At 63.9% G+C, this 115,343-nt stretch carries 99 protein-coding genes and 1 CRISPR repeat array (2 of these 100 cut by a window edge); of the genes, 47 read left to right on the top strand and 52 right to left on the bottom strand.

The genetic code is table 11. From position 1 onward, the window contains the following. From NCT05_RS04050 to NCT05_RS04040, 3 genes are all read right to left on the bottom strand, one after another. Positions 1 to 710, bottom strand: the 5' portion of a protein-coding gene (locus NCT05_RS04050) for a branched-chain amino acid ABC transporter substrate-binding protein (RefSeq protein ID WP_008351162.1). Its footprint begins 517 nt before the window's first position; 710 of the gene's 1,227 nt are visible here — the first part of the coding sequence; it begins with the start codon at positions 708 to 710; its stop codon lies beyond the left edge, outside the window. A 429-nt stretch (positions 711 to 1,139) separates the two neighbouring features. After that, positions 1,140 to 2,102, bottom strand: a complete 963-nt coding sequence (gene ispH / locus NCT05_RS04045; protein ID WP_008351164.1) for a 4-hydroxy-3-methylbut-2-enyl diphosphate reductase — start codon at positions 2,100 to 2,102, stop codon at positions 1,140 to 1,142. A gap of 2 nt (positions 2,103 to 2,104) precedes the next feature. After that, positions 2,105 to 2,560 (bottom strand): FKBP-type peptidyl-prolyl cis-trans isomerase, encoded by a 456-nt coding sequence (locus NCT05_RS04040; protein WP_008351167.1) that lies wholly within the window; start codon positions 2,558 to 2,560, stop codon positions 2,105 to 2,107. A gap of 204 nt (positions 2,561 to 2,764) precedes the next feature. Here NCT05_RS04040 and radC point away from each other — a divergent pair, with 204 nt between their 5' ends. From radC to nadB, 4 genes are all read left to right on the top strand, one after another. Further along, the gene (radC, locus tag NCT05_RS04035; RefSeq protein WP_008351169.1) at positions 2,765 to 3,514 is read left to right on the top strand and encodes a RadC family protein; all 750 of its coding nucleotides are present in this window, start codon (positions 2,765 to 2,767) and stop codon (positions 3,512 to 3,514) included. A gap of 216 nt (positions 3,515 to 3,730) precedes the next feature. Next, positions 3,731 to 3,964, top strand: a complete 234-nt coding sequence (gene rpmB / locus NCT05_RS04030) for a 50S ribosomal protein L28 (protein WP_008351171.1) — start codon at positions 3,731 to 3,733, stop codon at positions 3,962 to 3,964. Positions 3,965 to 3,975: 11 nt separating this feature from the next. Further along, positions 3,976 to 4,143 carry a 50S ribosomal protein L33 gene (gene rpmG, locus NCT05_RS04025; protein ID WP_007180630.1) on the top strand — a complete coding sequence of 56 codons (168 nt, stop codon included), beginning with the start codon at positions 3,976 to 3,978 and terminating at the stop codon, positions 4,141 to 4,143. 191 nt (positions 4,144 to 4,334) lie between these two features. Next, on the top strand, positions 4,335 to 5,933 hold the full coding sequence (gene nadB / locus NCT05_RS04020) for an L-aspartate oxidase (protein WP_250501783.1): 1,599 nt from the start codon (positions 4,335 to 4,337) through the stop codon (positions 5,931 to 5,933). Here nadB and nadC read toward each other — a convergent pair. The 6 genes from nadC to purN form a co-directional block, all read right to left on the bottom strand. After that, positions 5,930 to 6,802 carry a carboxylating nicotinate-nucleotide diphosphorylase gene (gene nadC, locus NCT05_RS04015; protein WP_250501782.1) on the bottom strand — a complete coding sequence of 291 codons (873 nt, stop codon included), beginning with the start codon at positions 6,800 to 6,802 and terminating at the stop codon, positions 5,930 to 5,932. The two genes, nadB and nadC, sit on opposite strands and share 4 nt — an antisense overlap. Continuing rightward, positions 6,802 to 7,929: a quinolinate synthase NadA gene (nadA, locus tag NCT05_RS04010; protein WP_250501781.1), complete on the bottom strand. Its 1,128-nt coding sequence runs from the start codon at positions 7,927 to 7,929 to the stop codon at positions 6,802 to 6,804. The genes nadC and nadA overlap by 1 nt, the downstream gene beginning before the upstream one ends. A 115-nt stretch (positions 7,930 to 8,044) precedes the next feature. Continuing rightward, positions 8,045 to 9,241, bottom strand: coding sequence for a DesA family fatty acid desaturase (locus NCT05_RS04005; protein WP_008351187.1), 1,197 nt, complete (start codon positions 9,239 to 9,241; stop codon positions 8,045 to 8,047). A gap of 239 nt (positions 9,242 to 9,480) precedes the next feature. After that, positions 9,481 to 10,845, bottom strand: coding sequence for a mechanosensitive ion channel family protein (locus NCT05_RS04000; RefSeq protein WP_175982812.1), 1,365 nt, complete (start codon positions 10,843 to 10,845; stop codon positions 9,481 to 9,483). Between the two features lie 3 nt (positions 10,846 to 10,848). Next, positions 10,849 to 12,147 (bottom strand): RsmB/NOP family class I SAM-dependent RNA methyltransferase, encoded by a 1,299-nt coding sequence (locus tag NCT05_RS03995; RefSeq protein WP_008351189.1) that lies wholly within the window; start codon positions 12,145 to 12,147, stop codon positions 10,849 to 10,851. After that, on the bottom strand, positions 12,144 to 12,794 hold the full coding sequence (gene purN, locus NCT05_RS03990) for a phosphoribosylglycinamide formyltransferase (protein WP_250501780.1): 651 nt from the start codon (positions 12,792 to 12,794) through the stop codon (positions 12,144 to 12,146). The genes NCT05_RS03995 and purN overlap by 4 nt, the downstream gene beginning before the upstream one ends. Positions 12,795 to 12,943: 149 nt before the next feature. On the opposite strand from purN, the gene NCT05_RS03985 reads away from it, so the two are divergent. From NCT05_RS03985 to NCT05_RS03960, 6 genes are all read left to right on the top strand, one after another. After that, positions 12,944 to 13,939 carry a bifunctional riboflavin kinase/FAD synthetase gene (locus tag NCT05_RS03985; protein WP_008351191.1) on the top strand — a complete coding sequence of 332 codons (996 nt, stop codon included), beginning with the start codon at positions 12,944 to 12,946 and terminating at the stop codon, positions 13,937 to 13,939. A gap of 95 nt (positions 13,940 to 14,034) precedes the next feature. Next, positions 14,035 to 16,866, top strand: a complete 2,832-nt coding sequence (gene ileS / locus NCT05_RS03980; RefSeq protein WP_250501779.1) for an isoleucine--tRNA ligase — start codon at positions 14,035 to 14,037, stop codon at positions 16,864 to 16,866. Continuing rightward, entirely contained in the window at positions 16,867 to 17,385 is a 519-nt protein-coding gene (gene lspA / locus NCT05_RS03975) for a signal peptidase II (RefSeq protein ID WP_033537118.1), read from the top strand. Between the two features lie 54 nt (positions 17,386 to 17,439). Continuing rightward, on the top strand, positions 17,440 to 18,648 hold the full coding sequence (coaBC, locus tag NCT05_RS03970; RefSeq protein WP_034472998.1) for a bifunctional phosphopantothenoylcysteine decarboxylase/phosphopantothenate--cysteine ligase CoaBC: 1,209 nt from the start codon (positions 17,440 to 17,442) through the stop codon (positions 18,646 to 18,648). 88 nt (positions 18,649 to 18,736) lie between these two features. Then, positions 18,737 to 19,183, top strand: a complete 447-nt coding sequence (gene dut / locus NCT05_RS03965) for a dUTP diphosphatase (RefSeq protein ID WP_008351195.1) — start codon at positions 18,737 to 18,739, stop codon at positions 19,181 to 19,183. Positions 19,184 to 19,664: 481 nt separating this feature from the next. Continuing rightward, on the top strand, positions 19,665 to 20,282 hold the full coding sequence (locus tag NCT05_RS03960) for a hypothetical protein (protein WP_175982816.1): 618 nt from the start codon (positions 19,665 to 19,667) through the stop codon (positions 20,280 to 20,282). 174 nt (positions 20,283 to 20,456) lie between these two features. On the opposite strand, the gene clpA is transcribed toward NCT05_RS03960, so the two are convergent. Both clpA and clpS read right to left on the bottom strand, forming a co-directional pair. Further along, positions 20,457 to 22,760, bottom strand: coding sequence for an ATP-dependent Clp protease ATP-binding subunit ClpA (clpA, locus tag NCT05_RS03955; RefSeq protein WP_008351197.1), 2,304 nt, complete (start codon positions 22,758 to 22,760; stop codon positions 20,457 to 20,459). After that, positions 22,757 to 23,071, bottom strand: a complete 315-nt coding sequence (gene clpS, locus NCT05_RS03950; RefSeq protein ID WP_008351199.1) for an ATP-dependent Clp protease adapter ClpS — start codon at positions 23,069 to 23,071, stop codon at positions 22,757 to 22,759. The genes clpA and clpS overlap by 4 nt, the downstream gene beginning before the upstream one ends. Before the next feature lie 525 nt (positions 23,072 to 23,596). Here clpS and cspD point away from each other — a divergent pair. Next, positions 23,597 to 23,803 carry a cold shock domain-containing protein CspD gene (cspD, locus tag NCT05_RS03945; RefSeq protein ID WP_008351201.1) on the top strand — a complete coding sequence of 69 codons (207 nt, stop codon included), beginning with the start codon at positions 23,597 to 23,599 and terminating at the stop codon, positions 23,801 to 23,803. Positions 23,804 to 23,961: 158 nt separating this feature from the next. Here the strand turns inward: cspD and icd are convergent, their stop codons facing one another. Then, entirely contained in the window at positions 23,962 to 25,218 is a 1,257-nt protein-coding gene (icd, locus tag NCT05_RS03940) for an NADP-dependent isocitrate dehydrogenase (RefSeq protein ID WP_008351202.1), read from the bottom strand. A 200-nt stretch (positions 25,219 to 25,418) separates the two neighbouring features. Here icd and NCT05_RS03935 point away from each other — a divergent pair, with 200 nt between their 5' ends. From NCT05_RS03935 to NCT05_RS03890, 10 genes are all read left to right on the top strand, one after another. Continuing rightward, on the top strand, positions 25,419 to 25,994 hold the full coding sequence (locus NCT05_RS03935; RefSeq protein WP_250501778.1) for a pseudouridine synthase: 576 nt from the start codon (positions 25,419 to 25,421) through the stop codon (positions 25,992 to 25,994). Between the two features lie 396 nt (positions 25,995 to 26,390). Beyond that, positions 26,391 to 26,597, top strand: a complete 207-nt coding sequence (locus NCT05_RS03930) for a hypothetical protein (protein WP_075583544.1) — start codon at positions 26,391 to 26,393, stop codon at positions 26,595 to 26,597. A gap of 123 nt (positions 26,598 to 26,720) precedes the next feature. Further along, positions 26,721 to 27,290, top strand: a complete 570-nt coding sequence (locus NCT05_RS03925) for a DUF192 domain-containing protein (protein WP_008351215.1) — start codon at positions 26,721 to 26,723, stop codon at positions 27,288 to 27,290. A 193-nt stretch (positions 27,291 to 27,483) separates the two neighbouring features. Then, positions 27,484 to 29,589, top strand: a complete 2,106-nt coding sequence (fusA, locus tag NCT05_RS03920) for an elongation factor G (RefSeq protein ID WP_008351216.1) — start codon at positions 27,484 to 27,486, stop codon at positions 29,587 to 29,589. A 100-nt stretch (positions 29,590 to 29,689) separates the two neighbouring features. Beyond that, entirely contained in the window at positions 29,690 to 30,172 is a 483-nt protein-coding gene (locus NCT05_RS03915; protein WP_250501777.1) for a cupin domain-containing protein, read from the top strand. A 128-nt stretch (positions 30,173 to 30,300) separates the two neighbouring features. Next, positions 30,301 to 31,962: an ABC transporter substrate-binding protein gene (locus NCT05_RS03910; protein WP_244807741.1), complete on the top strand. Its 1,662-nt coding sequence runs from the start codon at positions 30,301 to 30,303 to the stop codon at positions 31,960 to 31,962. A 4-nt stretch (positions 31,963 to 31,966) separates the two neighbouring features. Then, on the top strand, positions 31,967 to 32,974 hold the full coding sequence (locus tag NCT05_RS03905; RefSeq protein ID WP_250501776.1) for an ABC transporter permease: 1,008 nt from the start codon (positions 31,967 to 31,969) through the stop codon (positions 32,972 to 32,974). Continuing rightward, the gene (locus NCT05_RS03900; protein ID WP_008351220.1) at positions 32,971 to 33,828 is read left to right on the top strand and encodes an ABC transporter permease; all 858 of its coding nucleotides are present in this window, start codon (positions 32,971 to 32,973) and stop codon (positions 33,826 to 33,828) included. The genes NCT05_RS03905 and NCT05_RS03900 overlap by 4 nt, the downstream gene beginning before the upstream one ends. Further along, positions 33,825 to 35,900, top strand: coding sequence for an ABC transporter ATP-binding protein (locus tag NCT05_RS03895; protein WP_008351221.1), 2,076 nt, complete (start codon positions 33,825 to 33,827; stop codon positions 35,898 to 35,900). Before NCT05_RS03900 ends, NCT05_RS03895 begins: the two co-directional genes overlap by 4 nt. Before the next feature lie 74 nt (positions 35,901 to 35,974). Further along, positions 35,975 to 36,394 carry a Rap1a/Tai family immunity protein gene (locus tag NCT05_RS03890; RefSeq protein ID WP_008351222.1) on the top strand — a complete coding sequence of 140 codons (420 nt, stop codon included), beginning with the start codon at positions 35,975 to 35,977 and terminating at the stop codon, positions 36,392 to 36,394. Between the two features lie 12 nt (positions 36,395 to 36,406). Here the strand turns inward: NCT05_RS03890 and NCT05_RS03885 are convergent, their stop codons facing one another. Genes NCT05_RS03885 through aspT (NCT05_RS03875) form a run of 3 tightly spaced genes read right to left on the bottom strand, consistent with a single transcriptional unit; the run spans position 36,407 to position 40,689 of the window. After that, positions 36,407 to 37,255: an aldo/keto reductase gene (locus NCT05_RS03885; RefSeq protein ID WP_250501775.1), complete on the bottom strand. Its 849-nt coding sequence runs from the start codon at positions 37,253 to 37,255 to the stop codon at positions 36,407 to 36,409. Between the two features lie 55 nt (positions 37,256 to 37,310). Beyond that, positions 37,311 to 39,002: an aspartate-alanine antiporter gene (aspT, locus tag NCT05_RS03880; RefSeq protein ID WP_250501774.1), complete on the bottom strand. Its 1,692-nt coding sequence runs from the start codon at positions 39,000 to 39,002 to the stop codon at positions 37,311 to 37,313. A 4-nt stretch (positions 39,003 to 39,006) separates the two neighbouring features. After that, positions 39,007 to 40,689, bottom strand: coding sequence for an aspartate-alanine antiporter (aspT, locus tag NCT05_RS03875; RefSeq protein ID WP_250501773.1), 1,683 nt, complete (start codon positions 40,687 to 40,689; stop codon positions 39,007 to 39,009). A 475-nt stretch (positions 40,690 to 41,164) separates the two neighbouring features. Here aspT (NCT05_RS03875) and NCT05_RS03870 point away from each other — a divergent pair, with 475 nt between their 5' ends. Beyond that, complete coding sequence (locus tag NCT05_RS03870) at positions 41,165 to 42,169, top strand: LysR family transcriptional regulator (protein ID WP_239295376.1); 1,005 nt, start codon at positions 41,165 to 41,167, stop codon at positions 42,167 to 42,169. Positions 42,170 to 42,275: 106 nt separating this feature from the next. Here NCT05_RS03870 and NCT05_RS03865 read toward each other — a convergent pair whose 3' ends face one another. Then, entirely contained in the window at positions 42,276 to 42,782 is a 507-nt protein-coding gene (locus tag NCT05_RS03865; RefSeq protein ID WP_008351228.1) for a plasmid fertility inhibition factor family protein, read from the bottom strand. 235 nt (positions 42,783 to 43,017) lie between these two features. Here NCT05_RS03865 and NCT05_RS03860 point away from each other — a divergent pair, with 235 nt between their 5' ends. From NCT05_RS03860 to pdeM, 4 genes are read left to right on the top strand one after another with little or no spacing between them, the layout of a single operon-like run. Further along, positions 43,018 to 44,046 carry a ligase-associated DNA damage response exonuclease gene (locus NCT05_RS03860; protein ID WP_250501772.1) on the top strand — a complete coding sequence of 343 codons (1,029 nt, stop codon included), beginning with the start codon at positions 43,018 to 43,020 and terminating at the stop codon, positions 44,044 to 44,046. Then, positions 44,043 to 45,698 (top strand): ATP-dependent DNA ligase, encoded by a 1,656-nt coding sequence (locus NCT05_RS03855; protein ID WP_034472974.1) that lies wholly within the window; start codon positions 44,043 to 44,045, stop codon positions 45,696 to 45,698. Before NCT05_RS03860 ends, NCT05_RS03855 begins: the two co-directional genes overlap by 4 nt. Further along, positions 45,695 to 48,292, top strand: a complete 2,598-nt coding sequence (locus NCT05_RS03850) for a ligase-associated DNA damage response DEXH box helicase (RefSeq protein WP_250501771.1) — start codon at positions 45,695 to 45,697, stop codon at positions 48,290 to 48,292. The genes NCT05_RS03855 and NCT05_RS03850 overlap by 4 nt, the downstream gene beginning before the upstream one ends. Further along, positions 48,293 to 48,976, top strand: a complete 684-nt coding sequence (gene pdeM / locus NCT05_RS03845) for a ligase-associated DNA damage response endonuclease PdeM (RefSeq protein WP_008351232.1) — start codon at positions 48,293 to 48,295, stop codon at positions 48,974 to 48,976. On the opposite strand, the gene NCT05_RS37170 is transcribed toward pdeM, so the two are convergent. Next, complete coding sequence (locus tag NCT05_RS37170) at positions 48,939 to 49,382, bottom strand: hypothetical protein (RefSeq protein ID WP_008351236.1); 444 nt, start codon at positions 49,380 to 49,382, stop codon at positions 48,939 to 48,941. The two genes, pdeM and NCT05_RS37170, sit on opposite strands and share 38 nt — an antisense overlap. Positions 49,383 to 49,707: 325 nt before the next feature. Between NCT05_RS37170 and NCT05_RS03835 the strand changes: the two genes are divergently transcribed. From NCT05_RS03835 to NCT05_RS03825, 3 genes are all read left to right on the top strand, one after another. Further along, a complete protein-coding gene (locus NCT05_RS03835) occupies positions 49,708 to 50,880 on the top strand; it encodes an MFS transporter (RefSeq protein ID WP_250439069.1) in 1,173 nt (390 codons plus the stop codon). Between the two features lie 22 nt (positions 50,881 to 50,902). Next, positions 50,903 to 52,042, top strand: coding sequence for an MFS transporter (locus NCT05_RS03830; RefSeq protein WP_175982825.1), 1,140 nt, complete (start codon positions 50,903 to 50,905; stop codon positions 52,040 to 52,042). 82 nt (positions 52,043 to 52,124) lie between these two features. After that, positions 52,125 to 52,466: a zinc ribbon domain-containing protein YjdM gene (locus NCT05_RS03825; protein ID WP_008351239.1), complete on the top strand. Its 342-nt coding sequence runs from the start codon at positions 52,125 to 52,127 to the stop codon at positions 52,464 to 52,466. Between the two features lie 24 nt (positions 52,467 to 52,490). Here the strand turns inward: NCT05_RS03825 and fahA are convergent, their stop codons facing one another. Both fahA and hmgA read right to left on the bottom strand, forming a co-directional pair. Continuing rightward, positions 52,491 to 53,777 (bottom strand): fumarylacetoacetase, encoded by a 1,287-nt coding sequence (fahA, locus tag NCT05_RS03820; protein WP_250501770.1) that lies wholly within the window; start codon positions 53,775 to 53,777, stop codon positions 52,491 to 52,493. Then, a complete protein-coding gene (hmgA, locus tag NCT05_RS03815; RefSeq protein ID WP_250501769.1) occupies positions 53,774 to 55,111 on the bottom strand; it encodes a homogentisate 1,2-dioxygenase in 1,338 nt (445 codons plus the stop codon). The genes fahA and hmgA overlap by 4 nt, the downstream gene beginning before the upstream one ends. Before the next feature lie 252 nt (positions 55,112 to 55,363). Here hmgA and NCT05_RS03810 point away from each other — a divergent pair, with 252 nt between their 5' ends. The 4 genes from NCT05_RS03810 to NCT05_RS03795 all read left to right on the top strand — a co-directional run bounded on the left by NCT05_RS03810 (position 55,364) and on the right by NCT05_RS03795 (position 61,995). After that, positions 55,364 to 56,188 carry an EAL domain-containing protein gene (locus tag NCT05_RS03810; RefSeq protein WP_250496739.1) on the top strand — a complete coding sequence of 275 codons (825 nt, stop codon included), beginning with the start codon at positions 55,364 to 55,366 and terminating at the stop codon, positions 56,186 to 56,188. 1,038 nt (positions 56,189 to 57,226) lie between these two features. Beyond that, a complete protein-coding gene (gene dalD, locus NCT05_RS03805; RefSeq protein ID WP_244807727.1) occupies positions 57,227 to 58,606 on the top strand; it encodes a D-arabinitol 4-dehydrogenase in 1,380 nt (459 codons plus the stop codon). Between the two features lie 199 nt (positions 58,607 to 58,805). Further along, positions 58,806 to 60,287, top strand: a complete 1,482-nt coding sequence (gene xylB / locus NCT05_RS03800; protein ID WP_008351244.1) for a xylulokinase — start codon at positions 58,806 to 58,808, stop codon at positions 60,285 to 60,287. Positions 60,288 to 61,047: 760 nt separating this feature from the next. Beyond that, complete coding sequence (locus NCT05_RS03795) at positions 61,048 to 61,995, top strand: sugar-binding transcriptional regulator (RefSeq protein WP_008351245.1); 948 nt, start codon at positions 61,048 to 61,050, stop codon at positions 61,993 to 61,995. Between the two features lie 4 nt (positions 61,996 to 61,999). Here the strand turns inward: NCT05_RS03795 and NCT05_RS03790 are convergent, their stop codons facing one another. Both NCT05_RS03790 and NCT05_RS03785 read right to left on the bottom strand, forming a co-directional pair. Then, positions 62,000 to 62,851, bottom strand: a complete 852-nt coding sequence (locus tag NCT05_RS03790) for an MOSC domain-containing protein (protein WP_034474390.1) — start codon at positions 62,849 to 62,851, stop codon at positions 62,000 to 62,002. A gap of 85 nt (positions 62,852 to 62,936) precedes the next feature. Continuing rightward, complete coding sequence (locus tag NCT05_RS03785; protein WP_250501768.1) at positions 62,937 to 63,803, bottom strand: glycosyltransferase family protein; 867 nt, start codon at positions 63,801 to 63,803, stop codon at positions 62,937 to 62,939. A 270-nt stretch (positions 63,804 to 64,073) separates the two neighbouring features. Between NCT05_RS03785 and NCT05_RS03780 the strand changes: the two genes are divergently transcribed. Both NCT05_RS03780 and NCT05_RS03775 read left to right on the top strand, forming a co-directional pair. After that, on the top strand, positions 64,074 to 64,343 hold the full coding sequence (locus NCT05_RS03780; protein WP_284507461.1) for a glycosyltransferase: 270 nt from the start codon (positions 64,074 to 64,076) through the stop codon (positions 64,341 to 64,343). Next, the gene (locus tag NCT05_RS03775; protein ID WP_250501871.1) at positions 64,241 to 64,495 is read left to right on the top strand and encodes a glycosyltransferase; all 255 of its coding nucleotides are present in this window, start codon (positions 64,241 to 64,243) and stop codon (positions 64,493 to 64,495) included. The genes NCT05_RS03780 and NCT05_RS03775 overlap by 103 nt, the downstream gene beginning before the upstream one ends. 303 nt (positions 64,496 to 64,798) lie before the next feature. Here the strand turns inward: NCT05_RS03775 and NCT05_RS03770 are convergent, their stop codons facing one another. The 6 genes from NCT05_RS03770 to NCT05_RS03745 form a co-directional block, all read right to left on the bottom strand. Next, positions 64,799 to 65,935 carry an ABC transporter ATP-binding protein gene (locus tag NCT05_RS03770; RefSeq protein WP_250501766.1) on the bottom strand — a complete coding sequence of 379 codons (1,137 nt, stop codon included), beginning with the start codon at positions 65,933 to 65,935 and terminating at the stop codon, positions 64,799 to 64,801. A 46-nt stretch (positions 65,936 to 65,981) separates the two neighbouring features. Next, complete coding sequence (locus NCT05_RS03765) at positions 65,982 to 66,695, bottom strand: HAD family hydrolase (RefSeq protein ID WP_008351254.1); 714 nt, start codon at positions 66,693 to 66,695, stop codon at positions 65,982 to 65,984. 10 nt (positions 66,696 to 66,705) lie between these two features. Next, positions 66,706 to 67,557 carry a carbohydrate ABC transporter permease gene (locus NCT05_RS03760; RefSeq protein WP_008351255.1) on the bottom strand — a complete coding sequence of 284 codons (852 nt, stop codon included), beginning with the start codon at positions 67,555 to 67,557 and terminating at the stop codon, positions 66,706 to 66,708. After that, on the bottom strand, positions 67,554 to 68,492 hold the full coding sequence (locus tag NCT05_RS03755; RefSeq protein ID WP_008351256.1) for a carbohydrate ABC transporter permease: 939 nt from the start codon (positions 68,490 to 68,492) through the stop codon (positions 67,554 to 67,556). The genes NCT05_RS03760 and NCT05_RS03755 overlap by 4 nt, the downstream gene beginning before the upstream one ends. 63 nt (positions 68,493 to 68,555) lie before the next feature. Next, on the bottom strand, positions 68,556 to 69,923 hold the full coding sequence (locus tag NCT05_RS03750) for an ABC transporter substrate-binding protein (protein ID WP_008351257.1): 1,368 nt from the start codon (positions 69,921 to 69,923) through the stop codon (positions 68,556 to 68,558). A gap of 233 nt (positions 69,924 to 70,156) precedes the next feature. After that, a complete protein-coding gene (locus tag NCT05_RS03745; protein WP_250456557.1) occupies positions 70,157 to 70,930 on the bottom strand; it encodes an L-iditol 2-dehydrogenase in 774 nt (257 codons plus the stop codon). Positions 70,931 to 71,263: 333 nt separating this feature from the next. On the opposite strand from NCT05_RS03745, the gene NCT05_RS03740 reads away from it, so the two are divergent. The 4 genes from NCT05_RS03740 to NCT05_RS03725 are packed head-to-tail and all read left to right on the top strand — an operon-like array spanning position 71,264 to position 74,319. After that, positions 71,264 to 71,722 carry a Fur family transcriptional regulator gene (locus NCT05_RS03740; protein WP_008351259.1) on the top strand — a complete coding sequence of 153 codons (459 nt, stop codon included), beginning with the start codon at positions 71,264 to 71,266 and terminating at the stop codon, positions 71,720 to 71,722. A 40-nt stretch (positions 71,723 to 71,762) separates the two neighbouring features. Further along, positions 71,763 to 72,644 carry a metal ABC transporter solute-binding protein gene (locus NCT05_RS03735; RefSeq protein ID WP_250501765.1) on the top strand — a complete coding sequence of 294 codons (882 nt, stop codon included), beginning with the start codon at positions 71,763 to 71,765 and terminating at the stop codon, positions 72,642 to 72,644. Continuing rightward, a complete protein-coding gene (locus NCT05_RS03730; RefSeq protein WP_008351261.1) occupies positions 72,641 to 73,522 on the top strand; it encodes a metal ABC transporter ATP-binding protein in 882 nt (293 codons plus the stop codon). The genes NCT05_RS03735 and NCT05_RS03730 overlap by 4 nt, the downstream gene beginning before the upstream one ends. Positions 73,523 to 73,530: 8 nt before the next feature. Then, positions 73,531 to 74,319, top strand: a complete 789-nt coding sequence (locus tag NCT05_RS03725; protein ID WP_034474383.1) for a metal ABC transporter permease — start codon at positions 73,531 to 73,533, stop codon at positions 74,317 to 74,319. Positions 74,320 to 74,434: 115 nt separating this feature from the next. Here NCT05_RS03725 and fghA read toward each other — a convergent pair whose 3' ends face one another. The 4 genes from fghA to NCT05_RS03705 form a co-directional block, all read right to left on the bottom strand. Beyond that, positions 74,435 to 75,283 carry an S-formylglutathione hydrolase gene (fghA, locus tag NCT05_RS03720; protein ID WP_250501764.1) on the bottom strand — a complete coding sequence of 283 codons (849 nt, stop codon included), beginning with the start codon at positions 75,281 to 75,283 and terminating at the stop codon, positions 74,435 to 74,437. Between the two features lie 22 nt (positions 75,284 to 75,305). Next, a complete protein-coding gene (locus tag NCT05_RS03715) occupies positions 75,306 to 76,412 on the bottom strand; it encodes an S-(hydroxymethyl)glutathione dehydrogenase/class III alcohol dehydrogenase (protein WP_008351283.1) in 1,107 nt (368 codons plus the stop codon). Between the two features lie 27 nt (positions 76,413 to 76,439). Continuing rightward, positions 76,440 to 77,654: an AGE family epimerase/isomerase gene (locus NCT05_RS03710; protein ID WP_250501763.1), complete on the bottom strand. Its 1,215-nt coding sequence runs from the start codon at positions 77,652 to 77,654 to the stop codon at positions 76,440 to 76,442. Between the two features lie 108 nt (positions 77,655 to 77,762). Then, complete coding sequence (locus NCT05_RS03705) at positions 77,763 to 79,196, bottom strand: xylulokinase (RefSeq protein ID WP_250501762.1); 1,434 nt, start codon at positions 79,194 to 79,196, stop codon at positions 77,763 to 77,765. 334 nt (positions 79,197 to 79,530) lie between these two features. Here NCT05_RS03705 and NCT05_RS03700 point away from each other — a divergent pair, with 334 nt between their 5' ends. Then, on the top strand, positions 79,531 to 80,922 hold the full coding sequence (locus NCT05_RS03700; protein WP_008351297.1) for a nucleobase:cation symporter-2 family protein: 1,392 nt from the start codon (positions 79,531 to 79,533) through the stop codon (positions 80,920 to 80,922). A 79-nt stretch (positions 80,923 to 81,001) separates the two neighbouring features. Here NCT05_RS03700 and NCT05_RS03695 read toward each other — a convergent pair whose 3' ends face one another. The 6 genes from NCT05_RS03695 to NCT05_RS03670 all read right to left on the bottom strand — a co-directional run bounded on the left by NCT05_RS03695 (position 81,002) and on the right by NCT05_RS03670 (position 93,305). Then, positions 81,002 to 82,462 (bottom strand): efflux transporter outer membrane subunit, encoded by a 1,461-nt coding sequence (locus NCT05_RS03695; protein ID WP_175979857.1) that lies wholly within the window; start codon positions 82,460 to 82,462, stop codon positions 81,002 to 81,004. A gap of 1 nt (position 82,463) precedes the next feature. Then, positions 82,464 to 85,643, bottom strand: coding sequence for an efflux RND transporter permease subunit (locus NCT05_RS03690; protein ID WP_250501761.1), 3,180 nt, complete (start codon positions 85,641 to 85,643; stop codon positions 82,464 to 82,466). A 17-nt stretch (positions 85,644 to 85,660) separates the two neighbouring features. Further along, the gene (locus tag NCT05_RS03685) at positions 85,661 to 86,860 is read right to left on the bottom strand and encodes an efflux RND transporter periplasmic adaptor subunit (RefSeq protein WP_250481490.1); all 1,200 of its coding nucleotides are present in this window, start codon (positions 86,858 to 86,860) and stop codon (positions 85,661 to 85,663) included. A gap of 477 nt (positions 86,861 to 87,337) precedes the next feature. After that, positions 87,338 to 88,864: an efflux transporter outer membrane subunit gene (locus NCT05_RS03680; protein WP_008351304.1), complete on the bottom strand. Its 1,527-nt coding sequence runs from the start codon at positions 88,862 to 88,864 to the stop codon at positions 87,338 to 87,340. A 1-nt stretch (position 88,865) separates the two neighbouring features. Next, positions 88,866 to 92,030: an efflux RND transporter permease subunit gene (locus NCT05_RS03675; protein ID WP_250433812.1), complete on the bottom strand. Its 3,165-nt coding sequence runs from the start codon at positions 92,028 to 92,030 to the stop codon at positions 88,866 to 88,868. A 15-nt stretch (positions 92,031 to 92,045) separates the two neighbouring features. After that, on the bottom strand, positions 92,046 to 93,305 hold the full coding sequence (locus NCT05_RS03670) for an efflux RND transporter periplasmic adaptor subunit (RefSeq protein WP_244807714.1): 1,260 nt from the start codon (positions 93,303 to 93,305) through the stop codon (positions 92,046 to 92,048). Between the two features lie 449 nt (positions 93,306 to 93,754). Between NCT05_RS03670 and NCT05_RS03665 the strand changes: the two genes are divergently transcribed. Next, positions 93,755 to 94,399, top strand: a complete 645-nt coding sequence (locus NCT05_RS03665; RefSeq protein ID WP_033536527.1) for a TetR family transcriptional regulator — start codon at positions 93,755 to 93,757, stop codon at positions 94,397 to 94,399. 10 nt (positions 94,400 to 94,409) lie between these two features. On the opposite strand, the gene NCT05_RS03660 is transcribed toward NCT05_RS03665, so the two are convergent. From NCT05_RS03660 to NCT05_RS03635, 6 genes are all read right to left on the bottom strand, one after another. After that, positions 94,410 to 95,201 (bottom strand): SRPBCC family protein, encoded by a 792-nt coding sequence (locus tag NCT05_RS03660; protein WP_250433807.1) that lies wholly within the window; start codon positions 95,199 to 95,201, stop codon positions 94,410 to 94,412. Between the two features lie 74 nt (positions 95,202 to 95,275). Then, positions 95,276 to 95,653, bottom strand: a complete 378-nt coding sequence (locus NCT05_RS03655) for a DUF427 domain-containing protein (protein WP_008351311.1) — start codon at positions 95,651 to 95,653, stop codon at positions 95,276 to 95,278. Between the two features lie 143 nt (positions 95,654 to 95,796). Further along, positions 95,797 to 96,291 carry a hypothetical protein gene (locus tag NCT05_RS03650; protein ID WP_008351312.1) on the bottom strand — a complete coding sequence of 165 codons (495 nt, stop codon included), beginning with the start codon at positions 96,289 to 96,291 and terminating at the stop codon, positions 95,797 to 95,799. A gap of 138 nt (positions 96,292 to 96,429) precedes the next feature. Next, positions 96,430 to 97,935, bottom strand: coding sequence for a DegQ family serine endoprotease (locus tag NCT05_RS03645; RefSeq protein WP_008351314.1), 1,506 nt, complete (start codon positions 97,933 to 97,935; stop codon positions 96,430 to 96,432). Between the two features lie 133 nt (positions 97,936 to 98,068). After that, on the bottom strand, positions 98,069 to 99,370 hold the full coding sequence (locus NCT05_RS03640; protein WP_250501760.1) for an ATP-binding protein: 1,302 nt from the start codon (positions 99,368 to 99,370) through the stop codon (positions 98,069 to 98,071). Beyond that, positions 99,370 to 100,032, bottom strand: a complete 663-nt coding sequence (locus NCT05_RS03635) for a response regulator (protein WP_008351316.1) — start codon at positions 100,030 to 100,032, stop codon at positions 99,370 to 99,372. Before NCT05_RS03635 ends, NCT05_RS03640 begins: the two co-directional genes overlap by 1 nt. Before the next feature lie 262 nt (positions 100,033 to 100,294). On the opposite strand from NCT05_RS03635, the gene dacB reads away from it, so the two are divergent. After that, a complete protein-coding gene (dacB, locus tag NCT05_RS03630) occupies positions 100,295 to 101,893 on the top strand; it encodes a D-alanyl-D-alanine carboxypeptidase/D-alanyl-D-alanine endopeptidase (RefSeq protein ID WP_033536528.1) in 1,599 nt (532 codons plus the stop codon). Between the two features lie 223 nt (positions 101,894 to 102,116). Beyond that, positions 102,117 to 103,220 carry an SGNH/GDSL hydrolase family protein gene (locus tag NCT05_RS03625; RefSeq protein ID WP_250501759.1) on the top strand — a complete coding sequence of 368 codons (1,104 nt, stop codon included), beginning with the start codon at positions 102,117 to 102,119 and terminating at the stop codon, positions 103,218 to 103,220. Between the two features lie 128 nt (positions 103,221 to 103,348). Continuing rightward, positions 103,349 to 103,680: a CRISPR direct-repeat array (repeat unit 27 nt; unit sequence GGGTCTATCTCCGCGCACGCGGAGGAA). A 78-nt stretch (positions 103,681 to 103,758) separates the two neighbouring features. Here NCT05_RS03625 and NCT05_RS03620 read toward each other — a convergent pair. Genes NCT05_RS03620 through NCT05_RS03605 form a run of 4 tightly spaced genes read right to left on the bottom strand, consistent with a single transcriptional unit; the run spans position 103,759 to position 107,424 of the window. Further along, positions 103,759 to 104,778 (bottom strand): L-threonylcarbamoyladenylate synthase, encoded by a 1,020-nt coding sequence (locus NCT05_RS03620; protein ID WP_034470722.1) that lies wholly within the window; start codon positions 104,776 to 104,778, stop codon positions 103,759 to 103,761. A gap of 20 nt (positions 104,779 to 104,798) precedes the next feature. Next, positions 104,799 to 105,986 carry a 5-(carboxyamino)imidazole ribonucleotide synthase gene (locus NCT05_RS03615; RefSeq protein ID WP_008351320.1) on the bottom strand — a complete coding sequence of 396 codons (1,188 nt, stop codon included), beginning with the start codon at positions 105,984 to 105,986 and terminating at the stop codon, positions 104,799 to 104,801. 25 nt (positions 105,987 to 106,011) lie between these two features. Further along, on the bottom strand, positions 106,012 to 106,524 hold the full coding sequence (gene purE, locus NCT05_RS03610) for a 5-(carboxyamino)imidazole ribonucleotide mutase (protein ID WP_008351321.1): 513 nt from the start codon (positions 106,522 to 106,524) through the stop codon (positions 106,012 to 106,014). Between the two features lie 9 nt (positions 106,525 to 106,533). Further along, the gene (locus NCT05_RS03605; RefSeq protein ID WP_034470824.1) at positions 106,534 to 107,424 is read right to left on the bottom strand and encodes a phosphoribosylaminoimidazolesuccinocarboxamide synthase; all 891 of its coding nucleotides are present in this window, start codon (positions 107,422 to 107,424) and stop codon (positions 106,534 to 106,536) included. Here NCT05_RS03605 and NCT05_RS03600 point away from each other — a divergent pair. After that, complete coding sequence (locus NCT05_RS03600; protein WP_160172878.1) at positions 107,417 to 107,566, top strand: hypothetical protein; 150 nt, start codon at positions 107,417 to 107,419, stop codon at positions 107,564 to 107,566. The two genes, NCT05_RS03605 and NCT05_RS03600, sit on opposite strands and share 8 nt — an antisense overlap. Here NCT05_RS03600 and fba read toward each other — a convergent pair. The 5 genes from fba to NCT05_RS03575 form a co-directional block, all read right to left on the bottom strand. Beyond that, positions 107,551 to 108,615, bottom strand: a complete 1,065-nt coding sequence (gene fba / locus NCT05_RS03595) for a class II fructose-bisphosphate aldolase (RefSeq protein ID WP_008351323.1) — start codon at positions 108,613 to 108,615, stop codon at positions 107,551 to 107,553. The two genes, NCT05_RS03600 and fba, sit on opposite strands and share 16 nt — an antisense overlap. A 176-nt stretch (positions 108,616 to 108,791) precedes the next feature. Then, entirely contained in the window at positions 108,792 to 110,228 is a 1,437-nt protein-coding gene (gene pyk, locus NCT05_RS03590) for a pyruvate kinase (protein WP_250501870.1), read from the bottom strand. Between the two features lie 352 nt (positions 110,229 to 110,580). Further along, positions 110,581 to 111,777, bottom strand: coding sequence for a phosphoglycerate kinase (locus tag NCT05_RS03585; protein ID WP_008351325.1), 1,197 nt, complete (start codon positions 111,775 to 111,777; stop codon positions 110,581 to 110,583). 407 nt (positions 111,778 to 112,184) lie between these two features. Further along, a complete protein-coding gene (locus NCT05_RS03580) occupies positions 112,185 to 112,508 on the bottom strand; it encodes an AzlD domain-containing protein (protein ID WP_008351327.1) in 324 nt (107 codons plus the stop codon). Further along, positions 112,505 to 113,251 (bottom strand): AzlC family ABC transporter permease, encoded by a 747-nt coding sequence (locus NCT05_RS03575; RefSeq protein WP_034470821.1) that lies wholly within the window; start codon positions 113,249 to 113,251, stop codon positions 112,505 to 112,507. Before NCT05_RS03575 ends, NCT05_RS03580 begins: the two co-directional genes overlap by 4 nt. 355 nt (positions 113,252 to 113,606) lie before the next feature. Between NCT05_RS03575 and NCT05_RS03570 the strand changes: the two genes are divergently transcribed. The 3 genes from NCT05_RS03570 to waaF form a co-directional block, all read left to right on the top strand. Next, on the top strand, positions 113,607 to 114,527 hold the full coding sequence (locus tag NCT05_RS03570) for a branched-chain amino acid transaminase (protein ID WP_008351330.1): 921 nt from the start codon (positions 113,607 to 113,609) through the stop codon (positions 114,525 to 114,527). A 66-nt stretch (positions 114,528 to 114,593) separates the two neighbouring features. After that, complete coding sequence (locus NCT05_RS03565; protein WP_008351333.1) at positions 114,594 to 114,791, top strand: zinc-finger domain-containing protein; 198 nt, start codon at positions 114,594 to 114,596, stop codon at positions 114,789 to 114,791. Positions 114,792 to 114,917: 126 nt separating this feature from the next. Then, on the top strand, positions 114,918 to 115,343 hold the start of the coding sequence (gene waaF / locus NCT05_RS03560) for a lipopolysaccharide heptosyltransferase II (RefSeq protein ID WP_008351335.1). The gene runs 648 nt beyond the window's last position; 426 of the gene's 1,074 nt are visible here — the first part of the coding sequence; it begins with the start codon at positions 114,918 to 114,920; its stop codon lies beyond the right edge, outside the window.

Here is a 115,343-nt window from a genome sequence, read left to right as displayed (position 1 = left end):
GCCTTCTCGGTCGTTGCTTCGCGCGCGGCGATCTTCACGCCGCCGGCCTGCGCGCTCTTCGTGAATTCGTCGGCGAGGCCGCGGCCGTAGGCACTCGCGTCGTCGACCACGACGATCTTCTTCGCGTGCAGCGTCTTCATCGCGTAGCCGGCGAGGACCGGGCCCTGCAACGCATCGGTCGCGACGACGCGAAACGTCGTCTTGTAGCCCTGCTTCGTGTACTCGGGATTCGTCGTCGACGGCGAAATCTGCGCGATGCCCGCATCGCTGTAGATCTTCGACGCCGGAATCGACACGCCCGAATTCATGTGGCCGATCACCGCAACCACGTGGTCATCGACGAGCTTCTGCGCGGCTTCGGTGCCGACGCGCGGATCGGCTGCATCGTCCTGGGCGTCGAGCTCGAGGCGGATGGAACGCCCGTCGATGGTCAAGCCTTGCGCGCTGATCTCCTCCAGTGCGAGACGCGCGCCGTTTTCGTTGTCCTTGCCGAGGTGAGCCTGCAGGCCCGTGAGGGGCGCCACATGACCGATCTTCACGACAGTTGCTTCGCTCGCGGGCGCTGGCGCCGGCGCGGACGCAACGGGCACGGCGGCGGAACTCGCTGCCGATGCCGCTGTGCTCGCCCCGCCTTCATCCTTCTTGCCGCATGCGGTTGCCATTGCAACCGCAGCCGCGATGGACACGGCGTGAGCAAACTTGAATCGCATCAAATAGGTCTCCTGCGCCTCTAAAAACTGTCGTCGTGAACCCTTCTGGCCTCAAGACGCGCGCATTGTAACGCTAAATATGAGACGAGCAATATTCTTGCGTGGCGGGGTTTTCCAGCATTGCAACCAGCATTTTCGAGCGATTTTCCGGCTAGAGCGCAACCGGGTTGCGATCCGCATTTGTGCAGCAGTTGCACCACAACGGGAACAGGTTTAATCGATCGGTTCCGACGGTTACGTTTGCTTATCGGATTTACGGGGAAACCCTGAAGGCTTTCGGCGAAATTGCTCGTCGCGGCGCGCGCCCCATATCGGTGCTTACGCTTGGTGTCATCTCTCGCGTGAGGGTTCCGTTTCGATGGCGCCCGATGGGTTTCAAGCGCGAAAAAAAAAGCGCCCGCAGGCGCTTTTTTAGAGGAAGGCCGCTAGTTACTGCGGCAGCGACAGTCCGCGCGGCAGCGGAAACGAGATCGTCTCTTCGATGCCTTCGAGCGAGCGCACGTTGCGCACGCCGAGTTCACGCAGACGCGCGATCACGGCCTGAGCCAGCACTTCCGGCGCCGATGCGCCCGCCGTCACGCCGATGCGCTTCTTGCCTTCGACCCACCGCGGATCGATCTGCGTCGGCGAATCGACCATATAAGAAGGGATGCCGCGCTTCTCAGCGACTTCACGCAGACGGCTCGAATTCGAGCTGTTCGGGCTGCCGACGACGATCACGACGTCGCACTGCGGCGCGAGAAATTTCACCGCGTCCTGGCGATTTTGCGTCGCGTAGCAGATGTCCTGCTTCTTCGGCTCCTTGATCTCGGGATACTTGCTCTTGAGCGCGTCGATGATCGCGGAGGCATCGTCGACCGAAAGCGTCGTCTGCGTCACGTACGCGATGCGCTGCGGATCGGGCAGATCGAGCTTCAGCACGTCGTCGATATCCTCGACGAGATGCATGCCCTCGCCCGACTGGCCCATCGTGCCTTCGACTTCCGGATGACCCTTGTGGCCGATCATCACGATGTCGAAGCCTTCCTGACGCATCTTCGCGACTTCGATATGCACCTTGGTCACGAGCGGGCACGTTGCGTCGAACACGCGCAGGCCGCGCGCCTCCGCTTCGCTGCGCACCGCTTTCGAGACGCCGTGCGCGCTGAAGATCAGTGTCGCGCCTTCGGGCACGTCGGAAAGCTCTTCGATGAAAATCGCGCCCTTCTTGCGCAGATCGGCGACGACATATGCGTTATGCACGATCTCGTGGCGCACGTAGATGGGCGCGCCGAACAATTTGATCGCGCGCTCGACGATCTCGATCGCGCGATCGACGCCCGCGCAAAACCCGCGCGGCTGCGCGAGCAGGATTTCGACGTCGGTCTGAACTTCGTTGAGGCTTTCAATCATGGTTACAGAATCCCGATGATTTTCACTTCGAAGACGAGCGCCTGGCCCGCGAGCGGGTGATTGAAATCGAACAGTGCCGCCGTTTCGCCGACTTCCTTCAGCACGCCGGCGTAGCGTCCGCCGTTCGGCGCGTTGAATTCGACGAGATCGCCGGGAGAAAAATCCTCGCCGATCATGCTGTTTTCGCGCAGCGTCGCGAGCGACACCCACTGGACCAGTTCCGGATTGCGCGGCCCGAACGCCTGATCCGGCGTTAGCTGAAAGGTCGAATGGTGGCCGACCTTCAGTCCCAGCAAAATCTCTTCCAACGGTTCGGCGAGTTGCCCTGCGCCTAGCAGAAGCGTCGCGGGCTTGTCGGCGAACGTATTGACGATGTCAGCACCATCGGCAAGCGCGAGCCGGTAATGAAGCGTGACGTGCGAACCGGGTTTCACCTCGGAGATATCGATGATGCTCATGAGTATTGGATGTGGCCGTTCGTTTGAAGGCAGGGCGCAGGCCCCGCATGGGGCGGCTCTTCGGCGCGTGGCAGCGAACCGCACGGCGCCCGTGCGAACCGGACGCCAAAACCGCTATTGTAAGACAGAGTTGTGGCAGCACGCGTCACGCGGCTCAGTCCCGTGTGCGCTTGCCCGCACGCCACGCGGTCCGGGAGCACCGCGATGAGCGCCGATCTGCGGCTCGTGCCGCCGCTCGTCGCACCCGACGGCGACAGTTTGTCCGCGATCGCGCCTCTCCTGCCGATCCGCAAGTGGGCGCGCGCGGACCGGCCGCGCGAACGCCTGCTCGATACAGGCCCGGCGTCGCTGTCGGACGCGGAACTGTTCGCCTTGTTCCTGCGCACCGGCCTTCCGGGGGCCACGGCCGTCGATGTGGCGCGTCAGCTTCTGCTGCGTTTCGGGTCGCTGCGCGGCGTGCTGGACGCGTCGGCGGCGGAATTGCGCGAACTGCGCGGCATCGGGCCGGCGCGGGCGGCGACGCTCATCGCCGTATCGGAATTGTGCCGGCGCGCGCTCGCCGAGAAGGCGCGCGATCGCGAACTGCTGAACGCGCCGGGCGCGGTGGAAGACTATCTGCGGCTCTTGATCGGCACGCGGCCCTACGAGGTGTTCATCTCTCTGTATCTGGATGCGCGCCATCAGTTGCTGCATGTCGAGGAGTCGGCGCGCGGCTCGCTGACGCGCGTGGCCGTGTATCCGCGTGAGATCGTGCGGCGCGCGCTCACGCTGAACGCGGCGGGGCTCATCGTCGCGCATAATCATCCGTCGGGCGGCGTCGAGCCGAGCGCGAACGACCGGCGGCTCACCAAGACGCTGCAGGACGCGCTGACGCTCATCGACGTGCGGCTGCTCGATCACATCGTCGTGGCGGCGAACGAGGTCTTCTCGTTCGCGCGGCATGGCTGGCTGTGACGGCATAAAACGTTTGATATTGCAGCGTTTTTCCTGTTAGAATCCTCGTTTGCTTTTCTCAACCCGCCTGTTCCGAACGAATGCGGCCCTCATTGGCATAACCGTGCTGCCAAGTCCCCGATCGGCAAATTGGGCGATAAGAGGCATCGAAGCTGAAAGCGAGTGCTTTCGATTCGAGCGTTCGTCTCGGACTCAACGTGTATTAGGAGTGTCACCATGGCACGCGTATGCCAAGTAACTGGGAAAGGCCCGATGTCGGGCAACAACGTTTCCCACGCAAACAACAAGACCAAGCGTCGCTTCCTGCCGAACCTGCAGAATCGCCGTTTCTTCGTTGAAAGTGAAAATCGCTGGGTGCGTCTGCGCGTTTCGAACGCCGGCCTGCGCCTGATCGACAAGAACGGTATTGACGCCGTGCTCGCAGACCTGCGCGCACGCGGTGAAATCTAAGGAGCACGCACATGGCCAAGGGCGCACGCGACAAGATCAAGCTGGAATCGACCGCAGGCACGGGTCACTTCTACACGACGACCAAGAACAAGCGCAACATGCCGGAAAAGATGCTGATCAAGAAATTTGATCCGGTCGTCCGCAAGCACGTTGAGTACAAGGAAACCAAGATCAAGTAAAAGCCGCTTGATTTTTGAGTAGCCTGCACGAAGACAGCAGAAAGCCCCGCACCTCGCGGGGCTTTTTGTTTTCCGGCGCCGCTTTAACACGCTTTGCACACGATCGTGCGGGGGTTTTCGCTGTCACGGAATGTTCATGCGCGTTATGCTTGCCGGCTATCGACGAAGAACACGGACGGAGAACCGGCAGCATGAATTTCGATGTGGCGATCGTAGGAAGCGGCCTCGCGGGTCTGAGCGTCGCGCTCAATCTGGCCGAGACGCGGCGCGTCGCGATTCTCGCGAAGCGCGCGGCGAGCGTCGGCGCGAGCGATTGGGCGCAAGGCGGCATCGCGGCGGTGCTGGACTCCGCCGACAGCGTCGACAATCACGTCGACGATACGCTCGTCGCGGGCGGCGGACTGTGCGACGAAGCCGCGACGCGCTTCATCGTCGAAAACGGGCGCGCCGCGATCGAATGGCTCATCGACGAAGGCGTGCCCTTCACGCGCGATGTCTCCGCCGAACTCGGCTTCCATCTGACGCGCGAAGGCGGTCACAGTCATCGCCGCATCATCCACGCCGCCGACGCGACCGGCCACGCGGTGGTCACGACGCTTTCCGAACGCGTGCGCAACCATCCGAACATCACCGTCCTCGAAGATCACTACGCGATCGACCTGATCACGTCCGACCGTCTCGGGCTGCCCGGCCATCGCTGTCACGGCCTCTACGCGCTCGATCTGAACTCGGGCCGCACCGTGACGATCCAGGCGCCGCACACCGTTCTCGCGACAGGCGGCGCGGGCAAGGTCTATCTCTATACGACCAATCCCGACACCGCGACCGGCGACGGCATCGCAATGGCGTGGCGCGCGGGTTGCCGCGTCGCGAACATGGAGTTCATCCAGTTCCATCCGACGTGCCTCTTCCATCCGTATGCGAAGTCGTTTCTGATCTCCGAAGCGGTGCGCGGCGAAGGCGGCGTGCTGCGTCTGCCGGACGGCACGCGCTTCATGCCCGCGCACGACGAGCGCGCCGAACTCGCGCCGCGCGATATCGTCGCGCGCGCGATCGACTTCGAGATCAAGAAGCGTGGCATCGATTGCGTGTATCTCGACATCAGCCACCAGCCGCGCGCGTTTCTCGAAGAGCACTTTCCGACGATCCTCGCGCGCTGCGCCGAATTCGGCATCGATATCGCGAAGGAGCCGATTCCCGTCGTGCCCGCCGCCCACTACACCTGCGGCGGCGTCGTCACGGACCTCGCGGGGCGCACGGATCGTCCGGGGCTGTATGCGGTCGGCGAGACGTCGTACACGGGTCTGCACGGCGCGAACCGGCTCGCGAGCAATTCCCTGCTGGAATGCCTCGTGATCGGGCGCGCGGCGGCGCAGGCGATCGAAGCGGACGGTTTCTCGAATGGCCGTCACGCCCAACTGCCCGACTGGGACGAAAGCCGCGTGTCCGATCCGGACGAGGAAGTCGTCGTCGCGCACAATTGGGACGAGCTGCGCCGCCTGATGTGGAATTACGTCGGCATCGTGCGCACGGACAAGCGCCTTGCGCGCGCGCAACATCGCATCGCGCTGCTGCGCGACGAGATTCACGAGTACTACGCCAACTTCAAGGTGAGCCGCGATCTGCTGGAACTGCGCAATCTCGTCGATGTGGCGTCGCTGATCGTCGAAAGCGCGTGCTCGCGCCGCGAGAGCCGCGGCCTGCATTACAGCCGCGACTGGCCCGCGACCTTGCCGAAAGCGCTGCCGACGGTGCTGATGCCGCCGGCCGCGCGCCGCACGAGCCTTTAGAGCAGACGCATCGAGAAATCGGTCGCGCGCACGTCTTTTGTGAGCGCGCCGATGGAAATGCGATCGACGCCCGTGTCCGCGATCGCGCGCACCGTGTCGAAGTTCACGCCACCCGACACTTCGAGCAACGCGCGCCCGGCCGTGATGCGCACCGCGTCGCGCATCATGTCGAGCGTGAAGTTGTCGAGCAGGATCGATTCGGCCCGATGTGCGAGCGCCGTCTCGAGTTGCTCCAGCGTTTCGACCTCGATCTGAATCGGCACGCCCGCCTTCAGCGCGAGCGCCGCATCCATCGCCGCGCCGACGCCGCCCGCCGCTGCGATATGGTTTTCCTTGATGAGAATGCCGTCGTAGAGCGCGAGGCGCTGATTCGCGCCGCCGCCGACGCGCACCGCGTATTTCTGCGCGAGCCGCAAGCCCGGCAGCGTCTTGCGTGTGTCCAGAATCCGTGCGCGCGCGCCTTCGATCGCGTCGACATAGCGGCGCGTGGCGGTCGCGACGCCCGACAGCAATTGCAGGAAGTTGAGGCCGTTGCGCTCCGCCGTCAGAAGCGAGCGCGCCGGGCCGTGCAGCAGTACGACCGTGGAGTTGGCCGCCATGCGATCGCCTTCGCGATACTGCCATTCGACTTCGATCGTCGGATCGACGCGGCGCATGACTTCGTCGAACCAAGGCGCGCCGCACAGCACCGCTTCCTCGCGCACGATGATGCGCGCGGTGCGGCGGGCGTCGGCGGGCACGAGGCGCCCGGTGTGATCGCCCGTGCCGACGTCTTCTTCGAGCGCATCGACGACATTGCGTGCGAGCGCATCGTCGAATGCTTCGCCGTATTGCTTGCGGACTTCCTCGAAAATCGCCGGATACGTCATCACGCGGCTCCCACGTTCGAAAACAGCGTTCCGTCCTTGGCGAGATCGCCGCTCGCCTGCACGCGTTTCTTGTGACGCGCCGCGAAGTCGAGCATGCGATCGATCGGCACGCGCGCGCGCTGCCCGATGGTCGGATCGACGTGAATCTCGTTGTGACCGCGTTCGAGCACGTCGGCGAGATTGGCGAGACCGTTCATCGCCATCCACGGACAGTGCGCGCAGCTCTTGCAGGTCGCGCTGTTCCCGGCGGTCGGCGCTTCGATGAAAATCTTGCCGGGCGCGGCGAGCCGCATCTTGTGCAGGATGCCGAGGTCCGTCGCGACGATGAAGCGCTTCGCGTCCAGCTTCACCGCGGCGTCGATGAGTTGCGTGGTCGAGCCGACGACATCCGCGAGCGCGACGACGCCTTCCGGCGATTCCGGGTGCACGAGGATTTTCGCGTCGGGATATTCGTTGCGCAGCAAATCGAGCTCGATGCCCTTGAACTCGTCGTGGACGAGACATGAACCTTGCCACAGCAGCATGTCCGCGCCGGTCTTCTTCTGGATATAGCTGCCGAGGTGACGATCCGGCGCCCACAGGATTTTTTCGCCGCGCGCGTGTAGATCGGCGACGATTTCAAGCCCGATCGACGATGTGACCATCCAGTCCGCGCGCGCCTTCACGGCCGCGCTCGTGTTCGCGTACACGACGACCGTGCGGTCCGGATGCGCGTCGCAGAATGCTGAGAATTCGTCGGCCGGGCAGCCGAGGTCGAGCGAGCAGGTCGCGTCGAGGTCGGGCATCAGCACGCGTTTGTCCGGACTCAGAATCTTGGCCGTCTCGCCCATGAAACGCACGCCCGCGACGACCAGCGTTTTCGCAGCATGATCGCGGCCGAACCGCGCCATTTCGAGCGAGTCGGCAACGCAGCCGCCAGTTTCGTCGGCGAGTTCCTGGAGCTCAGCGTCGACATAATAGTGCGCGACGAGCACGGCTTCTTCGCGCTTGAGCAACGCGCGAATGCGCTCCTTCAACTCGCGCTTCCGTTCGGCCGACGGTGCGTCCGGCACGCGCGCCCACGCTTCGCCCACTCCACACGTCAGGCCTTGCGGCCGGTCGTACTCGACGCTCCTGATCGCTTCCATGTCCCTGTCCCCTGCTCCGTGCCAACAACGTAACGCAAGAATCGGCTGCACAAAAACAAAGACCCCGCCAGAGCGGGGTCTTGTGACGTCCTTAAATTTTAACGGATATCGCGCGTCAGGCGTAGCGGCGCAGACGCAACGCGAAGTCTTGCAGCGCCTTGATGCCGCTTTCTTCCGCGCGATGGCACCAGTCCTGCAATTGCGTGACGAGTTGCTCGCGCGATGCGTTGGAGCGATCCCACATCGCCGACAGATCCTTGCGCAGCTCGATGAACGTGCGCAGCTTCTGATTATCCGAAGTCAGCTCCGGCAGTTGCTTCAACTGCGGCTCGTTCAGGCCGTCTTCTTCCTTGTGGAACCACTTGCGCGCACCGCGCATCAACTGATACTTCTCGCGCGCGCCGGCCTCCTTCAGCTTCGCCAGTTCCTGCGCGTAGGCGTGCTTGAGCGCCTTGCCGTAGCGCGCCATCACTTCGTAGCGGTTGGCGAGCACGGCCTGCAGCGTGTCCTGATCGACGACGGCCTTGCTGGCGGCGAGCTTCGGCGTCGGCGCGACCTTCTTGACCTTCGCGAGGCCGACCATCGACATCATGCGGATGTACAGCCAGCCGATGTCGAACTCGTACCACTTGCTCGACAGCTTCGCGGACGTCGCGAACGTGTGATGGTTGTTATGCAGTTCTTCGCCGCCGATCAGAATGCCGAGCGGGAAGATGTTCGTCGATGCATCCGACGAATTGAAGTTGCGGTAGCCCCACCAGTGCGCGAGACCGTTGACGACGCCCGCCGCCCAGAACGGGATCCAGATCATTTGCACGGCCCAGACCGACAGACCGACGATGCCGAACAGCGCCACGTCGATGACCATCATGATGCTGATGCCCAGGATCGGATAACGCGTGTAGACGTTGCGTTCCATCCAGTCGTTCGGCGTGCCGTGACTGAACTTGCGCATGGTTTCTTCGTTTTTCGCTTCCGCGCGATAAAGCTCCGCGCCTTCGAGCAGCACCTTCCAGATGCCGCGCGTCTGCGGGCTGTGCGGATCTTCTTCGGTTTCGCACTTCGCGTGGTGCTTGCGGTGGATCGCCGCCCACTGGCCGGTCAACATGCCGGTGGTCATCCACAGCCAGAAACGGAAGAAGTGGCTCGCGACCGGATGCAGATCCAGCGCGCGATGCGCCTGGCAACGGTGCAGGTAAATCGTGACGCCGGCGATCGTGACGTGAGTCATCGCAAGCGTGAACAGCAGAATCTGCCACCAGGAGAAGTCCAGCAATCCGTTGGCGAGAAATTCAAGGGAAGAATTCAGCAAGGCAGTTACCTGTGTAGCTGTGAAATTCGGGAAAAATGGCCGGTCGAACAGACTTCGAACAACGCGTTGGGCACATGAAAGGAACGTGCGCAAGTTCGCTCGCATTCTACTGCATGCGTTCCAAGTCTTTGTCCTAAAGGTGAAATTTTTTGAATCGTACCAAAACGAGGAAAAACTCACGCCCCGAATTGGTGTTGATTCCGACGCCAAATCGAAAGATTGGTTCTGACGATCAGCGATCAGGCGGCAGGCGCAGCGCTTTCACCGCCGCTTCCGGCATTAAGTACCGATTCGCCGCCCGGGCGGGGCACGCCGTCGATAATCCTTATCTCGCGCTGAGCGTACGGGATTTCAATGCCATGCTCACAGAATAACCGCCAAACCGCCCGATTTACGTGCGACTTTACGCCGCCTGTACCTTTGGCGGCCTCTTCGATCCAGAAGCTCAGTTCGAGATTGATTCCGTCCGCGCCGAAGCTCGCGAGCAGTGCCGCGGGCGCCGGGTCCTGCAACACGCGCTCGACGCCCTGCGTTGCTTCGACGAGCAACTGCATCGCGCGTTCGACGTCGCAGCGATAGCTCACCTGCACCGCGATCTTCGCGTTGCCGCGCGTGAGAAACGACGAATGGTTCTGCACCACGTCGGTGATGAGCTTTTCGTTCGGAATCAGCGTTTCGATGCCGTCGAGGCCGCGCACCACCGTGTATCGGGTGCGAATCTGCGTGACCGTGCCCTGATTTCCGCTGACATTGATCATGTCACCGAGCCGCAAGGAGCGGTCCAGCAGAATGATGAAGCCCGATACGTAATTGCTCGCGATCTTCTGCAAGCCGAAGCCCAGCCCGACGCCGAGCGCGCCGCCGAACACGCCGAGCACCGTGATGTCGATGCCGACGATCGACAAGCTCACCAGAATGGCGGCGAGGATCATCAGCGCCCGGCCGACGCGCGCGAGCACCACTTTGAGATTCGCGTCGAGCGAGCGGGCGCGCATCAGGCGGTCGTCGAGCAGCGCGCCCGCCCACATCGCGACGATCAGCGTCACGCACACCCACAGCACGCCCGAGGCGAGCGAGAGCAGCGTCATGTGCGCGTTCGCGAAGTTGAAGCGCACGCTCGCCATCCAGTGGACGACGTCGTCCTGAATGCCCATGACGGTGAGCACCATCGTCACCCAGACGATCACGGTGACGAGTTTCTCGAAGAGATACAGCAGCGCGTTCGCCTCGTGCTCCGTCTGGCCGCGGCTGAACACGCGCCGCGCGACGTAGAGCATCGTGTAGATGACGGTGATGCCGCACAGCGGCACGAGCGCGAGCCGCAACAGCGACGTATGGATGAACGGCGCGAGCACGACCTGCGCGATCGACACGAAAACCGTGCCGAGCAACGGAAACAGCGCCTTGTTGAGACTTTCCGCGCCGAAGCGCACGGCTTCGAAACGCGACTGGCGGCGCGCATCGAGCTTCTTGCGAAGCAGACGCGCGCACCACCACGCCACTACGAGCAGGCCGACGAGCGCGGCCACCTGCCAGATCACTTCCGGCTCGCCGAAATCGCGGAAGAGCCGCGCGGAGAGTTCGTTCAGGAAGTGGTTCTGCATTGCTTACGCGGTTTCTTCGGCCGCTTTGGGCGCTTTTGCGGCGTCCGGCACGCGCTCCAGCACCGCCGCGAAGAAGCCGTCGGTGCCGTGCTTGTGCGGCCACAGCGACAGGAATTCGCCCGTATCGAGGTCGATGCGCTGTTCCGCCAGCACGTCGCGCGCGGGCACGACGCGGAAGTTCGGATGCGTCTCGAGAAACTGCTTCACGACGTCTTCGTTCTCCGCTTCGAGCATCGAGCAGGTCGCATAGACGAGACGGCCGCCGGTCTTCACGAGGCGCGCGGCGCTCGACAGGATCGAGAGCTGCTTGGGCGTGAGTTCCGCGACGGTCGCGGGCGACTGGCGCCACTTCAGATCCGGATTGCGACGCAGCGTGCCGAGGCCCGAGCACGGCGCATCGACGAGCACGCGGTCGATCTTGCCCGCGAGACGCTTGATCTTCGCGTCGTGCTCGCTGTCGATCAGCACCGGATTCACGTTCGACAGACCGCTGCGCGCAAGCCGCGGCTTGAGCTTCGCGAGCCGGCGATCGGACACGTCGAAGGCGTAGAGACGGCCGGTCGAGCGCATCATCGCGCCGAGGGCGAGCGTCTTGCCGCCCGCGCCCGCGCAGAAATCGACGATCATTTCGCCGCGGCGCGGGGCCATCAGCGAGCAGAGCAACTGGCTACCCTCGTCCTGCACTTCGATCCAGCCTTCCTGGAACGGCGCGAGACGCGTGAGCGCCGGCTTGCCGTCCACGCGGATGCCGAACGGCGCGAACGGCATTTCGCCGGCGTCGATGCCCGCTTCGGTCAGCGCCTTCAGCACGACCTTGCGATCCGCCTTGATCGGATTCGAGCGCAGATCGAGCGGCGCGGGATAGTTCAGCGCGGCGGCGAGCTGCGCGAGTTCCTCCGGCTCGAAGCGCTTGCCCATCGCGTCGTAGATCCACTGCGGCAGGTTGGTCCGCACGCGCACCGGCAAGCTCGCCGGATCGATCTTCGAGACTTGCGAGAGCCATTGATACTCATCGGCCGAGACGAACGGCTTCAGCGCGGAGAGCCCGGCCGTCTGCATCAGCCCGAGCAGCGCCAGACGGCGCGCCTGGTTGCCGCTGCCGCTTTCCGCGAGATGCGAAAACTCCATCTTCCGGCGCAGCACCGCGAAAACCGCCTCGGCGATCACGCCGCGCTCGCCGTGCCCGAGCTTCGGATGCGCGCGGAAAAAGCGGCTCGTCGCGGCATCGGCGGGGCCGGAAAAGCGGAGCACGTCCGCAAGCAGCGTTTCGGTTTGTCCAATCAGAAATCCATGCAGCCTCATACGCCCTCCCCGGCAATGTCGGCAAAGAGCCATTGCGGCTCAGACGGCGTGAGCGCGACGCGCTCCCCTTCGATAGAAAGACGCCCTTCGATAAACCAGCGCACCGCGCGCGGATAGATGTCGTGCTCGACCTTGAGCACGCGCGCGGCGAGCGCGGCGGCATCGTCGCCGGCGACGACCGGCACCGCGCCTTGCGCGACGATCGGCCCGTGATCGAGCGTCGGCGTCACGAAATGCACGCTTGCGCCGTGCACGCGCACGCCGGCGTCGAGCGCCTGCTGATGCGTACGCAAGCCCGGAAAACACGGCAGCAGCGACGGATGAATGTTGAGCATGCGCCCGGCATATTTCCCGACGAAGGCGTCGGTCAGCACGCGCATGAAGCCGGCCAATACGATGAGATCGGGCTCGAAGCGATCGATTTCGCGCGCGAGTGCGGCATCGAACGATTCGCGACCGTCGAACTGACGATGATCCACCACGTTCGTTTCGATGCCGTTCGCGGCCGCGAACCCTAGCCCGGCGGCATCGGGCCGGTTGGAAATGACCGCGCAGACGCGAGCCGGCCAGCCTTCGCGCGCGCATGCACGCACGACGGCCTCCATGTTGCTCCCGCGTCCGGAGATCAGAATGACGATTTTTTTCATCCGCGGATTTTATCATTCGAAGGGTGCGAAAATCGTGCCATACGGGTTCGGTCAGGCATCGCGCCGGGGCGCTCGCGCCCGTCCTCCTTGCGAGCGTTTATAATCTAACGCTTTGCAGCATCAGCCCCTCCCACCGACCATCGCCTATCGTGAGAGTCTTTCGCGGCCTCCCCAATGCCGAAAGCCGGGCGCCCTGCGCACTGACCATCGGCAATTTCGACGGTGTCCATCGCGGCCACCAGGCGCTGCTCGCGCACGTGCGGGCAGCCGCCGACGCGCGCGGCCTGCCGGTCTGCGTGATGACTTTCGAGCCGCATCCGCGCGAGTTCTTCAATCCGGCGGGCGCGCCGCCGCGCATCGCGATGCTGCGCGACAAGCTCGAAGCGCTGCGCACCAACGGCGTCGATCGCGTGGTGGTCGAGCATTTCAACAAGACGTTCGCGGGACAATCGCCGGATACGTTCGTGAAGAACGTCATCGTCGATGGCCTGCACGCGCGCTGGGTCATGGTCGGCGACGACTTCTGCTACGGCGCGAAACGCGCGGGCAATTTCGAGTCGTTGAAAGCCGCCGGCGAGAAATACGGCTTCGAAGTCGAGCAGATGGCAACAGTCGCGCATCCGAACGGCACGCGCATATCGTCGTCGTCGGTGCGGGCGTCGCTCGTCGCGGGCGATCTCGACGCGGCGCAAGTCGCGCTCGGGCGCCCGTATGTCATCAGCGGTCACGTCGTGCACGGCGCGAAGCTCGGACGCGATCTCGGCTTTCCCACGCTGAATCTGCCGATCGCGCACAAGCGGCCGGCGCTCGCGGGCATCTTCGTCGTGCGCGTGCACGGCCTCGCCGATGAACCGCTGCCCGCCGTCGCGAGCCTCGGCCTGCGCCCGACCGTCGACGATTCCGGCCGCGTGCTGCTCGAAGTGTTCGTGCTCGACTGGCACGGCGACGCCTACGGCAAGCTCGTGCGCGTCGAATTCCTGAAGAAGCTGCGCGACGAGGAAAAGTACGTCGACCTCGAAACGCTCGGCCGCGCCATCGCGAAAGACGTCGACAACGCGCGCGCGTACTTCGGCCTGCCGCCCGCGAGCAACGCCGGCAGCCGCGCGACGGGCTTCGCCATCTCGGCGACCGACCGAATTAGGTGAGCGTGCGGCGCGTTCTTGTGCCGTCCGCTGCCCCGCTTCCGAATCACCGCGCGCTAAAAGACGAGCGCCGTCTCACCGAATTCACTGAGTCACCCATGAGCGACAAGAAAGAAAAAGCCTCCTCGAAGTATCCCGTCAACCTGCTCGACACGCCCTTCCCGATGCGCGGCGACCTGCCCAAGCGCGAACCCGCGTGGGTCAAGGAGTGGCAGGACAACAAGATCTACGAGAAGATCCGCGCGGCGTCGAAGGGCCGCAAGAAGTTCATCCTGCACGACGGCCCGCCGTATGCGAACGGCGACATCCACCTCGGTCACGCCGTCAACAAGATCCTGAAGGACATGATCGTCAAGGCGCGCAATCTCGCGGGCTTCGACGCGGTCTACGTGCCGGGCTGGGACTGCCACGGCATGCCGATCGAAATCCAGATCGAAAAGCAGTTCGGCAAGACGCTGCCCGCCATCGAAGTGATGCGGAAGGCGCGCGCCTATGCGGGCGAACAGATCGAAAAACAGAAGGTCGGCTTCCGGCGCCTGGGCGTGCTCGGCGACTGGGACAATCCGTACAAGACGATGAACTTCGCCAACGAAGCGGGCGAGATCCGCGCGCTCGGCAAGATCATGGAGAAGGGCTTCGTGTTCCGCGGCCTGAAGCCGGTAAACTGGTGCTTCGACTGCGGCTCGGCGCTGGCCGAAGCGGAAGTCGAATACAAGGACAAGACCGATCCGACCATCGACGTCATGTTCGCGTTCGCCGAACCGGAGAAGACCGCGCAGGCGTTCGGCCTGCCCGCGCTGCCGAAGACGGAAGGCGGCATCGTCATCTGGACGACGACGCCCTGGACCATTCCCGCGAACCAGGCGCTGAACGTGCATCCGGAGATCGTCTACGCGCTCGTCGATACGCCGCGCGGTCTCCTGATCCTCGCGCAGGAGCGCGTCGAAGCGTGCCTGCAGAACTACGGCCTGACGGGCGAAGTCATCGCGACGACGACCGGCGAAAAGCTCGCGAACCTGCGCTTCCACCATCCGCTCGCGGCAGCGCATCCGGGCTACAAGCGCACGGCGCCGGTCTATCTCGGCGATTACGTGACGACGGAAAGCGGCACGGGCATCGTGCATTCGTCGCCGGCGTATGGCGTGGAAGACTTCGTGTCGTGCAAGGCGCACGGCATGCCGGACTCGGACATCATCAACCCGGTGATGGGCGATGGCCGCTATATCGAATCGTTGCCGCTGTTCGGCGGGCTCTCGATCTGGAAGGCGAATCCGCAGATCGTCGAAGCGCTCGAAGGCGCGGGATCGCTGCTCAAGAGCGAAAAGTACACGCACAGCTACATGCACTGCTGGCGCCACAAGACGCCGATCATCTATCGCGCGACCTCGCAATGGTTCGCCGGCATGGACGTGAAGCCGAAGGACGGCGGCCGCACGCTGCGCGAGATCGCGCTGGAAGGCGTCGAGAACACGGCGTTTTATCCGTCATGGGGCAAGCAGCGTCTTTACAGCATGATCGCGAATCGCCCGGACTGGACGCTTTCGCGTCAGCGTCAGTGGGGCGTGCCGATGGCGTTCTTCGTGCACAAGGAAACCGGCGAGCTGCATCCGCGCACGCTGGAGTTGCTGGAAGAAGTGGCGAAGCGTGTGGAGGAAGGCGGCATCGAAACGTGGCAATCGCTCGATCCGCGCGAACTGATCGGCGACGAAGCCAACATGTACGAGAAGAACCGCGACACGCTCGACGTGTGGTTCGATTCCGGCACGACGCACTGGCACGTGCTGCGCGGCTCGCACAAGGATTCGCTGCAGTTTCCGGCCGATCTCTATCTCGAAGGCTCGGACCAGCATCGCGGCTGGTTCCATTCGTCGCTGCTCACCGCGTCGATGCTCGACGGCCGCGCGCCCTACGACGCGCTGCTCACGCACGGCTTCACCGTCGATGGCGAAGGCCGCAAGATGTCGAAGTCGCTCGGCAACGGCATCGATCCGCACGAAGTGTCCAATCGCCTTGGCGCGGAAATCATCCGTTTGTGGATCGCATCGACGGACTATTCGGGCGAGCTCGCGATCTCCGAGGAAATCCTGAAGCGCGTGACGGAGACGTATCGCCGTATCCGCAACACGCTGCGCTTCCTGCTCGCGAATCTGTCGGACTTCGATTTCGACAAGAACGCGCTGCCGGTTCAGGACTGGCTCGAAATCGATCGATACGCCATCGCGCTCACGCGCAATCTGCAGGACGACGCCCTCGCGCACTACGAGAAGTACGAATTCCATCCGGTCGTCGCGAAGATCGCGACATTCTGCTCGGAAGACCTCGGCGGCTTCTATCTCGACGTGCTGAAGGAGCGCCTCTACACCACGAAGCCCGATTCGCGCGAGCGCCGCAGCGCGCAAACCGCGCTGTTCCATATCGCGCACGGCTTGTTGCGTCTCGTCGCGCCGTATCTGTCGTTCACGGCCGAAGAAGCGTACAAGGTGCTCAAGCCCGGTCAGGAAACGATCTTCACGGAAGTCTTCGCGACGTATCCGGAGATCGCGAACGGCGGCGATCTGCTCGACAAGTGGACGCTCATCCGCAGCGCGCGCGGCGACGTCACCAAGGCGCTCGAAGAAGCGCGCACGGCCAATCAGATCGGTTCGTCGCTGCAGGCGGAAGTCGTGGTTCGTGCGAGCGGCGCGCGTTACGACGCACTCGCGAGTCTCGGCGATGCATTGCGCTTCGTGCTGATCACGTCGTCGGCGCAAGTGGAAAAGGTGGCGAGCGAAGCAGAAGAAGGCGTCGATGTCGCCGCGTCGAGCTACATGAAGTGCGAGCGCTGCTGGCACTATTGCGCCGATGTCGGCTCGCACCCGGAACATCCGGGCCTCTGCGGCCGCTGCTTCTCCAATCTCTTCGGCGCAGGCGAAACGCGAGGCGCGGCATAAATGGCTCGAACGATGGCAAAGCAAACTTCCGTTAGAACCGCGAGCAGCGGTTCGCTCGCGCCGTGGCTCGGCGTCGCGCTGATCGTCATTCTGTTCGACCAGTTGACGAAGATCGCCGTGCAGCGCGTGTTCGCCTATGGCGATCCGCATGCGCTCACGCCCTTTTTCAATCTGCTGCTCGTCTACAACCGCGGCGCGGCGTTCAGCTTCCTCGCGATGGCGGGCGGCTGGCAGCGCTGGGCGTTCACGGCGTTGGGCGTCGTCGCGGCGATCGTGATTTGCTATCTGCTCAAGCGCCATTCGGGGCAGCGCATGTTCTGCACGGCGTTGTCGCTCATCATGGGCGGTGCGATCGGCAATGTCATCGACCGGATTGCGTACGGGCACGTCATCGACTTTCTGGATTTTCATGTGAACGCGTGGCACTGGCCGGCGTTCAACCTCGCCGATAGCGCGATCACCGTCGGCGCGGTCCTGCTAATTTTCGACGAACTGCGGCGCGTGCGCGGTTCACGTTGATATTCACGACGCGGCTCCTCTCACGGAGCCGTGTTCTTTTGCGATGGAGGCAAGTTGGAACTCGCGGGCAAACATCTCGTTTTAGGACTGACCGGCGGCATCGCCTGCTACAAGATCGCCGAACTGACGCGCCTGCTCGTCAAGGCCGGCGCAACCGTGCAGATCGTGATGACCGAAGCGGCCACGCAGTTCATCACGCCCGTCACGATGCAGGCGCTGTCGGGCCGTCCCGTGTACACGTCGCAGTGGGATGCGCGCATGCCGAACAACATGCCGCACATCGATCTTTCGCGCGAAGCGGATGCGATCGTCATCGCGCCCGCCTCGACCGACTTCATGGCGAAGCTCGCGCATGGCATGTGCGACGACCTGCTTTCGACGTTGTGCATCGCGCGCGATTGCCCGCTGCTCGTCGTGCCCGCGATGAACCGCCAGATGTGGCAAAGCCCGCCGACGCAGCGCAATGTCAGCCAGCTTCGCGCCGATGGCGTCGAAGTGCTCGGTCCGGATTCGGGCTCGCAGGCGTGCGGCGAAGTCGGCGACGGCCGCATGATCGAGCCCGAAGCCGCGTTCGAAGCGATCTGCGCGTTCTTTCAGCCGAAGATTCTGCGCGGCCAGCGCGTGCTGATTACCGCCGGTCCGACCTTCGAGCCGCTCGATCCGGTCCGCGGCATCACCAATCGTTCGTCGGGCAAGATGGGCTTCGCGCTCGCACGCGCGGCGGCGCAGGCGGGCGCGGACGTGCATCTCGTCGCCGGTCCGGTTTCCCTGCCGACGCCGTGGGGCGTGTATCGCGAAGACGTGCAGACCGCGCAGGAAATGCACGATGCGGTGATGGCCGCGACCCCTGACACCGACATCTTCATCGCGGTCGCCGCGGTGGCGGACTGGCGCGTCGATCACGTCAGCGAACAGAAGATCAAAAAGACCGCCGACGCGTTGCCGACGTTCAACTTCATCGAGAATCCGGACATTCTCGCGTCGGTGGCGAAGCTGCCGAATCCGCCTTTTTGCGTCGGCTTTGCGGCGGAAAGCGGCAATCTCGAGGTTCATGGCGATGAGAAACGCAAGCGCAAGAACGTGCCGCTGCTGATCGGCAATATCGGACAGCTCACGTTCGGACGCGACGACAACGAAGTCGTGCTGTTCGAAGAAAGCGGCACGACACCGCTGCCGCGCGCCGGCAAGCAGGAACTCGCGCGCACGCTGATCGCGGAGATCGCAAAACGCGCGCCGAAGACCGGCGGCACGCTGTTGTCGTGACCGAACTCGACGCCGCGCGCACGCGCTCCTATCGACTTCCCGCCGATGCTTTCGAGCTCGGCCATTCCATTCAATAACGCCTCGATTTATGAAACTCGACGTCAAGATTCTCGATGCGCGCATGCGCGACTTCATGCCCGCCTACGCCACGCCCGGCAGCGCGGGCCTCGATCTGCGCGCGTGCCTCGATGCGCCGCTCGTCATCGAGCCGCATCAGACCGTGCTCGTGCCGACCGGCCTCGCCATTCATCTCGCCGATCCCGGCTATGCCGCGATGATCCTTCCGCGCTCGGGTCTGGGTCACAAGCATGGCATCGTTCTCGGCAATCTCGTTGGGCTGATCGATTCGGATTATCAAGGCCAACTGATGGTTTCGACGTGGAATCGCGGCGACACCGCGTTCACGCTGAACCCGATGGAGCGTCTCGCACAGATGGTGATCGTGCCGGTCGTGCAGGCGCAGTTCAATATCGTCGATGATTTCGAAGCGAGCGAGCGCGGGCTTGGTGGATTTGGAAGTACCGGGAAACACTGAAAGCGAATGCACTCGCGCTGGGACGAGACATAGATCGTCCCACTGATCAGTTCCATTCCGATGAAACGCGGATTATCTTTTAGATAATCCGCGTTTTTGTTTAACGATCCAAAATATCGAACTTTCAAATAGGAAAATTCTCGCAATCAAATCGCTTGCGCGTATTACAAACCTTCACAGTTATTTTGACATTACAAACCTATAACTCCCTACAGCAAAAGAACGCGCGGACTATCTCCATCAACATAACTGCAGCTATCTCGGCGCGTTGCTCGAGACAGCATCGAGTTCATCGCTTGACGATGAGCCCAATGTTTTCACGCACGTCTCCGCTGCGAAATTCCGATTCAAATGTTTGTTGTCGACTCTGACTTAATAAACCCGTGGAGGTAGCCATGTAGACCGCTTCAATACTCGATCCAATTGGATTAATCCGCGCCGCTTTATTTAGGATTCACAGTCATATCTCTAGGAGTGCATCATGGCCCAAGAATGTATGTTTTCAGACAACTACCAGCTCGCACTGGAATTTCCCACCGTCTCGCTGTCCGGCCTTGCACCGCCTGCCAGCGGATTCAAATTCTATGACCATTGGTTTTACTCCAATGACGCTGGCGTCCAATCAGTCTGCAACCCCGGCCGTGATGGGCAGGCGCTTCTGGGCGAAACAACTTCTACCGTAGTAAGTAAGCTCGATGTGGCTCAAGTGAGTTTCTACTCCAACACCTACACCGCGCAAATGTTTCCGACGTCGTATAACGGCCTGTTCTACCTTGTCGCCATTCAAGTAGATGCAGACATACACGGCAATGACTGCGAGGAAATCATCCTTGGCCCGCTTCCGCCCCCGCCCCTGGAAACCGTACTGGCGAGCCCCGACGATCACCACGATTCGTCGTGCATGCAAGGAATCGGCTGGAGATTTTTCACCATATTCGGAGTGTCGCCGGACTTCGTAAAACCCTCATCGGCAGTCTCGTTTCACAGCAATAACGGGGAACACGGCAAGTTTCGGCTCTCAGGTACAACTGGAGATAAAGACTTGCGCATCGTAACCATCAGCTCGATCAACATCATGGTCGGAACGCTCAACCCGTGAGGACGCAAACAGAAACGCGCTTGCTCGTTTGCGCGCATCATCTGGACTTCGAGACTCATGGGATGGGACACGGATACATTAAACATGCTTGAGCATGGAACGGCTTGTTGTGAAACGCGCAAAAAAAAGCGTGGGCTCTTTCGAGTCCACGCTTATCGTCCCGCCTTAAACGCGTTAATCCACTTCGATCGCTTCCGGATTCGGATTGCGCGGCGGCGCCGAGTTTTCGTCGAACGTCAGCTGCACCTTGTCGTCCGCATCGACATCGACCGTCACGCGGCCGCCGTTGACCAGCTTGCCGAACAGGAGCTCGTCGGCCAGGGCGCGACGGATCGTGTCCTGAATCAGACGCTGCATCGGACGCGCGCCCATCAGCGGATCGAAACCGTGCTTCGCCAGGTGCTTGCGCAGCGAATCGGTGAAGACCGCATCGACCTTCTTCTCGTGCAACTGATCTTCCAGTTGCATGAGGAACTTGTCGACCACGCGCAGGATGATTTCCTCGTCCAGCGAACGGAAGCTGATGATCTGGTCCAGACGGTTGCGGAACTCCGGCGTGAACATGCGCTTGATGTCGGCCATTTCGTCGCCCGACTCGCGTCGCGACGTGAAGCCGATCACCGCCTTGCCCATTGCCTCGGCGCCCGCGTTCGTCGTCATGATGATGATGACGTTGCGGAAATCCGCCTTGCGGCCGTTGTTGTCCGTCAGCGTGCCGTGGTCCATCACCTGCAAGAGCACGTTGTAGATGTCCGGATGCGCCTTCTCGATTTCGTCGAGGAGCAGCACGCAATGCGGCTTCTTCGTGACGGCTTCGGTCAGCAAACCGCCCTGATCGAAACCGACATAGCCCGGCGGCGCGCCGATCAGACGGCTGACCGCATGACGTTCCATGTACTCCGACATGTCGAAGCGCAGCAGTTCGATGCCCAGCGTGAACGCCAACTGCTTCGCGACCTCCGTCTTGCCGACGCCCGTCGGGCCGGAGAACAGGAACGCACCGATCGGCTTGTCCAGCTTGCCGAGACCCGCGCGCGCCATCTTGATCGACGCCGACAGCGCGTCGATCGCCGGATCCTGACCGAACACGACGGCTTTCAGGTCGCGATCGAGCGTCTGGAGCTTACTGCGGTCATCCTGCGACACGCTCTGCGCCGGCACGCGCGCGATCTTCGAGATGATCTCTTCGATCTCGCTCTTGCCGATGGTCTTCTTCTGCTTCGACTTCGGCAGGATGCGTTGCGCCGCGCCCGCTTCATCGATCACGTCGATGGCCTTGTCCGGCAGATGACGGTCCGTGATGAATCGTGCCGACAGTTCCGCCGCCGCCGACAGCGCACCCGACGAATACTTCACGCCGTGATGCTCTTCGAAGCGCGTCTTGAGGCCGCGCAGAATCGCCACCGTCTGTTCGACGGACGGCTCGGTGACATCGACCTTCTGGAAACGCCGCGACAACGCCGCGTCCTTCTCGAAGATGCCGCGATATTCCGTGAACGTGGTCGCGCCGATGCACTTCAACTGACCCGACGACAACGCCGGCTTCAGCAGGTTCGATGCGTCGAGCGTGCCGCCCGATGCCGCGCCCGCGCCGATCAGCGTATGAATTTCGTCGATGAACAGAATCGCGTGCGGACGCTCTTTCAGTTCCTTCAACACCGTCTTCAGACGTTGCTCGAAATCGCCGCGATACTTCGTGCCGGCGAGCAGCGCGCCCATGTCGAGCGAGTAGACCTGTGCATCGGCGAGGATGTCCGGCACTTCGCCGCGCGTGATGCGCCATGCGAGGCCCTCGGCGATCGCCGTCTTGCCGACGCCGGCTTCGCCGACGAGCAGCGGATTATTCTTGCGACGGCGGCACAGCACCTGCACCACACGCTCGACTTCGAGTTCACGGCCGATCAGCGGATCGATCTTGCCGTCCTTCGCGAGCTGGTTGAGGTTCTGCGTGAACTGCGCGAGCGGCGTTTCCTTCTGCGCAGCGGCGTCTTCCGATTCCGGATTCGCTTCGCTGCTCGCCTTGGCGGCGTCGCCGCTATTCGTCTTCGCAATGCCGTGCGAAATGAAATTCACGACATCGAGACGCGTGACGCCCTGCTGCTGCAGGTAGTACACCGCGTGCGAGTCCTTCTCGCCGAAGATCGCGACCAGCACGTTCGCGCCGGTCACTTCCTTCTTGCCATTCGAAGTCGATTGCACGTGCATGATCGCGCGCTGGATCACGCGCTGGAAACCAAGCGTCGGCTGAGTATCGACGTCGTCCGTGCCGGGCACGGTCGGCGTGTTGTCATGAATGAAATTGCGCAGGTTCTGACGCAAATCTTCAATGTTGGCTGCGCAGGCGCGCAACACTTCAGCCGCGGTCGGATTGTCCAACAGGGCGAGCAACAGGTGCTCGACCGTTATGAACTCATGCCGCGCCTGACGTGCTTCCATAAACGCCATGTGCAGACTGACTTCCAGTTCCTGGGCAATCATGCTTCCTCCATCACGCACTGCAGCGGATGCCCCGCTTGCCGTGCATGGCTAACGACTTGCTCAACTTTGGTCGACGCAATGTCTCGCGTGTAGACCCCACAAACTCCCCTGCCTTCGCGATGAACCTTGAGCATGATCTGCGTCGCGGTCTCACGATCCTTATTGAAGTATTCCTGCACGATCATCACGACGAATTCCATCGGCGTGAAGTCGTCATTCAGCAGCACCACCTTGTACATGGCCGGCTTCTTGAGCTTCTGCTCCTGCCGCTCCAGTACCGTGCCATCCTGCTTGTTGGGATTGATCGCCATACACCCATTCTAAACATCACGGACGTCCTCGCAATCGCCGCTCCAGCACCGACCGCCCGGTCGGAATGTGTCGCTGAAAACCGCACTCGCACAGGTGTCGTCCATCGAATCCTGCCGCTGCCCAACATTTCGGCGCGGCCCGCTTGCACCTCGTCGAAACCAGTATCGCACAGCTTCAAAAAAAACAAACCGAGCACCAAGCGCTGCGGGCCGCCGGGTATCACACAAGTGAGTCGATTATGCGACTTTTCAAGATGACTTGCTTGGACGGCAGCACACACGCAAAGCAGGAATTACCCTACGAATGCGCTCTTTGCAACGAGCTTAACGGCTATCCCAAAAATTCCTTGACACCCGATTTAAGAGATTTAACAATCAAACTGGCACTTTTTTCCGGGGGCCAACCACGGACGAAAAAAGAGGCCGAGGTGAGCTTGTGAGGAGGGGGCGGTTCACATTGTGGGGTGTGCCGTCGAGCTTTTCGAGCGTGCTCTGGGTGCGACAAGAGTTAGAGGGGAAGTACGAATGTCTACTGGTACGGTCAAATGGTTCAACGACGCGAAAGGCTACGGATTCATCACGCCCGATGAAGGCGGCGAGGATCTGTTCGCACATTTCTCGGCGATTCAAATGAACGGTTTCAAGACGCTCAAGGAAGGCCAGAAGGTCAGCTTCGAGATCGTCCAGGGACCGAAAGGCAAACAAGCTTCGAACATTCAGGACGCTGCCTGACCGTTCGATCGACTTAGCCTCGTGAAACCCGGCCTTCGCGCCGGGTTTTTTCATGCCTCGCGCGTTGCACGCATATGAGGCATGTGCGCGAAATAAAAACCCCGGAAGGCGTAGGCCTTCCGGGGTTTTTATTTACCACATCGAATCGAGGTGAGTCCTCACATATTCTCGATCATCACCTCTCCGAAACCCGAACACGATACTTGCGTCGCGCCTTCCATCAAACGCGCGAAGTCGTACGTGACGCGCTTCGAAAGAATCGACTGCTCCATCGACGAAATGATGCGGTCCGCCGCCTCGAACCAGCCGAGATGGCGCAGCATCATTTCGGCGGACAAAATTTCCGAACCGGGATTCACGTAGTCCTTGCCCGCGTATTTCGGCGCCGTGCCGTGCGTCGCCTCGAACATCGCGACGGAATCCGACATGTTCGCGCCCGGCGCGATGCCGATGCCGCCCACCTGCGCCGCGAGCGCGTCCGAGATGTAGTCGCCGTTCAGGTTGAGCGTGGCGATCACGTCGTATTCGGCGGGACGCAGCAGGATTTGCTGAAGGAACGCATCGGCGATCACATCCTTCACGACGATATCGCTGCCCGACTTCGGATTCTTCACCTTCATCCACGGGCCGCCGTCGATCAGTTCCGCGCCGAACTCCTTCTGTGCGAGCGCGTAGCCGTAATCGCGGAAGGCGCCTTCGGTGAACTTCATGATGTTGCCCTTGTGCACGAGCGTCACCGAGCGGCGATCGTTGTCGATCGCGTACTGGATCGCCTTGCGCACGAGCCGCTCCGTGCCCTCCCGCGAAACGGGCTTGATGCCGAGTCCCGACGAATCAGGGAAGCGGATCTTCTTCACGCCCATTTCTTCGCGCAGGAACTTGATGACCTTCTTCGCTTCGGGCGAATCCGCCGGCCATTCGACGCCCGCGTAGATGTCTTCCGAATTCTCGCGGAAGATCACCATGTCGATCTTCTCCGGTTCGCGCACCGGCGACGGCACGCCCTTGAAGTAGCGCACCGGACGCAGACACACGTAGAGATCGAGTTGCTGACGAAGCGCCACGTTCAGCGAGCGGATGCCGCCGCCGACGGGCGTCGTGAGCGGCCCTTTGATCGACACGATGAAATCCTTCACCACTTCGAGCGTTTCGTCCGGCAGCCACACGTCGGGGCCGTAGACGCGCGTCGCCTTTTCGCCCGCGAAGATTTCCATCCATTGAATCTTGCGCTTGCCGCCGTAGGCCTTCTCGACCGCCGCATCGACGACCTTGATCATCACCGGCGTGATGTCGACGCCCGTGCCGTCGCCCTCGATATACGGGATGATCGGCTGATCCGAGACGTTGAGCGAGAAGTCCGCGTTGACGGTGATCTTGTCACCGCCTTCCGGAACCTTGATGTGCTGATACGGCATGGTCGACTCCAAATAAGGCCGGGCTTGAATGGAAGCAAGCAAACTGGATAGAGAGCGATGCGATGCAGCATGCGCGAGCGATGAACCCGCGCGATGAAGTTCACTTCATCATTCTAACCATGCTGGCTTGTCCCGGCGCGCCCGAAAGCCGCCGCGCGCATGCTTTAAGATGCCGCATCCGACCACGCCGCGCGCCTCGCATGTCACTTATCGCCCTGAACAAGCCCTTCGGCACCATCTGCCAGTTTTCGGCGCACGAGACGCGCGCGTCGCTCGGCGACTGGGTGAAGACGCCGGGCGTGTATCCCGCGGGCCGGCTCGACGCCGATAGCGAAGGCCTGCTCCTCCTCACCGACGACGGCGCGCTCCAGGCCCGCATCGCGGAGCCGCGTCACAAGCTGGTAAAGCGCTATTGGGCGCAAGTCGAAGGCGCGCCCGACGAAGCCGCGCTCGCGCGTCTTTCGAAAGGCGTCGATCTCGGCGATTACGTGACGCAGCCGTGCCGCACCGCATTCGTCGACGAACGCGACATCGAAGCGCTCTGGCCACGCAATCCGCCGATCCGCTATCGCGCCGCCATCCCGACGACGTGGATCGAGCTCGCCATCACCGAAGGCAAGAATCGGCAGGTGCGGCGCATGACGGCCGCTGTCGGCTTTCCGACCTTGCGGCTCGTACGCGTCGCGATCGGCGCGCTCGATATCTTCACGCTCGGCCTCGCGCCGGGCGAGACCGTCGAGGTCGCCCCGCGCGCGCCGTGGCAACGCGTTCGTTGAATCGCATTCAACTATTCTGAATATCGGCCGTGTGCATCGCCGTGTGCATCGTTTAGTGCGATGTGTTTAAACGTGCTGTCATCGAGATCGAGTAGCGCATATCGCGCCGCCGATATTTTTTTTGTCGCCGCGCAATTTTCCCTGTAAATCGCGTCAACCGACTCTTCACGCGACGCGTTAAGGGCGTCAGATGCCGCATAAAGCTATCCGGCATGAGCGAATAACTGATTACAACTACCTGTGTGCTCCAGGGAGTTTGAAAGGTTCAAGCGTTCACAGTCGCATCGAATTTGAATTATCGATGTCGAGTGTCAACCGAAAGGTAGGTGGCTCGTTTACCGACATGACTCAATGACCGGGTCGTTTGGTTAATTAACTCAAGCTGAGGATTCACAGATGAACAAACTGATCGCTGCTCTCGTCGCTGGCCTGTTCGCAACCGCTGCTTTCGCACAAGAAGCTTCGGCACCGGCCGCTGCTGCTCCGGCAGCTGCTTCGTCGGCTCACAAGTCGGCTCACAAGAAGACGTCGCACAAGTCGTCGAAGTCGCACAAGAAGGCAGCCGCTGCGTCGGCTCCGGCAGCCGCTTCGGCAGCTCAGTAAGTTTTTTGTAAGAGGCGGTATAGCGAAGTCAAGAACGAGCATTACCGCCGTCCTTACGGCGTTCAAAGGGCAGATGGCCGCAAGGCGTCTGCCCTTTTGTTTTGTGCCTGCGCATCGAGTAACATGCGCGGGGTTTGTCCGGCTCAGGCGCAAGCCATCGATCAGAAAGGGAGCTTTGCCGTGAATCTCGTCTCGCGCTTCTTCAATCAACAAATCAACCTCGGCAAGCTCGCGCGCGCATGCGTGATCGCGCTTGCCCTGCCCTTCGCCGCATTGCCGCTCGCACAGGCGCAGACGATGCCGCCCGGCGCCAAGCAGCCGTCCGACTTTCCGCGTGCAAAGCTGACCGCGGGCATGTATGTGATCGACGCCGCCGTCGCCGCGAACGATGCCGATCGCGAGCAAGGTCTCATGTATCGCACGCAGCTCGCACCGAACGAAGGCATGCTCTTCGTGTTCAATGAAAACGCCGTGCATTGCTTCTGGATGAAGAACACGCTGATCCCGCTGTCGATCGCGTTCATCCGCGCGGACGGCACGATCACCGACATCGACGAGATGCAGGCCGAAACCGAGAACAACCACTGCCCGCGCAACAACGGCGTGTATGCGCTCGAAATGCCGAAGGGATGGTTTGCCGCGAAAGGCATCAAGCCGGGCACGCAGATCAAAGGCTTGCCGCGCGCGCAGTAACGCGCTTCTTGCCCGCCCGAACAACCGGCGTCGTCGCACGACACGCCGGTTTTTTTGCGTCCGGGAAGTCGCTTGCGCCGGGCTGGCAGGATTCCTGCAAAGAGCCTGCCGACGCGCTATCCTAAAAAGATTCGGCGCGACGCATTCGCGTTGGCTTCACACGCCGCGCCGACTCAAACCACAGGAGGTTCACGTGCCCCGCAAGACTCCCATCGAGCGCTATCGGAATATCGGAATCAGCGCTCACATCGATGCCGGCAAAACTACGACTACCGAGCGCATCCTTTTCTACACCGGCGTGACGCACAAGATCGGCGAAGTGCACGACGGCGCGGCCACGATGGACTGGATGGAGCAGGAGCAGGAACGCGGCATCACGATCACCTCCGCGGCAACGACGGCCTTCTGGAAAGGCATGGCCGGCAATTATCCGGAACATCGCATCAACATCATCGATACGCCGGGGCACGTCGACTTCACGATCGAAGTCGAGCGCTCGATGCGCGTGCTCGATGGCGCGTGCATGGTCTACGACTCGGTCGGCGGCGTGCAGCCGCAATCGGAAACCGTGTGGCGTCAGGCGAACAAGTACAAGGTGCCGCGCATCGCGTTCGTCAACAAGATGGACCGCGTCGGCGCGGACTTCTTTCGCGTGCAGCGGCAGATCGGCGACCGGCTGAAGGGCGTCGCGGTGCCGATCCAGATTCCGATCGGCGCGGAAGATCACTTTCAGGGCGTCGTCGACCTCGTGAAGATGAAGGCGATCGTCTGGGACGACGAGAGCCAGGGCATCAAGTTCACCTACGAGGAAATTCCCGACAACCTCAAGGATCTCGCGCACGAGTGGCGCGAGAAGATGGTCGAGGCCGCCGCCGAAGCGAGCGAAGAGCTGCTCGAGAAGTATCTGGAAGACCACAACAGCCTGACCGAGGACGAGATCAAGGGCGCGCTGCGCAAACGCACGATCGCCAACGAAATCGTACCGATGCTCTGCGGCAGCGCGTTCAAGAACAAGGGCGTCCAGGCGATGCTCGACGCAGTGATCGACTACCTGCCCTCGCCCGTCGACGTGCCCGCGATTCTCGGCCACACGGAAGACGACGAGGAAGCGGAGCGTCATCCGAGCGACGACGAGCCGTTCTCCGCGCTCGCGTTCAAGATCATGACCGACCCCTTCGTCGGGCAGTTGATCTTCTTCCGCGTGTATTCGGGCGTCGTGAATTCAGGCGACACGGTCTTCAATCCGGTGAAGGACAAGAAGGAGCGCCTCGGCCGGATTCTACAAATGCACGCGAACGAGCGCAAGGAAATCAAGGAGGTGCGCGCGGGCGACATCGCGGCGGCCGTCGGTCTCAAGGAAGCGACGACCGGCGACACGCTTTGCGATCCGCAGAACGTCATCATCCTCGAACGGATGATCTTCCCTGAACCGGTGATCTCGCAGGCCGTCGAACCGAAGACGAAGGCCGATCAGGAAAAGATGGGCATCGCGCTGAACCGTCTCGCGCAGGAAGATCCGTCGTTCCGCGTGACGACCGATGAGGAATCGGGCCAGACGATCATCTCCGGCATGGGCGAGTTGCACCTCGAGATTCTCGTCGACCGGATGAAGCGCGAGTTCGGCGTCGAGGCGACGGTCGGCAAGCCGCAGGTCGCGTATCGCGAGACCGTGCGCAACAAGGTCGAGGATGTCGAAGGCAAATTCGTCAAGCAGTCGGGCGGACGCGGGCAGTACGGTCACGCCGTGATCGCGCTGGAGCCGGACCCCGGCAAGGGCTACGAGTTCGTCGACCAGATCAAGGGCGGCGTGATTCCGCGCGAGTTCATCCCCGCCGTCGACAAGGGCATTCAGGAAACGCTGAAGGCCGGCGTGCTCGCGGGCTATCCGGTCGTCGACGTGAAAGTGCGGCTCACCTTCGGCTCGTATCACGATGTCGATTCGAACGAAAACGCGTTCCGCATGGCCGGCTCGATGGCCTTCAAGGAAGCGATGCGCAAGGCGAAGCCCGTGCTGCTCGAACCGATGATGGCCGTCGAAGTCGAGACGCCCGAGGACTTCATGGGCAACGTGATGGGCGATCTCTCGGGCCGGCGCGGCATCGTGCAGGGCATGGAGGACATCGCGGGCGGCGGCGGCAAGCTCGTGCGCGCGGAAGTGCCGCTTGCCGAGATGTTCGGCTACTCGACGTCGCTGCGCTCGCTGACGCAAGGCCGCGCGACCTACACGATGGAGTTCAAGCATTACGCGGAGACGCCGTCGAACGTGTCGGAAGCGATCATCAATTCGAAAGCGAAATAATCGCGATCGAACCGTGTAGTATCGGAAGTCCGTTGCTCGCTTCCTTGATGGCGGCAACGGACTTTTTCATATCCGCAGACGATACACGGGCATGAGCGACATGAGCGATCCACATCAGCACATCGATTGGCGCGAACACGGCGTCAAGGTCATCAAGGGCGATCAGCTCGACACCAACACGCCGCAGACGCCCGGCATGAACCGCGCGGCTGCCATCAACGCGGCGCGCGTCGGCGCCCAGAAAATCTGGGCCGGCACGGTCACGATCCATCCGAATGCGAAAACCGGCGTGCATCATCACGGCGCGCTCGAAAGCGTCATCTATGTCGTGCGCGGCCAGGCGCGCATGCGCTGGGGCGAGCATCTCGAGTTCACGGCCGAGGCCGGTCCCGGCGACTTCATTTTCGTGCCGCCTTATGTGCCGCACCAGGAAATCAACGCGAGCACCGCCGATCCGCTCGAATGCGTGCTCGTGCGCAGCGACAACGAAGCGGTGGTGGTGAATCTGAACATCGATGCCGTCGAGAAGCCCGAGGAAGTCTATTGGGTCGATCCGATTCACAAGCATCCACACGATCACTGAAAAGCGCACGGGCGCGTCATGGAGCGGCGCGTTCCTTGCTGGCGATGTCCGAATGCACCTCGACGGCGCGGTCGAGCCGATCGCGCGTGGGCGACGGCCAGCAAACAACGACAACGGAAAAGCACACGATGAAGAAACCTTCGACCGACGCGCATCTTCTGGAACTGGCCCGCCCTCGCGCGGGCGAACTGGGCAATCACGCGATCGACGAGTTCATGGCCGGACGCCTCACGCGCCGCGAGTTGCTGCGCCATGCGAGCGTGCTCGGCATCGCGCTCACGGCGGGCGGCATCTTCGGTATGCCGGGCGCGCGGGCGCAAGGCGCGGGCAAGCCGGGCGGCACGATCCGCGTCGCGCATCTGATGCCCGCGGGCGCCGTCGATCCGCTCACCGTGACGGATGCGTCGGGGCTTGCGCTCATCAATCAGACCGGCGAATTTCTCGTCGACGACGACAGCGAGCATCTGACGCTCAAGCCGGCGCTCGCGCTGTCGTGGTCGTCGAATGCCAAGGGCGACGTGTGGACGTTCAAGCTGCGCCCGAACGTGAAGTTCCACGACGGCCAGCCGATGACCGCGAAGGACGTCGTCGCGACCTTCAACCGCCTGTCCGATCCGGCGACCGGCTCGGCTGCGCTTTCGGTGCTGAAGGGCGTGCTGTCGAAGGATTCGGCGAAGGCCGTCGACGATCACACCGTCGAGTTTCATCTCGACGCGCCCAATGGCAATTTCCCGTATTACGTTTCCTCGGATACGTATAACGCCGTGATCCTCCCGGCGAATTTCAGCGGCCCTTACGAGAAGACGTTCATGGGCACGGGCGCGCTGAAGCTGGAGAAATACACGCCGAAAGTGGGCGCATCGTTCGTGCGCAATCCCGACTACTGGGGCGAGAAAGCGCTGCCCGATCGCGTGCAGTTTTCCTTCTACGCGGATCAACAGGCGCAGCTTCTCGCGATGCAAGGCCGCCAGGCCGACGTGATGGGCGACTTCACGGTGCAAGGCGGGGTCGCGATGCTGACGAATCCGCAATTCAAGGTGCTCGGCACGAAGTCGAGTTCGCATCGGCAATTGCACATGCGCTGCGACATGGCGCCGTTCAAGGACAAGCGCGTGCGTCAGGCGCTCGCGCTCGCGATCGATCGCGAAGTCATCGTGAAGGGCCTGTTCCGCGGCCGCGCGCAAGTCGGCAACGACAGCCCGTTCGCGCCGGTTTTTCCGTCGAGCGATCTCAGCGTGCCGCAACGCAAGATCGACATCGCGCAGGCGAAGAAGCTGATGAGCGATGCCGGCGTCGCGAACGGCTTCGACGTCACGCTCACGACCGAAAAGTACATGGAGATTCCCGATCTCGCGGTCGTCGTGCAGAACGCGGCGAAGGCGATCGGCATACGCATCCAGTTGAAGGTCGAGAGTCAGGACCTCTATTACGGCTCGGGCACGTTCGGCAAGTCGGACTGGCTCGATTCGCCGCTCGGCATCACCGATTACGGGCATCGCGGCGTGCCGAACGTGTTCCTCAACGCGCCGCTGACGAGCGGCGGCACCTGGAACGCGGCGCACTTCAAGAATCCCGAATACGACAAGCTCGTCGCGCAGTTCGTCGCGGCGCTCGACGTCGCGTCGCAGAAGAAGCTGTCCGCGCAGATTCAGCATTTGCTGCTCGACGAAACGCCGGTCGTCATCCCCTACTTCTACGACCAGCTGATCGTCACGCGCGCCAATGTCTCCGGCGTGCGCTTCAACGCGATTTCGCAGATGTGGTTCGACCGCGCGACGATCTCGGCGTAAGCGAATGAGCACGATCACGCCCACGGCGCACGTCGCCGACTTCGCCCGAATGAAGCGCATCGCGCGCTTCGTCGGCGTGCGGCTCTTGCTCGCGCTCGTCACGCTGTGGCTTCTGTCGATGATCGTGTTCGCGGGCGGCCAGTTGCTGCCCGGCGACGTCGGCCGCGCGATTCTCGGCCCGCTCGCCGACGCGCGCGCGGTCGCCGCGCTCAACCATCAGCTTGGCGTCGACCGGCCGCTTCTCGCGCAGTATTCGAGCTGGATCGGCCATTTCCTGCGCGGCGACATGGGCGAGTCCTACGCGTTTCGCGCGCCCGTCGCGCCGTTCATCGGCAACGCGCTGTGGAATTCGGCGAAGCTCGGCGCGCTCGCGTTCGTCGTCGTGGTGCCGCTCGGCATCGCGGGCGGCGTGTACGCGGCGCTGCATTCGGGACGATGGATCGATCGCGTCATCAGCATCGGCGGATTGACGGCGACGGTGGTGCCGGAATTCGTCTCGTCGATCGTGCTGATCCTGATCTTCGGCGTCTGGCTGCAATGGCTGCCGATCGAAGCGACCGCGCCTGCCGACGCGGGCTTCTTCACGCAACTCGAACATCTGATCCTGCCAGTGCTGCCGCTCGTCTTCGTGTTCTTCGGCTACATCGCGCGGATGGCGCGCGCGGGCACCGTCGAAGCGCTCGACGCCGATTACACGCGCACCGCGATCCTGAAGGGCTTGCCGCAGCGCGTCGTGATCGTGCGCCATGTGCTGCGCAACGCGCTTTTGCCGACCGTCACCGTCGCCGCGACGCAGCTCGGCTACATGATCGGCGGACTCGTCGTCGTGGAAACGCTGTTTCACTACCAGGGCATCGGCTCGCTGATCTACAACGCCGCAAAAGCGAAGGACTTTCCGATGCTCGAAGCGGGCGTGTTGACCATCGGCGTGATCTATACGGCGGCGAATCTGATCGCCGATGCGCTCTACGTCGTGCTCAATCCGCGCCTGCGCACCGGGGAAGCGAAATGAGCACGGCGGCCGCTATCGCACCGAAATCGCGCCGCTTCGAAGCGTTGAGCGCGCTCGTGCGTTCCGCGACCTTCGATATCGGCGTGCTGATCCTGCTCTTCTGGGTGCTGTGCGCGCTCTTCGGCCACTGGCTCGTGCCGCACGATCCCTACGCGTCCGATCCGCTCAACTCGCTCGTCGCGCCTTCGGGCGATCACTGGTTCGGCACCGACCAGCTCGGTCGCGACGTGTTCGCGCGCGTGATCGTCGGCTCGCGCGACATTCTGACGATCGCGCCGCTCGCGACCTTGCTCGGCACGGCGGCGGGCACGGCGCTCGGGCTCGTCGTCGGCTATTTCGACGGCTGGGTCGACGCCGCCATCGGCCGCGTGATCGATGCGCTGCTCGCGCTGCCGCTCGTGATCGTCGCGCTGCTCGCGCTCGCCGCCGTCGGCGCGAGCAACACGACGGTGATCCTCGTCATCGGCCTCACCTTCGCGCCGATCACCGCGCGCACCGTGCGCGCCGCCGTGCTGAGCGAGCGCCATCTCGACTACGTGCTCGCGGCGCAATTGCGCGGCGAGAACGCGCTCTACATCATGTTCGCGGAGATTCTGCCGAACGTGCTGCCGCCGATCATCGTCGAGGCGACCGTGCGTCTCGGCTACGCGATCTTCGCCGTCGCGACGCTGTCGTTTCTCGGCTTCGGCATTCAGCCGCCGTCCGCCGACTGGGGTCTCGCCTTGTCCGAAAGCTATACGCTGATGGCGGGCGGCGCGTGGTGGACCGTCGTCTTCGACGCCGCCGCGATCGCATCGCTGGTCGTCGCGGTGAATCTCGTCGCGGATGCCGTGCAAGGAGTGCTCGACCGATGAACGGACCGCCGCCATCGGCTTTTCCCACGTTCGGCGCCGCGAAAGGCGATCAGGCCGACGCGCTCACGGTCGTCGGCCTCACGGTCGCGTACCGTTCGCGCGGACGCGAACGTGACGTGCTGCAGGACGTCACGTTGCGCGTCAGGCGCGGCGAGGCCTACGGGCTGGTCGGTGAATCGGGCTGCGGCAAGTCGACCGCCGCGCTCGCGGTGCTGCGCTACTTGCCGCGCAACGGGCGCGTGAAGGCTGGCCGCATTTCGATCGCCGGGCGCGACGTCGCCGCGCTCGACGCCGACGCGCTGCGCGGCATGCGCGCGACCGCCGTGTCGATGGTCTATCAGGATCCCGGACGCGCGCTGAATCCGTCGCTGACGATCGCGCGGCAAGTCTCCGAAGCGTTCGAAGTCACGGGCGCATCCGCCGACGAAGCGCTGTCGCGCACGGCCGACATGCTGAGACGCGTGCGCATCGCATCGCCCGAACGCGTGATGGAGAGTTATCCGCATCAGCTTTCGGGCGGGATGCAGCAACGCGTGGTCATCGCGATGGCGCTCGCGTGCAATCCCGAACTGCTGATTCTCGACGAACCGACCACGGGCCTCGACGCCACCGTCGAAGCCGAAGTGCTCGATCTCATCGCGCAATTGCGTGCGGAGTTGGGCACGGCCGTGCTCTTCATCAGCCACAATCTCGCGGTGATCGGGCGCATGTGCGATCGCGTCGGCGTGCTGTACGCGGGCAAGCTCGTCGAGGAAGGCACGACCGCCGACGTGTTCGCCAAGCCGCGTCATCCGTACACGGTCGGCCTGCTGCGCTGTCTGCCGCGTGCGGGGCGCGCCAAGGAAACGGGCCGGCTCGACACGATTCCAGGCTCCCTCCCGCTGCCCGGATCGATCACGCAGGGCTGCATTTTCGCGCCGCGCTGCAAGCTCGCCGACGAGCGTTGTCTCAAGGACGCGCCGCCGCCGTATCGCGTGGCGTCGGCGCACGGCGATCAGATGGCGCGCTGTCACTATCACGAACGCGCGGAAACGCTGCCGCGCTCGGCCGACGAAGCGCCGGTGCCCGTCGCCGATGCCGACGGTGTCGATCAGCCGCTCGCGCTATCCGCGCGCAATCTCTCGAAGACATTCCGCGTCGGCGATGAAGACGTGCGCGCCGTCCACGATGTCTCGCTCGATCTCGTGCAGGGCGAAACGCTCGGGCTCGTCGGCGAATCGGGCAGCGGCAAGACGACGCTCGCGAAGCTGCTGCTCGGCCTCGTATCGCCCGACAAAGGCGCGTCGCTCGAACTCGACGGCGCCGCGCTGCCCGAGCGCGTGACCCGGCGCAGCGAAGAACAGGTGAAGTCGCTGCAGATCGTCTTTCAGAACCCGGATTCCGCGCTGAATCGCGCGCATTCCGTGCGGCAACTGATCGCGCGTTCGCTGTCGAAGCTCGCCGCGTTGCACGGCGAAGCGAAGGAACAGCGCCTGCACACGCTGACCGAAGCGGTGCGTCTGCCGGAGCGCTATCTGAGCTCGCGCACGCGGCAACTGTCGGGCGGATTGAAGCAGCGCGTCGCGATCGCGCGCGCGTTCGCGGGCGATCCGCGCGTCGTCGTGTGCGACGAACCGACTTCCGCGCTCGATGTCTCCGTGCAGGCCGCGATCCTCAATCTGCTTGCCGATCTGCAGCGCGAGCGCCGCGTCTCCTACGTGTTCATCTCGCATGATTTGCATGTCGTGCGCTATCTGTCGGACCGCATCGCCGTGCTGTATCTCGGGCGCATCATGGAGATCGGGCGCGCGGCCGCCGTCTTCGACGGACCGCAGCATCCGTACACCGAAGCATTGCTGTCGTCGGTGCCGTCGATCGACGGGACGCACGCGAAGCGCATCCGGCTGTCGGGCGAGTTGCCGAGCGCGGCGAATCCGCCTTCGGGCTGCGTGTTCCATACGCGCTGTCCGCGCAAGATCGGCGAAATCTGCGAAACCGAAACGCCGCCGTGCCGCGACGCCGGCGACGGTCACGCGATTCATTGCCACATTCCCGTCGACGAATTGCGCACGCTGCAGCGTCAGGCGCGCTGAGGCTTTCGTCGGAACCAAAGCGGCGTCGCGCGCCTCTCATCGGTTCAACCTTCAAAACAACGAGGATCCAACCGATGAAACCCGCCCTCTCCGCCGCGCTTTGCGCACTGACTTTCGGCGTCGCGACGGCCGCGCAGGCGCAGACCGCACCACAGGCTCCGGCGCCCGGCGCGTCCGATCCGACTTTCTCGGCCTACGCGCTCGCGCAGCAATGCGCCGCGAAGTCCGACAACACGGCGCAAGGACAATGCGTGGGCGCGGTACGCGGAATCGTGCGCGGTTATCAGTACGGCGTGCTGTTTCTGTCGCAGCGCACGTCGCTGCCCGATGGCGAGACGAAGCGCGTATCGCTGTGTCTCGCGGACACGACCGTGTCGTCGATCGTCGACGACTTCCTCGCCGATGCGAAGCAGGTCAACGAAGCCGATCTGAGGCGCACGCCCGCGGAAGTCGCGGTGCTCGGCTCGGTGCACGCGCATCACGCGTGTACGTGATCCGGCGCGTCGTCACAGCATTTCGAGCGGGCGCTTCGACTTCGGCGGCTTGAACTGCCGATCGATGTCCGCGAGCTCGTCGGCGGACAGGTGAAGATCGAGCGCCGCGCGATTCTCGCGAACGTGCGCGACATCCGACGCTTTCGGAATCGCGAATACCTGCGGCTGCTGCAGCACCCACGCGAGCGCCACCTGAAACGCCGACACGCCGCGCGCCGCCGCGATCTGTTCCAGCGCGCCGCCGCGCGGCAGACGCGCGTGATCGACGGGGCTGTACGCCATCGCGGGCATGCGGTGCTCACGCAGCCACGGCAACAGATCGAACTCCGCCCCGCGCCGCGCGACGTTGAAGAGAATCTGATCGGTCGCGCAGGCGTCGCCGCCATCGAGCGATAAGAGTTCTTCCATGTCGTCCGTGTCGAAGTTGCTCACGCCCCAGTGGCGAATCTTGCCGTCGTCCTTCAGTTTTTCGAAACCCGCGATCACGCCTTCGAGATCCTCGCCGGCGCGCCAGTGCAGCAAATACAGATCGATGCGATCGGTCTTCAGGCGTTTCAGGCTGCGCTCGCATGCGCTCTGCACGCCGCGCTCGCTGCCGTTATGCGGATACACCTTGCTGACGATGAAAAGCTCGTCGCGCCTGTCGCCGAGCGCTTCGGCGATGAGCTTCTCGCTTTCGCCTTCGCCGTACATCTCGGCGGTATCGATGAGCGTCATGCCGAGATCGACGCCCTCGCGCAAAGCGGCGATCTCGCTCTTGCGCGCGTTCGGGCGCTCGCCCATTTCCCAGGTGCCCTGGCCGAGTTTCGGAATCGCTTCGCCGGACGGAAGCGTGACGGTTGCCGCATTGGATTGAGCCATGAAGAAGTCTCCTTGCAGGTCCGCCGATTATGGCGCAAGGAGCACGCCCGCCGCTTCAGACGAGCCCGACCACCAAAGGTCCGAGCAAGGTCAGCAGCACGTTCGCCAACGCATACGTGATCGCGAACGGCACCGTCGGCGCGGCGCTTTCGGCTTTGTCGAGCACGCCGCCGAACGCCGGATTCGCACTGCGCGAACCGGTGAGCGCGCCCGCGAGCAGCGCCGCGTTGTCGTAACGCAGGACGTAGCGGCCGAAGAGCATCGTCAGCACGAGCGGAAACAGCGTGACGGACACGCCGAGCAGGAAGATCGTCAGCCCGCTCTGTTTCACCGTGACGACCGCCTGCAAGCCGGAATTCAGCCCGACCACCGCGACGAACGCCGCCAGTCCGAAATCCTTCAGCAATTGCGATGCGGCCGGCGGCATCACGCCGTACATCGGATGCTTGCCGCGCATCCAGCCGAACAGCAAACCGGTGAGCAGGCAGCCGCCGCCCGAGCCGAGCGTGAGCGGCACGCCGCCTGCATCGACGACGATCAGCCCGATCAGCAACCCGAGCACGATACCCACGCCCATGTAGATGAAATCGGTCTTGTCGGAATACGGCAGTTCGTAACCGGCGGCATCGACGGCGCGCTTCGTGTCCTGCGGCGCGCCGTAGAACGTGATGACATCGCCGTGATCGAGCGTCGTCTCGGGCAGCACCGGCAACGGATGCCCCGCACGCGTGATGCCGTGGATATACACGCCGTGCCGAATGTCGCGATCGACCGTCGCGCGCACATCGGCGATGCTCATGTGGTTCATCCCGCGCTTCGTGAACACGCCCTGACGCTTCTGCATGACGACGCTGCTGCCATCGGCGTCCGCGATTTCCTCGCCGATGTGCGCCGTCGCGCCCGCCATCGCCTCGCGCCGCCCGACGACGAGCACGATATCGCCCGCTCGCAATACGAAGTCCGCGGCAGGCTCCAGCGCGCGCCCGCCGCGCCGGATGCGCTCGACGGTGATCATGTCCCGGTCGTCGACTTCGACGTGCGCGACCGTGCGCCCCGCCGCGCCATCGTGCGTCACGCGATACGTGCGTCCGACGAGCGCGGGCAACGCCGAAATCTGCCCTGGTCCGGGACCGGACGCCCCGCCCGCGAGCGCCTTGTCCGCTTCGATCGACGCATCCCTGAGACTCTGCCCCATGAACTTCGGCAGGATGTTCACGCATACGATGATCGCGCCGAGCGAGCCGAACACGTACGTTACCGCGTACGCGACCGCGACGTCGGCCTGCAACGCCTTGGTCTGATCGGCGGGCAATCCGAGCCGCGCGATCGCATCGCCCGCCGTGCCGATAATCGCCGATTGCGTCAGCGCCCCGCCCGCGAGTCCGGCCGCTAGCCCCTTGTTGAGCCCGAACAGCTTCGCGCAGACGATCACGCTCGCGAGCGCCGTCACCGCGAGGAACAGCGCCATCGCGATTTCGCGCAGCGTGCGGCGGTTGATCGAGCTGAAAAACTGCGGGCCGGAGTCGTAGCCGACCGCGTAGATGAACACGGCGAACATCACCGATTTCACGCCGTCGTCGATCTGCACGCCCGCCTGGCTCACGATCACCGCCGCGATCAGCGAGCCGCCCACGCCGCCCAGTTGGAACTTGCCGAAGCTGATCTGGCCGATCAGGTAACCCGCCGCGAGCGAAAGAAAGAGCGCCGATTCCGGCGCTTTCTGGAAGATGTCGTGGAGCCATTCCATACGGTCAGCCCAGTTTGCTCGCGAGCCCGACGATCACCGGGCCGAGCAGCGGCAACAGCACGTTCGAGAGCGCATACGTGATCGTGTAGCCGATCATCGGCGTCGCGTTGCCCGTCACGCCGACGAGCGCGCTGATCGCGGGCGTGCTGCATTGCTGACCGGCGATCGCGCCGAGCAGCATCGGCACGTCGAGCTTGAGCAGCCATCGTCCGATGAAGAGCGACGCGAGCGCCGGCACGAGCGTGATGACGATGCCCGCGACCGGCAGCGCGATGCCGTATTCGCGAACGAGCCGCAACGCGTCCGGGCCCGCCGACAGCCCGACCGCCGCGATGAACGTGCACAGGCCGAAGTCCTTCAATATCTGCGCCGCCGCCGAGGGCAGCGAGCCGGTCAGCGGATAACGCGAGCGGATCCAGCCGAACAGCAGCCCCGCGAGCAGGCAGCCGCCGCCCGTCCCGAGCGTGAGATCGATGTCGCCGCCATGTACCGACAGCCGCCCGACCGCGATGCCGAGCAGCACGCCGAGCCCGAGGAACACGAAGTCGGTTTTCTGCGTCGCGCGGATGATGTAGCCGAGCCTGGCCGCGCCGCGCGCGACATCCTCCTTGTTGCCGATGAGCGTCAGCACGTCGCCGCGATGCACCTGCGTGCCGGCGAGCGCGGGAATCGTGCTGTCGAGACGCGTCACGGCCGCGACGAAGACGCCGTGGGCGTCGGCGGGCGCGGCGCGGGCGCGCACCTGGGCGAGCGTGAGGCCGTGCAGTTCGCGCCGCGTGAGCATCACATCCGTGCGTTCGACATAGACATCGGAGACGCCGTTGCCGAAAACTTCCTCGCCGATCGCGGGAATCGCCTCGACCAGCGCCTCGCGCCGCCCGCCGACCACGACGAGATCGCCCGCCTTCAGCATGACCGCCGCTTGCGGCTTGATGACCGAGCGGTCGCGCTGCACGCGCTGCACGCTGATGTTGTCGCGAAAGCGCTTCTCCAGGTCGCCGACGGTGAGGCCCGCGGCGGCCGTCACCCTTAGCTCGCGGCCCGCGAGCGGCGGCGCGGCGGGCGTCTGCCCGGTGCCGAGCGCGCCGTCGCCGCCCAGCTTGCGCCACACGCGCTCCGCTTCCTCGCGCAGATTCACGCGCAGGATGAGCGGCGCGAACTGGCTCGTGAACAGCACGATCGTGACGAGGCCGAACAGATAGCTCACGCTGTAAGCGGTGACGATGTTCGCCTGCAGCCGCGCGGTATCTGTCGTGGACAGGCCGAGCCGCCCGATGGCCTCCGACGCCGTGCCGATCACCGCGGATTCCGTCGCGCCGCCGGCAAGCAAGCCGGCCGCCGTTCCCGCGTCGAGTTTCAATATGACGGCGGCGCCGAGCACGAGCGCGACCACGACGACGATCTCGACGATCGACAACGCGCCGTAACGCCAGCCGCGCCCGATGTTCGCGAAGAACTGCGGGCCGCCCGTGAAACCCAGCGCGAAGATGAAGAGCGCGAATGCGATGTTCTTGAGATCGGGTGAAATGCGCGCGCCGCTTTGTCCAAGAATCAGCGCGACGACGAGTGTGCCGCAAACGCCGCCGAGCTGAATGGGGCCGAGCTTCACGGACCCGACGAGATAACCAATAGCGAGGCTCGAAAATAGGGCGATTTCAGGATGCGCCGCAAGCAGAGTCCAAATCATGACGTCAACCCGTGTTTTCGAATTTCGAACGTAATCGCGGCATCGATATATCCATCAATATCCGAAAAGAGAAACGGGTTTGCACCAAAAGTTTTAATCGGCATTTACCGGGCGATATATAAAATCTCTTTCGGCCTTGAGTGTTACTTCGATGCGTTGGCACGCGGAAAGCGCGCAGAAAATGCCGTTTTTTAAGCAAATTAACCATACAGTCCTAATCCGCGAAAGATTTACGAAATACATGCATTTCGTACATATTGCATTTCGAACAGCGCTAAATTAGTTTTCGAAACATGCGTCTTCGCTATTAACAGCGGCAATAACGATGCGGTAAATTTATCGCTCAATGGAAATTTGATATTGCAAATTTGGTTAGCTCTAAATATTATCGACTTAACGCGAGATTCAAGAACCGGACACAAAGTTGTCCTAGAACAACATGTCCGGCCCGTGTGGTAAAACCTGAGAGGGCTGAATGATGAATCAGATCCATGCAATGCGTGTGTTCGTGCGCGTGGCAGACACGGAGAGTTTTCGCCGCGCTGCTCAACAACTCGATGTCTCGAATGCGCTCGTGACTCGGGCAATCGCGATGCTCGAAGCGCATTTGCGAACACGTCTCATCAACCGCACTACCCGCAATCTGTCTCTCACGGAAGCGGGCACACGCTATCTCGAGGGCTGCCGCGCGTTGCTGGAGGAACTGGATCATCTGGAATCCACAGTCACGCACACCGAAGGCGAGCCGAGCGGCACTTTGCGCGTCGTTGCATCCAGCGCGCTTTCGCTGCTCACGCTGACGCCGCTCATCGACGGCTTCCGCAAGGTGTATCCGAAGGTCAACGTGCGGCTCACGCTCGCGGAGCGCCATGTCGATCTCGTCGAGGACGGCTATGACGTCGGCATCGTCACGGCGTTCATGGTGTCGAGCACCGCGCTCATCGAGCGGCCGGTCGGCACCAGCGCGCTCGTGACGGTCGCGACGCCCGCGTTCGTCGCCGAGCACGGCACGCCCGCCACGCCGACCGATCTGCAAACGTTGCCGTCCGTCGGACTGCCGAACGAAATGCGCAGCCAGACCTGGCATTTCCGGCATCGTCACGGCGCCGCCGATCAGGTCACGCTCGCGCCGGTCTACACGGTCAACAACGCGCTGATGGTGCGTCTCGCCACGCTGAAAAGCATGGGCTTCTCGATTCTTCCCGAAGGCATCGTGCGGGCGGACATCGAAAGCGGCACGCTCGTCCGCCTGCTCGACGGCTATTCGATCGACGACCCCGACATGAAAGTGTCGATCGTATATCCGGGGCGGCAATATCTGCCCGCGAAGACGCGCTTTTTCATCGACTATGCGCTGGACTATCTCGGCCGGGAATTCACCGCGCAAGGCGGCACGCGTCCCGACGAAATCATCCGCCCGACCATGCCGGCGATGATGCCGATGCAGGCGTTGCGCAACGCGACCGCGACCGCCAACTGAAGCCATAGCAAGCACAAGGGCCAGCACGGCGTTTTACCGCCGTCTGACCCAATCTCCCGATCGCACCGCACAACTAAGCTTCGTCCAGCGCCGAATCGGGCGGCGCTCAACCCTCCCCGTACTCCGCATTCGACGCATCCGGCGCCGCGCACATCTCGCGCAGCAAGGACGCCTCGCGCTCGTGCACTTCAACCGGCATCAACAAGGCGCCGGCATAGGCCATGTAGCGCGCGCGATGCTGGCCGTTGCGAAACGCCACGACACCTTCCCGATGCACGCCCAGCAACCCGAGCAGCCCGGGCGAGCGGCGCACGCTGATCGTCACGTAGGGCATTTCGGGTACGCGCGGATTGTCCGGATCGAGAAACTCGCGGATGCCGCGCACCTTGCCCGCGTGCCAGTCGTCGACGGCCTTGAGCACGTAGTCGGTGTCGTCGCGATCGGCGCACGCGAGGAGCTTCCTCACGTCGACGAGCACGACCTGATGACGCGAGCCATGGTCGGTGAACACCCGCTTCAGCCGCACGAAGTCGTACTGCGGATGGCTCTGCAATCTGACGATCCAGACCGCTTCTGCGGCGGTCGGCGCAACCATCGTGTCCATGTTCGGCATAGGAGGAAGACTGCGGCGCGCGCGCCCCGTGCGCGCGTGTTTCGCTGACAAGCAGCCTGAACGACCGCCGCTGAACAGGCGCTCGGGCTAAACAAACTTTTACACCCTAGACGCAATTCGTGAAAGCGCCATGACGGGCACGGCATGTGCTTTTGTTGCCAGAATCGAACACATGGACATAGCCTGCGAGATCGCTTGTCATGTGACTTTCATTCACGGCACCGATCAACGACTCGTGGACACTTCTTCCGATCTCATCGTCGCGCGGCCCGAGGGTCTTTTCTGTGTGCCGGGCAACTTCCATATCGACCCGTGGCGGCCTGTCGAACGTGCCGTCATCACGCACGCGCATGCCGATCACGCGCGCTTCGGGCACACGCATTACCTGGCGGCCGAGCCGGGCGTCGGCGTGTTGCTGTCGCGGCTGCCGGGCATCGATGTTCAAGCGCTCGCTTACGGAGAAGCAATCGTCGTGAACGGTGTGCGCGTGTCGCTGCATCCTGCCGGGCACGTGCTCGGATCGGCGCAGGTGCGCGTTGAACACAAGGGCCGCGTGTGGGTCGCGTCCGGCGATTACAAGGTCGAGCCCGATCCGACCTGCGCGCCGTTCGAGCCGGTGCGCTGCGATACGTTCATCACCGAATCGACGTTCGGGCTGCCGATCTATCGATGGGACAGCTCGCGCGATGTGTTCGACGGCATCGACTCATGGTGGCGGCATAACGCGGCGCAAGGCCGCGCGTCGGTACTGTTCTGCTATTCGTTCGGCAAGGCGCAGCGCGTGCTCGCGGGCGTCGATGCCGCCATCGGTCCGATCTTCTGTCACGGCGCGGTCGAGCCGCTCAATCGCGCGTATCGCGAATCGGGCGTCGCGTTGCCGCCGACGCGCCTCGTCAGCGAGATCGCCGCGAAAGACAAGGCCGCGTTCAAGGGCGCGCTGATCGTCGCGCCGCCGTCCACGCAAGGCAGCACCTGGATGCGCCGCTTCGGCGAATACAGCGATGCCTTCGCGTCCGGCTGGATGCGTCTGCGCGGCACGCGGCGCCGCAAGGGCGTCGATCGCGGCTTCGTGCTCTCGGATCACGCGGACTGGCCCGGCCTGCAGCTCGCCATCGGTGCGAGCGGCGCCGAGCGCGTGATCGTCACGCACGGACAGATCGAGCCGATGGTGCGCTGGCTCAACGAGCAAGGCCTCGATGCGGGCGCGTTCACGACCGAATACGGCGACGACGCCATCGAAGCCGATATGGCGCAAACATCATGAAGCGCTTCGCGACGCTCTACGCCGCGCTCGACGCGACGACATCGACGAACGAAAAGCTCGAAGCGCTGATCGCGTATTTCTCGGGCGCGCAAGCCGAAGACGCCGCGTGGGCGTCGTACTTTCTCGCAGGCGGCAAGCCGCGCCAGTCGGTGCCGACGCGCCTGCTCACCGAGTTCGCCCGCGAACGCGCGGGCTTGCCGGAGTGGCTCTTCGAAGAGTCGTATCAGGCGGTCGGCGATCTCGCTGAAACCATCGCGCACGTTTTGCCGCCGGCGTCGGGAGAATCGTCGCTCGGACTCGCGCAATGGATCGAGGAACGCATCCTCACGCTGCGCGGCGCGGATCCGTCCGAATTGCGCGAGCGGCTTCTGAGTTACTGGGACGAACTCAACTGGAGCGAGCGTTTCCTGCTGACGAAGCTGATCGGCGGCGGCTTTCGCGTCGGCGTCGCGCGGCAGCTCGTCGTGCGCGCGCTCGCGCAGGTCGCGGGCGTCGATCATAAGCGCATCGCGCAACGCATGGTCGGCTGGACCGATTCGCGCGAGAAACCGAGCGCCGCGCGCTATCTTCGGCTGATCGCACCGGCAGCAGAAGGCGATGACGTCGACACGCCGCACGAAAGCGATATCGGCCTGCCGTATCCGTTCTTTCTCGCGCATCCGCTGCAGGCCGATCCGGCGACGCTCGGCTCGCCCGACGACTGGATCGTCGAATGGAAATGGGACGGCATACGCGCGCAGCTCGTGAAGCGCGCGGGCCGCGTATGGATCTGGTCGCGCGGCGAGGATCTCGTCACGGAGCGCTTTCCGGAGCTCGCGTCGCTCGGCGAAGCGTTGCCCGACGGCACCGTGATCGACGGCGAAATCCTCGCGTGGGAACCGGGCGCGGACGCGCCCTTGCCCTTCGCGCGACTGCAGCCGCGCATCACGCGCAAGTCGCTCACGAAGAAAGTGCTGGCCGATTCCCCCGCCGCGCTGCTTGCCTACGATCTGCTCGAAATCGATGGCCGCGATCTGCGCATGGAGCCGCTGCACGCGCGGCGCGCGCAACTCGACGCGCTCGCGTCGTCGCTTGCGGTGAATGTCCTGCGCGTGTCGCCGGTCGTGACGGCATCCGACTGGACTGCACTGGCGAAATTGCGCGACGAAAGCCGTGCGCGCGGCGTCGAAGGATTCATGCTGAAGGAACGCGCGTCGATGTACGGCGTCGGGCGCACGAAGGCGTCGGGAACGTGGTGGAAGTGGAAGATCGATCCGTATGCGATCGACGCCGTGCTGCTCTATGCGCAGCGCGGTCACGGCCGGCGCGCGAGCCTGTACACGGATTTCACCTTCGCCGTCTGGGACGAAGCCGACGGCATGCGCACGCTCGTGCCCTTCGCAAAAGCGTATTCAGGACTGACCGACGAAGAAATGCGCCAGGTCGATGCGATCGTGCGCAAGACGACCATCGAGAAATTCGGGCCGGTGAGAAGCGTCACGCCGACGCTCGTCTTCGAGATCGGCTTCGAAGGCATACAGGCGAGCCCGCGTCACAAATCGGGCATCGCCGTGCGCTTTCCGCGCATGCTGCGCTGGCGCACCGATAAAAAAATCGAAGACGCCGATACGCTCGACATCCTCAAGGGCTTTCTGAACGAGGCCACGGCATGAGCGAGTCCGAATCGGCCGGCGAGCGCAGGCGCCGCGCGCCGCGACCTCGACGCGTGCCGCGCACGCGTGCGGCGCAGGCAAAACTCGATGCCGCCCCCGAATCCTTCACGCCCGCGCCTTTCGCGTACGACGCGAACGAAGCTGCAAAGCCAATCGACGAACGCATCGCGCGCTGGTTCGACGAGCGCGGCTGGCAGCCTTTCGAGTTTCAGCGCGAAGCGTGGCGTGAGATCGAGCGTGGCGCGAGCGGCCTGCTGCACGCGACGACGGGCGCGGGCAAAACGTGGGCCGTGTGGCTCGGGGCGCTCGCGGCTTTCGCGCGGTCATCGAAAGCCGATAAAAATCCCGCGCCGCTCACCGTCCTCTGGATTACGCCAATGCGCGCGCTCGCCGCCGACAGCGCCCGCGCGCTGCAAAGCGCCGTCACTGCGCTGAACGTGCCGTGGACGGTCGGGCTGCGCACCGGCGACACGTCATCGACGGAACGCGCGCGTCAGAGTCGCCGGATGCCGTCCGCGCTCGTCACGACGCCCGAAAGCCTCACGCTGATGCTCACGCGCGCCAACGCGCAAGAAGAACTGAAGCATCTGCGCATGATCGTCGTCGATGAATGGCACGAACTGCTCGGCAACAAGCGCGGCACGCAGACGCAACTGGCGATCGCGCGGCTCGCGCGCTGGCGTCCCGATCTGCAGATCTGGGGCTTGTCCGCGACGCTCGGCAATCTCGCGCTCGCGCACGACGCGTTGCTGCATCCGGTGAAGACGCCGCGCGTCGTGGTGCGTGGCGCGCAGCCGAAAACGCTCGTCGTCGATACGCTGATTCCCGAAACCATCGAGCGCTTCCCGTGGGGCGGCCATCTCGGCGTGCGGCAAGTCGGTCCCGTCGCCGACGAAATCGAGCGCGCGCAAAGCTCGCTCGTCTTCACCAACACGCGTTCGCAATCGGAAATCTGGTATCGCGCGCTGCTCGAATTGCGGCCCGACTGGGCCGGCTTGCTCGCGCTGCATCACGGATCGCTCGACAAGGCAGTGCGCGACTGGGTCGAACTAGGCTTGAAGAACGGGCAACTGAAGGCGGTCGTGTGCACGTCGAGTCTCGATCTGGGCGTCGATTTCCTGCCGGTCGATCGCGTGTTTCAGATCGGCTCGCCCAAAGGCGTCGCGCGTCTGATGCAGCGCGCGGGACGCTCGGGGCACGCGCCGGGGCGCGTATCGCGCGTGACGATCGTGCCGACGCATGCGCTCGAACTCGTCGAAGCGGCCGCGGCGCGCTGGGCGATCGAAGAGCGGCGCATCGAAGGACGCGACATGCCGTTGAAGCCGCTCGACGTGCTCGTCCAGCATCTCGTGACGGTGGCGATCGGCGGCGGCTTCACGCCCGCCGACATGCTCGACGAAGTGAAGAGCGCGTATGCGTATCGCGATCTGACGCAGCGGGAATTCGACTGGGCGCTCGCTTTCGTCGAGCGCGGCGGCGCATCGCTCGCGGCGTATCCGGACTTTCATCGCGTAGTGAAGGACGATGACGGCGTGTATCGCGTGCCGCGCGAAGACCTCGTGCGCAGGCATCGCAACAACGTCGGGACGATAGTTGCAAACGCAACCATCAACGTCGCCTATATGACGGGCGGGCGCATCGGCGCGATGGAGGAGTCGTTCATCTCGCGCTTGAAGCCCGGCGATGTCTTCACCTTCGGCGGACGCGCGCTCGAACTCGTGCGCGTGCGCGACATGACCGCGTATGTGAAACGCGCGACTTCATCGCGCGGGGCGATGCCGCAATGGGCGGGCAGCAAGATGCCGCTGTCGTCCGAACTGGCCGATGCCGCGCTCGTGATGCTCGCGCGCGCCAACGACGGCATCTACGACGAGCCGGAAATGCGCGCCGTCAAACCGCTGCTCGATTTGCAGGCGAAGTGGTCCGCGCTGCCGGGGCCGGGCGTGCTCGTCGTCGAACGCGTGCGCTCGCGCGAAGGTCATCACTTCTTTTGCTATCCGTTTGCTGGGCGCATGGCGCATATTGGCCTGGGATCGCTGATCGGATGGCGCGTCGCACGCGATCAGCCGAGCACGTTTTCGATTTCGATGAACGATTACGGCTTCGAACTGCTGTCGGCAAAACCGTTCGACTGGGAGACGCTCATCGCGGAAGGGCTTTTTTCCCCGGAGAATCTGGAGCACGACATTCTCGCGAGCCTCAACGCATCCGAATTGTCGGCGCGGCGTTTTCGCGAAATCGCGCGCGTGTCGGGGCTGATTTATCAGGGGCATCCGGGACAGCAGAAAAGCGCGAGGCAATTGCAGGCGTCGAGCGGATTGTTCTACGAAGTCTTTCGCAAGCACGACAGCAGCAATCTGCTGCTTGCGCAGGCCGATCAGGAAGTGATGCTGCAGGAACTCGAACTCGGCCGCATCCGCGCGGCGCTCGAACGCATGAGCGCGAGCCGCCTCGCGCTGCATGCGCCGAAGAAGCCCACGCCGTTCGCGTTTCCGCTGATCGTCGCGCGCTTGCGGGAAAAGGTGAGCACGGAGAAGCTCTCGGATCGCGTCGAGCGCATGCTCGCGGATCTGGAGAAGGCGGCGAAGACATAAATGGAAGCTTTGACCATCGATGTGAATGGCCACGCGCTCGTCCTATCCGCCGATCGCGCGGCGTTCGATCCGCACGCCCGAAGCCTTTTCATCGCCGATGCGCACTTCGGCAAGGACGCCGTGTTCCGCGCGCGCGGCATTCCGGTGCCCGTCGGCACGACCGGCGAGAGCCTCGCGCGGCTCGATGCGCTCGTCGCGGCGCACCGGCCGGAATCGATCGTCTTTCTCGGCGACTTGCTGCACGCGCGCGAATCCCACGCCGACGAGACGCTCGACGCCCTCGCCGCGTGGCGCGCGAAGCATCGCGAACTCGCGCTCGTGCTCGTCGAAGGCAATCACGACAGGCACGCGGGCGCGCTGCCCGCGCTGTTCGGCGTCGATGTCGTGAAGGAACCGCACGCGCTCGGACCGTGGGCGCTTTGCCATCATCCGCAGACGGTCGATGGCGCTTACGCGCTCGCGGGACACGAGCATCCGGTGTACCGGCTCGCGACGCGCGTCGACAGCGCGCGTCTACCGTGCTTCCGCTTCGGCCCTCGCGCGGGCGTGCTGCCGGCGTTCGGCGCGTTCACGGGCGGCTTCGAAGTCAACGGCGGCGTGCGCGGCGAAGCGCTCTACGTGATCGCGGGCGAGCGCGTGTTCCCGCTCAGTGATAGACGTTCGTCGACGATTGCAGCTTCGTGAGCTTGCCGCGCTGCAAGCGGTACCAGCCGAGATTCGACTGCATCACCACCTCCTCGCCTTGCCAGAACACGCGCTTGACCGTCATGCGCTGGCCGGCGCGCTGCACGAGCGGCGGATGGCGGCGGAAATCGTAGAGGATCGGGCCCGAACCGGTCTGCACGAGCATGCGCGTGACGGTGTCGCTCGTGCCGGAAGTTTCATCGAAATGGACGACGCGCTTCGCGTCGAAGCGATCGAATACCTCTTTGTCGATGACCGCGGCCATGCCGGATTCATCGCGGAGAAAGTGCAGCGTTCCCGCCTGCGTTGCGATGGGCCCGGCGGCGTCGCTCTGGGCGAACGCAAGCGTAGCGATGAACAGCGTGCCGGCGGCTGCCGCGTGAATACAGAATTTTGTCAGTGACATCTTTCGTTCAAAAAGTTGCTGCGTTTTACCAACACTGCGACCAACACTGCGCGGCGCCCCCGACGCGCAAGGAATGCGAGGCCGCGAGCGTGTTACCGGAAACATCTGACGCATGGCGGCGCAGCGTTTGCAAGAGTCGTGCGCCGCTGCCGCGTCAGAAAGAATATCCGTTCGGGCCGGAGCATGGATCGGCCGATCGGAATAAGGGTTTATACCAGCGTCGAAAATGACGTTTCGGTACAATTCGAGCCTTCAACTCCGCCTCGGCGCCTGCATCGCTCAATCCGACGATGCGCCCAGACGTGACATCTCCTTCTCTTCCGCCATGCCTCTGCCTCTTTTCGCTCTCGCCATTGCCGCGTTCGGCATCGGCACGACGGAATTCGTCATCATGGGCCTGTTGCCCAACGTCGCGCGCGATCTCGCGGTGACGATTCCGGCGGCGGGCATGCTCGTGTCCGGCTATGCGCTCGGCGTGACGGTCGGCGCGCCGATTCTCGCCGTCGTCACCGCGAAGATGCCGCGCAAGAAGGCGCTGATGAGCCTGATCGGCGTGTTCATCGTCGGCAATCTGCTGTGCGCGCTCGCGCCGAACTACTGGGTGCTCATGGGCGCGCGCATCGTCACCGCGTTCTGTCACGGCGCGTTCTTCGGCATCGGCTCCGTGGTCGCGGCCGATCTCGTCGCGCCGAACCGCCGCGCGCAGGCCATCGCGCTGATGTTCACCGGCCTCACGCTCGCCAACGTGCTCGGCGTGCCGCTCGGCACCGCGCTCGGCCAAGCGGCCGGCTGGCGCTCGACGTTCTGGGTCGTCACGCTGATCGGCGTCGCGGCGGCGGGCGCGCTGCATGTGTGCCTGCCGAAGCACATCGCGATGCCGGAAACCAGCATCCTGCGCGAATTCGACGTGCTCAAGAACCCGCAAGTGCTGATGGTGCTCGGCATCAGCGTGCTCGCGTCGGCCAGTCTTTTCTCGGTGTTCACGTATATCACGCCGATTCTCGAAGACGTGACGGGCCTTTCGCCGCACGCGGTCACGTATGTGCTGCTGCTGTTCGGTCTCGGCCTGACGGTCGGCAGCACGCTCGGCGGCAAGCTCGCGGACTGGAAGCTGCTGCGTTCGCTGCTGTCCTTCCTGCTCGCGATCGTCGCCGTTCTGACGATCTTCGCCGGCACGATGCATCAGCCGGTCGCCGCGATGATCACGATCTTCTTCTGGGGCGTGCTCGCCTTCGCGATCGTGCCGCCGCTGCAAATGCTGATCGTGAACCGCGCGAGCGATGCGCCGAATCTCGCATCGACGTTGAACCAGGGCGCGTTCAATCTCGGCAACGCGACGGGCGCGTGGCTCGGCGGCTGCGTGATCGGCGCGGGCGCACCGCTCACGTCGCTGCCGTGGGTCGGCGTACTGATGGCGGTGAGCGCGTTCGGCCTGACGCTGCTCTCGGCGACGCTCGACAAGCGCGCGCGCCGCCTTTCGATCGGACAACCCGCCTGAGTTCCTTCGGGCGGTACGTTGCATGAAAGGCATTCTCTCGCGCGATTTTCTCGCGCTGATTCTGAGCGTCGCGGTTGTCGGCCTCGGGCTCGGCGCGACGCTGCCGCTGACGTCGCTCGCGCTGACGCAATCGGGTTATGGCACGGACATCGTCGGCTGGATGACGGCGACGCAGGCGCTCGGCGGGCTCATGGTCGCGCCGGTGGCGAGCCGCTTCGCGGGGCATTTCGGGGCGCGCGAGACGATCGTCGGCACGGTGATCGTCGCGGCGTTCTCGACTATCGCGATGCAGTTCACCGTGAACCTGTGGCTGTGGGCCGTGCTGCGTTTTCTGTGCGGCGCGGCGCTGATGCTGCTTTTCACGATCGGCGAAGCATGGGTCACGCAACTCGCCGACGACTCCACGCGCGGCCGCGTCGTCGCGATCTACGCGACCAACTTCACGCTCTTCCAGATGACGGGCCCGGTGCTCGTCAGCGTGATCGGCGGCTTGCCGTCGATGCGCTTTGCCATCTGCGGGGCGATCTTTCTGCTGGCGTTGCCCGCGCTCGCATCGATACGCGGCGCGCCGCACGCGCTGGCATCGGAAGAAGGCGAGCACGGCGACTGGCGCAGCGTGTTGCCGCGCATGCCCGCGCTCGTGATCGGCACGGGCTTTTTCGCGCTCTTCGACACGCTCGCGCTCTCGCTGATGCCGCTTTTCGCGATGTCGCACGGCGTCGGCGAGGATATCGGCGTGCTGTTCGCATCGGCGATCCTGCTCGGCGATACGACGATGCAGTTCCCGATCGGCTGGCTCGCCGACCGCATCGGGCGCGCGAAGGTGCATGCGGGCGCGGGCGTGGTCGTCGCGCTGCTGCTGCCGCTTTTGCCTTGGGCGATCGCGTATCCGTGGATCTGCTGGCCGCTGCTCTTCGTGACCGGCGCGGCGGCGGGCAGCGTGTACACACTGTCGCTCGTCGCGTGCGGCGAACGCTTTCGCGGACCGTCGCTGGTCTCGGCGACGGCGATTGTCGGGGCTTCGTGGAGCGTCGCGAGTTTCGGCGGACCGATCGTCGCGGGCACGCTGATGCAGCGCGTCGGCGCCGATGCGCTCATCGGCGTGCTGACGGCGGCCGCGTGCGCGTTTCTCGCTGCGGCGTGGTGGGAGCGGCGCGGTTAGGAGTTCGAGCGTGTCGTTCGGCGCGAGGTCGGCGGTATACTTTTCCGGCCTTCAATTCCGCTACGAGGCATCAAGGAAACGTATGAGCGCTTTACCTCCCTGTCCGCAATGCCAGTCGGCATTCACCTATGAAGATGCGGGCATGTACATCTGTCCCGAATGCGCGCACGAATGGTCCGCGCAGACAGATACCGCATCGGAGCCCGCCGCGAAGGTCTATCGCGATTCCGCGGGCAACGTTCTTCACGATGGCGACACCGTCACCGTCATCAAGGATCTGAAGCTCAAGGGCGGCGGTGGCGTCGTCAAGATGGGCACCAAGGTCAAGAACATCCGGCTCGTCGACGCCGATCACGACATCGACTGCAAAATCGAGGGCTTCGGCGCGATGAGCCTCAAGACCGAGTTCGTCAGGAAAGCCTGACCCGCAACGACCGGCCGCGGTGTTTCACCCGCGCGCCGGCAAAATCCGCCCCGCGCATTCGCCGAAGCCCACGCGATATCCCTCGCCCTGGCACCATCCGCGCAGGGTGATTTCATCGCCGTCCTGTAGAAACGCGCGCTCGCCGCCCTCTTCCAGCTTAACGGGCCGCTGGCCGTTCCAGGTGCTTTCGAGCAGGCTGCCGCACGAATCCGGCGTCGGCCCGCTTATCGTGCCCGATCCCATCAGATCGCCGACGCGCGTATTGCATCCGCCAACCGTGTGATGCGCGAGCTGCTGCGCCATCGACCAGTACATCAGCTTGAAGTTGGTGCGTGAAATGGTCGTCGGCGTGTGCGCGCCTTCCGGACGCAGCGTGACTTCCAGTTCGATATCGAACGCGTGATCGCCTTCGTGACGCAGATACGCGAGCGGCTGCGGATCCTGCGCGGGCGTCGCGGTGCGAAACGGTTCGAGCGCATCGAGCGTGACGATCCACGGCGAGATCGTCGTCGCGAAGCCCTTCGAGTTGAACGGGCCGAGCGGCACGTACTCCCATTGCTGGATATCGCGCGCGCTCCAGTCGTTGAGCAGCACCATGCCGAAGATATGCGCCTCCGCGTCCTCACACGCGATCGGCTCGCCGAGCGCATTGCCGCGCCCGATGATGAAGCCCGTCTCCAGTTCGATATCGAGCTTGCGGCACGCGCTGAAGATCGGGCGCTCTTCGTTCGGCAGCTTGATCTGACCGTTCGGGCGGCGCACGGGCGTGCCGCTCACGACCACCGACGACGCGCGCCCGTTATAGCCGACCGGCAATTCCGACCAGTTCGGCAGAAGCGCGTTCTTCGGATCGCGGAACATCGAGCCGACGTTCGTCGCGTGCTCCTTCGACGAATAAAAATCCGTGTAGCCAGGAATCTCGACCGGCAGATGCATCGTCGCATCGGAGCGCGGCACGAGCGCGCGGCGGCGCAAGGCTTCGTCGTCGCGCAACGTCGCATTGCCGTGCGCGAGCAACGCGGACAGCGCGATACGAACGCCGCGCCACGTCTCGCGTCCGAGCGCGATGAAGTCGTTCAGGCGCGATGCGTGGAACGTGCCGCGCGCATCGATCAGACGCGCGTCTTCGAGCACGGCGAGATCGGCGATCCAGTCGCCTATCGCGACGCCCGCGCGCGGCTGCGCGTTCACCGCGTCGCTGAATATGCCGAACGGCAGGTTCTGAATCGGGAAGTCGCTCGCGGGATCGTTCGCGGATTCGATCCAGCTCTTCAAAGTGGGCGCGAGTGTGGCCTTCAGCGCGTCGTTCATCGTTGCTCCGGGTTGAAGTGTTTCGTGAGACCTTGCCAGCACTCGTAATAATTCGCCTGCAACTGCGCGGTTTCGAGCGCGAACTGAGTCGGCTTGATGAGCGTGCGCGTCTCGAACATGAAGGCCATCGTGGCGTCGACTTTCGCGGGCTTCGACGTATCGCTCTTCGATGCCTTCTCGAACGTTTCCGCATCCGGCCCGTGCCCCGACATGCAGTTGTGCAGGCTCGCGCCGCCGGGCACGAAGCCTTCGGCCTTCGCGTCGTAGACGCCGTGCACGAGTCCCATGAACTCGCTCGCGACATTGCGATGAAACCACGGCGGCCGGAACGTATCTTCCGCGGCGAGCCAGCGCGGCGGGAAGATCACGAAGTCGATGGAATCGACGCCCGGCGTGTCGCTCGGCGATTGAAGCACGAGAAAGATCGACGGATCCGGATGGTCGTAGCTGATCGAGCCGATGGTGTTGAAGTGGCGCAGATCGTACTTGTACGGCGCGTAATTGCCGTGCCACGCGACGACATCGAGCGGCGAATGACCGATGTCCGCGCGCCAAAGCACGCCGTTCATCTTCGTGACGAGTTCGAACCTGCCTTCGCGGTCTTCATACGCGGCGTTCGGCGTGAGGAAGTCGCGCGGATTCGCCAGCCCGTTCGAGCCGATCGGACCGAGATCGGGCAATTGCAGCAGCGCGCCGAAGTTTTCGCAGATGTAGCCGCGCGCTTCGCCATCGGGCAGCGTCACCGAAAAGCGCACGCCGCGCGGAATCACCGCGATTTCGTGCGGCTCGATATCGAGCTTGCCGAGTTCCGTGAAGATCGCGAGACGTCCCTGCTGCGGCACGATCAGCAATTCGCCGTCGGCGTTGTAGAAGAAGCGGTCCTGCATCGAGCGGTTCGCGGCGTAGAGATGGATCGCGCAACCGGACATCGATTCCGCGGCGCCGTTGCCGGCCATCGTCACCCAGCCGTCGATGAAATCGGTCGGCGCGGCGGGCATCGGCAGCGGATCCCAGCGCAACTGGTTCGGCGGCGTCGGCGGAACATCGGCGAAATTGGCCACGAGTTTGGCGCGCAGCATGTCGGCGGGAATGCGCGTGAACGGCTTGTGCACGGCCGCCGGACGTATCCGATAGAGCCACGAACGGCGATTGTGCGCGCGCGGCGCGGTGAACGCGGTGCCCGAAAGCTGCTCGGCGTACAGGCCGTAAGCGGCGCGTTGCGGCGAGTTGCGGCCGATCGGCAACGCGCCCGGCAGCGCCTCCGTGGCGAAGTCGTTGGCGAAACCCGATTGATAGTGCTGGTTCGCGTCCGTGTGCGTCTCGAACGTTGGCATGGTCGGAATCCTCGACGAAAAGTGCGACGGTTCAGGCGACGGCGCCGTGCGCGGCATGTCGTCGCTGCAATTTACGGATGGTAAAACCAATTACGATTAGTGAAATTCATCGTATACCCTTAATCGACGGGCCACGCCGCGCATATCAATATGTGAATTTGGTGCTGGACGCGGCGTTGCGCGCTGATACCATCGACCATTCGAATGAAAATTGCCCGGTACGGCACGCCTCACGAACTCGACGCTCCATCCATGATCGCCCCGTCCTTGCCTGAACTCGTCGCCCGCGCCGCGGAACATCCGTTTCTCGGCGCGCATGTCGTGCTTGGCGAGAACGCGCACGCCGGTCAGGCGATCGCGCACTACCGCGATCTGTGCATTTCGAGCGCCTACGAGCCTATCTTCGATGTCGGCACGCACAGCTTTCCGCAGACTTTGAGCGCATCGCCGGAGAGCGCGGAGCGTTTCGGCGACGAACTCGGCGTGCAGGCGTTGACGCTCATTCAGGGCGATGCGCCGCGCGATCCGTTCGGACAACTGGAAGACGATCGCGAGCTGGTCGTGCTGGACCGGCTGTCGCGCGCGCTGCATGCGTTCAATTTCTTCGGGCCGCATCGGCCGGGGCTTTTGTTTCTGCGCGTGCATGAGCGGCTATTGAAGAGCGTGAAGTATGACCACGGACTGCACTTCTCTTCCGTGCTGATGGAGTTCGGGATGAACCCGTCGCGGGTGGTGATCGAATTGCCTGCGGCGGCGGTCGCGCACAAGACGTTTCTTGGGTATCTCACGAAGAGCTATCAGCATTACGGATTCAAGGTCGCGGGGAATCTGCCGAATGCCGGGCAGATCATGGCAGTGTCGGATATGGCGCGGCTCGATTTCATCAAGATGGATGCGGCGCAGGCTTTACGGGATTCGGTGGTGAAGCATCTCGTGGCGTATGCACATCGGTTGAGGATTCCGCTCATCTTTTCGAATGTCTGCGATGAGGCGCAGTTCAATGCGCTTCAGCAGTTCGATGTGCATTTCGTGCAAGGACCGGTGTTTGATGCGCATCCGAGTTTGCATGCGCGGTGACGTGTTTTTTTCGGGGTCTTGGTTGTCGTTGGATCCCGTTTTCGTGTCGGTCTATTAGCACTGCCCCTGTGCGGGGCGGCACTCACTTTCTTTGCTGCTGCAAAGAAAGTAAGCAAAGAAAGCAGCTTCCGATACGCCCGCGGTCACACGCAATTTGGGTAGTCCTCTCGTCCGTCGTGGGCTGCCTAAAGAGTGCCCTCAAACACCTAATCGGACTTGGATCGCGCACGGTCCGTCTCATCGCACCACACGCCAAACGGGTTCAGCACCAAATAGCTCCGGCCCGCTTCGCGGCCGACCGGTCAATCGGGGAGGCAGGCGCTTCGCGCCTAACATCTTTAGCGCACTGCGCGCGCAAACCGATGGTTTCCCTTGCAGACCCGGCGGCAGCGCGTAGCGCTGTGCCGATGCTGTTTCGTGCTGAACCAGCGCCCTCGAAGTTATTGGGCGGCGGACCGTGCGCGATCCAAGCCCCGCTATTGTGATGAGGGCACTGTTTAGGCGAGTGCCGCCTGGGACGAGAGTACTACCCAAATTGCGTGTGACCGCGGGCCTGAAAAGCTGCTTTCTTTGCCTACTTTCTTTGCAGCAGCAAAGAAAGTAGGTGCCGCCCCGCACAGGGGCAGTGCAAATAGACCGACGCGAAGACAGGATTTCATGAAGGCGCAGTCCCACGCGCTGGGAAATCGGCTCGAACACCGCCCCCGATCCGAAGGCATCCGGCTCGCTTAGTGCCGAAAGCATCACCGCTAGGGGTTATTCCCGATCTCCCGCTGCCGCATCGCTTGTTGCACTGCAACGCCGCTCGCGAGCGCTCCACCACTCGCCTTCCCAACGCTCAAAGGCGCGCGAATTGCGCCGCATTGCGGCAAACCCCACCCCACCTCGCGCCTTGACTTTCGCCGAACCGAATACGATCATTCGATCATCGAACGAGCAAATGTTCACTCAAACCGCCTTGACCGCCGCCGTCGTGGCGCCAAAGCGACCAGCCGCCCGCGAAGAACGGGCGCGCCGCCATTCAGAGGAAGAGACGACATGACGAACGAAGCCAACGTGATCCTGCACATCGGCGCCGGGTCTTTTCATCGCGCGCATCAGGCGTGGTATCTGCATCGACTGAACGAATCGGGCGACAAAAGCTGGTCGCTCGCGGTCGGCAATATTCGCGGCGACATGAACGCCGTGCTCGATGCCCTCGCCGCGCAGAACGGCGAATACACGCTCGAAACGGTCACGCCGAAGGGCGAGCGCGAATACGAGACGATCCGGGCGATCAAAAAGGTCGTGCCGTGGTCCGCGGATCTCGCCGAACTCGTCGCCGTGGGCGCGGACCCGAAGACGAAGATCGTGTCGTTCACCGTCACCGAAGGTGGCTATTACCTCGACGAGCACGACAAGCTCGACACCGCGAACCCCGATCTCGCCGCCGACCTCAAGGGCGCAAAAACCACGATCTACGGCGCGCTCGCCGCGATCCTCGATGCGCGCATGAAGAATGGCGCGGGCCAGGTATCGCTGCAGAACTGCGACAACCTGCGCAGCAACGGCGACCGCTTCAAGGCGGGCATGCTCGAATTTCTCGAACGGCGCGGCGAGACCGCGCTGCGCGAGTGGATGATCGCGAACACGTCGTGTCCGAACGCGATGGTCGATCGCATCACGCCGCGCCCGACGCCCGACGTCGCCGAACGCGTGAAGGCCGCGACCGGCTTCGACGACAAAGCGCCCGTGATGGGCGAAAAGTTCATCCAGTGGGTGATCGAAGACAGCTTCATCGCCGGGCGGCCCGCGTGGGAGCAGGTCGGCGCGGAGATGGTCGAATCGGTGCATCCGTATGAGGAGGCGAAAATCCGCATCCTCAATGCGAGCCATAGCTGCATTGCGTGGGCGGGCACGCTCGTCGGGCTGCAATACATTCATGAAGGCACGCAGGACATGGAAATCCGCGCGCTCGCCGACGCCTACGTCACCGACGACGTGATTCCCTGCCTCACGCCGAGCCCGATCGATCTCGAGAAATATCGCGACGTCGTGCTCGACCGCTTCAGCAATCCGTACATCAAGGACACGAACCAGCGCGTCGCGGCGGATGGCTTCTCGAAGCTGCCGGGCTTCATCGCGCCGACGCTCTCGGAATGCTTCGCGCGCAAGGTCGATCCCGATTCGACCGCGATCCTGCCTGCGCTCTTCTTCCGCTTTCTCGAACGCTGGCACGAGGGCAAGCTGCCGTATGCCTATCAGGATGGCGTGATGGATCCGGCGGTGGCGCACGGCTTCTTCACGTCGCCCGATCCGGTCAAGGCCTTCACGAGCGACAAGCTCCTGTGGGGCAGCATGGCGCAGACCGAAGGCCTCGAACGCGTGATGCGCAGCGCGATTGCGAAAGTCGATGCATGGCTCGCCAATCGGCCGTAGGCGGCAAGCGGCCATAAGCGGCCATAAGCCCGCTGTTATCGCCGCGTTAATGGCATCGCGAAACTGCAAGCCGCGCCGCTCGGGTAATGTGCTCATGGCGCGGCGTCGCGCGTGGCGTTAAATTAGCGCCTCCCGCCGATATGGCGTCCCGCCTGGTTTCTGACCAAGTTCGATTCCGGCAACGACAAAGGGTCCGTTCATGTACTTAGGCATCGACCTCGGCACCTCCGAAGTGAAAGTGCTGCTGCTCGCGAGCGACGGCAGCGTCGTCGGCACGGCCGGCACGCCGTTCACCGTTTCGCGTCCGAAGCCGCGCTGGTCGGAGCAGAATCCGCTCGACTGGTGGGAAGGCACGCGCGCCGCGCTCTTCAAGCTGCGCGAGAAATTCCCCGATGAGTTCGCGCAGGTGCGCGGCATCGGTCTGTCCGGTCAGATGCACGGCGCCGTGCTGCTCGATTCGCAGGACAAGGTGCTGCGTCCCGCGATCCTGTGGAACGACATGCGCAGCGACAAGGAATGCGCCGAGCTCTACGAGCGCGCGCCGAACCTGCACGAGATTGCCGGCAATCTGGCGATGCCTGGCTTCACCGCGCCGAAGTTGCTCTGGGTCGCGCACAACGAACCCGATATCTTCCGTCAGACCGCGTGCGTGCTGTTGCCGAAGGATTATCTGCGGATGCATCTGACGGGCACGAAAGTGTCCGATCCATCCGATGCCGCGGGCACGCTCTGGCTCGATGTCGCGCGCCGCGACTGGTCCGACGAGTTGCTTGCCGCGTGCAGCATGTCGCGCCGGCAGATGCCGTCGCTTGCGGAAGGCAGCGCGCCCTCGGGCACCTTGCGGCCCGAGCTCGCGCGCGAATTCGGCTTGCGCGAAGGCGTGATCGTCGCGGCGGGCGGCGGCGACAATGCCGCGAGCGCGGTGGGCATCGGCGCGACCGATCCGGGCGATGGTTTTCTGTCGCTGGGCACATCGGGTGTGCTGTGCGTCATCGGCGATCGCTTTCGGCCGAACCCGGCTTCGGCCGTCCACGCGTTCTGTCACGCGATTCCGGATCGGTGGCATCAGATGAGCGTGGTGCTGTCGGCGGCAAGCTGTTTGCGCTGGGTGTGCAAGCTGACATCGACGGATGAGCCGACGCTGCTCGCGGAAATCGAATCTTTGCCTGTCGATGTTTTGTCGTCTGCGCCGTTGTTTTTGCCGTATCTGAGTGGTGAGCGCACGCCGCACAACGATCCGTATGCGCAGGGCGTGTTCTTCGGCATGACGCACGCGACCGATCGCGCGTTGCTCGGCTATTCGGTGCTCGAAGGCGTGACGCTCTCCTTGACCGATGGCCTCGATGCGCTTCAATCCGCGGGCACGCAGGCGCGCGCGCTATCGATGCTCGGGGGCGGTGCACGTAGCGCGTATTGGGCGCAGATGTTCGCCGATGCCTTCGATACCCCGACGCGCACGCACGGCGGCGGCGAGACCGGCGCGGCGCTCGGCGCGGCACGGCTCGGGTGGCTTGCGGCGGGCGGCGATCCGGCGACGGTGCTCGCGAAGCCCGAGATCAAGCAGGAATTCACGCCGAATTCCGAACGGCATGCGTTGCTGCGGCAGCGGTTGAAGGGGTTTCGGGAGCTGTATCAGCATGTGAGGCCGTTGTTCGATTCGGCGCGGCCGCGGTTGGCTTGATTTTGTATTGGTATTGAGCTTCTATGAAGCGTGTGGGCGGTGCGGGGTTTGGCGCTTTTTTTCTCTTCGCCGGATCCCGTTGTCGTGTCGGTCTATTAGCGTTGCCCCTGTGCGGGGCGGCAGTCACTTTCTTTGCTGCTGCAAAGAAAGTAACCAAAGAAAGCAGCTCGACACGCCCGCGGTCACACGCAATTTGGGTAGTTCTCTCGTCCTCGGTGGCACTCGCCTAAGTGTCGCCCTCAAAGGACCAATCGGGCTTGGATCGCGCACGGTCTGACGAGCTGGTTTTAGATGGCCGCTGGTTCAGCACGAAAGAGCTTCGGCACAGCGCTACGCGCTGCCGTTGGGTATGCAAGGGAAACCAAAGGGCCGCGATTGCAGCGGGACGGAGACGTTAGTAGAGAAGCACGCGCGGACCCGATTGACCGGTCGGCCGCGAAGCGGGCCGGAGCTATTTGGTGCTGAACCAGTTTGGCGTGTGGTGCGATGTGGCAGACCGTGCGCGATCCAAGCCCGATTAGGTGTTTGAGGGCACTCGTTAGGCAGCCCACGATGGACGAGAGGACTACCCAAATTGCGTGTGACCGCGGGCGTATCGGAAGCTGCTTTCTTTGCTTACTTTCTTTGCAGCAGCAAAGAAAGTGAGTGCCGCCCCGCACAGGGGCAGTGCTAATAGACCGACACGTAATCAGGATTCCACGACAAACACCCTCGCCAGAAAGCGAAAATCAAAAACCAAGAACCGAAAACCAAACCCCCAGTGCCCAAATCCACTGAAAAACTCGATCTCGCAACGCGCGCAGCGTGGCTCTACTACGTCGCCGGCAACACCCAAAACGAGATCGCCGAAAAGCTCCAGATCTCGCGTCCGGTGGCGCAGCGCCTCGTCGCCTTCGCGGTCGAAAAAAACCTGATCCGCGTGCGCGTCGATCACCGCATCGCCGATTGTCTTTCGCTCGCCAAAGCGCTGAGCGACCGCTACGGCCTCGCGATGTGCGAAGTCGTGCCCATCGACGGCGATGCGCCCGAACAGGTCGACCGCAAGCTCGCCGTCGCCGGCGCGCAGGTCATGGAGCGCTATCTGCTCGAAGAAAAGCCGCTCGTCGTGTCGATCGGCAGCGGGCGCACGCTGAAAGCCTGCGTCGCGCAGATCGGACAGATCGACCGGCCGCAGCATCGTTTCGTGTCGATGGTCGGCGCAATCGCGCAGGACGGCTCGTCGAATCGTTACGACGTCGCGCAGCAGCTATCGGAAAAGACCGGCGGGAAGCACTTCATGCTGCCCGCGCCGCTCATGGCAGATAACGTCGCCGAGCGCGCGCAGTGGGTCAATCACCGGCTGTATCGCATCGTCGGCGAACTCGCGCAGAAGGCGGACGTGGCGTTCGTCGGCATCGGCAACGTGGGCGTGAATTGCCCGCTGCACGAGGACGGCTTCATCACGCGCGCGGAAGTCGATGAAATGATGTCGGCAGGCGCGGTCGCCGAATGGCTCGGCCTGCCGATCGATGCAGACGGCCGCCGCGTGCAATCGAAGACCGGCGCGCGCGCGACGAGCCTCGCGCTCGACTCGCCGCCCAAACGTCCGACCATCGGCTTCGCGGGCGGCGAGCGCAAGCGCGAAGCACTGGTCGCGGCGTTGAAGGGAAAGTGGCTGTCGGGGCTCGTCACCGACGAACTGTGCGCGAAGGCCGCACTCGAAGCCTGACGGCTCAGAAGTCGATTTCCGCTTCCACTTCCTGTCCGATCTCCAGCGCAACGCCCTCGCCTTCCAGAACGATCGCGTTCTTGCCGAAGGTGAGCGCGCCGTCGAACTGGTCGCTACCACGGTACGCGCTCATCGTGTCGAGCGGTTCGTGCGGCCATGCCGGGTTCGGCGCGCCCGTCGCCTGATCGATCGACGGGATCGGACAGCGCGTGCAGAGCTTCACGAGCCGCAATTGCGCATCGCCGATCCGCATTTCGCCGACGTAGTCCTCTTCGTAAGCATCGAGTCCGCCGATCACGAGGTTCGGGCGGAAGCGATTCGCCGCGATGCCCGGCGCGCCTTTGGCCGACAGCCGCGCGTTGAGATCGTCGAGCGATGCCTGACCGACGACCAGCAACGGAAACTGATCCGCGAAACGCGTGTGCGTGGATTGCGGCGCGGTCCATTTATCGCTGACATCGCGGCGGGATGCCGGTGCGAATCGCGTGAGCCGCGCGGATACGCCGAGGAACGTGCTGAACCAGTGCGCGGCTTGTTCGCCCGCGTCGAGCGCATCGACGGTGTCGCGCCAGACGGTCGCGCGAATCGGCTTCGCATCGGCGAGCGCTTCGGCGCGCAAGGGCGTGCGCAGGGTCGGCATGCCGGGCGCGTCGATGACGAGATCATCGGCATCGAACGCGGTGCGGACCAGCGCCATGCGCGGATGCGAGCGTTGCGTGAACATGGCGCCGGCGGTGTCGATCACCATCCAGTGGCGGTCGTATTCGAGGCCGGTCTCGAAGAGCGTCGCGCGGCGCAGTGAAATGCCCGCGCAGGACTTGATCGGATAGACGAAGATTTCGTTCAGGACGGGCATGGCGGTATGGGGGTTCGGCGCCGGTCATCGGATGTGGCCGGTCGAAAGCCGAGATTATCGCGCATCGCCCGATACGGGTACGGTTTTACGACGCCCTCATCATCGCTGCGGCAAGTTCCAGCCCTAGCTTGTATTCGGGCGAACGCGGGCCGGCTTCGATGAGCGCATCGATCCTGTTCGTGTCGAGATTGGCATCGCCGGCGAAGAGCAGCCTGCGGATGGCGCCGATCGCCAGGCCGACTGTCTGATCGATGACGGGCGCGTCGAGTGCATCGTACGAAATCGTCGATGCGCTCATGTATTCCGGCGTTGCGAGGAACGGAACGACCAGCTGGCCGGAAAGCCCGTCGAAGTGCAGCCAGTGCCTGAAAAGCATGTCGACCGGCACGGCCTGGTCTTCCGACGCTGAATACAGCGTACGAAGTTTCTGCTTTCCCTTCGGCGTGACAACGTACGCCGCCGCACAAAACGCGTAGGTTGCCCTCGCGTCGAACAAACTGACATTGTCGAAATGGTGACGGCCATCGCCGAGCAATTGCGGATTCGCGCGGCCGTTCATGCGCTTCTCCGCCTCCAGCAGCAGAAGGGACACGCGGTCGAATACGGGTGCGCAATCGAGGAACATCAGGTCGAGGTCGGGATTGTTGCCGATGTGCGCCGCGAGTATTTGATCGTTGATGAGCGTCGGAAAGAGCGGGCTCAGTTCCACGTCGTCTTCCAGCACGACGGTGGCGGTGTCGGCGGAGGAGTTGAGGATTACCCGTTCGTGCGATTGCCGACATGCCCAGACGCAGTTCTTGCCCGCGTTGTCGAACGGTCCTTGGGCGATGCCGTCAACCGCGGGGAAACGCACGATTCGATCCTGATAGCCGATGCTCGCCAGTCGAGTCTCCATCGACTTGCGCCGATCCTGACTCCGATCCAGATTGATGAAATAGCCGTCGAAACGCACTGCTTCTCCTTGTCGCGTCAGGTGCATAAATGTGCACGACATGCTAGCGGCTCGCTGTCGTGATTTGATTAGGAGGAAGCCGAGAGAAACAAGGTTTTGACGCGGATCATCGATTTGCAGGCAACTCAAATGATTAATCGATGCGCTGGTTCCTTTTGAGCGACATTGGGACGTAAGCTACGCGCCGACTTTATTCCTTCACTATTAGTAATGCCAAAAATATCAATCGTCGTTCCAACCTATAACACCTAATCGCATATCGTCGAAACGTTGAAATCGTTGCTCAACCAGGACGCCGACTTCGAAATCCTCGTTCTCGACGACGCCAGCACCGACGACACGCTCTCACTCGTTCGAAGCCTGAACGACGAGCGCATCCGCATCTTCTCGCTCGAGCCAATCAGGGCCGCCCTGCCAACGCCAATCGCGGTTTCGATCTGTGCCGGGGCGAATACATCGCGCGTATCGATCACGACGATCTGGCCGAACCGGGGCGTCTCCGAAAACAGGCAGATTTTCTCGATGCGAATCCGGATGTGACCGTGGTCGGCTCTCAGATCAGGCTCTTTGGCGACGAAGAATCCATAACCGACTTTCCGCTCGACGATGCGACCATCAACGGCCGCTTTCTTCTCGGAGCGGCTTATCTAGCCAATCCGAGCACCATGTTCCGGCGCGCGTTCATTCATTAACACGCTATCCGCTACGACCCGAATCTCCATATCGTCGATGCCCTGATCAAGCTGCACCGATCCGTAGGCGTTGCCATCTCCGATATCGATATGACTTGGGGCGCAAGCCGCGTCGAGCTCGAAGGCCGGTTGCTGGGAATGCTCAACGAAGTCGTAAAGGCCCGCGAGCAAGTCTATCCGCGCAGTCCGGAGCACATTGCGCTTTGCACCGAAGCCCTTTGGGAAGGTGTCAGGTCGAATAACGCGGCATAAAACGAAAAAGCGCGGTCCCGACGAACCGCGCCCGCAACACCCGAGGAACGCTCAAGCGGCCGTCGCGTGCTCCCGCAGCCACGAATCGACCACCTTGCGCGTAAACGCCTGCCCTTCCGCGTTGAACAGATGACAATGCTCAGGCGACGCGCCGAGCTTCAGCTTCTCGCCACGCGCGTGCTTCTCCAGCGGCGGAATGCGCGAGATCAATCCATCCGGCGCGACTTCGGTTTCCGCGTACAGATACGCCGCATCGCCGAGCGTCTCGACGGTCATCGCCGTCGCGGAGAGACCGTAATCGCCCGCTTCCGGCGAATTCGGCTGCAGATGCTCCGGACGAACGCCGACCGTCACCGCATCGCCCGGCTTCGCATTGCCCGGCAGCACGCCGACGAGTTGCGTCTCGCCCGTCGCGTACTTCACGAGGACGCCGTCGTTTTGCACCGCGGCGACGCTGCCCGACAAAAAGTTCATCTTCGGCGAGCCGATGAAGCCCGCCACGAACCGGTTCGCCGGCGCGTGATAAAGCGTGTTCGGCGTGCCGACCTGCTCGATGTTCCCCGCCGACAGCACCACGATCTTGTCCGCGAGCGTCATCGCTTCGACCTGATCGTGCGTCACGTAGATCATCGTCGTCTTGAGATCGTCGTGCAGGCGCGCGAATTCCAGGCGCATCTTCACGCGCAGCGCGGCGTCGAGGTTCGAGAGCGGCTCGTCGAAGAGGAACACCTTCGGCTTGCGCGTGATCGCGCGCCCGATCGCGACGCGCTGACGCTGGCCGCCCGAAAGCTGCTTGGGCTTCCGATCGAGCAGATGATCGATGTGCAGAATCTTCGCGGCGTTCTTCACGGCGGCGTCGATCGCGGGCTTCTTCTCGCCCGCGAGCTTGAGGCCGAACGCCATGTTGTCGTACAGCGTCATGTGCGGATAAAGCGCGTACGACTGGAACACCATCGCGATGCCGCGCTTCGCGGGCGCGAGCTCATTCACGCGCGCATTGTCGATCATCAGGTCGCCGCCGCTGATGTCTTCGAGGCCGGCGATCATCCGCATCAACGTCGACTTGCCGCAGCCCGACGGGCCCACGAACACGACGAACTCGCCGTCGTTGATATCGAGGTTGATGTTGCGCATCACCTCGGTTTCTTCATAACGCTTGCTGATGTTGCGCAGTGTCAGGCTAGCCATGGTGTGTGTCTCCAGTCTTCATTAGCGATGCGATGAAACGCCATCGCTATCTGAGTTCGAACGTCGCGTTCTGCAGCCATTGCTCGACGAGCGCAGGCAGTCGCGTCATGTCGTCGAATACCGCCTGCGCGCCCGCTTTTTCGAGCGCGCCGATCTGCCCTTCGGTCGCGTGTCCGCCGCCGATGAAGCCGAGCACCGGCATGCCCGCCGCGCGCGCCGCCGTCACGCCGGTCACGCTGTCTTCGACGACGAGGCAGCGCAGCGGATCGATGCGCATCGCGCGCGCCGCCGCGAGATACACGTCCGGCGCGGGCTTCGGATTCGCGACCATGTCCGCGCAGAAACGCCGCTCGCCGAAAAAGCGCAGCAGACCCGTGCGCTGCAGCACGGCATCGACATACGTCGAGAAGCTGTTGCTCGCGCACGCCTTCGTGAAGGGCACGGCCGCGAGCGCCTCGGCGATGCCCGGCACGGTCGGCGCCTGCATCGCCGCGGCTTCGACGGCCCGCCGGATGGCGACGACCTGATCGTGCGTCAGCGTCCGGTTCACCGTATCGGCGGCGCTGGCGAGCACGGCCTCGATGCGCAGGCCGAGCAGCGGCATCACGACCGGCTCGACATCGACGCCCGGCCACAGCGCCTGCAACTCGGCGACGAGCACGCGCGCCGCCACCGTTTCGCTGTCGATCAGCACGCCGTCGCAATCGCAGATCAGCAGGCGATCTTCGAGATTGGCGTCTCGGGATGGAGTGAGATTCACGAGTGCGCCCTCACTTCACCGCGCCAAACGTAAGGCCGCGCACCAGTTGCTTCTGCGAGACCCAGCCGACGATCAGAATCGGCGCGACCGCGAGCAACGAAGCCGCCGAGAGCTTGGCCCAGAACAAGCCTTCCGGACTCGAATACGACGCGATGAACACCGTCAGCGGCGCCGCGTTCGAGCTCGACAGGTTGATGCTCCAGAACGCCTCGTTCCACGACAGGATGATGAGCAAGAGCCCCGTCGATGCGAGACCGGGCAACGCCATCGGCATCAGCAGATAGACGATTTCCTGCCACGTCGTCGCGCCGTCGATGCGGCCCGCTTCCAGAATGTCCTTCGGCACTTCGTTGAAGTACGTATAGGCCATCCATACGGCGATCGGCAGATTGATGAGCGTGTACACGATCACGAGGCCGGACACGGTATCGAGCAGGCCCGTGTTCTTCCACAGCAGATAGATCGGCACGAGCACGCCGACCGACGGCATCATCTTCGTCGACAGCATCCACAGCAGCACCGACTGCGTCTTCTTGGTCGGAAAGAAGGCCATCGCGTAGGCGCACGGCACGGCGAGGATCAGGCAGAGCACCGTGACGCCGACCGAAATCAGCACCGAATTCCACGCGAAACCGAAGTAATTGCTGCGCGCGAACACTTCGCGGAAGCTCTCCAGCGTCGGCGTGAAGAACAGCGACGACGAGTACGCCTGCTGCTCGGTCTTGAACGCGGTGATCGTCATCCAGAAGATCGGGAAGAACAGCAGGATCGACACGATCCACGCGACGATGCCAGGCACGATGTTCTTCGCATGGCCGAGCGCGGAAGTCCGCGGCGGAACATTGACCGATTGCGTGCTCATGACTCGTACTCCCCTTTGAGGTTCTTCGCGAGCATTCTCACGAGGAAGAACGCGACGATATTGGCGAGAATCACCGCGAGAATGCCGCCCGCCGATGCAAGGCCGACGTCGAACTGCTGCAGGCCGAGCGCGTAGATCAGGTACGACAGATTCGTCGTCGCGGTGCCGGGACCGCCGCCCGTCGTCGTATAGATTTCCGCGAAAATCGACAGCAGGAAGATGGTTTCCATCATCACGACCACGGCCACCGCGCGCTTCAAATGCGGCAGCGTGATGAAGAAGAACATCGCGAACGGACCCGCGCCGTCGATGCGCGCCGCTTCCTTCTGCTCCTGATCGAGCGACTGGATCGCCGTGAAGAGAATCAGGAAGGCGAACGGCAGCCACTGCCACGCGACGATCACGATGACCGCGAAAAGCGGATAGTCGGCGAACCAGTCGATCGGTTGCATGCCCATCGAGCGCATCAGGCTCGCGATCAGGCCGTACACCGGATGCAGGATCATGTTCTTCCAGATGAGCGCGGAGACCGTCGGCATCACGAAGAACGGCGCGATCACGAGCAGACGCGCGATGCCCTGTCCGAAGAACTTGCGATCGAACAGCACGGCGAGCAGCACGCCGCCTACGACCGTGATGACGAGCACCGACACGATCAGCGTCAGCGTATGTCCGATGGACGGCCCGAACGCGGGATCGGTGACGAGAAACTCGAAGTTGTCGAAGCCCGCGAAACCTTTGACATCGGGATTCAGCAGGTTGTAGCGCGAAAACGAGAACCAGATCGTCATCGCGAGCGGAATGGCCATCCACAGGAAGAGCAGTCCGGTCGACGGCGAGATCAGCCATCGCACCGACTTCGCGCGGCGCTTGTCGCGTTCGGCGGCGGACTCCTCCAGATGATGATCGGTGATGGGGGGATTCAGTTGACTCATCGTGTCACCTCTCGATGATGCTTCCCGGGCCGCATCAGGCGACGCGGCCCGTTACCACAGGAATTACTTCTGATAGCCCGCTTGCTTCACGGCGCGATCCGCCGCGGCATTCGCGGCCTTCAACGCCTGATCGACGCTCGTCTGTCCGGCGACGACGCCCGCGATCGACTGGCCGACCACCGTGCCGAACGACTGGAACTCCGGAATGCCGACGAACTGGATGCCGCTATACGGCACCTTGTGCAGCGTCGCATCGTTCGGATCGGCGGTTTCGATCGCCTTCAGCACGAAGTCGCCGAAGGGCGCGGCCTGCTTGTACTCGGGGCGCGCGTAGGTCGACTTGCGCGTGCCCGGCGGCACCGATGCCCAGCCTTCGTCCTTGCCGACCATCTCGATGTATTCCTTCGACGTCGCCCACGCGGCGAACTTCTTCGCGGCTTCCTGCTGCTTCGACGTCTTCGGGATCGCGAGCGACCACGACCACAGCCAGTGCGAGCCCTTCGGCGTGACGGCGACGGGCGCGGCCGCGAAGCCGATCTTGTCCGACACCTGCGATTGCGACTTGTTGTAGAGCATGCCTGCCGCGACCGTCGCATCGATCCACATCGCGCACTTGCCGGACGACATCAGCGTGAGGTTCTCGTTGAAGCCGTTCGAGCTCGCTCCCGGCGGGCCGTCGTTCTTCAGCAGATCGGCGTAGAAGCCGACTGCCTTCTTCCATTCGGGCGTGTCGAGCTGCGCCTGCCACTTCTCGTTGAACCACTCGCCGCCGAACGTGTTCACGACCGTCGACACGTACGCCATGTTCTCGCCCCAGCCCGCCTTGCCGCGCAGGCAGATGCCGTACTGGCCTTTGGACTTGTCGGTGAGCTTGTCGGCGAACTGCTTGATCTGGTCGTAGGTCGGCTGATCGGGCATCTTCAGTCCCGCGGCCTGGAACAGATCCTTGCGGTAGTACGTCATCGAACTTTCGACGTAGAACGGCAGCGCATACAGCACGCCGCCCGACGAGAGGCCGTCACGCGCGGTCTTCACGACATCGTCGAGATCGTAGTTGGCGGGCAGGCCGGTCATCGGCGAGAGCCAGCCGCGCTTGCCCCACTGCGGTGCTTCGTACGTGCCGATGGTGATGACGTCGAACTGGCCGCTGTTGGTCGTGATGTCGGTCGTGGCGCGCTGGCGCAGCACGTTCTCTTCGAGAATCACCCATTTCAGCTGGATGTCCGGATTGGCCTTTTCGAACGCCGGCGCGAGCTTCTTCAGCTCGATCATGTCCGGATTGTTCAGCGTCGCGATGGTGATGGTCGTCGCGGCATGCCCCGACAGCGGCACGAGCGCGGCCGCTGCAAGCGCGGCGGACAGCGCCGCGGTCGCGAACGGAGCGCGACGCGCGCGCGGTTGTGCTCGAACGATGCGTTGAGTGCGTTTCATTGAGTTCGTCTCCTTTTTGTTGGCACGGGCGCCGTGATGGTCTCGCTGCATGACGCAAGCGCCGTGGATGCCGCTGCCTGCTTTTTGAGGGTGCGCGATCGTGGATCGCGTGGTTGCCGGGGTTATCCTTGTTGCCGCCCTTGCCTTCGCCGACTTGGCGCCATCGACTCGACGCCGTTTCACTATAGACGGTGCTTCCCGCGCTTCAAGCTGCGTGGCGCGCGTGCGGCGCGTCAGCTCATCCAGTTGCCGCCGTCGACATTGAGCGTCTGCGCGGTGATGTAATCTGAATCCGATGACGCCAGAAAGAGCGCCGCGCCCGTCAGATCGTCGGGCACGCCCATGCGTCCAAGCGGCACTTCTTCGCCGACGAGCCGTTTCTTCTCGCCGAGCGGACGATTCTCGTAACGCGCGAAGAGCGCGTCGACTTCCTTCCACATCGGTGTGTCGACGACGCCCGGCGCGATGCCGTTCACGTTGATGCGCTCTTTCGCGAGCGCGAGCGCCGCCGATTGCGTATAGCTGATGACCGCCGCCTTGGTCGCGCAGTAATGCGACACGAGCGCTTCGCCGCGCCGCCCGGCCTGCGATGACATATTGATGATCTTGCCGCCGCGCCCCTGCTCGACCATGCGCTGCGCGACCGCCTGCATCAGAAAGAACATCCCTTTGACGTTGACCGCGAAGAGGCGGTCATAGACGTCCCAGGATTCGTCGAGGATCGGGCGCATGTCGAAAAGCGCCGCGTTGTTGAAGAGAATGTCGATGCCGCCGAAACGTTCGACGGTGCGCGTCACGATGCGTGCGATGTCGTCGCGCTGCGTGACGTCGGCCTTCAGCGCGAGCACGCGGTCGGCCACGTCCGCGAAGCGCTGGGCCATGGCGTCTTCGTTCTTCACATCCACGACGACGACGTTCGCGCCTTCTTCCAGATAGCGCCGCGCAACTGCTTCGCCGATGCCGCTCGCGGCGCCCGTGATGATCGCGACCTTGTCTCTCAATCTCACCGATGTCTCCGATAGTTTTTTGTCCCTCGCGGCGAGCGAACGCTCCGCGAATGAACAATTGCTCTCTGTTTGATCGAATGATCGGCGCTGCGCGTGATCGTGTCAAGGTGTCAACACAGCTTTCGATGCTGCGACGCGCAAACATCGCAAAACCTCGGGAAAACCCCGTCCGGCAAGCGCGCGAGAGCAAAAGGCGTACCGCGGCCGCCGAAAATAAAGCGTGCGCGAATGTGCAACGGAACGTGATACGTTATATCATCGCCCAAACGTCCGACGAGCGGCCCTCGCTCGCGCTTCAACCTTTTGCAGCCACCTCTGCGTGGCCGATATCACATGACCGCATCCGTCGAAAACATGCTGGCGCGCGCCGAGGCGCTCGCTATCGAGCGCGGCGTCGCGCTGACGCCGCTGCGCCGTCAGGTCTACGAACTCGTGCTGAAGGCGCACAAGCCGATCGGCGCCTATGACCTCATCGACGCGATGGAGCCGCAACGCGGCGCGCGCGTGCCGCCGACCACGGTGTATCGCGCGCTGGAGTTTCTCGTCGATAACGGCTTCGTGCATCGCATCGAATCGAAGAACGCGTTCATCGCGTGTTGCGATGCCGGCAAGCCTCACGAGAGCCAGTTCCTCATCTGCGACGAATGCGGCGCGACGCTCGAAATTCAGGGCCGCGAACTCGCATCGTCGCTGTCGGCGAGCCCGCCCGCGCACGGCTTTCAGGTGCATCACCAGGTCGTGGAGTTGAGCGGGCTGTGCGCCGATTGCCAGCGAAAACATCGCGATGTCTGAATCGCCGCGTCTCAAGAACATCTCACTTGCAAGGAAATCGATGAAACTCGCGCACGTCCTGACCTGCTTCGCCCTCGCGCTCGGCTTTTGCAGCGCGGCATCGGCACAGACCGCGCGCGTGCCGGTCGTCGCGGCGGAGAACTTTTACGGCGACGTCATTCGCCAGCTCGGCGGCGATCACGTGCAGGTGACGAGCATCCTCAACAATCCGGACGAAGACCCGCATCTCTTCGAAGCCAGTCCCAAGACCGCGCGCACGTTGCAGCACGCGGCGCTCGTCGTCTATAACGGCGCGGATTACGATCCGTGGATGGACAAGCTGCTCGCGGCATCCAAGAGCAATGGCAAGCGCACGGCGATCGTCGCGGCGAAGCTCGTCGGCAAGAAGGGCGGCGACAATCCGCACCTCTGGTACGACCCGGCGACGATGCCCGTCGTCGCGAAGGCGGTGAGCGCGTATCTCGTGAGCGCGGACCCGTCGCACAAGAGCGATTACGACGCGCGCCTCGCAGCGTTCCTCGATTCGATGAAACCGATCGACGCGACCGTCGCGCAGATGAAGTCGCATTACAAGGGCGTGCCCGTGACGGCGACCGAGCCGGTGTTCGGCTACATGGCCGATGCGATCGGCTTCGAGATGCGCAACCAGCGCTTCCAGCTCGCGTCGATGAACGAGACCGAGCCGAGTCCCGCCGACATCGCCGCGTTCGAGAAGGATCTGCGCGAGCGTCGCGTGCATGTGCTCATCTACAACAGCCAGGCGACGGGCGCGCTGACGAAGCGTCTGCTCGACATCGCGAAGGACGCGCATGTGCCGAGCATCAGCGTGACGGAGACTTTGCCCGCGAAGAAGACGTATCAGCAATGGATGCAGTCGCAGCTCGACTCGCTAGCGGGCGCCTTGCAAGGATGGCAGCGATGAATGCGACGATGCAGCCCGCGCTCGAAGTCGATCGCGTGACGCTCGCGCTCGGCGGGCGCGAGATTCTCAACGACGCGAGTTTCACGGTGAAGAACGGCGAGTTCATCGGCGTGCTCGGGCCGAACGGCGCGGGCAAGACCACGCTGATGCGCGCCCTGCTCGGACTCGTGCCTGTGAAGAGCGGGACGATTCGCGTGAATGGCGAAGCGGTCGTGCGCGGCAATCCGTCGATCGGCTATATGCCGCAGATACGCACGGGTCTCGCGAACCGGCGCGTGCTCGGCCGCGATTTCGTCGCGATGGCCGCGGATGGTCATCACTGGGGACTGCCGCATCGCAATGCCCGCATCCGTGCGGATGTCGAGCGCGTGCTGGAGCTCGTCGGCGCGCATCAGCTTGCTTCGCGTCCGTTGTCGGAGTTGTCGGGCGGCGAGCGCCAGCGTCTTTTGCTCGCGCAGTGTCTGCTCGGCAATCCGCGTCTGTTGCTGCTCGACGAGCCGCTGATCAGCCTCGATCCACGGCATCAGACGGGGGTCGTCGAACTCGTGCGGCGGGTGCAGCGCGAGTTAAACATCACCGTGCTGTTCTCGGCGCACGAACTCAATCCGCTGCTCAATTCGCTCGACCGCGTGCTTTATCTCGGCAGCGGGCGCGCGGCGCTCGGCACTGTCGATGAAGTCATTTCGAAGCCGGTGCTCTCGCGTCTGTACGGCTCGCCCATCGACGTGATGCGCGTGAACGGCCGCATCTTCGTGATGTCGGGCGATGTCGAAATCGACAAGCTCGATCACGCGCACGAGGAAGGCGGAGAGCACGAGCATGAACACGATCACGGCCATGAGCACGATCACGGCCACAGCCACAGTCACGTCAAATAGAAAGCGCAATGTTCGAATACGACTTCATGGTGAATGCATTCGCGGCGTCGGGGATCGTCGCGGTGCTGTCGGGGATCGTCGGGTATTTTCTCGTGCTGCGCGGACAGACCTTCGCGGGTCACGCGTTATCGCACGTCGGCTTTACCGGCGCGACGGGCGCGGTGCTGCTCGGCATGCCGCCGCTCTGGGGGATGGTCGGATTCACGCTCGCGGCGGGCGTCGGGATGGGTGCGCTCGGCGAGCGGCTCTCGGGCCGCGATGTGGCCATCGGCGTGATTCTTTCTCTCTCGCTCGGGTTCGGGTTGCTGTTTCTGCACTTCTTCACCGCGTATGCGACTCAGGCTACTGCGCTTCTGTTCGGCAACGTGCTTGGCGTGAGCCATGACACGCTGGTCGTGCTTGCCGGGCTCGCTGTCGTCAGCCTCGGTGCGCTTGCGGTCATCATGCGGCCTTTGTTGTTTGCGTCCTTGCAGCCGGAGCTCGCGGAGGCCAAGGGCGTGTCGTTGCGGCTCGTCTCCGTGATGTTTCTCGCGATCACCGCGCTGGCAGTCGCGGCTTGCACGCAGATCGTCGGGGTGCTGCTCGTTTTTGCGTTGATGGTCGGGCCCGCGGCGGCGGCGCAGAACGTCACGACGCGATTGTCGTCAGGGCTCGTGCTTGCGGCGCTGTTTGCACTCGCACAGGCTTGGGTTGGGCTTACGCTCGCCTTCTATACCGATTGGCCTACTAGTTTCTGGATCACTATGCTGGCTGCGGTTGTTTATGGGGCGAGCCTGTTGGGAAAGCGGGGGAATTGATTTCTTCGCTGGAGCCCGTGATCGCGTCGGTCTGTCAGCAATGCCGCCCCGCACAGGGGCAACGCTAATAGACCGACACGATCACGGGATCCGGCAACAAAAAGAAGACCAAACCTCACCGACACAAAACCCGCGCATGATGCGCGACATGCTCCCCGACGAAGGTAGAAATAAAGAAATACCCGTGGTCATAGCCTTCATGCCGCCGCACGATCAAACTGTGTCCGGCATCACGCGCATTGCGCTCCAAGACATCAGGGTGCAACTGCTCGGCGAGAAACTGATCCGCCAGTCCCTGATCGATGAGAATCCCGCCTTCGAACCGGGCAGCCGCATCGCCGAGAATCAACTCGCTCGCATCGTACTGCGCCCACGCCGAACGATCATCGCCGAGATAGCCAGAAAACGCTTTCACGCCCCACGGACACTGCGACGGCGCCGCAATAGGCGCAAACGCCGACACACTCCGATAAAGATCCGGATTGCGCAACGCGAGCACGAGCGCCCCGTGCCCGCCCATCGAATGCCCGAAGATGCCGATACGATCCTCTCGCACCGGCAACTCCGCGAGAACTGTCTCGCGCAACTCCTGCGTCACATACGAGTACATGCGATAACGCCGCGCCCAAGGCTCGCGCGTTGCATCGACATAAAACCCCGCGCCGACGCCGAAATCCCACGAATCCGTCTCGCCCGGAATATCCGCGCCACGCGGCGAAGTATCCGGCGCAATCAGCGCGATGCCGTGCTCCGCCGCGTAACGTTGCGCGCCCGCCTTGATCGGGAACGTCTCTTCGGTGCAAGTCAGGCCGGCGAGATAAAACAACGCCGGCACCTTCGAAGAAGACGCGGCAGCAGGCAAAAAGACGGAAAAGCGCATCGGCAGGCCGACAGTCTGCGATTCATGCCGATAGATGCGCTGCACGCCATCGAAACAACGATGTTCTTCCACGAGTTCCAGCATCGCGTTTTCCTCGCTCAGTAGCTCAATAGATGACGACGGAACGAATCGACTCGCCCTTCTTCATCAGGTCGAAGCCGTCGTTGATCTGCTCCAGCTTCAGATGATGCGTGATCAGATCGTCGATGTTGATCTTGCCTTCCATGTACCAGTCGACGATCTTCGGCACATCCGTGCGGCCGCGCGCGCCGCCGAACGCCGAGCCCTTCCATTCGCGGCCCGTGACGAGTTGGAACGGACGCGTGCTGATTTCCTGCCCCGCCGCCGCCACGCCGATGATGAACGACTGGCCCCAGCCCTTGTGCGTGCATTCGAGCGCCTGACGCATGAGCGTGGTATTGCCGACGCATTCGAACGAATAATCCGCGCCGCCATCGGTCAATTGCACGATGTGATCGACGACGTTCTCCACTTCCTTCGGGTTGATGAAGTGCGTCATGCCGAACTTCTTCGCGAGCTCGACGCGGCCCGGATTGATATCGACGCCGATGATCTTGTCCGCGCCGACCATCTTCGCGCCCTGAATCACGTTCAGGCCGATGCCGCCCAGCCCGAATACGACGACATTCGCGCCCGCTTCCACCTTCGCCGAATACACGACCGCGCCGACGCCCGTCGTCACGCCGCAACCGATATAGCAGATCTTGTCGAACGGCGCGTCCTCGCGCACTTTCGCCACCGCGATCTCCGGCACGACGATGTAATTCGAAAACGTCGACGTCCCCATGTAATGGAACAGCGGTTTGCCATCGAGCGAGAAGCGCGAAGTCGCATCGGGCATGAGGCCTTTGCCTTGCGTCGCGCGAATCTTCTGGCAGAGATTGGTCTTGCGCGACAGACAGAACTTGCACTCGCGGCATTCCGGTGTGTAGAGCGGAATGACGTGATCGCCTTTTCGCAACGTGCCGACGCCCGGCCCGACATCGACGACGACGCCCGCGCCTTCATGCCCGAGAATCGCGGGGAAAATGCCTTCCGGATCCGCGCCGGAGAGCGTGTAGTAATCGGTGTGGCAGATGCCCGTCGCCTTCACCTCGATCAGCACTTCGCCCGCGCGCGGACCTTCGAGATCGACCTCTTCGATCGTCAACGGCTTGCCGGCTTCCCATGCGATTGCTGCTTTCGTTTTCATCGTCTGACTCCCAAGGTTGTGATTGTTTCAGCGCACGATATTCAGGACTTCGTAGCATGCGCCCATCGTGTGATAGTCCGTCTTGCCCGCCGGGCTTTTCTCGTCGCTGTACTGGCGATTGTCGCGCGTGAGAATGCGATACCACGCACCCCACTTGTGATCGACGAAATGCTCCCAGCTATAAGTCCACAGGCGGTCGTAATCGTTCCAGTAACGCGCGGCAAGCGCCGCGTCGCCATCGCGTTGCGCGCGATCCGCGAGCAGCGCGGCCGCCGCGAACGATTCCGCCTGAATCCAGAAATACTTGTCTTCGTCGTAGAACTTGCCTTCGGTGTCGAAGCCATAGACCATGCCGCCGTGCTCGTGATCCCACGACAATTGCAGCGCGCGGTCGAACAGCTCGCGCGCACGCGTGACGTGCCACGCCTCCGGCCGATGACGATCGAGGATCAGCAGCAGCTTCGCCCATTCCGTCTGATGCCCAGGCTGAAAGCCCCACGGCCTGAAAATATTGCTGCGATCGCCCTTGTTGTAGTCCCAGTCGATCGACCAGTCCGGCTTGTAGTGTTCCCACACGAGCCCGCCCGCGAGCGCGGCCTGCCGATTCACCATGTTGTCCGCGAGCAGCGCCGCGCGATCGAGATAGCGCGCTTCTCCGGTCGCTTCGAACGCGGCGAGCAGCGCTTCGCACGTATGCATGTTCGCGTTCTGCCCGCGATAGTCGGACACTTGCCAGTCCGCGCTCGCCTCGTCCTTGTAAAGGCCGTGCTGCGCGTCCCAGAAGTGCGTCTCCATCAGATGCCAGGTTTCGTCGAGATACGCGCGCGCTTCGTCGAATCCGGCTTCGACCGCCTTCGCATACGCGAGCACGACGAACGCGAGGCCATAGCAATGATTCGTTGCATCCGTGACGTCGCGGCCGTTCAACGTCCACGCATAGCCGCCCGTCTGCGGATTGCGATGAACCGCGCGCAGATATTCGATGCCATGCGCCACGCCGCCGCGATATTCGTCGAGGCCGAAGTGCTTGTAGGCCATCGCATAGTTGAAGACGAAGCGGGTGCTCGACACGAGATGACGCGACGTGCGGTCGTAGATCGTGCCGTCGTTCTTGTAGAAGTGGTAGAAGCCGCCCGCCGGGTCCATGCAGTGCGGATGATAGAAGGTCATCGTGCGCAGCGCGTGATCGAGCAGGAACGCGCGCGAGCGGAAATCGGGATGTGACGGTGACGGTGCGGGCATGGCTGAGTTCGATGTTGTCGTGACGAAGCGAGCTTCAGTTACCGCTCATATGAAGCGTCGCTTCATACTCCCCGGCGCGCATGGCGTCGGGATCCAAGGCACGCAAGTTTAAGCGGACTCGCGCCCGATCGCGAACCAGTCTTCGGTGCGCCGGTACAGATCGATGAAACGGGCGAGCCGCTGATCGAGCGACGGATTCGGACGCGGCGTCGCGGCGAGCGTCGACTTCGGTGCGAGCGAAGCGATATCGCCGATGCGCCACTGCCCCGCCGCGATGCCGCCGAGCAGCGCCGCGCCTCGCGTCGCCGCGTTCGGGCAATCGACGGCGCGCAGCTCGACGCGCAATGCATCGGCGAGCAACTGCCGCCAGCGCGGATCGACGGAGCCGCCCCCCGCGAGCAGCATCGCATCGAGCGGCGTGCCGTTGGCGCGAATCGCGTCGAGTCCCGCACGCAATGCGAATGCCACGCCCTCGAACGCGGCGCGCATCATCGTGCCGCGCGTGTCCTCGAGGCCGAGTCCGAGCCAGCCGCCGCGCGCGTTCGGGTTCATCCATGGTGAGCGTTCGCCGCTCAGATACGGCAGAAAACTCACCGATGCACTCGCGGACGCGGCGAAGGCGTCGTCGTAGGCGTCGGGCCACGATGCGTAACCGAGCCAGCCGCGCACCGCTTCCAGCGCGACGCCGACGTTCTGCATCGCCGCCATGCGATACCACGCGCCGTTGGCCGCGCGATACGTGTGCAGGCCGTGCACGGGCGCGGGCGCGTCGGCGCACATGACGACGATCTGCCCGCCGGTGCCGGTGGTGAGGAGCGCGTCGCCATCGGCGCAAAGGCCGCTGCCGAGCGCAGCGCACGGCGTATCGCCGGCGCCGACGGCCATCGGAATGCCCGCTTCGAGACCGAGCGCGGACGCCGACGCCGCAGACAACGCGCCGCCGACTTCATGCGATGCCGCGAGCGGCGCGAACCACGCGCGCGGCAAGCCGAGCCGGTCGATCAGCGCCTCGTCCCATTCGCCCGATGGCGCGGCGAGCGCGGTCGCGCACGCATCGGATGCATCGGTGACGAACGCGCCGCCGAGCTTCGCGCGCAGCCAGTCTTTCGGCTGCAAGGCCCAGCGCGTTTGCGCCGCGATCCGCGGTTCGTTCGATGCGAGCCAGCGCAGCAACGGCCCCGCCATGCCGGGCGCGACCGGATTCGGCTGCGGCTCGCGCCACGCGTCGAGCAGATCGCGGGCACGGGTGTCGGGCCACAGCATCGCGGGGCGAAGCGCGTGGCCATGCGCGTCGGTCAAAACGACGCCGTGCATCTGCCCCGAAAAGCCGATGCCGCGCACCGCTTGACGCTCGTTGGCGGGCAAACGCGATGCTGCGTCGACGAGCGCGGCATGCCACGCATCGACGCTGGTTTCGGCCCAGCCGGGCTGCGCGCTCGTCACCGCGTACGCCGCACTCGACGACGCGATGTCGCGTCCGGCTTCATCGACGATCGCGAGCTTGAGGGAGCCCGTGCCGAGATCGATGCCTAAAAAACGCATGGGATTCCGAGTCTGAAAAGGCGTTAGGGAAAACGCGTAAAACGGGGGTTAACCCCGCCATCGCGCGATGAACGTGAAAAATGGACTATACGCGGGGCGTGATGCACATCATAACGACCGTCCGAAGATCGCGGCCTTCCGTCAGGCGACGAATTTCCCTTGATTTGCGTCAAACCCCTTGTGACAGGGCCGTTCGCACGTTTGCGCCGCTCGCGGCGCGCGAGACCCATATCGGCACGCGAACGCGACGTATAGCGCCGCGTGGTCTTGTTCATGGTTGCCGATGCACTTAACTTGGAGGCCATTCAAATGGAAGTAGACATAGGAGAGAGACATGGCTTCAAGTTCGGTGAACCCGTCGGTGCATCCGTGCGACGAACGGCTCCCCGCCGGTCAACTGCTGACGCTCGGCATCCAGCACGTTCTGGTGATGTACGCGGGCGCGGTGGCGGTGCCGCTGATCCTCGGCGCCGCGATGGGCCTGCCGAAAGATCAGGTCGCGTTTCTCATCAGCGCGGATCTGTTCTCGTGCGGCGTCGCCACGCTGATCCAGACGCTCGGCCTGTGGATCTTCGGCATTCGCCTGCCCGTCATCATGGGCTGCACCTTCGCCGCCGTCGGCCCGATGGTCGCGATCGGCACGAATCCTTCGCTCGGCATTCTCGACGTGTTCGGCGCGACCATCGCGGCGGGCGTGATCGGCATCGTCCTCGCGCCGATGATCGGCAAGCTCCTGCGCTTCTTCCCGCCGGTCGTGGTCGGCACGGTGATCGCGGTGATCGGCCTCTCGCTGATGGGCGTGGGCATCAACTGGGCGGCGGGCGGTATCGGCAATCCCGACTACGGCAATCCGGTCTTCCTGCTGCTGTCGCTCGTCGTGTTGTCGCTGATTCTGCTCATCAACAAGTTCGCGCGAGGTTTCATCGCGAATATTTCGGTGCTGCTCGGGATCGTCGTCGGCTTCGTGATCGCCGCGATGCTCGGCCGCGTCGACATGGACGGCGTCGCGCACGCGCCGTGGGTCGGCATCGTGCTGCCGTTCCACTTCGGCATGCCGCATTTCGATGCGCTCTCCGTCGCGACGATGGTCATCGTCATGTTCGTGACGTTCATCGAATCGACGGGCATGTTCCTCGCGGTCGGCGATCTCGTCGAGCGTCCGGTCGACCAGAAGGCGCTCGTGCGCGGCTTGCGTGTCGACGGTCTCGGCACGCTGATCGGCGGCATCTTCAACTCGTTCCCGCATACGTCGTTTTCGCAGAACGTCGGTTTGATCGGCGTGACGGGCGTGAAGAGCCGCTTCGTCTGCGCGACAGGCGGCGTGATTCTCGTCGTGCTCGGCCTCTTTCCGAAAATGGCGCAGGTGGTGGCGTCGGTGCCGCCGTTCGTGCTCGGCGGCGCGGGCATCGTGATGTTCGGCATGGTCGCGGCGAACGGCATCAAGACGCTGTCGCGCGTGGACTTCTCGAAGAATCAGCACAACCTGTTCATCGTCGCGGTGAGCGTCGGGATGGGCATGGTGCCGGTCGTCGCGCCGAAGTTCTTCACGCAACTGCCGCACGCGCTGGAGCCGATCCTTCACAGCGGGATTCTGCTGGCGTCGGTGTCGGCGGTGGTGTTGAACATCGTGTTCAACGGCGTGCGCAAGGAACGCGACGCCGAACGCGATGCGCGTGAAGCCGCGCATGAGTTCGAAGGCGCGGCCCATGCGGGCGACGCGCACTGAGGAGTTTGGGCTGTGCTTGCGTTGAGCGCCGCGGCGGGAGCCGCGGCGTTTTTTTGTTTATCGAAGCGAGGGCCGCGCGTCAGCCCGCATCCGCCGCCCGCGGCGCATCGCCCGTCCGCTCGATCCACCCGCCTCCCAGCGCCTGATACAACGTCACGAGATTCGCCAACCGCTGCGTGCGCGCGGCAATCAGCGTCTGCTGCGCCGAATACAGGTCCTGCTGCGCGGTCAGCACGCCGAGATAGCTGTCGACGCCCTGCTTGTATCGCAGCGTCGACAACTCCAGCCGGCGTTGCTGCGCGGCCGTATCGCGCACGAGCGCGGCGATCTGCTGATCGTAGGTGCCGCGCGCGGCGAGACCATCGGCGACATCCTTGAACGCGGATTGAATCGCCTTCTCGTAATTGGCGATCTCGATCTTCTTCTGGATATTCGCGTACTCGAGATTCGCGAACTGATCGCCGTAGATCGGCAAGGTGATGGTCGGCGCAAAGCTCCATCCCGCCGACCCCGCTTTGAACAGACCACCGAGCGTCGGGCTCAGTGTGCCGAGCATGCCGGTCAGCGAAATGTTCGGAAAGAACGCTGCGCGCGCCGCGCCGATGTTCGCATTCGCCGCGAGCAGATTCTGTTCGGCCTCCATGATGTCCGGCCGCCGCAGCAGCAAATCCGACGGCAGACCCGCAGGAATGTCCGCGAGCAGGTTTTGACCGTCGAGCGGCATGCCGCCCGGCAGATCGTCGGGCACCGGCTCGCCGAGCAGCAACACGAGCGCATTGACGGCCTGCGCCCGCGCGCGCTCCTGCGCCTGCAGATTCGCCGCCGCGCCTTCCATCACCGTTTGCGCCTGGCTCACGTCCAGCTCCGACGCGGCGCCGTTGTCGAATTGCAGCTTGACGATCCGGTACGATTCGCTCGCGCTGGCCAGCGTCTGATGCGTCACCTTCAGCAGGTCGTCCGTCTGCAAGACCTGAAGGTACTGCGCCGCCACTTGCGAGACGAGCGAAATCTCCGCAGCCTTGCGCGCATAGGCAGTCGCGAAATATTTCGCGAGCGCCTGATTCCGCATGCTCTGCACCCGACCGAACAGGTCGATCTCCCACGACGCATTCAGGCCCACCGTGTAGGTATTCGAGATGGTCTGATTCAAGAACGACAGATTGTCGGGCTTGCGCGTTTTCGACTGCGCGCCCACGGCGGTGATGGACGGAAGCAGAAGCGTCGTGACGACCTGATACTGCGCCTGCGCGGCCTGCACGTTGAGCATCGCGACGCGCAAGTCACGGTTGTTCTTCAACGCGATGTCGATGAGCCGCTGCAAACGCGCATCGACGAAGAAATCGCGCCAGCCGATATCGGCCGCGGCCACGCCGTTCGCGCTGCGTGCGCCGTCCGGCGTCGCGACCGGCTGCGTCGCGTAGACGCCGTGCGCCGGAAAATTCGCCGACACCGGCGCGGCGGGGCGTTCGTACTTCGGCGCCATCGTGCAGCCGGTCGCCAGTACGGCGACGGCCATTGCAATCAAGGAAAGTCTACGCATGTCAGTGTCCTTCGTTGCCCTGTTGCGCGCGCCGCTGCGCTTCGTAACGCGCGAGCGCGGCATCCGTGTCCTCCTTGTCGCCGCCGAAACGCGAGCGCACCACGACGAAGAACATCGGCACCATGAAAATGGCGAGGAAAGTCGCGGTCATCATGCCGCCGATCACGCCCGTGCCGATCGCGTGCTGGCTGCCCGAGCCCGCGCCGTTGCTGATCGCGAGCGGCATCGTGCCGAGAATGAACGCGAGCGATGTCATGAGAATCGGACGCAGGCGCAGGCGCGCCGCTTCGAGCGCCGCTTCGATCGGCCCCATCTTTTGCGAGAGCTGGAGATCGCGGGCGAACTCGACGATCAGAATCGCGTTCTTCGCCGACAAGCCCACTGTCGTGAGCAAGCCGACCTGGAAGAACACGTCGTTCTCCAGTCCGCGCAGCGACACGGCGAGCAGTGCGCCGACCACGCCGAGCGGCACGACCATGATCACGGAGAAAGGAATCGACCAGCTCTCGTACAGCGCCGCGAGACACAGGAACACGACGAGGATCGAGATGCCGTAAAGAATCGGCGCCTGCGAGCCGGACTGGATCTGCTGATACGACAGCCCCGTCCATTCGTAGCCGATGCCCGCGGGCAGCTTCGCCGCGAGCGCTTCCATCGCGGCCATCGCCTCGCCGGTGGATTTGCCCGGCTTCGCGACACCCTGGATTTCGATCGACGACAGGCCGTTGTAGCGTTCGAGCTTGGGCGAGCCGTAGCTCCATTCGGTCGTCGCGAACGACGAGAACGGCACCATCGAGCCCGACGCGTTGCGTACGTACCAGCTGTTGATGTTCTCCGGCGACATGCGGAACGGCGCATCGCTCTGCATGTACACCTTCTTGATGCGGCTGTCCGTATCGAGGAAGTTGTTCACGTACTTCGACGCCCACGCGATCGAGAACGTCTGGTCGATGCTCGACGGATCGACGCCCTGCGCCAGCGCCTTCTGACGGTCGATGTTCACCTTGAACTGCGGCGCGTCGTTCAGGCCGTTCGGCCGGACCTGCGCGAGCGTCTCGTCCTTCGCGGCCATGCCGAGGAGCATCGCGCGCGCCTGCATCAGCTTTTCGTGGCCGAGACCGGCGCGATCCTGAAGTTCGAAGTCGAAGCCCGACGCCGTGCCCAGTTCGGGAATCGACGGCGGATTCACCGGAAACACGAGCGCGTTCTTGTAGCCCGCGAACGCGCCGTACGTGCGGCCCACCAGCGCTTGCACCTTCTCGTTGGCGCTCGTGCGCTGGGCGAAGTCCTTCAGCCGCACGAAGATGAGACCGGAGTTCTGGCCATGACCGGCAAAGCTGTAACCGTTCACGGTGAACACCGACTCGACGAGCGCGCTTTCCTTCTTCAGCAGATGGCCCGCGACATCGTCCAGCGCGCGCTGCGTCATCTCCTGCGTGGAGCCGGCGGGCGTCGCCACCAGCACGAACATCGTGCCCTGGTCTTCATCGGGCAGGAACGCCTTCGGCAAACGCGCGAACAACATGCCGACCGCCACGATGATCACCACATAGATGACGAGCCAGCGCCCCGAACGCCTGATGACATGCGCCACGCCGCCGTGATACTTCGCCTGGCTCTTCGCGAACGTGCGGTTGAACCAGCCGAAGAAGCCGGTCGTCTTTTCCGTGTGGCCTTCCGGGTGCGGCTTGAGCATCGTTGCGCACAGCGCAGGGGTGAGCACCATCGCGGTGAGCACCGAGAGACCCATCGCCGAGACGATCGTCAGCGAGAACTGGCGATAGATCGCGCCGACCGAGCCGCCCGTGAACGCCACCGGCACGAACACCGCCGCGAGCACGAGCGCCACGCCGACGAGCGCGCCGGTGATCTGACTCATCGCCTTCTTCGTGGCTTCCTTCGGCGACAGTCCCTCTTCGGTCATCACGCGCTCGACGTTTTCGACGACCACGATCGCGTCGTCCACCAGCAAGCCGATGGCGAGCACGAGCCCGAACATCGACAGCGTGTTGATGGAGAAACCCGCCGCCGCCATGATCGCGAAGGTGCCGAGCAGCACGACCGGCACGGCGATGGTCGGAATGAGCGTCGCGCGCAGGTTCTGCAGGAACAGGTACATCACGAGGAACACCAGCACGATGGCCTCGATGAGCGTCTTGACGACGTCGGCGATCGACTGCTTCACGAACGGCGTGGTGTCGTACGGATACTTCACGACGAGACCGTGCGGGAAGAACTTCGCGAGCTCGTCGACTTTCGCGCGCACCAGATTCGCAGTGGCGAGCGCGTTCGCGCCGGTCGCGAGCTGAATGCCGAAGCCGGCAGCCGGACGGCCGTTGTACTGCGTCTCGAAGTTGTAGTTCTCGCCGCCGAGACCGACGCGCGCCACGTCGCGGATACGCACCTGCGAGCCGTCCTGATTCACCTTCAGCAGCACGTTGCCGAACTGCTCCGGTGTGCGCAGCAGCGTCGCTTCGGTGATGGTCGCCTGCATCGACTGGCCCGGCACCGCGGGCACGCCGCCGAGCTGGCCGCCCGCGACCTGCACGTTCTGCGAAGTCAGCGCGTTCTGCACGTCGACCGGCGTCAGGCTGAATTTGGTCAGCTTGTTCGGATCGAGCCAGATTCGCATCGCGTACTGCGAGCCGAAGAGCGTGACGGTGCCGACGCCGTTCAGCCGGCTGATCGGATCCTGCACGTGCGACGCCACGTAGTTCGCGAGGTCTTCGCGGCTCATGCTGCCGTCTTCGGACACGAACGCCAGCACGAGCAGGAAGCTGCTGCTCGACTTGGTCACGCTGATGCCGAGCTGCTGCACGACGGCCGGCAGATTGGGCGTGGCCAGTTGCAGCTTGTTCTGCACCTGAACCTGCGCGATGTCGGCATTGGTGCCGGCCGCGAACGTCAGCGTGACGGTGGCGGTGCCGCTGTCATCGGAGGTCGAGGACAGATACAGCAGATGGTCGAGACCGCTCATCTGCTGCTCGATCACCTGCGTGACGGTGTTTTCGACGGTCTGAGCGGATGCGCCCGGATAGTTCGCGGAAATCTGGATCGCGGGCGGCGCGATGGTCGGATATTGCGCGACGGGCAGCGTCGTCACCGACGCGAGACCCGCGAGCATCAGAATGATGGCGATCACCCACGCGAAAATCGGGCGATCGATAAAGAACTTGGCCATGGACGTGTCTCCCGTCCTTACGCGCCGGAGGCGGCCGTTGCGTCGGCTTTCGCTTCGGCTTTAGCGTCGGCTTTCGCTTCGGGCTGACGCGCGGGCACGGCCTTCACTTCCATGCCCGGACGCACGTGATCGATGCCCTCGACGATCACGCGATCGCCCGCGTTCAGACCGCTGTCGACGATCCAGCTCTGGCCGAGCGTGCCGGAGGTGACGAGCGGGCGCATCGCGACCTTGTTGTCCTTGCCGACGACCATCGCGAGCGCGGTGCCTTTCTGATCGTGCGTGATGCCCTGCACCGGCACGACGAGCGCCTTCGGATTCACGCCTTGCTCGATGCGCGCGCGCACGAACATGCCCGGCAGCAGCACCCGGTCCTTGTTCATGAAGATCGCGCGCAGCGTCACCGATCCGGTCGACGGATCGACGCTCACATCGCTGAATTGCAGCTTGCCCTGCTCCGGATACTCACGGCCGTCTTCGAGGATCAGCGTGACCTTCGCCGCGTTCGGGCCGTTGGTCGAAAGACGCCCTTCCTGAATCTGACGGCGCAGCTTGAGACCGTCGAGACTCGATTGCGTGAGATCGACGTACATCGGGTCGAGCTGCTGGACGGTGACCATCAGCGTCGCCTGCGCCGCCTGCACGTATGCGCCCGGCGTGACCTGGGAAATGCCGGCCTGACCCGAGACCGGCGACGTGACGTCGGTATAGCCAAGCTTGATCTGCGCGGTGTCGATCGCGGCTTTGGCCGACGCGACATCGGCTTCGGCCTGGCCTTGCGCCGCCACGGCGTTGTCGTAGTCCTGCTTGCTGACCGCGTTCGACGCGACGAGCACCTTGTAACGCTCGGCCTGCGCCGCGGTCGAGACGAGATTCGCATGGGCCTTCGCGAACGACGCCTTCGCGTTGTTCAGTTGCGCGATATACGGCGCCGGATCGATCTTGTAAAGGCGTTGCCCGGCCTTGACGAGGCTGCCTTCCGTGAATTCGCGGCGCAGCACGATGCCATCGACGCGCGCGCGCACCTGGGCATCGAGAAAGGCGCTCGTGCGGCCCGAGAGTTCTGTCGTGACCGGCACAGCGGCCGGCTCGACGATGACAACGCCGACTTCCGGCGTGTGCGGCGCCATCGCGGGATGCTTCTCTCCGCAACCGGCTGCCAGCAAGGCGGCCGTCGTGACACCGATGAGGCGGTATGGAATCCGTATGAGACGCATGGAACGCGAGACCTCTGAGGTTACTGACAATGAAAGGCGCGCGTCTTCGCGTTGACCGCGAGCCGCGCGCAATGTGCTGTCGTGCGATGCGAAAGTCGCTGACCGCGGCGACCGGGGCATTCGTGCGGCCCGCGCGCCTTGGATGGGGCTGGCCGCTTTCGGAAGAAATGCGGCCATATTTTTGGGATAACTGAATGTATGCGACGCTCGCGGCGAGCTTCGTCAACGACTTTTTCGAACGATCGATGGAACGGATCGCGCCGTCACGACTGCGGCAAGCAGCCGATTATAGTTATCGCGCGCAGTGAGGAAGACTAAAGAGTAGGCAGATGTGTGGATCTTTGATGGCAACTGAAACAATGTGCCAAGTCTGTTGCATCACCCAGACATCGATGCAAAACGATGTGGAACAAGTTCGAAAGCGCGAAAAAAAGCCCGGCGCGCGGCCGGGCTTCGAGTGCGACGGTTTTAGGCGAATCAGCTCGCCGCGGGCGCCGAGGCTGCTTGCGGCGCGCCTTGCGAGCCGTAGTCGACGGGCGCATCGGCGGGACGCGGCGCGTCGCCGGAACGCTCGATCCATCCGCCGCCCATGAACTGATACAGATCGACGAGGTTCGTCAGTCGATTCAGCCGCGCCGTGATGAGCAGCTGCTGCGCTTCGTAAAGCGCCGTCTGCGCGGTCAGCACCGACAGATAGCTGTCCACGCCATTGCGATAGCGCAGGTCCGACAGCTCCAGACGCCGGCTCTGCGAATTGACGAAGCGCTCGAGCGCCTTGATCTGCTCGTCGAAGGTGCCGCGCGCGGCGAGGCCGTCCGCGACTTCGCGGAACGCGGTCTGGATCGCCTTCTCGTAGTTGGCGATCTCGATGCGCTTCTGCACGTTCGCCAGATCGAGATTGGCCTTGTTCTGGCCGCCCTCGAAGATCGGCACCGTGATCTGCGGCGCGAACGACCACGCAGCCGACCCCGGCTTGAACAGGCCGCCGAGCGTCGGCGACAGCGTGCCGAAGCTGCCCGTCAGCGAGACGCGCGGAAAGAACGCCGCGCGCGCCGCGCCGATATTCGCGTTGGCCGCGAGCAGCGACTGCTCCGCCGCCGCGATATCGGGACGGCGCGTCAGCAGATCGGACGGCAGACCCGCGGGAATGTCGGAGAGCAGATTCTGCGTATCGAGCGGCATGCCGGCCGGCAAATCCGCAGGCAACGGCTCCCCGACGAGCAGCACGAGCGCGTTTTCCGCCTGCGCGCGCAAACGCGACTGCGTCTGCAGATTCGCCTGCGCTTCCTCGACCACGCCTTCGGACTGACGCAGATCGAGTTCGGTGCCGGTGCCGTTCTCGTATTGCAGCTTGGTGATGCGGAACGACTCCTGCGCCGTCTTGAGCGTGTTCTGCGTGACGACGAGTTGATCGTCGTAGGCGAGCATCGTCAGATACTGGTCCGCCACCGACGACACCAGCGAGATCTCCGCCGCCTTGCGCGATTCCGCCGTCGACAGATATTGCGCGAGCGCCTGATCCTTCAGGCTGCGGATGCGCCCGAAGAAGTCGATTTCCCACGACGCATTCAGGCCGACCGAATACTCGTTCGAGATCGTGTTACCGAAGAACGACAGATTCTTCGGCGTGCGCTGCTTCGTCTGCGACGCGGCCGCATCGAGCGTCGGGAACAGACCCGCGCGCGTGATCTGATACTGCGCGCGCGCCGCATCGACGTTGAGCACCGAGACGCGCAGGTCGCGATTGTTCTTCAGCGCGAGCTCGACGATCTTCTGCAGGCGCGCATCGGCGAAGAAATCGCGCCAGCCGATGTCCGGCGCGCTCTGGCCGTTCGCCGTGCGGCCGTTGCTCGCGCTCGAACTCGCATCCGGCTGGTGCGCGTACACGCCGCCTTCCGGAAACGTCTGCGTGACGGGCTCGGGCGGACGCTCGTACTTCGGCTGAAGCGTGCAGCCCGCGGCGAATACCGCCACGGCGGCCGCGATCAAGGAATGTTTAAGCATCTCAGTGTCCTTCCTTACCGTTCGTGCCTTCGATGTCGCCCGACGAACCCGGCGCCGGCACGTCCTTGCTCTTGCTGAACTTGCTGATAACGACGAAGAACATCGGAATCATGAAGATGGCGAGGAAGGTCGCGGTCAACATGCCGCCGATCACGCCGGTGCCGATCGCGTGCTGGCTCGCCGAGCCCGCGCCGTTACTGATCGCGAGCGGCATCACGCCGAGAATGAACGCGAGCGAGGTCATCAGGATCGGGCGCAACCGCAGGCGCGCCGCTTCCATCGCCGCTTCGACCGTCGACATGCCCTGAATCCGCAACTCGCGCGCGAATTCCACGATCAGAATCGCGTTCTTCGCCGACAGACCCACCGTCGTCAACAGGCCGACCTGGAAGAACACGTCGTTTTCCAGACCGCGCAGCGTCGCCGCGAGCAGCGCGCCGAGCACGCCGAGCGGCACGACCATGATGACCGAGAACGGAATCGACCAGCTTTCATACAGCGCCGCGAGACACAGGAACACGACGAGGATCGAGATGCCGTAGAGAATCGGCGCCTGCGAACCCGACTGGCGTTCCTGATAGGAAAGGCCCGTCCATTCGTAGCCGATGCCCGCCGGCAGCTTCGCCGCGATCGCTTCCATCGCGGTCATCGCCTGGCCGGTCGACTTGCCCGCCGCCGCCGCGCCCTGGATTTCAACCGCCGAGATGCCGTTGTAGCGTTCGAGCTTCGGCGAACCGTAGGTCCAGTTGCCCGTCGCGAAGGCGCCGAACGGCACCATCGTTCCGGCGCCATTGCGCACGTACCACTTGTTCAGGTCGTCCGGGTTCATGCGGAACGGACCATCGCCCTGCACGTAGACTTTCTTGATCCGGTTGTCGACGTCGAGGAAGTTGTTCACGTACTGCGACGCCCACGCGATCGAGAATGTCTGATCGATGTCCGATACGGCGATGCCGAGCGCGCTCGCCTTCTCGCGATCGACATTCACCTTGAACTGCGGCGTGTCGTTCAGGCCGTTCGGACGCACCTGTGCGAGCGTCGGATCCTTCGCGGCCATGCCGAGCAGCATGTTGCGCGCTTCCATCAGCTTCGCGTGGCCGAGGCCGCCGCGATCCTGCAGCTCGAAGTCGAAGCCCGCCGCCGTGCCGAGTTCCGGAATCGAAGGCGGATTGACCGGGAAGATCATCGCGTCTTTGTAAGGCGCGAAGTGCATGAACATGCGTCCGACGAGCGCCTGCACCTTCTGGTCGCTGTGCTGGCGTTCCGCGTAGTCCTTCATCCGCACGAACACGAGACCGGAGTTCTGGCCGCGGCCCGCGAACGAGAAGCCGTTCACCGTGAAGACCGATTCGACGATCGATTTCTCGTCCTTCAGCAGATAGTCCTGCACGTCCTTCAGAACGTGCGCGGTGTACTCCTGCGTGGAGCCGGACGGCGCGTTCACGAGCACGAACATCGTGCCCTGGTCTTCATCGGGCAGGAACGACTTCGGCAGACGCAGGAACAGCATGCCCACCGCGACGATCACGACGATATAGATGATGAGCCAGCGTCCCGAGCGGCGAATGACGTGCTGCACGCCGCTGTGATACTTCTCCTGACTCTTGTTGAACGTGCGGTTGAACCAGCCGAAGAAGCCCTTCTTCTCGGGCTCGTGCCCTTCCGGATGCGGCTTCAGGATCGTCGCGCACAGCGCCGGCGTGAGAATCAGCGCGACCATGACGGACAGCACCATCGCCGCGACGATCGTCAGCGAGAACTGACGGTAGATCGCGCCGACCGAGCCGCCGGAGAAGGCCACCGGCACGAACACCGCCGACAGCACGAGCGCCACGCCGACCAGCGCGCCGGTGATCTGCCCCATCGCCTTGCGGGTCGCTTCGCGCGGCGATAAATGCTCCTCCGACATCACCCGCTCGACGTTCTCCACGACCACGATCGCATCGTCGACGAGCAGGCCGATCGCGAGCACGAGGCCGAACATCGACAGCACGTTGATCGAGAAGCCCACCGCCGACATGATCGCGAACGTGCCGAGCAGAACGACCGGCACCGCGATCGTCGGGATGATCGTCGCCCGCAGGTTCTGCAGGAACAGATACATCACGAGGAACACGAGCACGATGCCTTCGATCAGCGTCTTGACCACTTCCTCGATCGACAGTCGCACGAACGGCGTCGTGTCATACGGATACTTCACCACCAGTCCATGCGGGAAGTATTTCGACAGATCGTCGATCTTCTGGCGGACCAGTTTCGCGGTCTGGAGCGCGTTCGCGCCCGTCGCGAGCTGGATACCGAAGCCGGCAGTCGGCTGTCCGTTGTACTTCGTATCGAAGTTGTAGTTTTCGCCGCCGAGCTCGATCCGCGCGACATCCTTCAGCAACACGCGCGAGCCGTCCTGATTCACTTTCAGCAGGATGTTGCCGAACTGCTCGGGCGTGCGCAGCAGCGTCGCTTCCGTGATGGTCGCCTGGAGCATCTGCCCCGGCACCGCCGGCGTGCCGCCGAGCGCACCCGCCGCCACCTGCACGTTCTGGTTCGTGATCGCGTTCTTCACGTCGACAGGCGTGAGCGCGAAGTTCGTGAGCTTGGTCGCATCGAGCCAGACGCGCATCGCGTACTGCGAGCCGAACAGCGTCGTCGTACCGACGCCGTCGATACGCGAGAGCGGATCCGCCACGTTCGACGCCACGTAGTTCGCGAGGTCGTACTTGCTCATGCTGCCGTCTTCGGACACGAACGCGAGCACGAGCAGGAAGCTCGAACTCGACTTCGTGACCTTCGTGCCCAACTGCTGCACGACTTGCGGAAGCAGCGGCGTCGCGAGCTGCAGCTTGTTCTGCACCTGCACCTGCGCGATGTCCGGGTTCGTGCCCGCCGCGAACGTCAGCGTGACGGTGGCCGTGCCCGAGTCATCGGACGTCGACGACAGGTACAGCAAGTGGTCGAGGCCGGTCATCTGCTGCTCGATCACCTGCGTCACCGTGTTTTCGACGGTGCTCGCGGATGCGCCCGGATACGTCGCGCTGATCTGGATCGCGGGCGGCGCGATCGTCGGATACTGCGCGACCGGCAGCGTGAAGATCGACGCCATCCCCGCCAGCATCAGGATGATCGCGATCACCCACGCGAAGATCGGTCGATCGATAAAAAACTTTGCCATGTAACAGGCTCCCTTTTATTGCGCGCCCGATGCAGCGGAGGCGGCCGATGCGGCTTGCGGACCGCTGGCAGCGCTCGCGCCGCTGGCACCGGCCGGCGCCGATGCCGCCTGCGCATCCGATGCGCCGGCTACGGGATACGGGAATTTCGCGTCGACCGGCTTCACCTGCATGCCGGGCTTCGCCTTCTCCACGCCGTTCACGATCACGCGGTCGCCCGGGTTCAGGCCGCTGTCGACCACCCAGTTGTTGCCGAACGTGCTGCCCGTGACGAGCTGGCGCAGTTCCACCTTGTTGTCCTTGTTGACGACGAGCGCGGTCGGCGTGCCCTTCTGGTCATGCGTGACGCCGATCTGCGGCACGACGAGCGCGTGGTCGTTCGTGCCTTCCTGAATCCGCGCGCGCACGAACATGCCCGGCAGAAGCACGCGGTCCTTGTTCTGGAAGATCGCGCGCACCGTCACCGAACCGGTGCTCTGGTCGACGCTCACGTCGGAGAACTGCAGCTTGCCCTGCTCGGTGTACGTGCGGCCGTCTTCGAGCTGGAGCGTGACCTTCGCGGCGTGGATGCCTTCGGTCTGCAGACGGCCTTCCTGAATCTGACGGCGCAGGCGCAAGCCTTCGACGCTCGATTGCGTCAGATCGACGTAGATCGGATCGAGCTGCTGCACGGTCGTGAGCAGCGTCGCGGCGCTCGCCTGAACGTAGGCGCCCGGCGTGACCTGCGAGAGACCGGTGCGGCCGGTGATCGGCGAGACGACGTCGGTGTAGCCCAAGTTGATCTGCGCGGTATCGACCGATGCTTTGCCCGCGGCGACATCCGCGACGGCCTGGCCTTGCGCCGCGACGGCGTTGTCGTAATCCTGCTTCGACACGGCATTGGCCGCGACGAGGATCTTGTAGCGCGCGACGAGCGCATTCTGCGACGCGACGTTCGCCTGCGCCTTCGCGAGCGTCGCCTTGGCGTTGTTCAGCGCGGCGATGTACGGCGCCGGATCGATCTTGTAGAGACGCTGACCGGCCTTGACCTCGGAGCCTTCAGTGAACTCGCGGCGCAGCACGATGCCATCGACCCGTGCGCGCACTTGCGCGACCAGATAGGCGTTGGTGCGGCCCGGCAAATCGACGATGACCGGCACGCTCGTCGGCTGCACGGTGACGATACCCACTTCGGGCGTTTGCGGCGGAGGCGCTGATTGTTTTTGCCCGCACGCTGCCAGGAACACGGCAGCCGTCGCGGCGGTGATTAAGCGGAGTGGAACCCGTTCGACGCGCATGGAGCGACCTCTGTCTAAGACTGAGAGTGAAGTTTGGGCACGCGGCGGCCTTCCCCGGGCAACGCCGCGCACGAGCGTCCTTCGGGACGCTGTGAATACACCAACTTGTCCGGCGAGTGAGCGGCGACGCCAGCCTGCGCGTGACGCCTCATACCCGTGCGCGACGCTCGGAGGCGTCGCCCGTGGCCACAGGACGGCCAGAACGGGCAATGGAAACGCAAGCTTATGCGAAATCCGCCCGCCGGATGAATTTGTGAATATTCGTAAACGGGTGGTATTGTATATACATTCACGAATGAATGTAAAAAACCGTACGTGTTTCTCCCCATTGGCGATGAGAAGAAACCGCTCCGGGGAATCGATTACGTTCGACGAACCTTCGACAGAGTCGTCCACAGAGCGGCTTTCAAACGGCAGTAGCAGGAGCAGACGGCCACCGGCCGCAGGATATGGTCAGACGAACCAAGGAAGAAGCGCAGTTGACGCGCAACCGCGTACTCGACGCGGCCGAGCGCGTCTTCTACGAGAAAGGGGTATCGCGCACGACGCTCGCGGACATCGCGCAGGCGGCGGGCGTCACGCGCGGCGCGATCTACTGGCATTTCGCCAACAAGGGCGATCTCTTCAACGCGATGTTCGACCGCAGCCTTTTGCCGCTCGACGAACTCGTGGAATCCACGCTGGACGGCAAGGAGGAAGACCCGCTCGCGCGTTTGCATGAACTCTTCGTCTGGTGCATGCGCAACATCACGACCGACGAGCAGCGGCGCCGCGTCTTCGACATCCTCTTCATGAAATGCGAATTCGTCGAGGAAATGGGGCCGGTGCGCGAGCGGCATCAGAACAACATGCGCGACGGCATGGAGCGCATCGAGCGCGCGCTGCGCAACGCCGTCGAAAAGAAGCAGCTTCCGGCGACGCTCGACACGCGCCGCGCGATGACCATGCTCCACTGTCTCTTCACGGGCATCCTGCACGATTCGCTGATGCTGCCCGACATCGTTCATCCGGAACGCGACGCCGAAGCGCTCATCGACGCATGCTTCGACGCATTGCGCTGCAGCCCGTCGCTGCTGATGCCCGCGAGCGCCTGATTCGCGCCGTCTATTGCGAACCGATGTGCTGCGCGAAATACGCGAACAGCGCGATGCACACGAGCATCGCCGCCCACGCCCATATCGGCAGGCCGAGCGGATGCGGATCGTGGGAATGATCGCGGTCGTTGTGCACGAATCCGTGTCCGTGCAGCCGATGCCGCAGCACGCCGCTCGCGTGGGCGTCGGCGGAATGCCCGCGCATCGCGCCCGAGCGACGCGAGAACGCCGCCGACATCGCGCCCGGCCGCAAGAACACATGCCGGCGCTCGGCGCTTGCGCCTGCCGCGCGCATCGACGGCAAGCCGTGCTTCGCACGCACCACTTCGCAGAACTCGGCGAAGAAATCGTCGGCGCCTTCACGAAGCGCGTTTTCGATCTGACGCGCGGGCAAGCCGGCGAGCGGTCCCGAGACCGTCGCCCAGACGGTGTATTCGATCCACGTCGCGGCGCCGTCGTCATCGGGATTGAGCGCGACCGCGATCTGCCCGCGCAATGAGCCGACGCCTTCGCCGCGCGCCTTGAAGCTCAGCGTGCGCGCGTACGCGCCGTCGTGCGACGCGTCGCTTTCCCCTTCTTCATGCGCCGCCTGTCGCGTGCGCCCGGCGGCGTGCGCGCGAATTTCGTAGCGCGCCCGCAGCGCGCCGAGCGGCACGATCAGCGTGAGGACATACTCGCCGTTGGGCGTGCGCGTGAACGATTCGCAATTGTCGAGGCTCGCGCGCAGCAACGCGAGATCGGAGAGCGCCTCGCGGACGTGCGCGCAATCGAGCGGAACGCACAGCGCATCGGTGACTTCCATTCGAGCCTCCGGGACAAGGATCGCATGCGTTCGTTATGGCGGAGCGGATGTAAGGTGTCTGTTCGGATGCGCGCCTAGGAAGTCTCGTCGATGCGATCGACGCGCGAACCGTAGAACGCGAGATAGCCCTTGATTTTCGCGGCGGCGTCGAGCGGCGCTTCGTAGCTCCACGCGGCGTTCTCGACCGGGCCGTCTTCGGTCAGCAGATGATAGTGCGTCGCCTGGCCCTTCGTCGGGCAGTGCGTGGTGTGAATCGAGCGTTCGAGGCGCGCCATGTTCACGTCGGCGCGCGGGAAGTAGTGCACTTTCTCCGCGCCCTGCTCGACGAGCGTGAGGGATGCGTGCGTATCGGCGTAGGTCACGCCCTGATGGATCACGCGGCAGCGCCGGCCGTTCAGCGTGATCTCGATGTGATGCGCCGTTTCGTGCCCGACGTTCAGTTCCGTGCCCATCGTGCTGCCCCTCCGCGTAAGAACCGGCTTCCAAAGAAAAAGCCACGAGTCATCGAGACACCCGTGGCTTAATTATGAGACAAACTTCCGATCCTGCGTGAGCGCTTTCGACGGCCCGGGCGTTTCCCTTTCGACGCCCGCGCTTACTGAATGTTCCAGTGGAATGCCGCCTTGGCCTTGCCCGGCCCCGCGACCGTCACGGCCTGCTTTTTCTCCTGATCCTTGTACTTCGCGTAGACCGTATAGTTGCCGGGCGGCAGCTTGACGAGCATGTACGGTCCCATCGATTCCGTGGACAGCACCTCGCCGCCCTTGCCGCCGACGACGCGCACATGCACGCCCGAAAGGTAATCGGAAGTCGGACCCGTGAAGCGCAGCGATAGCGGCCAGTGCGCCTGTTCGCGCAACAATGCGCGCGACTCGTCGAGGCCGACGCCGCCCGACGTATACGAAACGTCGCCTTGCTGCTCGATCTGCGGCAGGCCGCCGCCGTTGGTGTTGCCGGCGCTCGACAAATCGGTCGCCGTGCCGCCCGAGGCGCCGCTCGCCTGCTGCGCCCAGGCGCTGCCCGCCATGCTCGCGCTCGCCGCCGCAACGAGAAGCGCGGCCGCCAGCCTGCCCGTGGTTCTGCTCGTCATGTTTTCAGCTCCTTTTTCCGATGCCGCCGCGCTCGAAAGCGCCGGCGGCGTCACGCCCGATGCGTCGGTTTCACGCGATGGGGCACCAGGGAACCCGGGAGCATGCTTCGTGCCCGCGTCGCGGCCCGATGCGCTGCGTCAGCCGAGATCGACAGGCACGAAGATCTGCGCGTCGTCGCGCTGGATCAGGAGCGCGATGCTGTCGCCCGCGTGCTGAACCATCGACTTCAACTGTTGCACGGACGTCACCGGCTGGCCGTTGACGGCGAGAATCACGTCGCCCGGCTGAATGCCCGCGTTCGCTGCCGCGCCGCCCGCCTGCTGCACGAGCAGGCCGCGCGAGAGCGAATCGTTCTGCCTTTCTTCCGGCGTAAGCGGACGCACCGCGACGCCGAGGCGCGCATCCTGCGCCGACGATTCGTCACCGCCGCCGGTCTTCGCGCTCGCGGTCTTCGTGTCCTTCAACGCGCCGATGGTCACGCTGAGATCCTTCGCACTCTTGTCGCGCCACACCGTGACCTTCGCGGACGTGCCCGGCGCGAGACCCGCGACCTGCGACGGCAGCGAGGTCGAATCCGTGACCGGCTCGCCGTTGAGCGCCGTGATGACGTCGCCCGGTTGCAGACCCGCCTTCGCGGCCGGCCCGCCCGGCTCGACCGAGCTCACGAGCGCGCCTTGCGGCGACTTCATGCCGAAGGAATTCGCGAGCGTCTGATTCATGCCCTGCACCGTCACGCCGAGACGGCCGCGATCGACGTGACCCGTCTTGATGAGCGCGTCCTTGACCTTGATCGCCTCATTGATCGGGATCGCGAACGAAAGGCCCTGGAAGCCGCCCGTCTGCGAATAGATCATCGAATTGATGCCGATCACTTCGCCTTGCAGATTGAAAAGCGGCCCGCCGGAGTTGCCCGGATTCACCGGCACGTCGGTCTGGATGAACGGCGTGTAGTTCTCGTTGGGCAGCGCGCGCGACTTCGCGCTGATGATGCCCGACGTCACCGTGTTGTCGAACCCGTACGGCGAGCCGATCGCGACGACCCACTGGCCGACCTTGCTGCCGTTCGGATCGCCGATCTTCACCGTCGGCAGGCTCTTCGCGTCGATCTTCAGCACGGCGACGTCCGACTGCTTGTCCGCGCCGATGACCTTCGCGCGGTATTCGCGCTTGTCCGTGAGCTTCACGGTGACGACGTTCGCGTTATCGACGACGTGCGCGTTGGTGAGGATGTAGCCGTCGCTGCTGACGATGAAGCCGGAGCCGAGGCCTTCGCTCGGACGATCCGCGCGCGGGCCGCCATCGCCGCCGCCGAAGCCGGGCATGCCGCCGAAGCGCTTGAAGAACTGATAGAAGGGATCGTCGGGGTCCATCGGCAACTGATTCTGGCCGCTGCGCGCGGACGTCTGCTTGACGACGTGCTTCGCGCTGATGTTGACGACGGCCGGGCCATACGTTTCCACGAGACCGGAGAAATCGGGGATGCCCGTCTTGGCCGCGGCTTCGGCGGGCATCATCGCGGCGGCTTGCGCGGGCGCGATGACTTGCGGTGCAGGAACGTTGTTATGACCCGCCACGTAACCCGCCGACAAGGCGACGGCAACGGCAGCCGCGACGGCGCTGCGGGTAAGAATCTTCGCTTTCATCGTGTGTGCTCCTGACGAGGGATGCGCTCTCACGGAGCGCGCTTTATCGATGGAGCAAGGTTACGGGGCGTCGCTTAAACCGCTCTTAAAAGAGGAGAAAGAGCGGCTTGCTTCGGCGCGGCGGCCACGCGCATCAGAACGTTACGGCCACCTTGAGACCGCCCGCGCTCGACTCCGCCAGCGTCACCGTCGCGCCATGCTGCTGCGCGATCCGCTTCACGATCGCGAGCCCGAGGCCGCTGCCGGACACATCCGTGCGCGCGCGATTCGCCCCTTCGCCCACGCGATAGAACCGGTCGAACACCCTTTCTCGCTCTTCTTGAGGAATGCCCGGCCCGGTATCGGAGATTTCGACGACGGGACGGCCATCGGCGAGACGAAGGCACACGTCCACGCGGCCGCCGCGAGGCGTGTACTTCGTCGCGTTGTCGATGAGATTGTTGAACATCACGCGCAGCGAATCGGGATCGCCGTTCACTGCCGCCGGTTCGCTCTCCTCGATGCCGAGATCGACGCCGCGTTGCTGCGCCACCAGCACCGAGCCGCGCACGCATGATTCGAGCAGCGCGGCGAGATCGACCGATGCGAACGCCGCCTTGCCATCCGGTTCCGAGCGGGCGAGCGCCAGCAGTTGCTCCGCAAGCCGCGTCGCGCGCGCGATGCCTTCGTGCAGATCCCTGAGCGCCTCGCGACGCGTTTCGTCATCCTGCGCGCGCGCGACGAGCTGCGCCTGAATCTGCACTGCGGCGAGCGGCGTCCGAAGCTCGTGCGCGGCATCGGCGACGAAGGCCTTTTGCGTGTCGAGCGCCGCCGACAAGCGCGACAGCAGCGCATTCAGCGCACGCACGACCGGCCGCACTTCCTGCGGCAGCGGCCGATCCGGCAGCGGATCGAGCGCTTCCGGATGACGCGTGTCGAGCGCGCGCGTGACGCGTTGCAAAGGCGCGAGCCCGAGCCCGACGATCACCCAGATCGCGAGCCCGAGCAGCGGCAGCAGCAGCACGAGCGGCCACAGCGTGCGCCACGCGACGCCCGCCGCGACGCGATTTCTGATCGACAGCGGCTGCGCGAGCTGCACGACGTTATCGCCGACGATCGCGCTGTACACGCGCCATTCGCCGCGCGGCGTCATCTCCGTGGAGAAGCCGAGTTCGGCATGCGGCGCGAGCGGCACGCGCGGATGCGAGAAGTACATCAGCGCGCCGTTGCGATTCCAGATCTGGATGACGACGCCTTCGTCGCTTTCGCTACGCGAACTGAGCACCGAAGAAAACGGCTCGGACGGCAGCGCGGCCGCGATCTGCTGAAGCTGATAGTCGAAGAGTTCGTTGGCTTCGGCGAGCGCCTGCCGGTAAATGAGCCAGCCCGCGAAGCCCACGCCGACGATCACGAGCGCAAGCAGCCAGATCAGCAATTGCCGGCGGATCGACCGCATCAGGCGTCCTTCGCGACCATGTAGCCGAGGCCGCGCACGTTGCGGATGAGATCGGCGCCGAGCTTTTTGCGCAGCGAATGGATGTACACCTCGACCGTATTGCTGCCGATTTCCTCGCCCCAGCCGTAGATCTTTTCTTCGAGCTGGCTCTTCGACAGCACTGCGCCGGGCCGCGCCATCAGCGCTTCGAGCAGCGCGAATTCGCGTGCCGACAGCGACACGGGATTGCCCGCGAGCGTCACCTGATGACCGACCGGATCGAGCGTCAGTTCACCGTGCCGAACGAGCGATTCGCCGCGCCCCGCATGACGGCGGATCAGCGCACGCATGCGCGCGCCGAGTTCGTCGAGATCGAAAGGTTTGACGAGGTAATCGTCCGCGCCGGCGTCGAGTCCTTTGACGCGATCCGCGATGGCGTCGCGCGCCGTCACGATCAGCACCGGCAGCGAGTTCGAACGCGCGCGCAGGGTCTTCAATACGTCGAGGCCGTCGCGCTTGGGCAGGCCGAGATCGAGCAGCATCAGATCGTAGGACTCGCCCGCGACCGCCGTGAGCGCGGCCTCGCCGTCCTGGACCCAGTCGACTGCGAAGCCGTCCGCGCGCAGCGCACGGCGCACGCCTTCGGCGATCATCCGGTCATCTTCGACAAGCAGGATTCGCATGGCACATGTCTGTTGATGGTTACGTGGGGCAGCCGGGGGCCGCGAGTCATTGTATCCGCGCGGGGCTTAAACGGGACTTAACGGCGCCGATCGTCCAGCATCGGAGGACAACCGCATGCCGCACCCGAAGCGCGTCGTGCGATGATTTTTTACCCGTACGATTTCCGCAAGCCAGCTTGTCTACAATAGCCGCTTCCTCGCGGCGCGACCCCGCCCGGCCACGCGCCGCCGCTCGTCATCCAGCCAAGAACAACGCTCGTCCATGCCGCCCGTTTTCCGTTCCTTCTCTCGCCGATTGTCTTCGTACGCTCTCGCCGCAGCGTTCGCCTGCGCGGCCCTCGGCCATATGCCGGATGCCGATGCGCGCGGCGGCGGCTCGAAGGCCGATGCGCAAGGTCACGCGCCGCAGCGCGCGGCCATCGGCGGGGCGAAGTCGAAGCGCGCGAAAGCCGAGCGCGCGGCGAAAGCGGTCGTGCCGGCCGGCCCGCTGCCCGCATCGGTGATGACGGCGCTCGCGCACGCGCATGTGCCGCTGTCGTCGATGAGCGTCGTCGTGCAGCGTGTCGGCGCGCCGCTGCCGCTCGTCTCGGTGAACGCGAACGAGCCGATGCTGCCCGCATCGACGATGAAGCTCGTCACGACCTTCTCGGGCCTTTCGATGCTCGGCCCGGACTATCGCTGGAAGACGACCGCGTACGCCGACGGCCAGCTCGATGCGCAAGGCGTGCTGCACGGCAATCTGTACATTCAGGGTACGGGCGATCCGAAGCTCGTGCCGGAAGAGCTGATCGATCTCGTCGATCAGATTCGCAAGAACGGCATCACGGGCATCGACGGCGCGCTCGTGCTCGACAAGCGCTACTTCGACGCGTCGACGCGCGATCTGCCCGCGTTCGACAACGACGACAGCGCGCCCTACAACGTCGGCCCCGATCCGCTGCTTTACGCGTTCAAATCGCTGTCCTTCACGCTGACGCCCAACGCCGACGGACAAGTATCCATCGACGTATTGCCGCAACTCGCGCAACTTCAGATCGACAACGAACTGCGCGTGACGCGCGGCGCGTGCGTCGGCTCGCTTTCGGCGGCGTCGCCGAGCGTCGCGCAGACGCAGGGCGGCTTCGTGCAGGCGTCGTTCGTCGGCGACTATCCGCTGCGTTGCGGCTCGCGCACGATCAACGTCGCGGCGCTCGATCATTCGACCTTCTTCGCGGGCGGTTTCCTCGCGCTCTGGAAGCAGGCGGGCGGCACGTTCGCAGGCACGACGCGCGAAGGCCCGACGCCGTCGAATGCGCGCCTCGTCGGCACGCATCGCAGTCCGGTGCTGTCGGATGTCGTGCGCGACATCAACAAGTTCAGCAACAACGTGATGGCGCGCAACCTGTTCCTGACGATCGGCGCGGCGCAACTGAAGCCGCCCGCGACGACGGCGAAATCGGCGACGGCGATCCAGGCGTTCCTGAAACGCAGCGCCCTGCCGATGAACGGTCTCGTGCTCGACAACGGCTCCGGCCTTTCGCGCGACGAGCATATTTCCGCGATCTCGCTCGCCGATCTGCTGATGGCCGCGAACGCGAGTCCGGTCGCGCAGGTGTTCGTCGAATCGCTGCCGATCGCGGGCGTCGACGGCACCATGCGCAACCGTCTAACGAACGCGGGCGCGCTCGGCAACGCGCACATCAAGACCGGCACGCTGCGCGACGTGCGCGCGATCGCGGGCTATGTCGGCGCGGCGAACGGCGAGAGCTATGTGGTCGTGAGTTTCATCAACGATCCGCGCGCCGAGGCCGCGCGCGCCGCGCACGATGCGCTGCTCGAATGGGTCTACGAAGGCGCGCGTCGGCCGGGCGTGGCGGATTGAGCGGGCACGGGCGTCTGCAAACACCGAAGATTTCTTCTACGAAGTCGCGTTCGGAAAGACGCGCGCCGCGTGTACGCTGTCGGGCACGGCGCTCGGCCGTAAGCTGCGCGCGCGCCAGGATGGCGCGCGGCATCGCTTAAACTCGCAGCTAGCGGCATGAAGACCGCGACACGGTCTGACGCCGTAATCGAACTAGAAAACAGGTAAGAAGGGAGACGAGGTCATGAAGAAGCAACGCTCGACGCGCGCCGCACTGGTGCGCTTTGCCCAAGTCGCGACGGCCAGCGCGGCCTTCGCCCTGATCGCCGCGTGCGGCGGCGGCGGCGATGACAACAATTCGACGCCCGCGGGCGGCGTGAAGCTGCAAGTGGTGTCGTTCGGCGACAGCCTTTCCGATGTCGGCACGTATGCGCCTGTCGCGGCCGCGAACTTCGGCGGCGGACGGTTCACGACGAATCCGGGTCAGGTGTGGGTGCAGAACGTCGCGCAGTATTACGGCGATACGCTGACGCCGGCGATGACGGGGGGGTTTGGGGTTGCGCCGACGAATCAGTCGGGACTCGGCTATGCGCAAGGCGGCGCGCGCGTGACGAATCCCATGGGCATCGGTCACGCCACCGATCCGGACAGCTACGCGGGCGCGTTGACCGTGCCGGTCGCGACGCAAGTGCAGAACTACCTTGCGGCGCACGGCAGTTTCAACGCGAATCAGCTCGTCATCGTGAATGGCGGCGCGAACGACGTCCTTTACAACTTGCAGTTGGTTAAGGCCGGCGCGATCTCGCAGGCCGATGCATCCACTGCGATCATCACGGCGGCCAAGCAACTCGGCGGAATCGTCGCGACGATCCTGCAGCACGGCGCGACGCATGTGCTGGTATCGAACGTGCCGGATATCGGCACGACGCCGCAGGGCACGATGAGCGACGCGGTCACGCGCGCCGGTCTTTCGAGCGCTTCGATCGGGTTCAATACTGCGCTCGATCAGACGTTGCAGGCGCTCAACATCAAGTCGAAAGTCATCTACCTCGATACGCCGCCGAAGCTGGCGCAGATCACCGCGAACTATCAGCAGTTGGGCTTCACGGTGTCGAATACGGGCACGGCGTGCAACCTGAAGGCGATGGCCGCGGCCGCGCAGAAGTACGGCGAGCCGAATCCGCAGGATTTCGCGACGTCGCTGTTCTGCTCGCCGGAAACATTGACGGTCGCGGGCGCGGATCAGACGTACATGTACGCCGATACCGTGCATCCGACGACGCATCTGCACGCGCTGTACGCGCAGGCCGCGGAGCAGACGATTGCGGCGACGGGGTTGGGGAAGTAAGGGTTGGGGTTTTAGGATGGAAAAACCGCTCGGGCGAGGGATCGCCCGAGCGGTTTTTTTTGTTGCGGTGAGAAAGGCTCCGCGGGGCGGAGGAATTCGTCGATACGGTCCAGTTTGACGTTCTAGTACGGTCTATCTCCGCGCACGCGGAGGAATCCCCCGAACCGGCCACTTCAGCCGCGATCTTGAGGGTCTATCTCCGCGCACGCGGAGGAATCTGCAGGTACCACGCAGGTCACGCGATATTCATGGGTCTATCTCCGCGCACGCGGAGGAACCACGCAGGCGATCGGAAACATTCCGGCGGACAAGGGTCTATCTCCGCGCACGCGGAGGAATCCGGTTCTTCACTTCCTTCAGCCACTCGGCGCTGGGTCTATCTCCGCGCACGCGGAGGAACCTGATTGATCGCCGCGCCTTGCGCGTCCTGCCCGGGTCTATCTCCGCGCACGCGGAGGAACCCCTGCATCATAACTTCCTGACCGGAAAGCAAAATCCCCCAAACCCATCTTTCACAAACAGGCGCAAAGTCCAGTAATCACTCTTCCGCCTCGAACGCCGCCGCAGCCCTGCCAAGCCGATCGTTGACAGCAATCCACTCCACCGTCTCCGGCAGCTTCTCGATCAGAATCCGCTCGACATTGGCCCGATCCAGCGCCCGCAGCAAGCCATAAAGATCACGCGCGTAAGTCTGCGGATCCTCAGGCGCCGCCACGAAGTGAACATCGGCAGCCCGCGCCCATTCCCCCGCGCTCGACGCCCGCGCCACCAGCGCAATCTTCCCGTCACGATTACGAAGCAACGGCTCGATCGACGCGAACGGCAGCAGCAAAAGCGGCGTGCGCGGCGCGTAATGCGCCTTCAGCGTCCCGGAAGCACGCGGCGCGGTCGCATCCGATCCATCCGGCAGCTTCGGCGCGATCCCGATGACATCCGCGATCTGCCGCGGACTCACATGCCCCGGCCGCAGCAGCGCCGGAAAGCCCCGCGACAAATCCAGAATCGTCGATTCGATGCCGACATCCGCCGCGCCGCCATCGAGCACATGCACGGCATCGCCGAACTCGTCGCGAACGTGCTGCGCGGTCGTCGGACTCACATGCCCGAAACGGTTCGCCGACGGCCCCGCGACGCCGCCCTGCTTGCCCGTCCCCATTCGCCGCCGATGAAACGCCGACAACAATTGCTGCGCCACCGGATGCGACGGGCACCGCACGCCCACCGAATCCTGTCCGCCGCTGACCGCCGCCGGAATATGCGCGGCGCGCTTGAGAATCAGCGTCAAAGGACCGGGCCAGAACGCATCGATGAGCTTCTGCGCATCGGCGGGCAACTCGCGCACCCAATAGCCCGGATCAGCCTCGGGCGCGAGATGCACGATCACCGGATGATTCGCCGGCCGCCCTTTCGCCGCATAGATGCGCGCGATGGCCTCGGGATTCTCGGCGTCGCCGCCAAGCCCGTAGACCGTCTCGGTCGGAAACGCGACGAGTTCGCCGGCATCGAGCAGGGCCGCGGCTTCGTCGATCTGCGCGGCGCTCGGATAGATGATGGTCATTGCTTCTACTACGAAAAAACTCAATCGAGCGGGATATGCAGCATGCGCGCGCAGTCACGCGCCGCCGTGCGCGCTTCCTCGAGCGTCGCCGCCGTGAAGTTGATGTGGCCCATCTTGCGGCCCCGGCGCGCCTCTTCCTTGCCGTACAGATGCAGCCGCGCCGCCGGCATCGCGGCGACTTCCGCCCACGCGGGCGAACGCGCCTTGTCGCCATCGAACCAGATATCGCCGAGCAGATTCAGCATCGCGGCCGGCGAATGCTGGCGCGTGTCGCCGAGCGGCATGCCGGTCATCGCGCGCACCTGCTGCTCGAATTGACTCGTGGCGCAGGCATCGACGGTGTAGTGGCCGGAATTGTGCGGGCGCGGCGCCATTTCGTTGGCGATGAGCGAGCCGTCTTCCAGCACGAAGAATTCGACGCACAGCACGCCGACGTAACCGAGCTTCGCGGCGATCGTCAGCGCGGCGTCCTGCGCCTGCGCGACGAGCGCATCGGGCGCATCGGGCGCGGGCACGACCGTCCTCGCGAGAATGCCGTTCACATGCACGTTCTGCGCGAGCGGAAACACGGCCGATTTGCCGTCGCCGCCGCGCGCGATCAGCACGGACACTTCGTACTTCAGCGGCATGCGCTTTTCCAGCACGCACGGCACGCCCGACAGCGACGCATGCGCGTTGCGCAATTCCGCGACGTTGCGCACGCTGACCTGCCCCTTGCCGTCATAGCCGAGACGCGCGGTCTTGAGAATGCCCGGCAGCACGGCCGCGATCTTCTCGTCGGGCAGCGCGGCGAGCGCTTCCGTCGATTCGATCACGACATGCGGCGCGACCGGCACGCCCGATTCCGCGATGAAGCGTTTCTCCGCGACGCGATCCTGCGCGATCGCCACGCAACTCGCCGCCGGGCTCACGAACGTGCACGACGCGAGAAATTCGAGGCTGGCGGACGGCACGTTCTCGAATTCCGTCGATACTGCCGCGCACAGTCGGCCGAGTTCCGTGAGCGCGGCGCGGTCGTCGTAGGCGGCGCGGATATGGCGATCCGCGACGGCGCCAGCGGGGCTCGTCTCATCCGGATCGAGAACGGCGACGCGATAGCCCATCGATTGCGCGGCGAAGCAGAACATGCGGCCGAGCTGGCCGCCGCCGACCATGCCGAGCCATGCGCCCGGCAGGATGGGAGAGATCGGGGAGTTTTGTGGATTCATCGTTGGGCCAGATTGCGAAGTGGGATCACAGCGGCGGCAGCGTCATGTCCCGCGCCGCCTGATTCTGCTTCACGCGAAAAGCGGCGAGCGCATCGGCGAATTTCGCATCGGTGACGCTCAATATCGATACCGCGAAGAGCGCCGCGTTCGCCGCGCCCGCCTCGCCGATGGCGAACGTCGCGACCGGCACGCCCTTGGGCATCTGCACGATCGAATGCAGCGAATCGACGCCCTTCAGATACTTGCTCGCCACCGGCACCCCGAGCACCGGCACCGTGGTTTTCGCGGCCAGCATGCCCGGCAGATGCGCCGCGCCGCCCGCGCCCGCGATGATCGCGCGCAGGCCGCGCTCGCGCGCGCTTTCCGCATAGGCGAACATCTCGTCCGGCATCCGGTGCGCCGAGACGACCTGTGCCTCGTACGGCACGCCGAATTCCTGCAGCATCGCGACGGCATGCTTCATCACGTCCCAGTCGGAACTGGAGCCCATCAACACGCCGACGAGCGGCGCTTCGTTCTTGTGTACTTCGTTCGTCATCTTTCTTACTCAGTCGAGCGTCTTGCCGGTCAAACGCTGGAGCGCTTCCTGATACTTCTCCGACGTCTTCGCGATCACGTCGTCGGGCAGCTTGGGCGCGGGCGGTTCCTTCTTCCACGGCTGCGTTTCGAGCCAGTCGCGCACGAACTGCTTGTCGAACGACGGCGGATTCGTGCCCACCTGATAGCCATCGGCGGGCCAGAAGCGCGACGAATCGGCGGTCAGCACTTCGTCCATCAGATAGAGATCGCCCTTGTTGTCGAGGCCAAATTCGAACTTCGTATCCGCGATGATGATGCCGCGCGTCGCCGCGTACTCGGCCGCTTCCTTGTACAACTGGATGGAAATGCGCTTGATCGTCGCGGAAAGCTCCGTGCCGATGCGGCGTTCCATCTCATCGTAGGTGATGTTTTCGTCGTGATGGCCCATTTCGGCCTTGGCCGCAGGCGTGAAAATCGGCTCGGGCAGCTTCTGCGCGTTCTGCAGGCCCGGCGGCAGTTCGACGCCGCACACCGCGCCCGTCGCCTGATAGTCCTTCCAGCCGCTGCCCGCGAGATAACCGCGCACCACGGCTTCGACGAGAATCGGCTCCAGGCGCTTCACGACGACCGCGCGGCCCTTCACCTGCTCGGCTTCGTCCGCCGCGACGACCGTCGCCGGATCGATGCCCGTGTTGTGGTTCGGCACGATGTGGCCGAGCTTCTCGAACCAGAAATCGGCCATCGTGTTGAGCACGCGGCCCTTGTTCGGAATCGGCTCGCCCATGACGACGTCGAATGCGGAAAGCCGGTCGGTCGTCACGATAAGGAGCTTGTCGTCGCCGACGGCGTAGTTGTCGCGGACCTTGCCGCGGCCGAGCAGCGGCAGCGATTTGATCGTGGATTCGTATAGCGTGGACATCGTCATGTACCGGAAAAAAGTGATTCGCCGCTTCGACGTGGGAAGCGGCGAGGAGAAAGACGAACGGGTTCCGAACCCGGAACCCGTTGATTTTACTTTACAAAACCCGGCTGATTCAGATCAGTCTCATTTCACGATCTGAGCCAGCGCGCCGGACTTGTACTTTTCGGCGATCTTGTCGAGCGAAACCGGCTTGATCTTGCCGGCCATGCCCTCGCAGCCGAACTGCATATAGCGCTGGCGGCAGATTTCCTTCGCCGCTTCGCGCGCGGGCTTCAGATAATCGCGCGGATCGAACTTCGACGGATTTTCGAACAGATAGCGGCGGATCGCGCCGGTGATCGCGAGGCGCAGATCGGTGTCGATGTTCACCTTGCGAACGCCGTGCTTGATGCCTTCCTGAATCTCCTCGACCGGCACGCCATAGGTTTCCTTCATGTCGCCGCCGAATTCGCGGATTTCGGCCAGCAATTCCTGCGGTACCGACGACGAACCGTGCATCACGAGGTGCGTGTTCGGAATGCGCTGGTGAATTTCTCGGATGCGGTCGATGGCGAGGATATCGCCCGTCGGCTTCTTCGAGAACTTGTACGCGCCGTGCGACGTACCGATCGCGATCGCCAAAGCATCGCATTGCGTCTGCTTGACGAAATCGGCGGCCTGCTCGACGTCGGTCAGAAGCTGCTCGCGCGTCATCGTGCCTTCGGCGCCGTGGCCGTCTTCCTTGTCGCCCTTCATCGTTTCGAGCGAGCCGAGCACGCCCAGTTCGGCTTCGACCGTGACGCCGATCGAATGCGAGAACTCCACGACCTGCTTCGACACCGCGACGTTGTACTCGTAGGAAGCGACCGTCTTGCCGTCGGCTTCGAGCGAGCCGTCCATCATGACGCTGGTGAAGCCCGAGCGGATCGCGGCCATGCACACCGCGGGCGACTGACCGTGATCCTGATGCATCACGACCGGAATATGCGGATACGACTCGACCGCCGCTTCGATCAGATGACGCAGGAACGCTTCGCCCGCGTACTTACGCGCGCCAGCGGACGCCTGCATGATGACGGGCGCGTTGACTTCGTTCGCCGCCGACATGATCGCCTGCACTTGTTCCAGATTGTTGACGTTGAACGCCGGGAGACCGTAACCGTTTTCCGCAGCGTGATCCAGCAGTTGACGCATTGATACGAGAGGCATTGTGGTGAGACTCCATAAGTGAAACGAATTCTTCAGCGCGCGAACTCGCTCTCGGGCGGTTTTCGGCTTCATCGTCCTGCGCGCTTGACGAAACGAGCGCGGCTGCTGGGACCGCGCTCGCTCCGGACTTGCGACAAATCGCGCGGCGTTTGACCGCGCAGCGTTCTCAAAAACGCTTAGAAGTGATCGCCCACGCGCACGATCTTGAGCGTGTTCGTGCCGCCTGCCTGGCCCATCGGTTCGCCGACCGTCAGCACGACCATATCGCCGCGCGCCGCGTAACCCTTCGACACGACCGCTTCCAGCGCCTGATTCAGCGCCGTGTCGCGGTCCATGTTGGTGTCGACGTGCAGCGGCGTCACGTTGCGGTACAGGGACATCGTCCGTTCGCTCGACACGCGCGGCGTCAGCGCGAAGATCGGCACGTGCGTCCAGTGACGCGACATCCACAGCGCGGTCGAGCCGGATTCCGTCAACGCGACGACGGCCTTCGCGCCGAGATGGAACGCGGTGAAGAGCGCGCCCATCGCGATCGACTGGTCGATGCGCGTGAACGTGCGGTCGAGGAAATCGCGATCGAGCTGCGATTCTTCCGACTTCTCCGCTTCGATACAGATGGCGGCCATCGTTTCGATCGTCGTCACCGGATACTTGCCGGCCGCGGTTTCGGCGGAAAGCATCACGGCGTCGGTGCCGTCGAGCACGGCGTTCGCCACGTCGGAGACTTCGGCGCGCGTCGGCACGGGCGCGTGGATCATCGATTCCATCATCTGCGTGGCGGTGATCACGAGCTTGTTCGACTCGCGCGCCATGCGGATCATGCGCTTTTGCAGCGCCGGAACCGCCGCGTTGCCGACTTCGACCGCGAGATCGCCGCGCGCGACCATGATGCCGTCCGATGCGTCGAGAATGCCTTGCAGCGCCGGAATGGCTTCGGCGCGCTCGATCTTCGCGATCATCTTCGGCTTGATGCCGTACGGCGCGCCCGCGATGTTCGCGAGCTGACGCGCCATTTCCATGTCGGTCGCGTTCTTCGGGAACGACACCGCGACGAAATCCGCGCCGAGCGACATCGCCGTCTTGATGTCCTCCATGTCTTTCTCGGTCAGCGCGGGCGCGGTGAGACCGCCGCCCTGACGGTTGATGCCCTTGTTGTTCGAGAGCTCGCCGCCGACCTTCACCGTCGTGTGAATCTCTTCGCCGATGACGCGCACCACGTCGAGCACGATGAGGCCGTCGTTGAGCAGGAGCACGTCGCCCGCGCGCAGGTCGCGCGGCAGATCCTTGTAGTCGAGCCCGACGCGCTCGTTGTTGCCGAGCGTGCAGTTCGCATCGAGGATGAACGGATTGCCCGCGACGAGCATCGTCTTGTTGTTCTCGAACTTGCCGACGCGGATCTTCGGGCCCTGCAGGTCCGCCATGATCGCGACTTCCCGGCCCACCTGACGCGCCGCCTCGCGGACGATTTCGGCGCGCTGGCGGTGATCGTCGGCGGTGCCGTGCGAGAAGTTGAAGCGAACAACGTCGAGGCCCGCCTGCAGCATTTGCAGCAGGACGTCCGGGCTCGTTGAAGCCGGGCCGATGGTGGCAACAATCTTGGTAGCGCGATGCATGTCTTTCCTCGTCTCTGTAGGAACGCCCGTGTTGAGGCCGCGAGCACGTTGCGCTTGCAGTGAGGTGTTGCTCACCGGTTGCGCGCGCGCGCCGGTTCGTGCCGGCGTCGCTTTGTCGATTTCATTCAGGGCATGGGCGGGCACGCCGCCGATGATGACCGGAGGCGTTTCCGGAATCACCGATTCGTCTTCGGGCGCCGTCTGATCGGGTTGAGCCGCTTCCGCGATCACCCGCGCTGCTTCGGCGGCCGCGTCGAGCGCGGCGCCGCTTTCCATTTCTTCGGTTTGCGCGCCGCCGGCTGGCGCGCCCTTCTTTCCTGCTTTCGCCGGATTGTTTCGGGCGGCCAACGCCTCAAGCCCCGGCGCGGGATTCGAGCACTTCGACCGCGGGCAGCTTCTTGCCTTCGAGGAATTCCAGGAACGCGCCGCCGCCGGTCGAGATATAGCTCACCTTGTCGGCGATGTCGTACTTCGCGATGGCCGCGAGCGTGTCGCCGCCGCCGGCGATGGAGAACGCCGACGAATTCGCGATGGCCTGCGCGAGCGTCTTGGTGCCGTTGCCGAACTGGTCGAATTCGAACACGCCGACGGGCCCGTTCCAGACGATCGTGCCGGCCGTTTCCAGTTGCGCGGCGAGCGCCTTCGCGGTGTCCGGGCCGATATCGAGGATGAGGTCGTCGTCGGCGACGTCGGCGACGGGCTTCGTTTCCGCCTTCGCGGTCGCGGCGAATTCCTTCGCGGTGACGACATCGCTCGGAATCGGCACCGATGCGCCGCGCGTGCGCGCCTGTTCGATGATTTCCTTCGCCTCGCCGACGAGATCGGCTTCGGCGAGCGACTTGCCGATCTTCAGGCCCGACGCGAGCATGAACGTGTTGGCGATGCCGCCGCCGACGATCAGCTGATCGACCTTCTCGGCGAGCGACTTGAGAATGGTGAGCTTGGTCGACACCTTCGAGCCCGCGACGATCGCGACGAGCGGACGCTTCGGGTTGCCGAGCGCCTTGCCGAGCGCATCGAGTTCAGCGGCCAAGAGCGGTCCCGCGCACGCGACAGGTGCGTACTTCGCGATGCCGTGCGTCGTGGCTTCGGCGCGGTGCGCGGTGCCGAACGCATCGTTGACGTAGACGTCGCAGAGCTTCGCCATCTTCTGCGCGAGGCCGTCGTCGTTCTTCTTCTCGCCCTTGTTGCAGCGGCAGTTTTCCAACAGCACGACGTTGCCCGGCTGGACCTGAACGCCGTCGACCCAGTCGGCGACGAGCGGCACGTCGCGGCCGAGCAGCTCCGACAGACGCTTCGCGACCGGCGCGAGCGAGTCTTCCGGCTTGAACTGGCCTTCGGTCGGACGGCCGAGGTGCGACGTGACCATCACGGCCGCGCCCGCGTCGAGAGCGGCCTTGATCGCCGGGACCGAGGCGCGCACGCGCGTATCTTCGGTGATGTTGCCGTTATCGTCTTGCGGCACGTTGAGATCCGCGCGGATGAACACACGCTTGCCGGAGACTTTGCCTTCGGCGATCAGATCGGTGAAACGCAGTACTTTCGTCATGGGAGTCAACGTAGATAAAGAAGCGGTTCGGGCGGGAACGGCCGTCGGGGCGGGCCGGTTCGTGGAGTCGCCGCGCGCAGGCCGCCGGGCAGGACGGCTCGCGCGCGGTTCAAGCTGGGGGCGAAGGACGCGCGCTTAAGCCGAACGCGCGCGCGGGATGCGGGAGAAAGGGATGAGACAGATGTATCCGGAGAGGCGCGCAAGCCCTGCCCGGGCGCGGCGATGGAGCCGGGAGCGGCGTGTTGCAAAATGAATTGCAAAACCGTAGCGCGGTGACTGCCGGACACACTTTCGACCTCGCTCACTCGGGAAAGACCCTCATTTTAACCGATCAACCCGGCCGCTTTTAGCGGGCAATCGTTGATGACGCGTATTTGACGCGGCGCGTAGCCATCTCCACGCCGCGGTCAGGCCACGAGCCGCAGCAGCGTGAACACCACCATGCCGACGGCGATCGTGCCCATCATGCCGCGCCGCCACAGGTAATACGCGAGTCCGGCCGCCGATGCCCACAACGCATGGTTCGACAGCCACAGCGAAATGCCCGCGGGCGTTTCGAGCAGATCCGGCACGACGACGCCCGCGAGCGCGGCGGCCGGCGCATACCGCAGCACACGCTGCACGCGCGGCGGCAGCACCATGCGCTCGCCGCCGATCAGAAAGAGCGCGCGCGTCACCGCCGTGACCACGCCCATGCCGATGATCGCGAGCCAGACTTGCAGCGCGCTCATCGGCTGGACCTCGTGGCATCGGATGCGGATTTGGGCGCGGCCCGCTCGGCGACGACATCCGCGAGCGTGCCCGCGATAAGCGCCGCGAACACCGCGAGCGGCAAGCCGAAACGATACGGCAGATCGAATGCCAGCAACGCGACGACGCTCGCCACCGCGACCGCCGCGAGCGTCGAACGCGTCGCGATAGCGGAAACGATGAGCGGGATCAGCGCGAGCGTGCCGGCGAGTTCGAGGCCCCAGTCATCGGGAATCAGGCTCGCGAGCAAGATGCCGAGCACCGACGATGTTTGCCATGACAACCAGCTCGATACCGCCAGTCCCCAGAAGAACGCCTCCTTGCCGGGCTGCCAGCCGGCAGGAAAATTCCGCTTCGAGAACATCAGATAGATGATGTCGCCGTTGAAATAGCCGAGCAGCAGACGCCGCTTCAGCGGCAGCCACGAGAAATGCGGCGCGAGCCCCGCGCTGAAGATCACGAAGCGCAGATTGACCATCGCGGCGGTCAGGAGAATCGTCCAGAGCGGCAGCTTCGCGGCGAAGAGCGGCAGCACCGCGAGCTGCGACGAGCCCGCGTACACCGCGAACGACATGCCGAGCGCCTGCGGCACGGTGAGCACGGACTTCGTCATCGCGACGCCGGTCACGAGACCCCAGGAAAACGTCGCCAGGACGGCGGGAGAAAAGGTACGCACGCCCTCGAAAAACGCGCGGCGATTGGTGTCGGACAGCCGGTCAAGCATGAGCGAATGCGAGGCGATGAAGACCACCCGTGATGCCAATGCGCGGCCTCGAGCGATTGCGCGATGGATCGGGAAAAACCGGGAAAATCGGGAATGGCGGGCTTCGCCGTTTCGTCCCGCTGTTTTCAGCGGACGGCGAAAGGCAAATTATAGCGTCGTGAAAGGCGCTCCAAGATCGGTTTCGTCGCGAAAAGACGCTAAAATGACGGTCTTTCACAGCCTTTGCGCCTTCATGCGCGCGTTCGCCGGCAATCGCCGATGCACGAACGCGGCGCGAGATGCGCGAGCGCCGCCGCCCGGAAGTCTTTGGCGGCCTGCCCCGAACTCACTTGAACGAGACAGCTAGGAGAACCGTATGTCAATGGCCGACCGCGACGGCAAGATCTGGATGGATGGCAAGCTGATCGACTGGCGTGATGCCAAGATCCACGTTCTGACCCACACGTTGCACTACGGCATGGGTGTCTTCGAAGGCGTGCGCGCGTACAAGACCGCGCAGGGCACGGCCATTTTCCGCCTGAAGGAACACACGAAGCGCCTGCTCAACTCGGCGAAGATCTTCCAGATGGACGTCCCGTTCGATGCCGCGACGCTCGAAGCCGCGCAACTCGAAGTCGTGAAGGCGAACGCGCTCGAGTCGTGCTACATCCGCCCGATCATCTGGGTCGGCTCGGAAAAGCTCGGCGTGTCGGCGAAGGGCAACACCATCCATGTTGCGATCGCCGCGTGGCCGTGGGGCGCGTATCTCGGTGAAGACGGGCTCGCCAAGGGCATCCGCGTGAAGACGTCGTCGTTCACGCGCCATCATGTGAACGTGTCGATGGTCCGCGCGAAGGCGTCCGGCTGGTACGTGAACTCGATTCTCGCCAACCAGGAAGCCGTCGCCGACGGCTACGACGAAGCGCTGCTGCTCGACGTCGACGGCTACGTGTCGGAAGGCTCCGGCGAAAACTTCTTCCTCGTGAACAACGGCAAGATCTACACGCCGGATCTGGCTTCGTGCCTCGACGGCATCACGCGCGACACGGTCATCACGCTGGCGCGCGATTTCGGCATCCCGGTGATCGAAAAGCGCATCACCCGCGACGAGGTCTACACCTGCGACGAAGCGTTCTTCACCGGCACCGCCGCCGAAGTCACGCCGATCCGCGAGCTGGACAACCGCACCATCGGTTCGGGCGCGCGCGGTCCGATCACGGAAAAGCTGCAAAGCGCGTTCTTCGACGTCGTCGGCGGCAAGAACGAGAAGTACGCGAGCTGGCTCGCGAAGGTTTAAACAATCTCATGCGACGCGGCGGGCCGTTCGCTCGCCGCGCGACGTACATCACGAAAAGAGATAGCAATGAGCGACCTGAAGGAAATGCCGCTGGTGGAATTGTCGGCGAAGGATCTGCCCGCCTTCTGCCCGAACCCGAAGATGCAGCGCTGGAGCACGCATCCGCGCGTGTTCATCGACGTGACGCACGGCGAGGCGCGCTGCCCGTATTGCGGCACGCGCTACAAGCTGAAAGACGGCGAAGTGCTCAAGGGCGGTCACTGAAGCCCGCGGGGCGCTGGCCGCGCCCTGGCTCACGCGCGCCGTACGCGGCGCGAAACATACCCACGACAATCGACGGCTCGCCCCAAGGCGGCGGGCCGCGTTCATTTTGAGATCGGATAACAACAGATGCGCCGCGCGCTGGTTATAGCACCGAACTGGATCGGTGACGCATTGATGGCGCAGCCGCTCTTCACGCTCTTGCGCAAGCTTCATCCGCGTATCGCGATCGACGCCGTCGCGCCCACCTGGGTCGCACCCGTGCTCGAGCGCATGCCGGAAATCCGCGATGTCTACGCGACCGACCTCGCCCACGGCAAGCTGCAACTGCTGCGCCGCTGGCAGCTCGCGAGTGATTTGCGCGATGTCGGTTACGACGCCGCCTACGTGTTGCCCAACTCCGTCAAATCCGCGCTGATTCCGTGGATGGCGGGCATCAACCTGCGCATCGGCTACAAGGGCGAGAGCCGCTACGGGCTCTTGAACGTGCGCCACGCGAATCCGCCGAAAACCGACCGTCCGCCGATGACCGCGCATTACGCGGCGCTCGCCTAT

The organism is Caballeronia sp. AZ7_KS35, assembly GCF_023631045.1.
Classification (GTDB): domain Bacteria; phylum Pseudomonadota; class Gammaproteobacteria; order Burkholderiales; family Burkholderiaceae; genus Caballeronia; species Caballeronia zhejiangensis.
Note: the sequence above shows the minus strand (reverse complement) of the source record. Positions and strands in the feature narration are given on the sequence as shown.

Bases quoted from the DNA above. Each gene is read 5' to 3' on its own strand.
- NCT05_RS03855 (WP_034472974.1), top strand. From the start codon at position 44,043: ATGAAGCGCTTCGCGACGCTCTACGCCGCGCTCGACGCGACGACATCG.
- NCT05_RS03925 (WP_008351215.1), top strand. From the start codon at position 26,721: ATGCGCGGGGTTTGTCCGGCTCAGGCGCAAGCCATCGATCAGAAAGGG.
- NCT05_RS03810 (WP_250496739.1), top strand. From the start codon at position 55,364: ATGATCGCCCCGTCCTTGCCTGAACTCGTCGCCCGCGCCGCGGAACAT.
- NCT05_RS03995 (WP_008351189.1), bottom strand. From the start codon at position 12,147: ATGAGGCTGCATGGATTTCTGATTGGACAAACCGAAACGCTGCTTGCG.
- xylB (WP_008351244.1), top strand. From the start codon at position 58,806: ATGTACTTAGGCATCGACCTCGGCACCTCCGAAGTGAAAGTGCTGCTG.
- NCT05_RS03900 (WP_008351220.1), top strand. From the start codon at position 32,971: ATGAGCACGGCGGCCGCTATCGCACCGAAATCGCGCCGCTTCGAAGCG.
- dalD (WP_244807727.1), top strand. From the start codon at position 57,227: ATGACGAACGAAGCCAACGTGATCCTGCACATCGGCGCCGGGTCTTTT.
- nadA (WP_250501781.1), bottom strand. From the start codon at position 7,929: ATGGAAGCGATCAGGAGCGTCGAGTACGACCGGCCGCAAGGCCTGACG.
- NCT05_RS03685 (WP_250481490.1), bottom strand. From the start codon at position 86,860: ATGCGTCTCATACGGATTCCATACCGCCTCATCGGTGTCACGACGGCC.
- NCT05_RS03740 (WP_008351259.1), top strand. From the start codon at position 71,264: ATGACCGCATCCGTCGAAAACATGCTGGCGCGCGCCGAGGCGCTCGCT.
- radC (WP_008351169.1), top strand. From the start codon at position 2,765: ATGAGCGCCGATCTGCGGCTCGTGCCGCCGCTCGTCGCACCCGACGGC.
- NCT05_RS03640 (WP_250501760.1), bottom strand. From the start codon at position 99,370: ATGCGGTCGATCCGCCGGCAATTGCTGATCTGGCTGCTTGCGCTCGTG.
- NCT05_RS03790 (WP_034474390.1), bottom strand. From the start codon at position 62,851: ATGCCCGTCCTGAACGAAATCTTCGTCTATCCGATCAAGTCCTGCGCG.
- clpA (WP_008351197.1), bottom strand. From the start codon at position 22,760: ATGATTGCCCAGGAACTGGAAGTCAGTCTGCACATGGCGTTTATGGAA.
- NCT05_RS03575 (WP_034470821.1), bottom strand. From the start codon at position 113,251: ATGCTTGACCGGCTGTCCGACACCAATCGCCGCGCGTTTTTCGAGGGC.
- fba (WP_008351323.1), bottom strand. From the start codon at position 108,615: ATGCCTCTCGTATCAATGCGTCAACTGCTGGATCACGCTGCGGAAAAC.
- cspD (WP_008351201.1), top strand. From the start codon at position 23,597: ATGTCTACTGGTACGGTCAAATGGTTCAACGACGCGAAAGGCTACGGA.
- NCT05_RS03700 (WP_008351297.1), top strand. From the start codon at position 79,531: ATGGCTTCAAGTTCGGTGAACCCGTCGGTGCATCCGTGCGACGAACGG.
- NCT05_RS03570 (WP_008351330.1), top strand. From the start codon at position 113,607: ATGTCAATGGCCGACCGCGACGGCAAGATCTGGATGGATGGCAAGCTG.
- hmgA (WP_250501769.1), bottom strand. From the start codon at position 55,111: ATGCCAACGTTCGAGACGCACACGGACGCGAACCAGCACTATCAATCG.
- NCT05_RS03645 (WP_008351314.1), bottom strand. From the start codon at position 97,935: ATGAAAGCGAAGATTCTTACCCGCAGCGCCGTCGCGGCTGCCGTTGCC.
- aspT (WP_250501773.1), bottom strand. From the start codon at position 40,689: ATGATTTGGACTCTGCTTGCGGCGCATCCTGAAATCGCCCTATTTTCG.
- NCT05_RS04000 (WP_175982812.1), bottom strand. From the start codon at position 10,845: ATGCAGAACCACTTCCTGAACGAACTCTCCGCGCGGCTCTTCCGCGAT.
- fahA (WP_250501770.1), bottom strand. From the start codon at position 53,777: ATGAACGACGCGCTGAAGGCCACACTCGCGCCCACTTTGAAGAGCTGG.
- NCT05_RS03580 (WP_008351327.1), bottom strand. From the start codon at position 112,508: ATGAGCGCGCTGCAAGTCTGGCTCGCGATCATCGGCATGGGCGTGGTC.
- NCT05_RS03620 (WP_034470722.1), bottom strand. From the start codon at position 104,778: ATGACCATCATCTATCCGAGCGCCGCGCAGATCGACGAAGCCGCGGCC.
- NCT05_RS03680 (WP_008351304.1), bottom strand. From the start codon at position 88,864: ATGCTTAAACATTCCTTGATCGCGGCCGCCGTGGCGGTATTCGCCGCG.
- pdeM (WP_008351232.1), top strand. From the start codon at position 48,293: ATGGAAGCTTTGACCATCGATGTGAATGGCCACGCGCTCGTCCTATCC.
- ileS (WP_250501779.1), top strand. From the start codon at position 14,035: ATGAGCGACAAGAAAGAAAAAGCCTCCTCGAAGTATCCCGTCAACCTG.
- NCT05_RS03655 (WP_008351311.1), bottom strand. From the start codon at position 95,653: ATGGGCACGGAACTGAACGTCGGGCACGAAACGGCGCATCACATCGAG.
- NCT05_RS03675 (WP_250433812.1), bottom strand. From the start codon at position 92,030: ATGGCAAAGTTTTTTATCGATCGACCGATCTTCGCGTGGGTGATCGCG.
- NCT05_RS03750 (WP_008351257.1), bottom strand. From the start codon at position 69,923: ATGAAACGCACTCAACGCATCGTTCGAGCACAACCGCGCGCGCGTCGC.
- rpmB (WP_008351171.1), top strand. From the start codon at position 3,731: ATGGCACGCGTATGCCAAGTAACTGGGAAAGGCCCGATGTCGGGCAAC.
- NCT05_RS03690 (WP_250501761.1), bottom strand. From the start codon at position 85,643: ATGGCCAAGTTCTTTATCGATCGCCCGATTTTCGCGTGGGTGATCGCC.
- NCT05_RS03565 (WP_008351333.1), top strand. From the start codon at position 114,594: ATGAGCGACCTGAAGGAAATGCCGCTGGTGGAATTGTCGGCGAAGGAT.
- NCT05_RS03910 (WP_244807741.1), top strand. From the start codon at position 30,301: ATGAAGAAACCTTCGACCGACGCGCATCTTCTGGAACTGGCCCGCCCT.
- nadB (WP_250501783.1), top strand. From the start codon at position 4,335: ATGAATTTCGATGTGGCGATCGTAGGAAGCGGCCTCGCGGGTCTGAGC.
- clpS (WP_008351199.1), bottom strand. From the start codon at position 23,071: ATGGCGATCAATCCCAACAAGCAGGATGGCACGGTACTGGAGCGGCAG.
- NCT05_RS03635 (WP_008351316.1), bottom strand. From the start codon at position 100,032: ATGCGAATCCTGCTTGTCGAAGATGACCGGATGATCGCCGAAGGCGTG.
- NCT05_RS03695 (WP_175979857.1), bottom strand. From the start codon at position 82,462: ATGCGTAGACTTTCCTTGATTGCAATGGCCGTCGCCGTACTGGCGACC.
- rpmG (WP_007180630.1), top strand. From the start codon at position 3,976: ATGGCCAAGGGCGCACGCGACAAGATCAAGCTGGAATCGACCGCAGGC.
- ispH (WP_008351164.1), bottom strand. From the start codon at position 2,102: ATGATTGAAAGCCTCAACGAAGTTCAGACCGACGTCGAAATCCTGCTC.
- NCT05_RS03915 (WP_250501777.1), top strand. From the start codon at position 29,690: ATGAGCGATCCACATCAGCACATCGATTGGCGCGAACACGGCGTCAAG.
- NCT05_RS03960 (WP_175982816.1), top strand. From the start codon at position 19,665: ATGGCCCAAGAATGTATGTTTTCAGACAACTACCAGCTCGCACTGGAA.
- NCT05_RS03870 (WP_239295376.1), top strand. From the start codon at position 41,165: ATGATGAATCAGATCCATGCAATGCGTGTGTTCGTGCGCGTGGCAGAC.
- NCT05_RS03865 (WP_008351228.1), bottom strand. From the start codon at position 42,782: ATGCCGAACATGGACACGATGGTTGCGCCGACCGCCGCAGAAGCGGTC.
- dacB (WP_033536528.1), top strand. From the start codon at position 100,295: ATGCCGCCCGTTTTCCGTTCCTTCTCTCGCCGATTGTCTTCGTACGCT.
- NCT05_RS03930 (WP_075583544.1), top strand. From the start codon at position 26,391: ATGAACAAACTGATCGCTGCTCTCGTCGCTGGCCTGTTCGCAACCGCT.
- NCT05_RS03825 (WP_008351239.1), top strand. From the start codon at position 52,125: ATGAGCGCTTTACCTCCCTGTCCGCAATGCCAGTCGGCATTCACCTAT.
- NCT05_RS03890 (WP_008351222.1), top strand. From the start codon at position 35,975: ATGAAACCCGCCCTCTCCGCCGCGCTTTGCGCACTGACTTTCGGCGTC.
- NCT05_RS37170 (WP_008351236.1), bottom strand. From the start codon at position 49,382: ATGTCACTGACAAAATTCTGTATTCACGCGGCAGCCGCCGGCACGCTG.
- NCT05_RS03705 (WP_250501762.1), bottom strand. From the start codon at position 79,196: ATGCGTTTTTTAGGCATCGATCTCGGCACGGGCTCCCTCAAGCTCGCG.
- NCT05_RS03660 (WP_250433807.1), bottom strand. From the start codon at position 95,201: ATGGAAGTCACCGATGCGCTGTGCGTTCCGCTCGATTGCGCGCACGTC.
- icd (WP_008351202.1), bottom strand. From the start codon at position 25,218: ATGCCGTATCAGCACATCAAGGTTCCGGAAGGCGGTGACAAGATCACC.
- NCT05_RS03885 (WP_250501775.1), bottom strand. From the start codon at position 37,255: ATGGCTCAATCCAATGCGGCAACCGTCACGCTTCCGTCCGGCGAAGCG.
- dut (WP_008351195.1), top strand. From the start codon at position 18,737: ATGAAACTCGACGTCAAGATTCTCGATGCGCGCATGCGCGACTTCATG.
- pyk (WP_250501870.1), bottom strand. From the start codon at position 110,228: ATGCATCGCGCTACCAAGATTGTTGCCACCATCGGCCCGGCTTCAACG.
- NCT05_RS04040 (WP_008351167.1), bottom strand. From the start codon at position 2,560: ATGAGCATCATCGATATCTCCGAGGTGAAACCCGGTTCGCACGTCACG.
- NCT05_RS03830 (WP_175982825.1), top strand. From the start codon at position 50,903: ATGAAAGGCATTCTCTCGCGCGATTTTCTCGCGCTGATTCTGAGCGTC.
- purE (WP_008351321.1), bottom strand. From the start codon at position 106,524: ATGACGAACGAAGTACACAAGAACGAAGCGCCGCTCGTCGGCGTGTTG.
- NCT05_RS03710 (WP_250501763.1), bottom strand. From the start codon at position 77,654: ATGCCCGCACCGTCACCGTCACATCCCGATTTCCGCTCGCGCGCGTTC.
- NCT05_RS03665 (WP_033536527.1), top strand. From the start codon at position 93,755: ATGGTCAGACGAACCAAGGAAGAAGCGCAGTTGACGCGCAACCGCGTA.
- NCT05_RS03650 (WP_008351312.1), bottom strand. From the start codon at position 96,291: ATGACGAGCAGAACCACGGGCAGGCTGGCGGCCGCGCTTCTCGTTGCG.
- NCT05_RS03770 (WP_250501766.1), bottom strand. From the start codon at position 65,935: ATGGCTAGCCTGACACTGCGCAACATCAGCAAGCGTTATGAAGAAACC.
- NCT05_RS03905 (WP_250501776.1), top strand. From the start codon at position 31,967: ATGAGCACGATCACGCCCACGGCGCACGTCGCCGACTTCGCCCGAATG.
- NCT05_RS03670 (WP_244807714.1), bottom strand. From the start codon at position 93,305: ATGCGCGTCGAACGGGTTCCACTCCGCTTAATCACCGCCGCGACGGCT.
- NCT05_RS03625 (WP_250501759.1), top strand. From the start codon at position 102,117: ATGAAGAAGCAACGCTCGACGCGCGCCGCACTGGTGCGCTTTGCCCAA.
- lspA (WP_033537118.1), top strand. From the start codon at position 16,867: ATGGCTCGAACGATGGCAAAGCAAACTTCCGTTAGAACCGCGAGCAGC.
- aspT (WP_250501774.1), bottom strand. From the start codon at position 39,002: ATGGAATGGCTCCACGACATCTTCCAGAAAGCGCCGGAATCGGCGCTC.
- NCT05_RS03735 (WP_250501765.1), top strand. From the start codon at position 71,763: ATGAAACTCGCGCACGTCCTGACCTGCTTCGCCCTCGCGCTCGGCTTT.
- NCT05_RS03895 (WP_008351221.1), top strand. From the start codon at position 33,825: ATGAACGGACCGCCGCCATCGGCTTTTCCCACGTTCGGCGCCGCGAAA.
- purN (WP_250501780.1), bottom strand. From the start codon at position 12,794: ATGAAAAAAATCGTCATTCTGATCTCCGGACGCGGGAGCAACATGGAG.
- NCT05_RS03730 (WP_008351261.1), top strand. From the start codon at position 72,641: ATGAATGCGACGATGCAGCCCGCGCTCGAAGTCGATCGCGTGACGCTC.
- nadC (WP_250501782.1), bottom strand. From the start codon at position 6,802: ATGACGTATCCGGCGATTTTCGAGGAAGTCCGCAAGCAATACGGCGAA.
- NCT05_RS03835 (WP_250439069.1), top strand. From the start codon at position 49,708: ATGCCTCTGCCTCTTTTCGCTCTCGCCATTGCCGCGTTCGGCATCGGC.
- NCT05_RS03605 (WP_034470824.1), bottom strand. From the start codon at position 107,424: ATGTCCACGCTATACGAATCCACGATCAAATCGCTGCCGCTGCTCGGC.
- NCT05_RS03935 (WP_250501778.1), top strand. From the start codon at position 25,419: ATGTCACTTATCGCCCTGAACAAGCCCTTCGGCACCATCTGCCAGTTT.
- fghA (WP_250501764.1), bottom strand. From the start codon at position 75,283: ATGCTGGAACTCGTGGAAGAACATCGTTGTTTCGATGGCGTGCAGCGC.
- NCT05_RS03715 (WP_008351283.1), bottom strand. From the start codon at position 76,412: ATGAAAACGAAAGCAGCAATCGCATGGGAAGCCGGCAAGCCGTTGACG.
- NCT05_RS03585 (WP_008351325.1), bottom strand. From the start codon at position 111,777: ATGACGAAAGTACTGCGTTTCACCGATCTGATCGCCGAAGGCAAAGTC.
- NCT05_RS03615 (WP_008351320.1), bottom strand. From the start codon at position 105,986: ATGAATCCACAAAACTCCCCGATCTCTCCCATCCTGCCGGGCGCATGG.
- NCT05_RS03850 (WP_250501771.1), top strand. From the start codon at position 45,695: ATGAGCGAGTCCGAATCGGCCGGCGAGCGCAGGCGCCGCGCGCCGCGA.
- NCT05_RS03760 (WP_008351255.1), bottom strand. From the start codon at position 67,557: ATGAGCACGCAATCGGTCAATGTTCCGCCGCGGACTTCCGCGCTCGGC.
- NCT05_RS03755 (WP_008351256.1), bottom strand. From the start codon at position 68,492: ATGAGTCAACTGAATCCCCCCATCACCGATCATCATCTGGAGGAGTCC.
- NCT05_RS03725 (WP_034474383.1), top strand. From the start codon at position 73,531: ATGTTCGAATACGACTTCATGGTGAATGCATTCGCGGCGTCGGGGATC.